Genomic DNA, 115,343 nt, shown 5'->3' on the forward strand with positions numbered 1-115,343 from the left:
ACGAATTTTTTGTGATAATGATGGCGCCATGAATCTTTCTGTGGGTGATGTAGATGGAGATATTTTGGTGATTAGTCAGTTTACATTATATGCAAGTACCAAGAAGGGCAACCGTCCTTCATTTTTAGAAGCAGCACGACCAGATACAGCCATCCCGATGTATGAGGAGTTTGTGAGTACGCTTTCGCGAAAGCGCAACAAACCCACCTATACAGGAGAATTTGGTGCAGATATGAAGGTTCAATTACTTAATGATGGGCCTGTTACGATTGTGATTGACACAAAAAACCGTATTTAATTCTTGTAGGATAATTCTTTAAGTCCTATTTTGGCGCATAATTCATCAATCATCAATCCATTAATGCGTTTTCTTTACTTTCTTGCCTTCTTGGGCTTTACCTCTGTGATGTATAGCCAAGATTTAATCTATCCTATAGCTGATATTCCTGAGGAGCTCAAAGACAATACAGATGCTGTTGTAAGGCTTCAGGAGACTTTAATTGAAATCCCAGACCATAAAACTCTTTATAGAGAAGAAACGAGAGTAGTTACCGTACTTAATTCAAAAGGTTTAAGACATATAAATGCTGTCGAATTTTATGATGACAACACTAAGATCTTAAGCCTACAGGCAATTATACTTGATGCTTTTGGGAATGAAGTTGAAAAAGTAAAAAAAGGAGACTTTAGAGATGTGAGTGCTGTAGATGGTTTCAGTCTTTATTCAAGTTCTAGAGTGAGATATCTGGACTTTACACCTACTACTGGTTTCCCATTTACAGTGATTTTTACATCTAAAGTAAAAACAGTCAACACAGCTTTTATTCCGTCCTTTAATTTGTATGATAATTTTCGAACAAGTGTTGAGAAAACATTTTACAAAATTAATGCAGCTCCTGATCTTGGTCTTCGTCATAAAATTATTGATAGTAACAATGATTTAGAGGTGGTAAGTCAAGATGGCGCTCTAACTATAAAAGCTAGTAATATACCTAGCGTGTTAAAGGAGCCTTATGGACTTCCTATACATGAAGTAGTGCCACGTGTTTTATTTTCGCTAGAGAAGTTTCATCTTTCTGGAGTGGATGGTAATGCTAAGAATTGGAAGGAATTTGGTAATTGGATGAATACTAGTCTACTTGAAGGAATGACTGCGCTAGATGATAATACTGTAGCCGAAGTCAAAACCTTAGTGTCTGAAGTAAAAACCGATGAAGAAAAAGCAAGAATTATTTATGATTATGTACAGCGCAAAACACGCTACATAAGTGTGCAAATAGGTATAGGTGGTTGGAAACCTTCTCCTGCTCAAGAAGTGCATGATTTAGGTTATGGCGATTGTAAAGGTCTGGTTAATTATACAAAAGCTTTATTGGAAGCCGTTGGTGTGCCCTCATTTTATACCGTGGTGTTTGCTGGAGACGAGAAGAGAAGTCTAGAAAAAGATTTTACTTCATTACAGGGTAGTCATGTAATACTAGCAATACCTAAAGATGATGATTATACTTGGTTGGAATGTACGAGTCAGACAATACCCTTTGGTTTTTTAGGAGATTTCACAGACGATAGAGATGTACTTGTTATTAAACCGGAGGGCGGATTTATAGTCCACACTCCTAAATATATTAATGATAATAACCTTCAGGAAATTGATGGTATTTATACAATTGATGTGGACGGGAAACTTTCAGGTAATGCAAGTATCTCATCTTATGGAACTCAATATGACAGTAGATCTGGGTTGATTGAGTTAGAGGAAAAAAAGCAAAAAAGGTATTACTATAATTTCTTTAATAGTATCAATAACTTGAAAATTGATAGTATCAGTTATATCAACGATAGGGATAAGGTGAACTTACAAGAAAAGCTAGTTTTTACATCAAAGAATTATGCCTCCAAGGTAGGTGAAGATTTTACCTTAACTCTTAATGCCTTTAATAGAATAGGGCGTATGCCTAAAAAAGAGATAGCACGCACAGGCTCCTTTAGAATTGATAGAGGTTATAAGGATGTGGATGTTGTAACAATTAATACTCCAAAAGAATTCAAAATCAAATACTTACCAGAGCCTATAGTCTTGAGCTCAGACTTTGGGGAGTATTTGCTAAATGTCGAATTGATCAATGGTACCAGCTTATCATACAGACGTGTATTAAATATAAATAGCGGGACTTTTTCTAAAGAAGAGTATAAGGCATACAGACAGTTTTTACAAAGTATTGCGAAATACGATAACTCAAAAATTTTACTTGAAAAAAAATAATTACCAATATGAATAAATTATTACTCCTCTTTTTTATCGCAAGTTTTTCTACAGCCACTTGCTTAGCGCAAAATTATAAATTTGGAAAAGTCTCAAAAGCAGAACTGTTGCAGGACGTACACCCTGATGAGCCAGAGGCCAATGCCGCAATTTTATATAGGTCTTTTGATACAAAATTCACATATTCTAAAGACGAAGGATTTACTGCCTCTACTGAGTTTCATGACAGGATAAAAATTTATAATGATAATGGTAATGAATGGGCTACTGTTAATATTTACTTATATAATAGTAAAGGTGGGAATAGCGAAAAACTAAATGGATTGAAAGCTTACACTTACAATTTTGATGGAAAAATTGAGGAGATTAAATTAGAAAAGAAGAATATTTATGAAGAGGAGGTAAATGAATGGTATACTAAAATATCATTTACAATGCCCAATATAAAAAGTGGATCAGTCATAGAGTATAAATACAGTATTCGATCTCCATTTTTGACTACGTTTGATAAGTATTATTTTCAAGAAGGAATACCGGTAGATATGCTTGACATGCGCTTTGCAACACCAGAATATCTTAGCTACAAAACGCATCGCAATGGTTGGATACCATTTACAGTTCAAAATAGTTCGCGCGAAAAATCTATAAGCATAAATTATAAAGAGAGTTCTGATTCATTTTATGTCAGAAATTCAAAAACTAAGACTAACACTATTAGATTTCGAGAAGATGTATCGGAAGTAGTTTTAAAGAATGTTCAGTCTCTAAAAAAGGAGCCTTATTCAGGTAATTTAAATAATTACCGTACTACCTTACAATTCGAGTTAGAAATGACTCGTTTCCCTAATGATGCACCTGAGTCCTTTGCAACAAGTTGGGATGAGGTTGCTAGTGATATATACAAATCTTCAGGTTTTGGATCACAACTTAATAGGCAAGGTTTTTTTAAGGATGAAGTTGATCTGTTAATTAATGGGGTGTCAGAAAAAGAAAAGGTGGTAAAAATTTATGATTACATCCGAAATAAGATTACATGGAATGGTAATTATGGGATTTTTGTAGAGAATGGTACAGCTAGTACATTCAAAAACAAATCTGGAAACATGGCAGATATTAATCTGTTACTAGTGTCAATGTTAAAGTATGCGGGTATTAAAGCAGACCCTATTTTATTAGGAACAAAATCTCATGGAATTTATCTTTTTCCTACGAGAACTGGATTTAATGCTGTTATAGCTGGAGTAGAGATTGATGGTAAATTAATGTTACTTGATGCCTCTGATAAATTAGCAAGTCCTAATAGTTTAAAAAGCGAGTTGCTCAACTGGTTAGGAGGTCGACTTATGTCTGAGGATGGAACTTCTAAAGCGGTAAGCTTGAAAAATGCCCAAGCGATCCATGATGCAATTATTACTGTAGATTTTGATGAAGATGGAATTGCGACAGCGTCAGCTAGAAATAGATATTCAAGTAATTATGCGCATGTCATGCGGAGCACACTTTACGGTAAGAAAGGAGCGGAGCTTAATGAAGCCGTGTCTAACTCTTTTAATAATAATGAAGTCAATGAAGTAGAAGTTTCTAATTTAAACAACGTTCATAAGCCATTAAGCCTGTCTTTTGATACAGATGTTACAAGGTATTTTGAAACTATAGGCGATAAGATATACTTTAACCCTATGGTTGTATATGGTCTTGAAGAGAATTTCTTTAAGGAAGAAGATCGTAAGCTGCCTATTGATTTTAATTACTCTTATTTAGATAGAATCAATATTAAGATTAATATTCCATCAGGATATGTGGTTGAGAACCTGCCAGAGCCTATAGCTGTATCTATGATAGATGATATAGCATCTTATAAATATAAAATCTCAAACTCTCCTACTGGTTTGTCAATTGTAATACAGCGCAATGTTAAAACTCCTTTAGTAGCTGTAGATTATTATAAATCTTTAAAAGGTTTTTTTGAGATGATTATTAAGAAAGAAAATGAGAAAGTTGTCTTAAAGAAAGCCTAGTGAATGCATATTTTTAAATAGATTGCACTATGTACTCATAAATTTAATTAAATGAACATTTCAGACTCACAACAAGCAGTAGACGATTGGATAAAAGCTCACGGAGTGCGCTATTTTAATGAACTAACTAATATGGCTCAGCTTACTGAAGAGGTAGGAGAAGTGGCGCGCATTATCGCACGTCGCTATGGGGAGCAGAGTGAGAAAGAAAGCGATAAAGGCAAAGATCTAGGTGAGGAACTTGCAGATGTCATGTTTGTAGTATTATGTCTTGCTAACCAAACAGGAGTTAATCTTCAAGAAGCGTTTGATAAAAAGCTTGATATAAAGACTAAACGTGATCACGATCGTCATCACAATAATGAGAAATTGAAGTAATAGCCTATGCTCTTAAAAGTACAACATACTGCAGCCAGCACCAGTGGTGAGATACAAATCACAGGGTCAAAAAGTGAGACTAACAGACTACTTATTTTACAAGCGCTCTTTGATGGTATTGTAGTAAAGAATATTTCAAATAGTGATGATGCTGCGGTGATGCAAAAGGCACTAGCGTCTATAGAAAGTGAGGTAGATATTTACCATGCGGGTACGGCAATGCGTTTTCTTACCGCTTATTTTTCTATACAAGAAGGTAGAGAGACGTTGCTCACGGGTAGCGAGCGCATGCAGCAACGCCCTATGGCAATATTGGTAGAAGCGTTGCAGCAGTTAGGTGCTCAGGTTTCTTATGTAAAAAATGATGGGTATCCGCCGCTTCATATTAAAGGAAGCAAACTCACAAAAAGTGAGGTTACGCTCAAGGCAAATGTGAGCAGCCAGTATATCTCTGCACTTATGATGATGGGAGCTGCGCTAGAAAATGGACTTACCATTCATCTCGATGGTAAAATCACTTCGGTACCATATATAAAAATGACGCTAGCACTATTACATCAGCTAGATATTGAGGCTACATTTGTAGGTCAGATTATAACTATCAAACCAGGAAGAACGACTAGTGAGCATAGAGAAATCACAGTAGAGTCAGACTGGAGTAGTGCATCTTACTTTTATAGTATTGTTGCGCTTTCGCGAAAGCGTACTTTAGACACTTCCATAACCATAAGTAGTTATAAGGAAGATAGCTTGCAGGGTGATGCAGTATTGCAAGAAATTTACAAGCAGCTAGGTGTAGTTTCTGTTTTTAATGGAGATACACTTACCTTGTCACTAGCCAAAGATTTTAAACTTCCTGAAACAATCACTTTGGATCTTGCAAATGCGCCAGACATTGCGCAGACTATAGCAGTTACTTGTTTAGGACTTGGAGTAGGATGTCATCTCACGGGATTGCATACCCTCAAAATAAAAGAAACAGACAGGCTAGAAGCACTACGAGAAGAGATTACAAAGCTAGGCGGTGGGATTATGGTAACAGATACAGACCTCACGTTACTGCCGCAAGAAGCAGCGCTTAACGAGAATATTACGATTGCGACATATCATGATCATCGTATGGCAATGGCTTTTGCGCCACTAGCGCTATCAGTTCCATTGTTGATAGATGATGCGGGTGTGGTGTCTAAGTCATATCCAGATTTTTGGAAAGATTTAGAAACTTTAGGCTTTGGTCAAGAGATAATTGGCTAAACACTTGACAACGCCTATCTCAAGATTGTATCTTTGCGATCTTGCAAATGAGCGGTTCATACTGCTTTTGTGAGCACAAAAACTAAAATAAAACCCTTTATGAAGTTATCACATTTTAACTTTGATTTGCCAGATGAATTACTAGCAGATCGCCCAGCCGAAAATCGTGACGAGTCACGCCTTATGGTACTTAACCGAAAAGAGCAGACTATAGAGCACAAAATGTTTAAAGACATTATTGATTATTTTGAGCCGGAAGATGTGATGGTGCTTAATAATACTAAGGTTTTTCCAGCGCGTTTATACGGTAATAAAGAAAAAACTGGAGCACGTATCGAGGTATTCTTACTTAGAGAACTTAACTCAGAAACACGCCTATGGGATGTTCTTGTAGATCCAGCACGTAAAATACGTATAGGTAACAAGCTTTACTTTGGTGATGATGAGAGTCTAGTAGCAGAGGTAATTGATAACACAACATCAAGAGGACGTACACTTCGTTTCTTATATGATGGTTCTTACGAGGAATTTAGAAAAAAGCTAACGTCACTAGGAGAGACGCCATTACCTAAATATATTAATAGAGAGGTAGAGCCAGAAGATGAAGATCGCTACCAGACTATTTATGCAACAGAAGAAGGAGCTGTAGCCGCGCCTACTGCAGGTTTACACTTCTCAAAGCACTTATTAAAGCGTCTTGAGATAAAAGGAGTAGACTTTGCTGAGGTTACACTGCACGTAGGTCTAGGAACTTTCAGCGCAGTTGAGGTAGAAGATTTATCTAAGCATAAAATGGATAGTGAAGAGGCATATATACATAAGCCAGCAACAGAAATTATCAATAAAGCGCTAAAGGAAAAACGTCGTATTTGTGCCGTAGGTACAACCTCGATGAGAGTGATGGAAAGTGCTGTTTCTAGTAACCATACACTTAATGAGTTTGGTGGATGGACTAACAAATTCATCTTCCCTCCATACGATTTTAGTATCGCAAACTGTATGATTACAAACTTTCATACACCTAAGTCTACTTTATTAATGATGGTTTCTGCATTTGCAGGTCATGATTTTATGAAGAGAGCTTATGATGAAGCAGTAAAAGAGAAATATAAATTCTACTCTTACGGAGACGCAATGTTGATTATCTAATTTCAGCAGATATAATTATAAAAACCCAAACAGCAATGTTTGGGTTTTTTGTTTTAGGAGCATCACCTTGTGGTATTTGTGGTATCTAGTTTCCCGCTTTCATTGCAATTCCTCGCGCCGGCTTCGCCAGGCAACTGCGGGATTTTCATTACAATCGGGGCTAGGGAGTTAAGCTCGTTTGCGTATGCTAGTGTTCTTAATGCTCATCATTAAGTTGCTTCACAATGGCTGCAATTTTTTTGTTTTTTGAAGTTCGGTCTAAAACCTTAGGTGGAGCTTGTCGCACTTCGCAATCTATAATAGCACAGCGCTCGCAAGTAACTCCTACGTTACGAGTAGGGATATTTGGATCCTTAAGGAATTTTATTTTGCGCTCGAGTTGTTTGTTTATGAGGAGACCTATGCTTATGCTTCTAAACTTGTTTTCTTTAAAGGGGTCTTTTGTAGCGGTGGATAGTACCAAGTATCGTACGCCTTCATTTTCATAATTAGAAATTTGCAAGTCAAACTTACTATTCTCGCTACTCTTAGATAGATCTTTAAGCACTTGTAGTGACACCCATCTTCTGCAGTAGTGTTCATCACTCTCATTTGCTCGTGGAGCATGCTGGTGTGCTAGGTGTAGCTCCTTTGTGAGGTGAAATTTAGTGTCGTTAAGCTTGTGCGTAAACCGCAAGAAAAACAAATTCTTGATATTAAATTCTTTAGGTAAGATATTAGTAAGTCGCTGATAGAAAGACTCAGGCGATGCGTTAAACTCATTTGTAATGTGCTCAAAAGTATTTTTTTGAAAAGTACGCTCCTTAAAAATATCTTTAATTTTCGTCGTCAGATTTTTACTAGGAATGATCAATGCTCCTGCAAAGTAAGAGGCATAAAAATTATTAAGCACTTGGTCAAAAGTTTCAAAAAGAATCCATGGGAAGGTGTATAGCCTTTCTGTAATTTCCAGATAATTATAGGCTATTTCTTTTGCGTAGATAAATGTGCGTTGTGACTCATCTACATCACTTGCAACTAGTAGGGAGCGTGACTTTGGGATAAAAACAGATCGTAGGTTATCTAAATCCTCGTGTTTATCTAGTTCATCATTTTTTATAGTGTAGTTATACTCTTCTATGAGAATTTCTTCTAACTCATTTGATGAGATACCCTGTCCCTGATTTATTTGATAAGACTTTACAAAGTCGAGCACTTTTTGCTCTATATTGTCAAAGTAGTTGTTGTTTGCCTCTTGAAATGATCGCACAGAGGCTAGAAAAAAGCTTTCTCTGCTAAAGTTGTAGTGTTGCGCAATCTCTATAATCGTGCTTATAAAAGCATTCACCTTAGCTGGAGCATTAGATACAATATCTATCAGGTCACTTTCCTTAATCCCAAAAAGCTCAAGAGGTATTTCTTTAAGAATCTTTGATTTTAAAATTTCACCTATAGGAGCAAGATTTTTATCAAGTTTCAAAGAGACCATTTGATCGTATGGAATGTCCAATTTTTCCGAAAGTGTGACAATCTTATCTGGTTTTGGATATTTTTTTCCATTTTCAATTTCATTTAAATATGATTTTGAAAGACCTGTAAGTTTTGATAGTCCAAAAAGTGATAAATTCTTGTCAGTCCTTATCTGGCGTAGCTTTAAGCCAAATATAAGTTTGATATCTTCTTCTTCCATATACACAAATATACCACTTTCTGCGAATAGTTTATTTTAGTGAAAATTAATATTTAGCGAACGTTCGCTTTTTTAATCAAAGTATTTTTTTTAACATTGTGCCATAGAATTTTTAAAAAGATAATTATGGATCCTGAAATAAACCAATATGCACTAAGCTTTAGCAACCAAGTAAAAAGCTATTATTCAGAAATACTAACTGATGATGCATTAGACTTCATTAAGGCACTTCATGAAAATTTTAATGCCAAACGTTTAGAATTATTACGTGCTAGAGAGCAACAGCAGCTATTGTTTGATCAAGGTCATAAGCCTGTCTTTCCTTTAGAAACACAAGAAATAAGAGAAGGCGAGTGGACTGCGGGAGAGATTCCTCAAGACTTGCAAGATAGAAGGGTGGAGATCACAGGACCTACAGATCGTAAGATGGTTATTAACGCACTTAACTCTGGTGCAAAAACCTTTATGGCAGACCTAGAAGATAGTACTGCGCCTACATGGAGAAATGTGATGGAAGGTCAGATTAACTTGCGAGATGCTGTAAATAAAACGATATCATATCATCACCCCACTAAGGATAAAAAATATAGACTCAATGATGCCACTGCTACATTACTCGTTAGGCCAAGAGGATGGCACCTCAATGAAAAACACGTTCTTATTGATGACGTAGAGGTATCTGGGTCGTTGTTAGATTTCGGTTTGTATTTCTTTACAAACGTACGTCAGTTGCTAGAAAATGGTACAGGGCCCTATTTCTACCTAGCAAAACTTGAGCATTACAAGGAAGCGAGACTATGGAATGAGGTTTTTAAATTTTCTCAAGACTATTTAAATATTCCTCTAGGAACTATTAAATGTACCGTACTAATTGAGACGATTACGGCAAGCCATCAGTTGGATGAAATTATTTATGAGTTAAAAGATCATATCGTAGGTCTTAATTGCGGTCGCTGGGATTATATATTCTCGTATATCAAGAAGTTTAGAAATGATCCTGATTTCTTAGTTCCTAACAGGGATCAAGTTGGAATGACGGCACCTTTTATGGACGCATATTCTAAGTTGGTAATACAAAGGTGTCACAAACGCGGAATCTTAGCAATAGGAGGTATGGCAGCCCAAGTGCCTATTAAAAATGACCCTTCGGCAAATCAAGCGGCTTTAGAAAAAGTAAGAAAAGATAAAGAACGCGAGGTTCTAAATGGACATGATGGTACATGGGTTGCTCACCCAGCTCTTGTTCAAATCGCGATGGATGAGTTTGATAGTCACATGCCTACAGCAAATCAACTGCACATTACAAGAGATGATGTTGTGGTAACAGCAGATGATCTAGTTGCAATTCCTGCGGGCACGGTCACAGAAGCTGGAGTGCGAAAAAATATTAACGTTGGGATACTCTATCTCAACGCATGGTTAAGTGGTCAAGGTGCAGTAGCTCTTTATCACTTAATGGAAGACGCTGCTACTGCCGAAATATCAAGAACACAAATCTGGCATTGGATAAAAAACAAAGCAGTGCTGGAAGATGGAAAAGCATTTACAAAAGAATACTTCAATGAGCTTTTTGATGAAGAAGTTGAAAAAATCATTACTGAAGTGGGCTCTATTGAAATAAAAGAAACTCAGTTTGAGAATGCATTTAACCTCTTTAAAGAACTGGTCTTAGCAGAAGACTTTGAAGAGTTTTTAACCACGCCAGCTTATAAATTTCTTTAGATAAATATCCATAAGCTATTTCTCAAATAAGTATAACAAAACTATCACCGCCTTTTCAGGTACACATTAAATAAATCTTTAAAACTTAGTATTATGTCAAACTACAATTCGGCTCTTGAAGTTGTTAGATCACTTAAAGCAAAGCATGGAAACTCTTGGAGTGCCATAAGTCCAGAAAATACAGCTCGTATGGCTGTTCAAAATAGATTTAAAACTGGCCTTGATATTGCAACATATACTGCTAGTATTATGCGCAAGGATATGGAAGAATACGATGCAAACCCTATGAGTTATACTCAGTCCCTAGGGTGCTGGCACGGTTTTGTGGCACAGCAAAAAATGATTGCAGTAAAGAAACATCATGGTACTACAAATAAAAAATACTTATACCTTTCTGGATGGATGGTTGCCGCTTTACGTTCAGAGCTAGGTCCTTTGCCAGATCAATCTATGCATGAAAAGACTGCTGTGCCAAAATTAATTGAAGAAATTTATACTTTCTTACGTCAGGCAGATGCCGTAGAACTTAATGATTTGTTTCGTCGTCTTGATGCCGGTGAGGATGTGCAAGATCAAATTGATAATTATGAAACGCATATAGTTCCAATTATCGCAGATATAGACGCAGGTTTTGGAAATGAAGAGGCTACTTATTTACTAGCAAAGAAAATGATAGAAGCTGGAGCATGCGCACTGCAGATAGAAAATCAAGTATCTGATGCAAAGCAGTGTGGTCACCAGGATGGTAAGGTAACAGTTCCTCATGAAGATTTTATAGCAAAACTTAACGCACTACGTTATGCCTTTTTAGAGCTAGGCGTAGATGAAGGAATTATTGTGGCAAGAACAGATTCTGAGGGTGCAGGTCTTACTCAGAAGTTGCCTGTAAGCCAAGAGCCAGGAGATCTCGCTTCTCAATACCTCGCTTTTGTAGAGGCAGAAGAAGTAGATATTAATAGCGCAAATGAAGATGACGTACTTCTTAAAAGAGATGGAAAACTGGTGCGCCCAGTGCGATTACCTAATGGTCTTTACAAGTTTAAGAACGGATCAAACATAGATAGAGTGGTGCTGGATTGTATTACAAGTTTGCAAAACGGCGCAGACCTATTATGGATAGAAACCCCTACGCCTAATGTAAAGCAAATCGCTCATATGGTAAATAGAGTGAGAGCAGTAGAGCCAAGTGCAAAACTAGTTTATAATAACTCTCCTTCTTTTAACTGGACACTTAACTTTAGAAATCAAGCGTATGATGAGATGGTAGAGGAAGGTGAAAATATGACTGCATATGATCGTAATAATTTAATGGATGCAGCTTATGATCAGACGGAATTGTCTCATAGAGCAGATGAAAAAATTAAATCATTCCAAAGAGACGGAGCACTTGAAGCGGGAATCTTCCACCACCTCATTACATTGCCTACTTATCACACTACTGCACTACATATGAATGATCTTACCGAAGGTTATTTTGGAGAGCAAGGTATGCTGGCTTATGTGAAAGATGTGCAAAGGCAAGAGATACGTAAAGGAGTTTCTTGTGTAAAACACCAGAGAATGGCTGGTTCTGACCTAGGAGATGATCACAAAACATTTTATGCAGGAGATAAGGCTTTAAAAGCTGGAGGCGCAAATAATACTAGTAATCAATTTCAAGAGAAGAAAACGGTATTAAATAATAATCCTGTTTTGACAGCGTAGCCTCAAACAAATTGTTAATTGTTGGGAAGGCGGTTTCGTGTATGCCGCCTTTTTCGTTCAGAAATTCTTATTTGGGTGATAATAGTGTCTACAATTGCGTCATTTTACCCTAACATTTAATTAGATTGCTATCTTGATAAATAGTTGTAGTGCATGATGTTTATTATGTTACGCTTTCGCGAAAGCGTTATTAAAACAAACATTTCACAAGGAAATATGAAAAGGAAGGCAAAAAAATATCATTAAAAATCTTAGGAAAAATATGAAAAGTAGAAAATTACTGATGATCCCTGGTCCTATAGAATTTGAGCCAGATGTGTTGCAAGCGATGGCAGTTCCTACTGCGAGTCATGTTGCACCAAATTTTATAGAGATTTTTGGGAATAGTCTAGATATGATGCGTGAAGTGTGGAATGCTCCAAATGGACAGCCTTTTGTAGTGTCAGGGAGTGGTACGCTTGCGATGGATATGGCAGCTGCAAATCTAATAGAAAAAGGAGATGCTGCGCTAGTTGTTTCTTCTGGTTATTTTGGAGAACGTTTTAAAGATATACTGGAAACCTATGGTGCAGATACGACCATATTAAGTGCGCCTATAGGCGAGGTTGTGACTTTAACGGAGATAGAAGCGGCTTTTAAAACAAAAAAATATAAGGTAGTTACCTTCACGCATGTAGATACATCTACAGGTGTCATGGTGGCGCCAGAGCCTTTGTGTAAACTTGCAAAGAAATATAATGTACTCACCATACTTGATGGAGTGTGCTCTGTAGCTGGTCAAGAAATTTTACAAGATGCCTGGGGTGTAGATGTTGTTCTTACTGGATCTCAAAAGGCAATAGGTGTGCCGCCAGGACTAGCATTGCTAGTAGCATCGCAAAAAGCAATAGAAGAGTGGAAAAACCGAAAAACACCTGTTCAAAATTATTATGCATCATGGAATAACTGGTTGCCCATCATGACAGCATATGAGGAAAGACGTCCATCTTATTTTGGCACGCCACCCGTTAACTTAATTCTAGCACTTGAAAAAAGTCTGCAACTAATTTGTAGTGAAGGAATAGTCGCAAGAGTACATAGGCATGAACGCCTTGCTAGTGCTTTTAGGGCTGCAATCCGTTCTTTGAATTTAGATATATTACCAAATACAGAGGAGATTGCTGCGAGTACGCTTACTGCAGTGTACTATCCAAAAGGTATAGACGGAGCTGTTTTGAGGGCAAATATGACGCAAGATGATGTGATTGTGGCTGGAGGCTTGCTTTCAGAAATCAAAGCCCATTACTTTAGGGTAGGACATATGGGCTCTGTGTCGGCAAATGATTTGCTTTGTGTTCTAGGTGCATTAGAGCGCTCGCTATCTGCCTTAAATTATTCTTTTGAATCTGGGGTGAGCTTAAAGGTTTTTCAAGATCGCTTGGGTTAAAAGTGTAATTATTTTATGAGTTTATAACGCTAGTTTCTCCCTAAGAAGTCTGGCGTTTTTATTTGAAATAGGTTTGTATGTGATTGTTTTGATAGTATTGAAAAGCTTTTAATAGCAAGCTTGTATTCAAACGTGAAAACCAAAAAACAACTACGTACCTTTGCATTGTGAAAACAGATAAGAGAGACATACGTAAATTAAGTAAGGAAGAACTTAGAGATTTTTTTGTATTTCAAGGAGATAAACCCTTCCGCGGAAATCAGGTATATGAATGGCTGTGGCAAAAAGGTGCACACGACTTTATAGATATGACAAACCTGTCTAAGGACACTCGTATACTTCTAGATGAGAACTTCGTGATTAATCACATACGCGTAGATCAAATGCAGCGTAGTAGTGATGGTACCATAAAAAATGGTGTTGAGCTACATGACGGTCTTATGGTCGAGTCTGTATTGATTCCAACAAAAAATAGAACGACTGCTTGTGTTTCGTCACAAGTAGGCTGCAGTCTTAACTGTAAGTTTTGTGCTACCGCACGTTTAAAGCGTATGCGTAATCTCAATCCAGATGAGATTGTGGATCAAGTTGTTGTGATAGATAGACAAAGTAGGCTATATCACGATAAGCCGCTCTCTAATATTGTCTTTATGGGAATGGGAGAGCCTTTAATGAATTATAATAATGTCATTAAAGCAATAGACAAAATCACAGATCCAGAAGGATTAGGGATGTCTCCTAAGCGTATTACCGTATCTACCTCTGGAGTGCCTAAGATTATTAAGAAAATGGCAGATGATGACGTAAAGTTTAATCTTGCCGTTTCATTACACTCTGCACTTGATAATGTGCGTACAGAGATTATGCCTTTTAATGAGCAAATGCCACTTGCAGATCTTAAAGAGGCACTTATTTACTGGTATGAAAAAACAGGAAAACGCATTACGTACGAATACGTAGTGTGGGATGGTATTAATGATCGTCACATTGATATTATGGCACTATTAGACTTCTGTAAAGCTGTACCTAGCAAAGTAAATATTATAGAGTACAATCCTATTGACGATGGTCAGTTTCAGCAAGCAAATCCTGAAGCAATAGACCGCTATGTGTCGGTTCTTGAGGCAAATGGTGTGACAGTGACCGTGCGTAGATCGAGAGGAAAGGATATCGATGCAGCCTGCGGACAACTAGCTAATAAGCAATAGGATGCAAAGTAGCTGTTACTTATCTTTACTATAATGAAAATAGTAGCACAGATTAAAGAACCCATCGCTTATGAAATGGAGCTTTTTGAAGAAAAGTTTTCACTTTCTATGCGCTCTAAGGTGGCGCTTCTCAATCGTATCACACATTATATTGTAAACCGCAAAGGGAAGCAAATGCGCCCTATGTTTGTCTTTCTTACCGCAAAGATGATGAACAACGGTGAGGTAAATGATCGTACCTATCGTGGAGCATCGGTTATAGAGTTAATCCATACTGCTAGTCTCGTACATGATGATGTAGTAGATGATAGTAACATTCGTAGAGGTTTTTTCTCGCTTAATGCATTGTGGAAAAATAAGATTGCAGTACTTGTTGGAGACTTTTTATTCTCAAAGGGACTGTTGCTTTCTATAGATAATGGCGATACAGATTTATTGCAAATTATATCTGTAGCAGTAAGAGAAATCTCAGAAGGCGAATTACTTCAGATAGAGAAAGCGCGCAAGCTAGATATTACAGAAGATTTATACTACGAGATTATCCGTCAGAAAACGGCAACATTAATTGCTGCATGTTGTGCTATGGGGGCTTGTGCTGTTCATGCTAAGGATAAAGAAGTAAAGCGTATGCATAAATTTGGAGAGCTTATAGGTATGGCTTTTCAAATTAAAGATGACTTGTTTGATTATGGTACTGCCAAAATAGGGAAACCTACAGGTATTGATATCAAAGAACAAAAGATGACCCTACCACTCATTTATGTGTTAAATACGGTTTCAAAAAAAGATAAAAACTGGCTCATCAATAGTATTAAAAATAAGAATACAGATAAGAAGCGTGTAAATGAAGTAATTGCTTTTGTAAGAGATAACGGCGGCCTAGAGTATGCTGTTACAAAGATGAAGGCATTACAGCAAGAAGCGTTAGAAATCTTAATGACATATCCTAAGTCTGTGTACCGAGACTCTCTCGAGCTTATGGTAAACTATGTGATAGATAGGAAGAAGTAAAAATTCATTCCATTTTCTCTAACTCTCCTTGAAAATGTTTCTTCAGGAAAGATTTTTCTTTACCATTAAGACTGTCGAGTATTCCAACTCTGCCATAAAAACTTATACTTTCGTCTTCTTTGTGAACTAAAACTATTAAAGGATATCCTCTTTGAGCTTCAAACATATTAATGTTTTCAAAGCCTATAAGAGGTGGACTCTTATCTAAGTTGTATTGGTATCTTATATTTTTTATTGAAGAGCTATTAAAAGGGTCGCCATCTGGAACTGCAGACATAATTAAACCTTGAACCTCATTAAAGTTATCTTCATTGTAATCTTCGTATTTCAACTGTTTATTACAGGATAATAAACACGATATTAGAAGGATAGGAATAAAAAATTTCATTAGTAATATTACATAAAAAAAGGCTAAACGTAACGTTTAGCCTTTTTTGGTATTATATAAGATTTAAGCTCTCACTGCTCGATTCATAACTAAATCTAAGTAGAGATTTACTTTATTTTTTAATTCTTGACGCGGAGTGATAAAGTCTAAGAAACCATGTTCTTGTAAGAACTCTGCAGTTTGGAAACCATCTGGTAATTCCTTTCCAGTAGTATCACGTACAATCCGTGGTCCTGCAAAACCTATAAGTGCTCCAGGCTCAGAGATGTTAATGTCTCCTAGCATTGCAAATGATGCTGTAGTACCTCCGGTAGTAGGGTCAGTACAAAGCGATACATAAGGTATCCCTGCATCTGCAAGTTGAGCAAGCTTAGCACTTGTTTTTGCCAGTTGCATAAGAGATAATGCTGCTTCCATCATACGAGCACCTCCAGACTTAGAGATAATCATAAATGGAATATTGTTTTTAAGAGAATAATCTGCAGCACGTGCAATTTTTTCACCTACAACACTTCCCATAGACCCACCTATAAAGCTGAAGTCCATACAAGCTATTACAATATCTGCACCCTTAGACTTACCTACGGCAGTTCTAATGGCATCTTTAAGTCCTGTTTTTTCTTGAGCAGCAGCGAGACGGTCTACATACTTCTTCTTATCCTCAAACTTAAGAGGATCCTTAGAAGTAAGTTTGGCATCTAGCTCTTTAAATTTATTATCATCAAAGAGGATTTCAAAATATTCATTACTACCTATTCGTACGTGGTATCCATCCTCAGGTGAGATGTAGAAGTTCTTTTCTAGCTCTTCTGTATCTACTATTTTTCCAGTAGGTGATTTGTACCACAGCCCTTTAGGAGTATCTTTTTTGTCCTCTGTTGCAGTATGTATTCCTTTTTCTTTACGTTTGAACCAAGCCATATTGTGTTTGAATTTGGTTAATGGTATTTATTCCGCTTTCGCGAAAATGTTATAACTATAAATAATCCATTTCTACTATTAGAAAGTAAATCCTAGCATTGTTAGGACTTATTAATTACTAATGCAAGCCGTAAAAATACGGAAAACGGATTACATCAAATCAATTTTGATGCAATCCGTTTTTACAAATTTTATAATGTGTTGATACTATAGTGTATCGATATTATTTAAATCTTCAAAAGCCTTTTTAAGACGAGCTCCCATAGTTTGCTCTGCCTTACGTAACCATACGCGAGGATCATAGAACTTCTTGTTTGGAGAGTCATCACCAGTAGGGTTACCTATCTGTGTTTTAAGATACTCAGCATTTTCACCAAAATAATCACGGATACCTTCTGCAGTAGACCATTGTAAATCTGTGTCAATGTTCATTTTGATAACCCCGTAAGAGATTCCCTCACGTATTTCCTCGACTGTAGATCCACTTCCTCCGTGAAATACGAAATCAATGTGGTTGTGCTCCTTTCCATACTTCTCAGAGATATGCTCTTGAGAATTTTTAAGAATCTTAGGCGTAAGCTTTACGTTACCTGGCTTGTAAACTCCGTGCACATTTCCAAAAGCTGCAGCAATCGTAAATTGATCACTTACTTTACTTAGTTCCTCATAAGCATAAGCAACTTCTTCTGGTTGTGTGTATAATTTTGAATCATCTACATCACTGTTATCTACACCATCTTCTTCACCACCAGTGATACCTAATTCTATCTCAAGTGTCATTTCCATCTTAGCCATGCGCTCAAGATATCCTTTGCAAATCTCGATATTCTCTTCAAGTGGTTCTTCACTTAAATCAATCATGTGAGAGCTAAAGAGTGAATGACCGTGTTCTTTATAGTAAGCCTCATTTGCATCAAGCATCCCGTCCATCCAAGGGAGTAATTTTTTTGCACAGTGATCTGTGTGTAAAATTACGGTTGCTCCGTATGCTTTTGCAAGTTCGTGTACGTGCTTTGCTCCAGCTACAGCTCCTAGTACGGCTGCTTTTTGGTTGTCATTGTTTAATCCTTTTCCAGCATTAAACTGTGCTCCACCATTTGAAAACTGGATAATTACAGGAGCATTAAGCGCTGCTGCAGTCTCTAGAACCGTGTTGATACTGTTAGACCCAATTACATTAACCGCAGGAAGGGCAAAGCCTTTCTCTTTTGCATAGTTAAAAATTGCTTGTACTTCGTGGCCTGTGGCTACACCTGGTTTTATAGAATGCGACATTGTTGTTGTTTAAAATTAGTGAAGTAAAAATAACAAATATTACTCGGAAAGTAGCCGAGATATGGAGGTTACTACGACAACGTTTTAGCTAGGTTACGCTTTCGCGAAAGCGTGGTCGTTAGCTATAGTGCTCTTAGAAAGTATCAGAGCCTAGGGTGAATTATAGTATAGCAGTAGATGATTCAGGCAAGATTTTGTGTAGCTAGTAATATTGAGATGAGTTTAAGACCTTAGCCTTCTTAGAGCGTGGTTCGTAAATAAGTGTATATTTAAGCGAGTAATCAAGAATTGATGTCACGAATACTATTTAGTGGAATACTGTCTTTAATTACTAAAATCACTTGTAAACAAAAGAAATAAATTATTGATGTTCTGGAATAAAAAGAAAAAATTACCGATTACGACAGAAGATAAAGTTTGGGTTGACTCAGAATTAAATTGGTTGCGTACAGAATTTGGAGAAGAACATTTTATGGAAATAAAAACTGTAACTCCAACCACAGACTTTTATAATCGGAAGTTTAACGGAACTGAAAAGGATGCTGAATTTATCCTTGCGAGAACAATGGAGCTTATGAATATTCTAGATGTTAAAATTAAACTTAATTTTTTCTCAGACCAACCCGTTGAAATGGATGACGGGACTATCTTGACCTCTCCAGCAAATATAAGTGGAGGCTGGAAAAGCGCAAGTGGAATATATGAGCAAACAGAAAATGAAACTGTAATTTCAATCGAAAGAGGGCAGTTGAAAAATCCTATTTCATTAATAGCAACGATTTCCCATGAATTGTCGCATCAGATTTTACTCGGTGAAAGTAGAATAGAAGAAAATGATGAATTCTTGACTGATTTTACTTCTATAGTTTATGGCTTTGGAATTTTTATTGGCAATTCTCGATTTCAATTTACCTCTGAAGGGTTTGGATGGCAATCTAGTAGTCAGGGCTATTTACCTGAACAGATAATTGCTTATGCCATGGCTTGGCTTTCTAAAGAGAGAAATGAAAATACTGTTTATGATAAATATCTAAACAAATCACTGCATAAGTATTTCAACCAAAGTTTAGAATATTTGAAAGATTGATATGAATAATTAACTGCATAAATGAAATTAACCTCCTTCTTGTTCAGTATCAAAAGTTGTGTTGATTTCAATTATTAGTGCTAATTTTTTTTCATCACATTTTCGCGAAAGCGAAAAAAAATAAACAATAGAAACTCTCAATAAAATTCTAGAGTAAAGAATGGAAGATGGAGAGACTACTAGAAAGGATAGTTAATCCCCACGTTATAAACTGCATTTGAGAAGTTGTATTCCTTAAACCAGCGATCACCTTCTGGGAGTGCTGGGTTGTAAGATTTAAAGCCTACATCAAAGCGAAGGGCAAAAAAGTCAAAATCCCACCTTAATCCAAAACCAGAGCCTACCGCAAGATCTTTTAAACTAGCGATATTATTAAAACGCGATCTAGGGTCTTCTACATTATCAAACACATTCCAGATATTTCCGGCGTCTGTAAATAGCGCTCCTTCTATAGGACCTATTAAATCAAAACGGTACTCAAGGTTGAAGGCAAGTTTCATGTTGGCTTCATTAAACTCATTTGGACTACCGCTACTTCCTGGACCTAAATCATAAGCTCTCCAAGCTCTGTTATCATTAGAACCTCCACCAAAAAAACTACGTATAAAAGGGATGCTCGTAGAGTTTCCGTAAGGAATTGCAATACCGCCAAAGGCTCTTGCTGCGATGATGTTATTACCTCCTAAATCCCAGTGACGTGAGTATTCTATTTCTGTTTTTACGTACTGAGAATATACAACGCCAAAAAGGCTTTTGTTTCCATCCTCGTTTTTCTCTGTGTTTGCAATTCCTCCAGCAAGTGCTAGCGCATTACCAGCAAGTTCCACACGAGTTCTTAGTCGGCTAAAGGTTTCATCAAACAGATTTTCCCTATTGTCATAGGTATGAGAAATATTTAAGGATACAATAAGATTGTCTTCTGTAAGTCGCTCTTGGCGCTCTCCTATCGCTCGTATATCATCTATATCGTCTTGAACTAGATTGTCTACTTGGCTGCGGTTTACGTCATTTATAAACTGCTCTGCACCTGTGGGTATAGAAAGATTTCTATCGCCATTTTCATCGGTTATAAAATATTCAGGGTTGATATTTGCTTCATTGTTGCGTGCGATGGTATTGAGGTCTTCATAGCTATTTCTATAAATATTAAAATAGTTGTCTGGGTTAAGATTACGGACATATTGAGCATTGATGAGGTCTACACTAAAGCTGCGTTTCCACGATGGACTCCAGTTGTAGGTAAGTCCTGCGGTTACCGTTTGCTTATCAAGACCTATGTTTTGTTGTACGCCTATACCAAGATTAAAGCGAGTATTAGGCTGCCATTCGGCTGGAATGAGAGCGCTTGTGCTCACAGGGAAAAATATACGAGGGAATGTGAGTCTTACGTCTGCACCTATTTCTGAAATATTAAAAAAGCTATCGTCAGGATTTGCAGCATCATCAGAGGCACCTATACTACCACGAGCAGATATTTCTAAGGTTTCGGCACCTCGAAAAATGTTACGAATTAATAAAGATCCAAATCCAGCGATCCCAAAATCTTGAATGTTTGAGGTAGACACGTCAAAGTCTGCTCTCAATTTATATTTTTCAAGAGGGGAGAGTCTTATGCTCGCTATAAGATCAGACCTTGTGCTATCTGCAGGGTCTTCCATGTATTGAATACTTGGGTATTTAAAAGTACCAAGTCTACTTAGTCTGCTTAAACTCTGGATGCGATCTCTATCCTTGTAAATGTCGCCTGGTTTAAGAGGGATGATGTCTGTGAGGGCCTTAGGTCTATAATTGATTTTGTCATAAGCATAGATCTTAAATCCGTCCTTTACTAAGGAGTCATTAAAAGGCTTATCTCGATTAGCATAACTGTAATCTGTAATAATATTTACTTCAGAAACCTTGTGAACTTTGAACGGGACGTCATAAATCGAGTCGTTTATGTTTTCTGTAGGGTTGTCTATAATGTACTCTAAGTTGGCTTTGTGATTTGTGTTTACGGTATCCCCAACGAGGCGTATGTATTCTGACTCAAAATGGTACAAGCCATTGTTTCTAAAGAGTTCTGTAAGACGCTGTGTTTCGGCATTAATATTTCCAGTAGCATAGCGATCTCCAGCCTTAAGTAAGGAAGCGCTTTTGTGAACATTATAGATAGAGTCTGCAACTGGTGAAGCTATGATAGGTGTAATACTATCTAGAAAATAGGCTTTACGTTTATTAACCTTATAGTCTACGCTGGCGCGCTGGTTGCTGTCTTTTTTAATTTCATAATCTACAGTAGCATTAAAATAGCCATTGTTTACGTAGTAGGAATTGAGACGTTGTGCAGATTTTTGAGTGATTGCATCTGTAACAATAGCGGGAGCTTCACCAGTTTTTTTAATCCCTGTGTTGATGCTCTTTTTAAAGTTACGGGCAGCTTCTACTTGCTTGCGAGAAAGTACGCGTTCCCAGAAGGTGAATTTATTTTCGCTCGCCGCTCTTTGTGCATCGAGTATAGAATCTATGTTAGGTCTCGCAAGATTATAAATATAAAGTCGCAGCGGAATCCCTAAGCCAGGTAATGTGGTATTGGGTTTTTGGTAGAGAAAATTATAAAGCCGGCTCTCACTTACTTTCTTATCACCATCATAAATGGTGTTCTCTGTGAGCAAATGTCCATCGTCTGGTACGCGCTTTGTTGCGTCACAACCTAATAGAAACACCGCCACTAGCAGAATTAGTGATATTTTTGTAAAAGTCGTTTTCAAAAGGGCGTTTTCATCATCTCAAAAGTACATCTTAATCGTGGTAAGCAAAAATACAATCAAACGAATAACGAGTTTAGGTCAAAAAAAGTACAGACAGCGTGAGCGCGTCTTTGTGGCTGAGGGAATTAAGGTGGTACATGAGCTGCTCCATTCGGACTTAGAGCTTGTAGAATTGTATGCAGAAGATGTTTCTGCTTTCGCGAAAGCGTTACAAAACAAAAATCAAGCGATAGTAGAAGAAGTGAGCGCTGCAGATTTGAAGAAAATCACGTTCTTAAAAACTGCACAAAAAGCAGTGGCGACTTTTAGGATGCCAGAAGCTGCACAGCTAGATAGATCTGGACTTACATTACTGCTGGATGATGTGCGTGATCCTGGCAATCTAGGTACTATTATACGTTTGTGCGATTGGTTTGGAATAAAACAGCTAGTATGTTCTATTGGAACCGTAGATTGTTACAATCCTAAGGTGGTGCAAGCAACCATGGGCTCATTAACAAGAGTAGATGTTGTCTACACGAGCCTAGAGGAATACCTTGAAAATGACAGAAGGAAAGTCTTTGGTACTTTTATGGACGGCACAAATATCTATGCCGCAAGTTTGCCAGCAGAAGGGGTCATCATCATGGGGAATGAAGCAAACGGGATATCTCGAGAAATAGAATCTTTAGTGTCAGATCGTATTGCCATACCAAGATTTGGCGAAGTACAAGCGACCGAAAGTCTCAATGTAGCTACGGCAACAGCAATCTGCCTGAGCGAATTTAAACGAGGCTAAGTGCTACTGGAAAGTAAAGTTTAAAAATACTCCTCGTGTTTGCATTTTGTTGATATTACCTGTCCACGGGCTGTTAGGTCTGTTATCCCTCACAAGCTCGTCAGAGGTTGCGAAGACTCCTTTTATACTTGGAATAAACTTAAAGTAGTACAGGTAAAGTTCTACACCTATAGCCATCTCATAAAAGAAAGGACTTGAAGTAGTACGGAACTGTCCAGCAAAGTTATCATCTGGATTTTTCTCGTTACTAGATAAGTTAGTAACCGCAGCGACCCCAAACTGAACGTAAGGACGCACATTATTAAGTCTTCTAGTATTAAATTTAAGGGCAAGCGGGAGATAGATGTAAGTAGATGGTACTTCTCTTAGTAAGTCATTTTCGCTATCAAAACGAGGATCTGGTGCGTACAGTAAATTACGCTGTGTGTAAACGAGTCCAGGTTCTGTACGCAAACTTATAAACTCAGAAAGTCTAAGGTCACCTACGATACCTACATTGAATCCCACAGAACGTTCTACTTGAATATCTTCTTGATCTGTCTGGTAGTCAAAATTATAATCCATGGAGTTTACACCAAAGTAGTAACCCCAAGAGATTGGCTTTTTATCAAAATTTTGATCATTTTGTACTCGAGCTCTAGAGAGCCATTGACCATGAACCGTTGAGAAACTTAAAACAAGTGCTATTATAGCAATGTATGTACGCATAAAATTATTTTGTAGCAGTATAAATTGTTGCAACTCCAAAGGTTTGAGGTTTATGTTGCACGTCTTTAAACCCAGTTTTGCGCAAAATATTGTTTAGCTTCTCGCCAAAAGGAAATGCATTTGCGCTTTCACTTAGGTAGCCGTAAGCATTTTTATCTTTAGAAAAGAGTTTACCCACGGTAGGTAAGATTACTTTAGAGTGGAAATTATATCCTTGTTTAAATGGTGTTTTTGTAGGTACAGATGTTTCTAAAATCACAAAGATGCCACCTGGTTTAAGTACACGTAAAATTTCGGCAAGGCCTTTTTCTAGTGTTTCAAAATTGCGCACCCCAAAAGCGACTGTGATTGCGTCAAAGCTACCATCTTTAAAAGGCATATTCTCACTATCTGCCTGCATCATCTCGATACGGCTATCTAGTTTTTTTGCCGCTATTTTTTTTCTTCCTACAGAGAGCATTCCTTCAGAAATATCAAGACCTACTAGTCTGCTAGCATTTGTACTAGCCATATTAATGATGAGGTCTCCAGTTCCTGTTGCAATATCAAGAATGGACGTTGGGTTTGTATCTGCAACTAGTTGCACCACTTTTTTGCGCCACTTTACATCGATACCAAAAGAGATGACACGATTAAGTCCATCATATTCTCCAGAGATATTATCAAACATCTGCTCGACCTGATCTTTTTTTGATTGCTCAGAAGACTTATAGGGTGTTACTTTCTTAGACATTGCCTTTTTTTTACAAAGATAAGGCTTTCGCCAAAATGTGATTAACCTCACCTAAGGTCATTTTGATTGTGCACATTGAACTATAATTATGACCTTTTAAAGGGATAATGATTGGCTTCTTGGGAAATGCATTCAAATTTTCGCGAAAGCGAACCAATAAATAAAAGTCCATCAAAGGATTAACGGCTGCATTTTTTTAATCGGCTATCAAAGTATTATCTTTGTAGGCATTTTTGAGCACACCCATTTATGAAAATAATCATTGCAGGAGCAGGAGAAGTAGGCTTTCACTTAGCCAAATTACTTTCTTACGAATCTCAAGATATTACGTTAATTGATACCGATAAAGAAAGTCTTTCTTATGCAGATACACATCTGGATATTAGGACTATAAAAGGTGATGCTACCTCCATAGCGATATTGCAAGATTCACGTGTAGATGGTGTAGATCTTCTTATTGCCGTAACTGCGAGTGAAACGACTAATATCACTGTTTGTGTGCTTGCAAAGCAGCTAGGCGCAAAACGTACGATAGCGCGTATTTCTAATACCGAGTTTATAAAACATAAGGACTTAGCTGGATTTCAAAAATTTGGTATCGATGAGTTGATATCACCAGAAAGTCTTGCAGCTAGCGAGATTGAGTTATTACTCAATCAAAGTGGTTTTTCTGATAGTTTTGAGTTTGATAATGGAGCGCTTACTATGGTAGGTACTACCTTGTCCCGTACAGCATCTTTTGTAGGGAAGAGCGTAAAAGAAGCCGCAAAGATTTTTCCTAAACTACACTTTATGCCCATCGCTATACAACGCGTGGGAACCCAATATACACTCATACCTCGTGGAGATACCATCTTTAAGGAAGGTGATCATATTTATTTTGTAACTGTAAAAGGTGGTGTAGAAGAAATTTACAAGCTTACAGGTAAAGTGCGCCAGAATATAAAGAATGTGATGATATTGGGAGGTAGTCAAATAGGGTCTAAAACCGCCAAATATCTGTGTAGTGATAAGTTTAATGTAAAGCTTGTTGAGAAAAATAGAGACAAAGCTATAGATCTTGCAGATTTGCTTCCTAAAGCTCTTATTATAAATGGTGATGGTCGTAATGTAGAGTTGCTAGATGAGGAGAATATACATGATATGGATGCATTTATTTCTGTAACAGGAGATAGTGAGACTAATATTATGTCGTGTTTAGTTGCTAAGTCAAAAGGCGTGCAAAAAACTATCGCACTAGTAGAAAATATGGATTACTTCCAGCTCTCGCAGAGTATTGGGATTGATACCTTGATTAATAAAAAATTACTAGCTGCAAATAATATCTTTAGATACATCCGTAAAGGTGATGTAGTAGCTATGACTAAGCTCAACAATATGAATGCTGAGCTACTTGAGTTTATTGTGAAAAACTCATCTGAGGTGCAGGGCAAGCGTATAAAGGATATAGACTTTCCTCGATCTGCTACCATTGCAGGAGTCGTGCGTAATGATCAAGGTTTAATTGCTCTAGGAGATTTTAGAATTGAAGTAGGAGATCGAGTGGTGGTATGCTGTTTACCGCGCTCGATTAAGAAAGTAGAAGAAATGTTTATCTAGCCCCCATGCCTAAACTTAATTACAAGATTATATTTCATTTAATGGGTGTGCTGCTGTTATTTAACGGTGGCTTTATGCTTATAGCAGCGCTAGTGAGTTTTATCACAAAGGATGGTGTGATGCTAGAAGTATCTGCTGCTGCTTTGATTACAGCCCTTGTGGGAACTTTACTCATGTATATCACTAGAGGGCATGAAAAAGAATTAAAGAAGCGTGAGGGATATATCATTGTTACTTTTGGGTGGTTATTTATGTCACTCAGCGGTATGTTGCCCTACCTATTTTCTGGATCTATACCAGGCATTACAAATGCTTTTTTTGAAACGATAAGTGGTTATACGACTACTGGAGCCACAATTTTAAGTGAGATAGAAACGGTGCCTAAAGGTATCTTGTTCTGGCGTTCTATGACGCACTGGATAGGAGGAATGGGTATTATAGTACTTGCGATAGCAATACTACCGTTGCTGGGAATAGGAGGGATGCAGTTATTTGCTGCCGAAGCTCCAGGTCCTAGTGCAGATAAGCTTCACCCAAGAATTACAGATACTGCAAAGCGTCTCTGGCTTATTTATGTGAGTTTTACCGTAATAGAAACCATCTTGCTAAAGCTAGCGGGTATGTCATTTTTTGACGCAATTAATCATGCGTTGAGTACGCTGTCTACAGGTGGTTTTTCTACTAAAAATGCAAGTGTTGCATACTGGAATGATAAGCCGCTTATTCAGTATATCATAATCTTTTTTATGCTTCTTGCAGGTACCAACTTTGTACTTAGCTACTTTGCTTTCAAGGGTAGAATTCAGAAGATATTGAGGGATGAGGAGTTTCGTCTATATATGGCATTTGTATTTGGATTTGGGATTATCGCTTCGCTAGTGATTTACTTTAATGTAGATCTGGGAGTGTCAAGTATAGATCATCCTATGGTGTGGGGTAAAGCAGAAGCATCTGTGCGTCACGCTTTATTTCAAGTGCTAGCAGTAATTACAACTACAGGATTTATCACTGCAGATTATACGATGTGGACGCCATTTCTTACTGTAATCTTTTTTGGGTTAATGTTTCTGGGAGGTTCTGCAGGTTCTACTTCTGGAGGGATTAAGGTTGTAAGGCACTTACTTACCATACGTAATGCACTCGTAGAGTTTAAAAGAACGCTGCATCCTAACGCAATACTACCTGTACGTTACAATACAAAATCTGTAGATAGGTCTATTATTTTTAATATACTCGCCTTCTTCATACTCTATATGCTATCGTGGATCATAGGAGCTAGCGTGCTAGCGTCAATGGGACTAGATTTTAGAACCGCATTAGGAGGCGCAGCCTCTGCGCTAGGAAACGTAGGTCCTGCCTTTGGAGGTCTAGGTCCAGTAGATAATTATGGATGGCTACCATTAGCAGGGAAATGGTGGATGGCATTTTTAATGCTCATAGGGCGTTTAGAGTTATTTACAGTACTTATTTTATTAACCCCATTTTTCTGGAGAAATAGATAATGTTAGATAAATCATCATACGATCTCGTCATCATAGGAGCTGGTCCCATAGGTCTTGCTTGTGGAATCGCTGCGCAAAAAAAGGGACTCAATTATATCATAGTTGAAAAAGGAGTGCTGGTAAATTCTTTATATAATTTCCCTGAAAACATGACTTTTTTTAGCACCTCAGAACTTCTAGAAATAGGAGAGGTGCCTTTTGTGTCAGATCGTGATAAACCTACTCGCAAAGAATCACTAGAGTACTACCGTAGAGTCTTAGAAACGTATAAGCTCAATGTGAGCTTATATACTGCTGTAGAAAAAATGACTCCAAGAGACGACGGTTATGAAATCGTTACGGGCAAGGGCGATGTTTTTACAAAAGCAGTCATTGTTTCAACTGGTTTTTATGACATACCTAGAGAGCTCAATGTGCCAGGTGCAGAGCTGCCTAAAGTCAAGTATTTTTATGATAGTCCGCACCCATATGTAGATCAGCATGTTGTGGTGATAGGTGCTGCAAACTCCGCTTGCGATGTCGCACTAGAAACCTATTATAAAGGAGCCAAGGTGACTATGGTAGTACGTGGATCAGAAATAAATAGCCGAACAAAATATTGGATCAAACCTAATATTGAGAACCGAATTAAGGAAGGTTCCATAAACGCGCACTTTAACTCAGAGGTCGTTGATATCACAGAGAGAGAAGTAACGATTAAGACTCCAGAAGGCTTAGTAACTATAGAAAATGATTTTGTGCTTGCAATGATAGGTTATAAGCCTAACTACAAGCTTTTTGAGAATTTAAATCTACCAATAGGGAGTGATGATTTTAAAACTCCTATATATAACGAAGAAACCTTAGAGACTCCTCTTAAAAATGTCTTTATTGCTGGTGTAGCTGCTGGAGGCCTCAAGACCAGTAGGTTTTTTATAGAAAATACCCGAGTACACGCAGAGATGATTATGGATCATTTAGTGACTGAGCTTTAGAACTGCTTTTACTGTTATTTCTTTCTTAAGCTTTTCGAAAAAAAAGTAAGCCAAATCACGCTACTTCATCAAGTTTCAAATTAACTTCGCAATCGATATAGAATTTCCTATTTCTAAGCGACTCATGCGCTAGCTATAATTTAAAGAATATACACTCATGGCATTACGACAAATTACCAATACGATCTTGATGATACGCCCTATCCAGTTTAGAATGAACGAGGAAACGGCAGTAAATAATTATTTTCAGGAAGAGCTCAATCTCAAAAATGAAGAGATTAATAAAAAAGCGCAACAGGAGTTTGATGATTTTGTAGCGAAACTGAGATTTGTAGGAGTAAATGTTATTGTTGAAAATGATGACAAGGAGGGTAATACTCCAGATTCTGTATTCCCTAATAATTGGGTTTCTTTTCATGAAAACGGTGATGTTGCATTGTACCCAATGTTTGCCGAAAATAGAAGGAGGGAGCGCAGAGAAGAAGTGCTTGTGCGTCTTGAGAAGGAAGGTTTTGAGATTAATAATGTAATTGACTACTCTGAGGCAGAAGAGGAAGATTTTTTCTTAGAAGGTACAGGGAGCATCTTAATGGATCGCCAGAATGAGCGGGCATACTGCGCACTATCTGCAAGAGCAGATGAGCAGCTTTTTATAGAATTCTGTGAAGATTTTGAATATACGCCTATTGTTTTTACCGCAAATCAAACTGTAAACGGAGAACGTCTACCTATTTATCATACTAATGTGATGATGTGCCTTGCAGAAGAGTTTTGTGTGATCTGTCTTGATACTATTGATGATAAGAAGGAACGTAAAAATGTGCTGAAGCATTTAAAGGCAACTAACAAAGAGATTATAGCAATCACAGAAGATCAAATGCATCACTTTGCTGGGAACATGCTTCAAGTATTAGGGGCAGATGATAAGAAGTATCTTGTGATGAGTGCAGATGCACATCAAAGCCTTACTTCAGATCAGGTAAAGAAGATAGAAAGACACAGTAAAATATTAAGTAGTGACTTAGGTACTATTGAGACTTGTGGAGGTGGTAGTGCCCGTTGCATGATGGCAGAAGTTTTTCTACCTAAGAAATAGTAATATCTCATAGCTGCTTCATGAAGGCGGCTAGTTGTAAAATCTATGGTTTATCTTATTTTATGAATGAACATTGTGTCGTTCATCTAAAGCATTGATGAATCATTGGTTTTTAAAAAATAAGACGTTATATTTATCATATAGGCGTTCTGGATATAAGTTTTGAAAGTAGCAATTTTAAAAATGTTTGTAGTTTTCATTTTTATAATTTAACTGCGCAAGCAGTACAGGTAATTTTTTTTAGTAGGATTTAAAAAGGAACCATATAATCTTTCAATCATACTTTTTCTAGTGCGCCTTTTTTATATGCTACTTAAATCTTTTTGTAGCTATATTTCTAATCATACCTCCAAAAATAAAGTAGTGAAAAGGAAGCATACTGTACCAGTATAGTCTGCCAAATAATCCTTTAGGTCTAAAGGTTGCTGTTTGATGCAATACGTCGTTTTCATCTATAGTAAACTCTAGCCAGGCTTCGCCAGGCACTCTCATTTCGGCAAAGAGTAGTAGTCGTGGTTCTTCTTTACTTGCGAGTAGTACTCTCCAAAAGTCAAGTACGTCACCTGTGTAAATCTTATTGCTATGTGTTCTTCCGCGTCGCAAGCCTACTCCACCTGCAAGTTTGTCTATATACCCCCGTATTTTCCAGAGCCAGTCTGCATAATACCAGCCTCTGTCACCACCTATCGCCCAGATATTTTCTAGAGCAAGTTCCCTGTCTTTAAGCTGTACAGTTTGTCTGTCTTTGAGGCATCCATATGTGGGTACTTGTATATACTCTTCAAGATTCGTTTTGAGTCGGCCACTTACGAGGCTATCTTTCCACGAGCTGGCAACTTGGTTTTGTTCAATTTTGGCGAAAGCCAAATTAATAGCCTCCTCATAAGAAATAGGCGTTATTTGTAGTAAATCTTGCAGCCTAGTATCTTTTGAGACTACTTCTATTTTCATGCTATCTACAAGATTGAGCGCGAGTTTATAAGATGTAGAGGTTATAAAATACAACCAGTAAGAGGATATTTTTGGACTCATAACTGGTACGGTGAGTATGTATAATTTCAAGCCGCGCACTTTTGCATATCGTTGCATCATGTCGCGATACGTGAGTACATCTGGACCGCCTATGTCAAACTGGTCATTATACGTTTGCTCGTTACCTAGTACACCTGTGAGGTATTGCATCACATTACGTATGGCTATGGGTTGGCATTTGGTTTGCACCCATTTTGGGGTAATCATCACCGGTAACTTCTCACATAAGTCTCTTATAATTTCAAAAGAAGAGCTTCCAGAACCTACTATAATTCCTGCCCTCAATACGGTAAGCGCAGCTTTACCTTTGCGCAACGTGGTCTCTACATTTTGTCTCGATTTTAAGTGCTTACTGAGTGTTTTGTCATTTGCGATACCGCCTAGATAAATGACTTGCTTGCAATTTGTGGGAGCGATGTACTTATTAAAATTTATTGCCGAAAGTTCTTCTTTCTCGTCAAAATCTGACGTACTAGAACTCATAGAGTGTAGCAAGTAATAAGCCGCATCTATGTCTACAGGTATTTTTGAAATATCTGGTTCGTCTAGAAAGTCAATTTCTACAACGGTGATTTGCTCTCTTATTTTTTTTGATACAGAAAGTCTGGCTTCATTGCGCACCGCGCAAATAACCTCGTGTTTTGCTTCTAGTAACATGGAGAGTAGGCGCATCCCGATATAGCCATTTGCTCCTGTGAGTAAGATTTTCATAAGGTTTAAAGATCGTCTATGTTAGTAGGAGCTTGTGCAGCTTTTTCTTGAAGAATACGTTTGATAAAGTTGTGCACTTTTTTATCCTTTGCTTTTGCCTCTATCTTAATGAAATAACTGTCACGATAGATGCTATACTCCTCGGCGCGTCCTTTATATAAGTTTAATTTCCAGTACGGAATTATGAGCGCATAACTGTCTAGCAATGCTCTAAAGCCTACGATAATTCCTCGTGGTCGCAACTCTATGTTACACTTGTTGCGATATTTATCTAGCGCAAGAAAATTTTGAATCTGTATGCTTGATTCTGTGATCACTAGGTGGCCTATTCCTATGCCACCTTGTTTGATGCGCTCGCGTAGTCCAAAGGCTTCACCCACCTCGGCATCTATTTTGCGTTTTACATCTGGGTTGTTGTAAGATACATTTAATAGCATTTTTTCTTTTAAAGATACGAGTTTCGCTATGGATTCTGTGCGCTAACTTTCAATTTTCACATATCTTTGTGCTTCACGTAATACCCGTAAATAGGGGATTTTTACGTTTTATAAATGTTTCTATTACGCTTTCGCGAAAGCGCAACAAACCCAACCAGTACCAATCATTAAGAATCTATGTCTTTACAATCTACTATTGAAACTCACGTAAAAACGGCAGTAAGCCAACTATTCAACGCAACGCTTCCAGAAGTGGAATTTCAAGCAACGCGGAAAGAATTTGAAGGAGATATTACGGTGGTAGTCTTCCCGATGCTTAGAGTGGTAAAAGGGAACCCTGTGCAAATAGGCACACAAATAGGGGAGTACCTTGTGGAGAATGTGGCAGAGATCACCGCATTTAATGTGGTTAAAGGTTTCTTGAATCTTGTAATTGCAGATAGCTTTTATATGTCTTCATTTGCAGATATACAAGCAGCCGAAAATTTTGGAAGAACACCAGAGTCTGGAAAGGCAGTAATGGTGGAGTACTCATCACCTAACACAAATAAGCCACTTCACTTAGGCCACGTGCGTAATGTATTACTAGGATACTCTGTGTCTGAAATTATTAAAGCTGCAGGATCAAAAGTGTATAAAACACAGATCATTAATGATCGTGGGATTCACATTTGTAAATCCATGCTCGCTTGGGAGCGTTTTGGTAATGGCGAGACGCCAGAATCTACAGGTCTTAAAGGAGATAAGTTGGTCGGAAATTATTATGTGAAGTTTGAAAGTGTATTCCAAGAAGAGTATTCCAAATGGTTGACATCAGAAGAAGGCCTTTCTAAATATGAAGAGTTGAAGAAAACTCATCTTGATAAAATCCTTAAGGAAGCTATAAGTCTCGAATCTAAAGACGTCAAGTTAAATAAGAACTTGGCTATAGATGTTCAAGAGGAAGATTTAAAAAAAGGTTTTAAAAAGTTTTTTAAAAATCAGTATTTCGGGGACTATAGCGAGGTAGGTCAAGCGGCAAAAGAAATGCTACGCAAGTGGGAAGCAGGAGATGCTGAGGTTGTTGCCTTGTGGAAAAAGATGAACGAGTGGGTATATGCTGGTTTTGAGGTTACCTATAAAAATATAGGAGTAGATTTTGACAGCTATTATTATGAGAGTAACACATACCTACTAGGAAAAGATAATATAGAAGAAGGTCTTGCAAAAGGTGTTTTTGAGCAAGATCCAGATGGTTCTGTATGGTGTGACCTTACAGAAGATGGTCTAGATAGAAAGATTGTATTGCGTGCAGATGGTACTGCAGTATATATGACGCAAGATATAGGTACTGCAATACAGCGTGTAAAAGACCATCCAGATGTAGGTGGTATGATTTACACAGTAGGTAACGAGCAAGATTACCACTTCCAAGTATTGTTCTTGATTCTTAAAAAACTAGGATACGACTGGGCAGAGAACCTATTTCACCTAAGTTATGGAATGGTAGATCTTCCTTCTGGTAAAATGAAATCTCGTGAAGGAACTGTAGTAGATGCAGATGATCTAATTAACGAAGTTGCACAAACAGCAGGTGAAATCTCTGAAGAATTAGGGAAACTAGAAGGCTACTCTCAAGAAGAGAAGAAAGAACTTTATAAAACGATAGGTCTTGGAGCTCTCAAATATTATATACTAAAAGTAGATCCTAAGAAGCGTATTTTATTTGACCCTAAGGAGTCTGTAGACTTTCAAGGGAATACAGGTCCATTTATTCAATATACTTACGTACGTATCCAAGCAATCTTGCGTAAAGCAAAAGAGATGGGTGTCCCTGTGGAAGTTGCTCAGGAGAGAACATTGCATCCTAAGGAAAAAGAATTACTTAAGATCATTCAAGAATATCCAGCAACCATACAGCTTGCTGCAGCACAGAAGAGTCCTGCAATCATAGCCAACTATACCTATGATTTAGTGAAAGAATATAACTCATTCTTCCAGCAAGTACAGATTCTAGGTACAGATAATATAGAGGATCAAAGTTTCCGTGTAGCGCTAAGTAAAGAAGTAGGGCAGGTCATAGAAAGTGCCTTCAGCTTGCTTGGGATTGAGGTTCCAGAACGTATGTAGGAGGATAATGATATAAAAAAAAAGCGAGACTGAAAGTCTCGCTTTTTTTATGTCTATCTATTACGGATGATTACCGCAACACAATCTTTTTTACAACCTCTCTACCTAATTCTTCATTGATCATTTTGAGAATTTTTTCCTTTCCATAAGAGAGTTCTTCTCTAAAGACAGAAGAGCTTAGATTTACAAATAGTGTTTCTCTTTCAAAGCGAATTGAAGTGGTGTAGGTCTCAAAAGCTGGATTGAGTGCAAACCATGCGCCTGTAACATCTACTTTATCCATTCCTTTGTTGAGTTTATTCTTTTCAACAAATTCTCCCAAGGCTTGACTTATGGAAATAGGGTCTGTGTTTCTTTTTGCCATTAATCGAGTGCTAGGGGTGTGTATTTTCTGTAAGTATATATGAGTCCATCTTCATTGATTAAGACAAGCTCATCTGTAGTTGCTTTCTTTACTGTTTCTTGCCAGGTGTCCATCGGAGTAGCATATTCTAGTAGTAATAAATCATCCTTGTAAATTACATTGATGTTCTCGCTAGACTGAGACGTTATAAATTCTCCTACTACGTTAGGTTGTACTTTTTTACGAACACCCTTTCCGTCTGCATTTACTTCAAAGAAGTCAATATTCTGACTCATACTGAACTCTTTTACTTGTCCGCTGGGGTTTTCAATAGAAGCTATTTCCCAATAACCGCTTATGTGGCTTAGTTTTTCCTCATTAGACTGTGTGCAGCCTAGAGTGATGGCTAGAATGAGTAGTAGGTATAAATTTTTCACGAAAGTGTACTAAAAGTTGAAATGCAAAATACGATAAAAAGAATGTCTTATTGAGCGCGTTCCAGATGAAAAAGCTCATAACTCTGATGAATATTTTTCACCACGCTTTCCGTACGTTCGGGATGGGTGTCACTTATGAATAGTTGGCCAAAATCATTGGTGTTTACTAGCTCAATGATATGTTGCACTCGACTCTCATCTAGCTTGTCAAAAATATCATCAAGTAGCAGTAGTGGCGTGGTGCCACTTTCTTGTTTTATAAAATCAAACTGCGCTAGTTTTAAGGCAATGAGATATGATTTTTGCTGACCTTGACTTCCAAACTTTTTTACGGGATGTCCATTAATTTCAAATTGGAGATCATCTTTATGAATACCTACGCTTGTGTATTGTAAGGAGCGATCTTTTGCTAGCGCATTAGTAAGAGAGTGCTTGAGCGGCATGTCACTTAGTGTACTGCTGTAGGTAAGTGTCACATGCTCTGTGCCGCCACTTATCGCTTTGTAGCGCTCGTTAAATATAGGAGCAAAGCGTTCTAAAAACTGTTTGCGCTTTTCAAAAATAGGAGTTCCAAAACCTTCAAGTTGCTCATTGTAAACGGCGAGTGTATCTGCATTAAAGGTGCTGTTTGCTGCAAAATATTTGAGCAAGGCATTTCTTTGAGCAAGTATTTTAGTGTATCCTAGAAGGTTTGAGAGGTAGCTTTTGTCACTTTGTGAGATCACGCCATCTATAAATTTACGACGGGTGTCGCTTCCTTCGGTAATTAGATCTCTATCTGCAGGAGAAATAATGACAAGTGGTAAAAAGCCTATGTGATCTGCAAAACGCTCGTATATCTTAGCATTGCGTTTTATTACTTTCTTACTACCTTTTTTTGCGCTAACCACGACTTTCTCATCACGGCCGTCTTTTTCATAAACGCCGTTTACTACAAAGAAATCTGCATCGTGATTTATATTCTGGCTAGTAACCGGATTAAAGTAGCTTTTACCAAAGGATAAATGGTAAATAGCATCGAGTATATTAGTCTTCCCCACGCCGTTATTTCCGACGAAACAATTTATTTTTGCATCAAAGGTAAAGTCCTTGGACTCAAAATTCTTGTAGTTGATAAGGGAGAGAGATTTCAGAATCATAGGGTGGTGTAGGTGTGCAACGCTTTTGCAAAAGCTTAGTACATCTAGTAATAGTGCTTTATTAGTCTTCAAAATTAAGCATTAATTTCCCTTTCATAATTCAATAAATATTATATTTTTGCCCGACTAATAAACGACGAAATATGGCAACATATAATAAAAGAGGATATAAATCGAAAACGAAGCCTGAAAAGGAAGAAGTTGAAGAGTTTATAGATGATAGCGAAAGCACAACGGCAGAGGTCTTTGGATCACTAGATGAAGGAGCGAATAAAGCAGAGGAGTGGTTTGAAAAAAACCAAAAACCTGTGATAGGAGTTATCATAGCTATCCTTGTGATTGCTTTATTGTACCTAGCATACAGTAAATTTGTTGCAGAACCTGCAAGAGCAGAAGCAGCAAATGAGCTTGTAGTTGCTCAAGAAAGCTTTACAACAGCACTAGAAGCAACAAATACTTCTGTTAAAGATTCACTATATATGGTGGCACTTAATGGAAAGAACGGTAAGTACGGTCTTCTAGACGTAGCAGATAACTATGGAGGAACTCCTTCTGGTAACCTTGCTCACTATTATGCTGGAATGTCTTACCTTGAGATTAAAGATTATCAAAACGCAATTACTCACTTGCAAGATTTTTCTAGTGATGATAAAATGCTAGCACCACTTGCAAAAGGAGCAATAGGTGACGCATTCATGCAACTAGGTCAAGCAGATGAGGCTCTTGATTATTATGAGAAAGCAGCAGGGATGAACGCAAATGACTTTACAACACCGCGTTTCTTATTTAAAGCAGGTGTAGCAGCAATCGATCTAGGAAAGATGGATGCAGCAGTAAAGCATCTTACTCGTATTAAAGAAGAGTATGCAACATCTGAGTATGCAAGTCAAGTAGACTTATACTTAGGTCGCGCGCAAGCAGCAAAATAACATAGTCTAGCGCATTTATAACGCACTATACTATAACATAAATTACTATTATGGCAACAGTAGGTAACAACCTCTCGGCCTATGATAAAGCAACCATCCCAAACTCGAAAGACTTCAAGTTTGGGATTGTTGTTTCTGAGTGGAACGATGAGATCACAGAAGGACTCTTTAAAGGCGCATTTGATGCTTTAAAGGATTGTGGAGCGATTAACGACAACATTGTGCGCTGGAATGTTCCAGGAGCATTTGAGCTCATCTATGGAGCTAAAAAGATGACACAAGCATATGACATGCTAGATGCTGTCATCGTCATCGGTACCGTGATTCAAGGTGAGACTAAGCATTTTGATTTTGTATGTGAAGGAGTGACACAAGGAATTAAGGACCTGAACTTACAACAAGATATTCCTGTGATTTTCTGTGTACTTACAGATAATAATATAGAGCAGTCCAGAGCTCGTAGTGGCGGTATACATGGCAATAAAGGAACAGAAGCAGCGATTGCAGCTATAAAAATGGCGCAATTGAGAAAAGATGCAAAGTTCTAAATTTTGTAGGGTTACGCTTTCGCGAAAGCGTAATAAACAAACAACAATCTATTATATCTCATAGTAGTTGTCGTGCTTTTTGTGGTTCCTTTTGATATGATTGTTCTTAATTCTCTAGGGAGAATCAATGGAACGGTACGCTTTTTGGATACGAAATTGTATCTTTGAAACAATAGTATTATGGGAATTATAAAACGCACAAATAAGAAGTATAGTTACGAGCCGCGCTATTATAATAGCGATAAGGAAGGGAGCCCTTTTAAGATAGAAGGACGCTTTGATGAGCACCGTAAAACGCTCGACTACAACGGTGGGCTTAAGAAAAAAATTACTACTGCGTGGGACGAGCTCCAAGAAAGTCGTAAAGGTGGATATAACCGTACAATCGCCATTATATTCATTCTCATGGTATTATTATTTCTTTGGATTATAGACTTCGACTTATCCATATTTACAAATCCGCTATAACCGTAAGTCCTAATGGCAGACATTATTAAACTCTTACCCGATCACGTAGCAAACCAGATCGCTGCGGGAGAAGTTGTGCAACGCCCAGCTTCTGTGGTTAAGGAATTACTTGAGAATGCTATAGATGCAGGAGCATCTACCATTAAACTTATAGTAAAAGATGCTGGTAAAACCTTGATCCAGATTATAGATGACGGAAAAGGAATGAGTGATACCGATGCTCGCATGAGTTTTGAACGTCACGCTACATCTAAGATTACTACAGCAGATGATTTATTTAATTTAAATACAAAAGGTTTCCGTGGTGAAGCACTAGCATCTATTGCGGCAGTTGCTCACGTTGAACTTAAGACGCGTCCAGAAGGAGCAGAGGTAGGAACGCGCATAGAGATAGAAGGGAGTAAGATTAATGCACAAGAGGTTTGTGCTACGCCTAAGGGAACTTCACTTTCTGTAAAAAATCTATTTTTTAATATTCCAGCGAGACGTAATTTTTTAAAATCTAATAGTGTTGAGTTGCGTCATGTAATTGACGAGTTTCAACGCGTTTCACTTGCACATCCAGATATTGCTTTTGCAATGTATCACAATGAGGGCGAGTTGTTTCAATTACCACAAGGGAATCTCAAACAGCGAATTGTGGCTATTTTTGGAGGTAAGACTAATGAGAAATTAGTTCCTGTTCAAGAAGAAACAGACATTCTTACCATAAACGGATTTGTAGTAAAACCTGAGTTTTCTAAGAAGACACGAGGAGAGCAGTTTTTCTTTGTAAACGACCGTTTTATAAAAAGCGCTTATCTCAATCATGCTGTAACGGCAGCTTTTGATGGTCTCTTGCCAGAAAGAGTTAGAGCGAGCTACTTTTTATACCTAAAGGTAGATCCAAGTACGATTGATATCAATATACATCCTACTAAGACGGAGATAAAGTTTGATGACGAGCATGCATTATATGCAATGCTACGCAGTACCATCAAGCATAGTTTAGGGCAATTTAGTATTGCGCCGGTGCTTGATTTTAATCGCGATAGCGAACTTGATACTCCTTACGATTATAAAAACAAGGGTATTGTAACGCCTAAGATAGAAGTAGACCGGACATTTAATCCTTTTGAAAACGTAGCACCACCAAAACGTGGAGCGCAACGTCCAGAATTTGAGAAGCCTAGTGCTGCTGGGTGGGAGAATATGTATGAAGGGATGGAATCTCAAGCAACTGCCGTAAGTACCATGACTTTTGAAAAAGAGGTAAGTACTCCAGATATGTTTGAGAGCGGACTTAACGGTGCGATGCAAAATATATCGACTTCACCTTCTAAAGATGAATCATCTACGTACCAACTTAATAATAAATACATAGTTAGTACCATAAAGAGTGGGATGGTGATTATAGATCAGCATAGAGCGCACCAGCGTGTCCTTTATGAAGAGTTCTTGCGTAACATTACGGTAAAGGAGTCTGTAAGTCAGCAACTGTTATTTCCATTAACATTGGCTTATAGTACTACAGAACTAGCGCTTATAGAAGAACTCAAAGCTGGCCTAGAAAATACAGGTTTTATCTTTGGGACTATAAGTGGTGATATCCTTGAAATAAACGGAATTCCTACTTCTATCACAGAGAGCCAAGTGCCGGTGGTGATAGACCAATTATTAAGTGATCTTGAAAATGAGGTGCCAGATAGTGGCTTTAGTCAAACGGACACACTAGCAAAGAGTATGGCAAAAAGTCTAGCTGTAAAAGGAGGAGTGTCTTTAGATAATATGTCAAGAGAGCATCTTGTAAATAGTCTTTTTGCTTGTAAAGAACCGAGTATTTCACCTACTAATCGCAAGACGTTTGTGACCATGACAAGTGAAGACTTAGAAAGAAAATTTAAGTAGGTATGGGAAGAATAACTGAAACAGTAAAAATACTACTGATAGTTAATGTGATTTTCTATCTAGGATCTTTGTTTATTATAAAGCCAGATCCAGCAATGCAATTATTTGCATTGTGGTTTGTTGAAAATCCTAGCTGGCAAGTATGGCAGCCACTCACGCATATGTTTATGCATGATATGGGGAGCCCTATGCACATACTTTTTAATATGTATGCACTTTGGATGTTTGGGAGTCCTATTGAAAATGCTTTAGGACAAAAGAGATTTGTATTCTTTTATTTTTCGGCAGGTCTTGGAGCAGCCCTGATACATACACTCGTCAACTATTATCATTTTAATAGCGCAAGTGATGCTATAATGGCTTTAGGCTTTAATGCTGGCGATATAAAAAGTATTCTAAGTACAGGTTCATTTAGCGAGGTTATACCCAGAGAAACCGCCCAAGAGTTATATGAATCTTTTGCTGTGCCTGCAGTTGGTGCGTCTGGTGCAATAATGGGATTACTTGTAGCGTTTGGGATGCTGTTTCCTAATGCTTCATTGGGATTACTATTTATTCCTGTACCTATCAAGGCTAAATACTTTATACCTATCATTGTGGGTATAGATTTATTTTCTGGGGTAACAGGCTTTTCAATTTTTGGGGCAAACATTGCACATTGGGCTCACTTTGGTGGTGCTTTATTTGGATTTGTAATGATGTTTTACTGGAAGAAAAAAGGATTAGGTCAATATTGATATTTACATATGGCAAATACATCACTAGCATATAAATATAGTACCGCAAATGTTGCAATCAAATTGATTGTAATCAATGTAGCTGTGTACTTGCTTTTTAATATCGTTCCATGGATATCTGGTTTAGGATCAGATTTCTTTAGTAGATACTTTGTATTGCCATCAGACTTTGTGAGATTCTTACAGCAGCCGTGGAGTATACTTACGTATGCTTTTTTACACGCTGGTTTTGGACATTTGTTCTGGAATATGGTCTGGCTATATGTATTCTCAAGGTTTGTATTAAACATCTTTTCTGAAAAGAAATTTATTGCAATTTACCTTCTGGGTGCTATCGCTGGAGGAACGCTTTTTGCATTACTATACAATGTTCTCCCTGCGTTTAGAGGGACAGGCGTTTTGCTAGGTGCAAGTGCAGCTGTAAATGCTATTGTCGTGTTTATAGGTACATACACACCTAATGCAGAGATAAGAATATTTACATTTAACATCAAGCTCTGGTGGATTGCCGTTTTTGTAGTGCTTAGAGATCTATTAATGTTAGATTCTGGAAACGCTGGCGGATTAATATCTCATCTAGGTGGTGCTGCTTTTGGATTTATATATGCAAAGCAATTACTTAAAGGTAATGACATTGGATTGTGGTTTGAAAAAATCATGGATTCAGTGACAAGTTGGTTTACTAAAACACCTAAAAAAGAAAAGAAATCTCCACTTCGTACTGTACATAGAACAGCAAAGAATGCGGGATCTAAAACAAGAAGTACTGCAACTGGATCAAAATCTGAGCAGCAACAACGCATTGACGCTATTCTTGATAAGATTAGTAAAAGCGGTTACGATAGTCTGTCTAAGGCTGAGAAGGACTTTTTATTTAAAGCCGGTAAGGAATAAGAGATGAAAAAGCTCGAATTCTTCGGTAAGATTATCTTTTTTGTAAATAGCATATTTGCCGTACTCCTACTAGCTAGTTATTTATTACCATTTATACCTCCACATATCTTTCCAGCACTTTCTGTGCTTAGCCTTGTGCTTCCTGTATTGCTTATCATCAACTTCTTGTTTTTGATGTATTGGCTTTTCAGAGGAAGGAAGCAATTGTTATTATCTGCTATTATTCTAGCCTTAGGGATTACACATATTTTCTCTCTTGTACGTTTAGGTGGAGGTGAAGATATAGATGATGGAACCACATTAAAAGTGCTTACCTATAATGTGCGACAGTTTAATATTCATGGTTGGTCTGATGAGGTGAAAGTAGGTGAACGTACCATACAGCTAATCTCAGATAAAAACCCTGATGTCATTTCTTTTCAAGAATATTACCCAGGATTTAAACCTGATGAAAGGGTTTATCCTTATGAGTATAAAGTGATGAAATCCCCTAGTAAATCTTTTGGTCAGGTAATTTTTTCAAAATATCCAATTATCAATAGTGGTTCATTGGATTTTGAAAATACTGGTAATAATGGGATTTATGCAGATATAGCGACTGCTACTGATACAGTAAGAGTGTATAATATGCATTTTCAATCTTTCAGTTTATCTCCTAATTTAGCAAACTTGCAAAAGGAGAACTCAAAAAAATTACTGGGTAGATTAGGTCAAGCTTTTGAAAAGCAAGAAACTCAGGTTGCTAAGTTTTTAAATAACCAAGCTACATCTCCCTATCCGGTTATCGTAACTGGCGATTTTAATAATAGCGCTACTTCTTATATGTATCGCAAGGTAAAGGGTAATAAGGTTGACGCTTTCGCGAAAGCGGGATCAGGAACAGGAGCAACCTTCTGGTTTGACATCATTCCTTTGCGTATAGACTTTATCTTAGTAAATGAGTCTTTACCGGTTACAAACTTTGAAACCTACGATGTAGATTTAAGCGATCACAAGCCTTCTATGGCGACTCTTATGCTAGCTCGTTAGATAGATCAACCTTTGCTAGATAATCTTGTGCGCTAGGGCCTAAATTGAATAGTAAGTCAAGAATGGTTAGGTTAGATAAATACCCGTGATTCTCGTTAAAGAGTTGGTGATATTCTGGTAAAGGATAGCTCGGTTCTTTTTTTGCTTGAACGAGATCTCTATAGTCTAATTGTTCAGGATTTTTAAAAAACTCTTCCGTAAGAATAGGTGTGATTTCTAGTTGCAAGCACTCCATAATAACAGCATGACAAGCATTGTTAAAGTCTATAAGGCTATCATAAGTGGTATGATATAAATGCTCAAAATCGTCCTCATAATACTCAAAGTATGGTGAGGTTTGATATGCAATTTTAAGAGATCTCCAGTGATCACGCTGCCAGTGAAATTTATTCTCAATCTTTACATCATAATACTGCTGGCGCTCTGTTTTATCCTTGCGGTGAAGAATAGGAACAATGAGTGTTAACTCACCAGTAGATGTAGCAATCTTCATACGCGTGCGGTACGATTGCTTTTGGAAATTTCCTTTGGCTTCAATGTGAAGTTGTTCGGTTTGATAAATTACTGCGTATTGTATAATAGGAGCACAGTAGCCTACGGTAATAAGAGCTGGTTTCATAAATTACTTCTTAGCCTGTTTTTTCTTTCTAAAGAAAGACCATCCTATGTATAATAATAAGGCTCCTAAAAACCAGTAGCGGTAACTTACTAAAGGTCCATTACCACCTACGGTTGTAAATACACGATTCCATCGTATTCCGTTAAAACCAGGAACGTTTGCGTCTTTACTAAACCATACAAACACAGGCTTACCTACCACGTGATTAAAAGGAACGTAACCCCACGCTCTTGCATCTTGAGAGTTATGACGGTTATCACCCATTAACCAGTAATAATTTTGCTCAAAAGTATACTCGGTAAGAGGCTCGCCGTTCATTAATATCTGATTACCATTAACTGTGATTTCACGTTCTCTACCCATTTCATAACCTTCATACACTTCAATGATGCGTTGGTAATAAGGAAGACTCTCTGTGTTTATAGCTACTGTTGTACCTTCTTCTGGAATGTAAATAGGTCCAAAGTTGTCTACACTAGAAGCTCGGCCTGGCATAGCTCCAAAGATCCCTGTGTTGTTTTCTTGAGCATCATATCGTGTGCGTTCAATACTTATGATATTGGCATTGTTTTTTAATTTTTCAATGGCTGCTTCACTCGCGTGTGCCATGTGCTCATAAGGTCCGTTTGGTCCTTCTGCTCCAGATAAATAAATATCAGAAATCTCATAACGACCATTTACCAGATCTGTAGGTACTACATAATTCCCATTTGCATCTGTAGCCCGTTTTACGAGTAGCTCTTTAGACACAATCTTATAGCTAAACTGTATACGAGCACGATCTGGAAGATCATTTTGCTCTCCATTAATATATACATAACCATCGCGTACCTCAAGAGAATCTCCAGCTATTCCTACAGCTCTCTTAACATAGTTAGACTTCTTGTCAATAGGTTTACGCACACTACCACGCATGTGCCCAGGTGTAATATCTGTAAGCGTATCAACTGGCCAACTAAATACAACAATATCATTACGTTTGATATCTTGAAAACCAGGAAGTCTAAAGTAAGGTAATTGTGGTCGTGTTAAGTAACTTTTTGTTTTTGTACCGTAGATGGTGTCATGTAGCATAGGTGTTGCTACGGTAGTGATAGGTGTTCTCGCTCCATAATGAAATTTACTTACAAACAACCAATCGCCTACAAGTAATGTTTTTTCTAGTGATGAAGACGGGATTACAAATGGCTGCATAAAGTATGTATGCACTAATGTGGCTGCTACTATTGCAAATAGCAGTGAGCTTGTCCACTCACCGCTAGACGATTTTGGATTAACATCTCTGTCGCGTTTGTATGGGGCGTCTGTCGCATAATTGATGTAGTATAAATACAAGCCTCCTGTGAGCACCGTAAGTGCTGTATCCTTAAACGTGTTGAAGCCAAATGATCTAGCAGTTTCTACCCATACTACAGGTATCATAATAAGGTTTACAATAGGTATAAATAGTAAAATGGTCCACCACTTAGGACGATTTATAATACCCATGAGTACTACTGCATTGTAAACTGGTACTGCTGCTTCCCATGCTTTACGACCAGCACGTACGTAGAGTTTCCAAGTTCCAGCAAAGTGTACTGCTTGAACGATTAGAAAGAATATAAACCATTGTATAAGTGTCATCTGTAGTATTTTGAATCTGTAAGTTGGTCTTACGTTATTAGATATTGTTACAAGTTAAAGACCTAAAACGTCTCTCATAGTGAAAACTCCTTGTTTTCCTTGTAACCATTCTGCTGCAATTACGGCACCTAGAGCAAATCCTTGCCTAGAATGAGCTTCGTGGCTTAGGGTGATAGTATCTATCTCACTTTTGTAGTTGATAATATGTGTGCCGGGTACAGTTCCTTCCCTTTCGGCAGTGATTGGAAGGTGATTTTCTTGTATGCTCTGTCCCTCATTGAGATCCCAGCCTGTATAGTCTGATGCTTCAATAACACCTTCTGCTAGTGTGATAGCGGTCCCGCTAGGTGCGTCTAGTTTTTGAGTGTGGTGTATCTCGGTCATATCAACTTTATAGTCTTTATGAGGTGCCATGATAGCTGCGAGTTTTCTATTAAACTCAAAAAATAAATTAACGCCTACGCTAAAGTTTGAAGCGTATATAAATCCACCTTCATTTTTAGTACAAAGAGCAACCATATCTTGATAGTTATCTAACCAGCCTGTCGTTCCAGAAACAACGGGTACTCCTGCTTCAAAACATTTTGTAAGATGGTCTACAGCGCTATCAGGGATGCTAAAGTCAATGGCAACATCTGCATCTGCTAGTGTAAAGATCTCAGGAGAGTTTACTCTTGCTACAATCTTGTGACCTCTATCTGTGGCAATGCTTTCGATGGTTTTACCCATTTTTCCATAGCCTAGGAGTGCTATTTTCATATACTAAAACTTGTAATTAAAAGAGAGTCCATAATTCATGGTCTGCCCTAAGTCGTCAAAATAGAGTGCTGGACCAAAGGTCAAGTCATCATCTACATCATATTGTGATAAGTGAGCATCTACATTTGCCTCTATAATCTGGAGAATATAAACCCCAGCAGAGACTAGGATAAAAAGGTCTCTTCTCTTTCTAAATTGTTCTTGACCATTAAGAAGTGCATCATCAGAAAAGATTTCGGTGGTGGTGCCATCTTCATTTATTGTGGTAAACTCGTCTATACGACCAGCGAGTCTTTCCTTAAAAGCTGTTCTAAAACGCTCTGACTGATTACCATTAAAGGATACACCATATATCGTAGAGCCTAGAGCTCCGTATACTAATGGAAGTTTCCAGTAATCTTTATTATAAATTTGACCTAGACCTGGAAGTACGGCACCATAAAATGCGGCTTTAGCCGGTCTCAATGGGTCGTAAGGTTCTTTACTAGATGCGCCTTCTACCTTATCTGCATCTATGATAGCTTCTACAGGAGCGTCTTGTTGCGCTTTCGCGAAAGCGTAAAAACACAATAAAAAAACCAGTAAGAGGTATTTGTTACTTTGCACTATTGATTAATTTCTGTAAGCGATTAAAGTCCTCTTCTGAAGAAAAGGGAATAGAAATTTTTCCGCGACCATTTTTTGCTACTTTGATATCAACTTTAGCTCCAAAATACTCGGCAAAGTCTTTAGTTCCTTTTTTAATGAACTTAGGAGTTTCTTCCTTTTGCTCTGTAGGTGTTTCAATAGTAGAGGTAGCATGATAATTCTTTACCAGTGCCTCAGTCTGTCTTACCGAAAGTTTTTCTTGTAAGATTTTTTCGTAAATATCCAGTTGGTCACTAGTATCATCTACATTGATGAGTGCACGACCATGTCCCATAGACAAAAAGCCATCACGCATTCCCGTTTGTACAATAGGGTCAAGCTTTAATAAGCGTAAGTAATTTGTGATTGTAGATCTATTTTTACCCACGCGGTCACTCATTTGCTCCTGCGTTAGGTTAATCTCATCTATTAATCGCTGGTATGAAAGTGCGATTTCTATAGGATCAAGATCTTGTCTCTGTATATTTTCAACAAGAGCCATGGTAAGACTCTCATTATCATTTGCGATACGTATGTATGCAGGAATGGTAGCGTTGCCTATTAACTTTGAAGCTCTATAACGACGCTCTCCAGAAACCAGCTGGTACTTACCAAAACTCATCTTACGCACAGTAATAGGCTGTATAACGCCTAGTTCACGTATAGATGAGGCAAGCTCTCTTAAAGTTTCCTCATTAAAACTTGTACGAGGTTGAAAAGGGTTTACATCTATATCACCTAGGTCTAGCTCAATGATATTACCTACAACCTTGTCTGCATTTTTATCTTCGGCGCTCTTAATGTCGTTTTCTGGATCTTTCAGTAGTGCCGAAAGTCCGCGACCTAGCGCTTGTTTTTTTGTTGCTTTAGCCATTCTAGCTATTATTTTTTGTAATAAGTTCTTGAGCTAGGCTCAAGTAATTAGTTGCTCCTTTACTTGCTGCATCGTAGTTTATAATGCTTTCACCATAACTAGGTGCTTCACTTAAACGTACATTACGCTGTATGATTGTCTCAAAAACCATCTCGCTAAAATGTTTTTGAACTTCCTCTACCACTTGATTAGATAATCGTAGTCTAGAATCAAACATTGTGAGTAAGAGACCTTCGATATCTAAATCTGGGTTGTGAATTTTTTGAACACTTTTTATGGTGTTTAATAATTTTCCTAATCCTTCTAGCGCAAAGTACTCACATTGAATAGGGATAATTACAGAATCTGCCGCAGTAAGGGCATTAAGTGTAAGTAGGCCTAATGATGGTGCACAATCTATAAGAATATAGTCATATTGCTCTCTCAAATGCCCTATAGCTTTCTTCATCATGTACTCACGAGATTCCTTATCTACAAGTTCTATTTCTATAGCAACAAGGTCAATGTGTGCAGGTATGATATCAAGATTAGGGGAAGACGTTTTTATAATCGCTTCCTCTGCATTGTTAGTATGTTCTAGCAGTTGGTAAGTTCCTATCTCTACACCTTCTACATCAATGCCTAGCCCAGAGCTTGCATTAGCCTGAGGATCTGCATCAATAAGGAGTACTTTTTTCTCTAGCACACCTAGAGAGGCAGCGAGATTAACAGAAGTAGTGGTCTTGCCCACACCACCTTTTTGGTTTGCAATAGCAATTATTTTACCCATAAAATTTGAGGACGATTAGGAGGTAAAAATACAATTTAAAATGGGTTATTGAAATGGATTAGAAATGAAAAAGCCGAGAAGAATATTCTCGGCTCATCGATATTTTAAAAAGTAGTGGCTTACAGTGATAAAATCAGGACTACTATTTTTAATATTTATAAAATAAAATCACATATTTTTATTTTGAGATAGCTTTTACTTCCTCTTCAGTAATCATTTCTTTTTGAGTGTTTCCCCAGTTATTCATGATATAATTCATCACATCTGCCACTTCATCCTCATAAAGTTCTAGGTTTGCCATCACACCATCATAGGCAACGCCGTTTACAATAATTGGACCTTGCTGTCCATACTTTACTGCTTTTATTGCCTCTTTATAGCGATCTTCTGTGAGCCAGTCTGAGCCAGCAAGCGGCGGGAATGTTCCAGCGACTCCTTCACCTTGTCCTAAGTGGCACTGTATACAAAAGTCTTGGTATACTTCTGCACCACGTTCTATAGATTCTGCAAGTGGGTCTTGAGAGGTGTAAACTTCTTTTTCCACTTTCGCGAAAAATAAAAAAGCACTAACTCCTGCCGTACATAAACTTATAAGTAGCTTCATTATTTCTTAACTAGTTTAAGGATTCCTTTTCCCTCTACACCTACATAGATAGTGCCATTGTGATTAATCACATTGCGCACACGACCTACATCTTCAAGCAACTTCTCACGAGAAACTACCTTGTCGTTTTCTAAATTGACAAGTTCTAAATATTCAAATTTAAGCGAACCAATAAGCAGGTTACCGTCAAGTTTTGCATCACCAGTGTTAGTTGCAAAAGTCATCCCAGAAGGAGCGATAGAAGGAACCCAGTAATACACTGGCTGCTCCATTCCCTCTTTTTTTGAAATTTCTGTAAACGTAGTTCCGCTGTAATTAATACCGTAAGAGATTACTGGCCACCCAAAGTTTTTGCCAGCCTCAGGGATATTAATCTCATCCCCACCACGTGGTCCGTGCTCGTGTATCCATATCTTACTTGTCTCAGGATGTACAGTCATTCCTTGCGGATTACGATGTCCGTAAGAGAAAACAGCCTCTTTTGCTCCGTCTTGACCTACAAAAGGATTATCTGTAGGGATACTTCCATCTGCATTCAGTCTATAAATCTTACCCCCATCACGAGTAATATCCTGCGGATTTTGATCTCTTTCACCACGATCTCCTATAGAAAAGTAGAGGTATCCATCCTTATCAAAACGCACACGACTGCCAAAGTGGTGGCCTTTTCGCGTATTTGGGCTTCCTTTATATAATACCTTCTTCTCGGCAAGCGCGCCGTCTTTTAATTTTGCTCTCATAAGTGCCGTCATCGCTCCATCTTCTTCACCTTCTGGCGATGAGTACGTGATGTATATCCAGCCATTAGTTACATAATCTGGATGCAAGCGTATATCAAGTAAACCACCTTGATTACGCGTTACCACCTTTGGAGCTCCAGTAATCATTGTTTTTACACCATCCTTAAAGTGTATGAGCTCTCCACTTTTTTCAGTGATAAGCATAGACTCATCTGGCAATACTGCCAGTCCCCATGGGTTAGTAAGTTCGGGAACTATTACCTCATAGGTGTAATCTAGATTTGGGGTTAATGGGACATCATTTTCTCTAGTTTCTTGCGCGCAAGCCACACTTGTTACTAGCAATAGGAGAATATGAGTAATGCGAATTTTCATAAGATTTAATTTTAATGGCAAATTACAGAATAATCAGAACAATACGACGGGCGTTAACACTTTGCAAAGACTTGTAAGAACTTACAGTTAGGAAGTATATGGGGGATCAAAGCGTATTGCAAGGATTGTAATTTGGCATACATATCACTTTTGGTGATAAAGCCATTCGTTTTCTTGATAACTTGATTGTAAGGTTTGGCTTGTAAAACCTACTTTTGTAATGAAGATATTAATAAGAATAGTGCGATTGTAAAAGTGTTTGTTACGCTTTCGCGAAAGCTTAAAAATCATATACTATGTCAGTAGAAAAAGTAAAATGCCTTATCATAGGTTCAGGACCAGCGGGATATACCGCAGCAATTTATGCAGCACGCGCAAATATGGCACCAGTGTTATACCAAGGGCAGCAGCCAGGAGGCCAACTTACAACTACAAATGAAGTAGAGAATTTCCCTGGGTATGTAGATGGTGTTACTGGACCAGAAATGATGGTGCAGTTAATGAAGCAAGCACAACGTTTTGATACGGACGTGCGTGACGGATGGGTAACCAAAGTAGATTTTTCTGGAGACGTGCATAAAGCATGGATCAACGGAGAAAAGGAAATACATGCAGAATCAATCATCATCTCTACAGGAGCAAGTGCAAAATATTTAGGATTACCTTCTGAGCAGAAGTATCTTAAAATGGGTGGAGGTGTATCTGCCTGTGCTGTTTGTGATGGATTCTTTTATAGAGGTCAAGAAGTAGTAATCGTAGGTGCTGGAGATAGCGCTTGTGAGGAAGCACACTACCTTTCTAAATTATGTAAAAAAGTAACGATGCTAGTGCGTCGTGATGAGTTCCGTGCTTCTAAGATTATGGCTGCTCGTGTTAAGAAAACAGAGAATATTGAAATCCTTTTCAACACAGAAACTGTTGAGGTATTAGGTGACGATGTAGGAGTGACAGGAGCAAGAGTAAAAAATAATGTCACTGGTGAAGAGCATGATATTGCTGCAACAGGATTTTTTGTAGCGATAGGGCACAAGCCTAACACAGATATATTTAAAGAATATTTAAAGTTAGATGAGACTGGATATATTATCAATACACCAGGAACTTCTAAAACGAACGTACCAGGCGTATTTGTATCTGGAGATGCAGCAGATCACGTGTACCGCCAAGCTATCACCGCTGCCGGAACAGGATGTATGGCTGCCCTAGATGCAGAACGCTACTTAGCGTCAAAAGACGAGCTTCCACAAGACGAGCCAGGAGTAGGTTCTACTTATGTGGATGAGGTTCCTGCTGCACGTCAGTAAAGGACATACCTTATATAGAATTTAAAAACGACAGCGAGAGCTGTCGTTTTTTTTATTTGTGATTCTTTGCAGGCATCTCCCGTCTTGTGACTTTATCTCCTCTTTGCGGACATCTCCCTGACTCCCTCTTCAAAGAGGGACACTGTTGTGATTTAAGGCTTTGTATTTTGCGAAGCAAAATACAAAGCCTTCTGAGTGTTCCCCTCTTCGAAGAGGGGCTAGGGGAGATGTTTTTTATCACTTACTTAATTCGTCGAAGTGAAATTCAAAGAGTAATATTATCATGAATTACTTACGACTTCAAAAATCTTATTTTTGAAACTTATTAAATTAAATCACTTCAATTCAAATGGATTCTGTGCGCATCTCATATTTCTATGATAAAAGTGTTGAGCAAATAATTGATTATTTAGTCAAGAAGAAAATGACGGTTGATGAATTAAAAATTCGTTTGAAGTTTTCTAATGCTCATACAATTGATGATGAAAAACTCATTCAAAAATTATCATTTGCAGAGAAAAGAATGAATGAACCCTTAGAATTATCGTTGAAGTTATTCTATCTATTTTTCCCATTTGGTATTGTAAATTTTCTTTCAAATGAAGATGATAACTATAAACGTTTCTCTCAGCTCGGATATATTAAGAAAATTAGGAGCTATAATATTATTTCGCTTTTTGGTGTGCTTCTCTATATAATAGGAGGTTTACTTCTATATATGTACTTCTCAAAATAACTACCTCCAAGAGATTAAATTCGTTTATTACTCTTGCTAACATCTCCCTGACTCCCTCTTCAAAGAGGGACACTGTCGTGGTTTAAGACTTTGTATTTTGCTTCGCAAAATACAAAGCCCTCTGAGTGTTCCCCTCTTTGAAGAGGGGATAGGGGAGATGTTTTGCCCTGGTAGAAAATGATAATTACACTTGCTAGCCTTTCATAAATCTTGGTAGGTAGAAAATGGATATTATGAATATTATTAAAGAAGAAATAAATAAGCTAACATTATGCTGAAGCTGCCATTGATTATTTAGAATACCGGCTTTCATCCAAAAAACACAAAAAAATCCAACAAATAAGAGATTAATAAAGAGTGCAGTTTTAGCGCTTTTAATGTTTACTCTTAATACTAGTAATGCAGGTATCTGAAAAATATTAAACACTAAATGATATGCGCTCATATTTATGGCTGTTCTTTCAAGTCTTTTCCAAGAGAAATCATAGACTATACTAGAAAAAGTTACACGATAAATTAGTTCAATCAAATAATGGAGAATTACTATTGTGAATACAAAAAATATGATATCTGAGTTTTTTCTCATAGAAAATCTAGTCTTTTTTGCTGTGGGATATTTTATGAACCATCAAAAAACATTATCTTATTTATAGGCAGAGCCAAAGCCAAAGCTTACCGCTACAACCCCTTCTCAAGCGCCTTTTTTATCCCTTTTAAATTCTCTGTGAATTCCATCATTTGAGAGAGCACTTGTGCCATCTCGTTTTTGTCTCCAAAACCTTTGAGTTTATTATTTTTTACAAAGGTTTCTTTCATTGTGTTCCAGCGAGTGGCTTGTGTTTCGTCTAGCGCATTTATGAGTTCGCGGTACTTTAGGAGGTTTGCTTCTGCGCTTGAGGTGAGTGTTTGCGACTCGCTTTCATAGTGTGATAGGAGTAAGGTAGCCAGCTCTGTGTCGTTCATTATAGGAACCACTTTGGCTACGAGTTTATTCATATCACGGTATGACCCTTGAAGTTTAAAAGAAGGTTCTGTGCGGTAGGCATCTTCTTGCGCGGCACTACGTATGTACTCTGCATTTACCTTAAGTACTGTGTTGCGTATGGTGATTACCTTTTCTAGTACTTTTGTATAATCTGCCACTTCTTGCGCGGTGTGATTTCCTTTGAGCTGACTGTCCTGCATCCCATTTTCTATGCGGTCTATTAAGGTATACACATCTTCAAAATGACTACTACTTAACTGCTGCAATAGCGGATTTGCAGTGAGCGAATTCTCAATAAGACTCAGCTTAAATAGATGCTCTGTATCTCCTATAATATCCCCCAGGTTATAAATGTCTGCCCTGTTTGCAAGCATATCTGGTATGCGGAATTTATCACCACTCTCCGTATATGGGTTACCTGCCATAATCACGCAGAATTTCTTACTGCGCAGATCATAAGTTTTGGACTTACCATTATATACACCTTCAATCTTACGTGTACCATCAGATAGCGATATGAATTTTTGTAAAAACTCAGGATTACAGTGCTGTATATCGTCTAGATATAGCATCACATTATTCCCCATTTCAAAAGCTACGTTCAGCTTTTTAAGTTCTTCACGAGCGGCACTATTTGTGGCACTTTCTGGATCTACAGAGGTTACTTCGTGACCTATCGCTGGGCCGTTAATTTTTACAAAAACAAGTCCTAGACGGTTTGCTATATATTCCATCAGGGTAGTTTTACCATACCCAGGAGGCGAGATAAGTAGCAACATACCCATACGGTCGGTACGTTTATTATCGCCTACGGTTCCTAATTGCTTTGCAAGGTTGTCACCAAACAATGGGAAATACACTTGGTCAATCAGCTTGTTACGCACGAAGGATGTAAGCACTCTTGGTTTAAATTCGTCGAGTTTTAAATTTTCTTTCAGCGTTTCAGTAACCTCGTGTTTTGCTTTCTTAAATGTTTCAAAAGCGGGTACTTGCTCTGTTACAAATAAGTTGAGTCTCGCCGTAAAGTCATGATAATTAAAAGCAAAAACACCTTCGGTTATTGTGCTGTGATCACCGCTTAAGCCAGCGATTTTTTCATTTGGAGAAGCCGCTTTTGTTTTTAGAATCGACTCATCTTCACAGAGTAACAAACACACTACTTCATCTACATAGCGTAGGTCTGTGACACTTTCTTGAGTACGTACAAATGCCGTTACCCATTGTTTTACAAGTTGAACTTTTCCCTTGAAGTTAGGTAGTGATTCATAACTTCTCTTAAACTTAAGATCTGCTTGTTGTTGCTTTAACGCTTTCGCGAAAGCGTCTTTCAATCGCACAGCAACGCTACTACGCACAAAATCTGTGTCTTCTTGTAATTCGTCAAAAATGTATTTTGCTATAGTTTGACTCAAATCTGGTGAGAAAAGGGATTCCGCTTTCGCGAAAGCGTGTATCTCCTCACTTAAAGTCTCAACGATAAATTGGTATTCCTTTGCATCTGGAAAAAACTGTAACACCTCTCCCGAAGCCTTGATCGTTTGATCTAGCGTTTTTTTAGTGCTATCTTCAATGCTGTTCCAGAAATACTGAGCGTACGCCCTAATTTCTGGTGCGTAGGTGAGTAGCCCTAGCTCGTTGTGTTTGTGTACGAGTACCTTTAAAATTTTTGAGGCATCTACATCGTGTACGCCTTTAATATAACCCTCTGCATAGTCATTGCGACTTTCTTCTTGCACAATCGTAAGCAGCGCATCATCGCCAGCTTCTAGAAGTGATTTTTTGTCAAGTTTGTTGAATAATTTATAAGCCAAGTACGCACTGCGATACACCTCGCTAGTTTCTGACACAAACTCTTGATTCCAAATATGGCGGGAAGCGAGAAGCGTTTCATTTGAGAGTTCTTGGTAAAAATCTGTGCCCGTAAGGTGATAATTAAGCGCACCATCTTTGAGCACAATAGTGAGATCAAGTGGTTGCTTGTTTACACCAAATTTATGCTTACCAAGTCTTATAACCGTATCTCCATCTTCATAGAGATCTAGTTTGTCTTTGAGTTTGCGCAATGCATCTTCACGAGCTGTTTTAAGTCCAGTCTCGATCTCTTCTGCCTTTCCAGTGTCTTCTTGCTCCTTAAGTTGCTGTACGATATCGCGCACCTTATTGATCATAAGATCTGCGGCAAAATATCCGTTTATTTCCGAAGCTGTTTTAAAGCTTTCGGCTTTTTTACGTACGCCTTTCAAGATACGTTCTGAGGCATTTTTTAATGCCATCGCCTTTTTATTGCGTTTTTCTACAAGAGCATTTTTACGTGCTTCAAAAGCTCCGTACACTTCCTCGCGCTTTTCAATTATAAGCGTGATAAACTCATCCCAATCTGCAAACTTCCCTTCTAGCTCTTCTAGCTGGATAGAGATTTTAGTCTGGAACTCATCACACTTTTCTGGCGTGGTGGCAATATCTAGGTAGTTTATGATACTCTGATCAATAAGCTTAAGCTGCGCAGCAAAATCTGCTTGCGCCTCTGCACTTCCTAGTGATTTTTTCTTATTCTTAATCCCAGCCTTCAACTGATTGATAGTCGCAAAAATGAGCGAGATATCATCAATAATTTTAGTAGAGTGGGAGGTGTCTTCTATATCAAGGTTAGACACGATATCGATAAGTAGTTCTAGATCTGTGGCAATCTGATTTACTTCTTCTTCAAGCTTTTTGGCTTCGATCACTTTCTTGATCTTTTCCATTTCGCCTTTCTTTTCAGCTACCGCTTCATGATAAGGTTTTAAAGCTTTGTCGTCTAGTAAGAACTGTACACACTTCTCTGAGATCTTTTGGGTCTGTACCGCGATTTCTTCCTCTAACGTTTTCACGAAAGTGGGATCTACATAGCGTATGTCATTTAACGAGATGGTCTCGCCACGTAACGATCGCAGCTGTGTGAGCAATGCCACAAAATCATTGATAGATTTGAAAGAAGTGCTTTTTATTTTACCAAAAATCTCATCAGCCTTTTTCTGAATCTCTTGCGTTTGCTTGGCAGCATTACGCTTAAGTTGGACTACTTTTTCAAATTCATCGATTGCTGCATTTGCAGCTCCGTTTATCTCAGTAAGTGGTATGTTAAGCTGTTGCGTTTCTGGCTCTGGAAGCCAGTAATAGGCGTCAAGAATATCTTTAGAAAACTTGGCTAGATCACTATATAATCCATCGTAATTATCCTCCTTGTTGAGTAGCGTGACAAGGCCGTTAACCTCAGCCATTGCTTTTACGATATCTTTATTTCCTATTTTATACAGTAGCGTGTCCTCGTGTTGAGAGGGCATATAATCGCCCTTTAAAAATGGGGTTTGCCAGATCTGTATGACGTGATGCTTGGTTTGCTCATTTTCGGTTTTAAAATAGCTGAGTTCGCCATTTTTTAATACGGTAAATCCATTACAGATAATAGGAGTTTTAATTTCTTGAGTAATCACATTGTATGACATCAAGTTGTAAAGTCCTGCCTCTGGGGAGTAAAAAACATACAAGAAATCTTCTCCGTTAGGCGAACTGATTTTCTCTTGAAATTTTACGTTTGGGATTGCATTATCAAAGATGTTATACTCTCCCGTTTGTAAGTAGTACCCTGTCGGGAAAATGATACCTTGATCATCTGGTAGTAGTACACAAGTGTCTTTTACACTCTGTATTTTTTGAACTTGCTTGAGTTTGTGATTATAGAAAAAATAACGAGCTTCCTCTTGAAAAGGTTTGATCTCAAGCGCCAGTAAATTACCAAGATCTGCATAACGGTATTGCCCGTCATCAAGTGTCTGGTCGATGTGCTCCACAGGTTCGTCAAGGATTCCTTTTCCTTCTTCTGTATTGTCCTCTATTTTAATAGTAAGATCACCACCTATGGTTTCTACAAACACCTTGTCAAGTATAGAAACGTGTGCGTGCACACCATAACGATGCATATCGCGCGTAGCTTCTAACCATTTAAAATCATGTTGTTTTGGAAACTTGTATTCATGTTCACTACGATTATCTACGTATTTTAAGGTGTCATCGCTTATAAGCCACTTAAATGTTTTAATATCTGTAACACTATCACTTAGCTGAAACACCATGTAGAGGTAATTCCCGATGATGGCAAACTTTGAGAAAATAGTATTACGGTAGTACTTGTATAGATTTGCAAAATCAAGAAGAAAAATATCATCTTCTAGTAATGCTAGTGGTCTTGGCTCAAAACGATTGTCTTTAAACTCATAAGCACTAAAAACATCACTCAAGTGAATGTCTGTGCGCAATCCAAAATGCACATTATATCCAAAAAGGCATAGATTATTGAGAGAAACGATGTCACGAGCAATACAGTTATTTTCTGTATTGATACGATCATTTGCAATGAGCTTTGTCTCAAGAGAGCCAAAGACATCTTTACGTTCCTCATTCAGTTTTTGAAGGCGCTCTTGGAGATCGATTTTCTGCTTTTGCAGTCTACCTTGTATGATCTCATAAGTACCGCCGTCTAGTGACTGTGATGCTTTAGGTTGTGTATCTGGAGTTTCGTTTGCCATAGTTTCTGAATTTGGGCGCAATGCATTGCGCCCTTGCTACGCTGCCCTAGCAGCTTCGCACTTTCCTTTACCTTGATGTGCTGTCAAGACAGCAATGTCTTTCTGATAGTCTCTTTAGGAGAGTTCAGTGTTACTTTTTGTCCCATTTTTTGGGATTATCTTTTACATATTGACTGATATTGTCATATGCTCTGTCATTTGGGATGATTATATCGTGATATCCCCTAACCCATATACTTTTAGATAAGTCTACTGACCCTAATACCTGATGATCTGGTTCTGGGACTAAAGGCTCAATATCTCTAGTGTCAAGTGAATGGATGAATTGCTTAACTTGATTGGTAATTGCGGCTTTATAACCTCTGATTACTGTGCTCACAGAGTGATGTTTGATCTTATGTTTTCCTTGCACAGCGCCGCTTATTCTTTCTAGCTCTTTTTGTAAAAAATTAGGTTGTTCTATTTTTTCTTCAATATGAAAGACAAGATGAATATGATCGGGCATTATAATATACTCACCAAGAGAAATATTTGTACGCATCTCAATGGTTTTAAGCCATTCTCTTCTTGCGATTTCTCCGAAGGCATTCAATTTCATTTGACCATTACTTATTTTTCCAAAAAGTCGTAATCGATTTTTAGTGACGATAGTAATAAAGTACCTGCCTTTATTACTATAATCATAGCCTTTAAGGCGTCTAGATTGTCGATTATATCTTTTTGGAGTCATATAAGTTTAATGACAATGGGGCGCAAAGTATTGCGCCCCTGTCAATTTATCTCAACTTCTTATCAGATAACCCAAGTCCCTTTGCAAGGTTAGATAGGTTGCTGAATAAGGTTTGCTCATCATTATCTGAAGACTTAGATTTTAAATCCATCAAAAGATTTGCGATGGTCACATTCTTAAGATCCTCAGAAGAGATGCCGTACTTATCTGCAAATTCTTTTACTTTTTCAAGCAAGTTTCCTTTTACATCATCACTACCTAAAATGGCATCTTTTACCTCATGCACGGTGTCAGAATGCTTCACTAGTCTGTCGTATCCTTTGGCCTTTGTAATTTGCCCGATAATCTGGTCAAAGAACATGGTCTCACCACCTACAATATCAATGTTTGCAGCTTTAAGTGCATCACCAATAACTTGTGCTTGAGCATCTGCAATATCTTTCTGGATATTGATTTCAGCAAGGTCAACTTGAAGTTCTTTATCAAGACGTAGTTTAAACTCTTCGTGGTCTTTACCTACACCGTCAAGTTTCTTCATTGCATTTGCCTTCTCTTCGATTCCCGCAGCATCTGCAAGGGCTTTCTCTTTGATTACATCTGCCTCTGCAAGTCCGTCTTGGCGTTTTGCTTCTGCTTTTGCTTGGATTCCGGCTGCTTCTGCAAGTGCCTTCTTCTCAATGATAGTCGCTTCTACAATACCTTGACGCTCGTTTGCATCTGCCTTAGCGTGCATTACTTGCGCCTCAGACATACCTACGGTTGCTTCTTCCTTAGCTTGTGCTTCGGCAAGAATCTTACGTGCATCTGCTTCTTTTTCACTTGCTTCTTTATGTGCAAGCGCTTCGATATTAATTTCTTCAGCTTTTTGCTTAGCAGCTTCTTTAGATGCCTCAGCAGCTTTGATGGTTTTAATCAAATCTTCTTGAGCAGCACTTTCAGCATTTGTGATGGTAACTTGTTTGTTACGATCTGCAGTTTTGAAAGCCTCAATATCTTTCATATTCTCCTGCTCTTCAACCACTCCTTTTTCAAGAACTACGCGGTCTCTTATCACATCTTGAATGTTCTTTTTCTCAACCTCTACTACTTTCTCTTTTTCAATCTGAGCTAGTGTAACTACGCGTTCTCTTTCGGTTGCTTCTAGTAAACGGTCTTTTTCCACGCGTTCAGTTTCAACAGCCTCGGTACGTTGCTTGTTCTTTTCGGCAACGATAATCTGGCGTTGCATATTTTCTTCGGCAACTTTTACTTTTTCTTCTGTAGCGATACGAGCCGTTTCAGATTTTAGTCTTTCTTCTTCTGCTACCTTTAAAGTTTCTGCACCTTCACGAGACTTGATATTTGCAATCTCACGGAGTTGTTGTTCTTCTTTTTCGGCAAGTTGTTTGTCTAGTTCAAGGATTGCTTCACGAGCTTCTACATCTTGCTTGCGGATGGTTTTTTCCTCATCACGTTTAATCAGGTTAGATTGCACGTTTTGTGCAGCAGTAAGATCTGTGATCTTTTTGATACCTTCTGCATCAAGAATATTATCTGCTTTTAAATAAGAAACAGACGTTTGCTCAAGATAATCGATTGCACAATCTTCTAGTGTATAACCATTTAGATCTGTACCGATGATATCTACAATTTCATCACGAAACTCACGACGGGATTCATACAACTGTATAAAGTCAAATTTCTTACCTACGGTTTTAAGCGCTTCAGAGAATTTTGCTTCAAAAAGATCCTCAAGTGTTTCTTGACGCGAAGCTCTTTCTACACCAATCGTTTGTGCCACTTTTTTGATGTACTCCACTTCGTTATTTACACGAACGAAAAATGCCACTTTAATATCTGCACGCATGTTATCCTTACAGATAAGACCTTCGGTAGCGAGACGTTCAATTTGGATCTTTTTTACCGAAACGTCCATTACTTCTACACGGTGGAATACTGGAACTACATAAAGTCCCTTGTCTGTTGCGACTTTTGTTCCGCCAAATCCAGTACGGACCAAGGCTTGACCTTGATGTACTTTTTTGTAAAACATCGCAATGATGAGAAAGTAAATAACAATGAGTGCCACAATTCCCACAACAAGGGCGATAGCAATAGATGGGAGGTTTTCCATAGAATGATGATTTTGGTTTTGATTGATTATTGTTGCGCAATGTTGCGCCTAAATTAATATTTACTGACTAAAAAGTAATTCTTATCTGCTGATTGTTTGATGATAAGCACGCTTTCGCGAAAGCGTAATTCTGACCCATCCAGTGATTTCACATAGATATTCATTGGGTTACCATCTGCGAGTACTTCTGCATTTCCCATTTTGTCTTCAGAAATGGTAGATAAAAGTATAGCATTACGGCCTAAAAAATCTGTCGCTTTATCTCCATCCTTGTTAAGATGCTTAAAAAAGGACTTGAATGGAGTGGTTAAAATTTTAGTAAAAAATAGCGCAGGAATCATACATATAAACATTAATATGTATCCAAAGCTATTTGCATAACTTCCAGTGATGCTAGTGCTCACAAGCGTAGAAAGCCACCATAAAAATACCCATGCAGTAAAAGTGAACATAAACGGTAGGCCTACAAAATTGAAATAAATCAAGAATACTTGCCACCATTTAAGAGGCTTTCGGCGTTTGTTTACTACGTGAGTCTTGTCTACTTCTGCACTTGAGATATCTTCAAAATCCATGCTCCCAGGGTCAACAGTGTTGATATCTAGGTCAAGATCTGCATCAATATCTACGTCAATGTCGATATCCAAGTCATAATCAAAATCAATACCTGTTAATGAGGTAAGGACCCAATAGATTACAAGAAGAATAAGCAACACACTTAGTATGATGTTGACTTCAGAAAATATAAGATTTATAAAGTTATCCAATGGTTGGTGGTTTTAATGGTTCATAATCCAAAGTGTCGGGAACACAATGCGGTGCGTCCTTATGCTTTGTCCTTGTCGAGACCTAGTTGTTCCTTAAGCTTTGCAAGCTCGTCATCTACTTTTTCTTTGCTAGTATCTGCTGCTGCATTAATCTCGTCGTCTATACTTTTATTTGCATTTGCAATATCGCCATAAGCATCTGCAAGTGCCTCTTCTTGAGCTACTTTTTCCTTCATACGTTCTAGCATACTTACGGTCCCAGTGCTGTCAAGAGCAGCCATTTGCTTGTTTACATTCTTAGTGGCAGAGCTTACTTTTACTCTTGCTTTAAGTGTTTTAAGCTCATTCTCCCAGTTGCCTATATTATCTTTTATAGTCTGGATAGTAGATTGCAGCTGGGCTACATTTCCTTCAAATTTTGTGGTGTCTTCACCAGCGCGATCTGCATGCGCTTGTGCTTCTTCTTTTTTGGCAAGCGCCTCTTTTGCTAGACGGTCTGCATCTGTAGCTTCCATAGATCCTGCGTGCGCTTTTTTAAGTATTGCAATTGCTTTGCTTTCATAATCTTTTGCTTTTTCCTGGTGCTCATCTCGCTCGTTTTTAGAACGGATAGCCATTGCTTTTACTTGAGCCATTGCTTCTACACTTTTGGCAAGATCTTCTTTCATATCTCTTATGCCTTGCTCGGTCATTTTAATAGGATCTTCCATGTTATCAATAGAAGCATTTGCTTCTGCCTGGCCTATTTTAAAAAGTCTTTTAAATATGTTCATAACGTTGTGTTTTAGTATTTTGAAAATTCAATAATGTGATCTGAGTATTCACTCATTAATAAACTGAGCGAGTTTAAGCTTCCTTCTAGTTCGTTTAAATCTAGATTTTCTATTTGTAAGGTATCTCTAAATATTACTTTCTTCCCTGTCTCATCTAGAACAAATGCGCCATGAATGATATCGCGGTTTTTTTGTAGCAGACTTTTGAAAATCTTTTCAGACTGGTTATTTATGGTAAAAATAAACTGCTCTATGATTAAGATAGGAGGAGCAACGCCTAGAATGAGATTTTTAATTCCTGAGTTTTCTTTTTGTACTACCATAATACCATCTTCTGTATTTTCTGTGGTAATATTAAAGTTAAGTTCCAGTAAAAAATCTCGTGTTATATTAAAATGGTTCTTCATAAAGAGTGTTGATGTTGTATTCCAATGCGTTGGAAGGTTAATAATACGAAAACTTGTCTCTGTAAATTCCCAATTGTTTATAACTGGCTCAGGATGTAAATAATTAAAGTGGTCATAATGATTGATTTTTGATTGATGAATGTTTGATGATGCAATTACGCTTTCGCGAAAAAGCTAAATAAATTAGCAAAAGTGAATTCTTTTTGCTAAAATTGTTAGGTAAATATACAGATAAATTTATAATTTGCAAATAAAATTAGCAAAATATGTCATTTTTTGGAAAAAACATACGAAAGATTAGAACTGTCAAGACATTAAGTCAGCAGTCGTTTGCAGAGCTGTTTGACCTGAAAAGAGGGACGTTAGGGGCTTATGAGGAAGGTAGGAGTGAACCCAAAATAGATACTATTATTAAAATTGCTAATTATTTTAGCATACCTATCGATGACTTGCTCACAAAAGAGCTTACGGTAAATAGTTTGCTCAAATTCAAAGCAAATCTTACAACAGATCATGAGATCATCACAAAGCAAGCCTTTGCAAGTATTCCTTGCATAACGTCAAAAAACGCAAAAGAATATCTTCTCTATAATGATAAAGAAGCATTTGTAAGTGATATGCAAGTATTACAGTTACCTATCAATCCTGAAAAGGAATTCAGAGCATTTACGGTAGATAATCTAGAGATGAGTAGTAATGACAAAGGGCTTTTTCCTAAGGATATTGTAATAGGGGAGATGATCCCAAAAGATGTCTATAAGAAGCTAAATAATGGTCATCTAGTACTCGCTGTATTTGAAGATCAGCTCGTATTGAGACGATGCTATCTGTCAGGAAATACCATAACACTACGTGCAGATCATAAGAATATAGATGATCTTGAATTCCCTATCAAGGAAGTGAAAGAACTGTGGCGCATACGCTATGTGTTTTACCACAGAGTGCCAGAACTTGCAGATGGACTTGAAGAGAAAATGGCGATGCTTCAAGCGCAATTCTTACAGATAAAAGGTGAGTTATAAGCTCAACTTGTATTTGTAAAATAACAAAGGCTCGATGATATCGAGCCTTTGTTGTGTATTGATTTGATTGATGAGGTAGTATTTAATCCTTTGAGCGTATGATACCTCCAGAATAACTTTCCTTTGGTTTATCTACGTTTGCTGGCTTCCCATAATAATTTATGACACCACCTGATGATGCATCTGCTCTTAGATCTTGTGATGCATATACATCCATCACTCCTCCAGAAGAAGCATCTGCGATAGCAGATACAGATTTGAGCTTGCTTATTCTTGCTACGCCACCACTAGAAACAGATGCATCTACACGATTTGCTGTCCCCGAGATGCGTACTACACCGCCGCTACTTACGTTGGTCTCTACGTCATTTACAGTAACCTCAACACGTAAAGTTCCTCCAGATGATGCGTCTAGATCTATTTCATCTCCAGTGAGCGCTTCTTTTGTAGTAAGACTAGCACCACTGTTTACACTCACTTCGGTTAGGTTTTCTGAGTAGGTTACAAAAACCTTTTTTGAGGTAGCGCTACCTATACTCTTATCACTATAGATTTTGAGCTTGCCGTCATTTACATAAATATCGGCAGCGTTTACTATGTTTTCATCTGCTTCTAAAATCACAGAGTTTGAGTTTCCCTTTTCTAGAAAAACTTCCCATCCGTCGCCAGCTGAGACTTCGTTGAAGTCTTCTGTGATATTTAAATCTTCTGTAACTACATTTCCATTGCCTTGTAATTGACCTAAGTTGAGGTCAAACTGACAAGAAGTTACGAGTGTAGCGACGAGAATTCCGATGATAAATTTGATAAGTGTTGTCATGATGGTTGGTTTTAGATTGATGAAATATTGATTGTTTTGATTGATGATGTAAAGATGTAGATAAGTCCGCTTTCGCGAAAGCGTAACTTACTCAACTGTAGTTTTTAACGGATGAGTTGCAAATAGATGACTAGTGTAGGCTTATTACTCGCGTTATTATCCATTTCTTATCTGTTTTTTTAAATATGGTGATAAACTTACTAGGTTCAGAATAGCTGTCTTCCATAAGGTTATGAAAACTGTGCTTCCCTAAAGCTATGGCTCCAAAATCCTTGATCTCATGCACCTCAAAAGTATCTGGAGTAAGTATTCTTTCTACCTTGCCACATATATTTGCCTTCATAGAGGTCATATACTCTTCCTTGCTTGTAGCCAGTCCTCCTTTATCATGGTAGAACTCTAAATCTTCTGATATGAGTGATGCATGAGTCTCGAGGTCACACGTATTGTAGGACTCAAAAAGTGCAGCATCTGTAGCTAGAATCTCCTTGTAAAGGCCACTGTCTTTAGAAACCTGTGCTACTCCTAATAATGGGATTAATAGTAGGATCCAGAATAAATTTTTAAGTGCATTCATAACTAGTTTATTTTTTGAATTTCGGGAATGATAAAGGTGTTGAGTAGTTCGGCTGTTTGATTGTGTGCTTCTATACCTTTAGTAAAAAGCGAACTTGTGAGAACTACAACAAGGTCTAGTTCGTCAAATACGGCAATTTTGTTTCCCCCATTACCTAGCATAAAATATCCAGTCTCTTTTTTGTCTTTTCCAAACTCTCCTATCCACCATAAGTATCCGTATTCATAATCTGGACTTCCCATAGCGGCTTTTGGTTCTTTAGACGCTTTCGCGAAAGCGGAACTAATAATTTGCTCTCCTTTCCAGTTACCGTTGTTGAGATAAAGTTGTCCAATCTTAATGAAATCTTTACTCTTAAGACCTAGGCCACCGCCAGTCATAGGGATTCCTGTAGGAGTAAGCTGCCAGTGATAATCTGTAATGCCCAGCTTTGAGAAAAGTGCAGTTTCTGCATATGTTTCTAAGGAACCTGAAATTGTATTAATCACATCCCCTAAGGCAACGGTTCCAGCAGTACAGTAGCTAAAATCTCGACCGTAAGGACTATCTTCTGGTTTATTTTCCCACTCTGGATACCCCTTGACAGGTAAATCCCAATAGAATTTTACCCAATCTTCAAGGAGGTACATTTTTTCTTCTTGACCACGAGAAATATCATTCCAATCATCACATTCAAGTATAGATGACATTGTAAGTAGGCTCTCGATGGTAATTTTTTCTTTACGAGGATCTGGGTTTTGAAGATTTTTTACCTGAGCGTATTTCCAGGCTGGTTCTTGTGTAGATGATAATTTACCATCATTAATAAGTGCTCCTATTAAGGTGCCAGTAATTGATTTTGTTGCAGATCTAGTATTATGTAAGGTAGCGGCTGTTGCATCATTATAGTAATTCTCAAAGATGATTTTTCCTTTATGGGCTATGACAACACTTGACATTTCTTTAAAATGTCCGCTAGTGATGAGACTGTCCATTTTATTTAAATCCTCTTGAGCAATACCAGATATAGCTGTAGAAATTGCAAAAAGCGTAGCATAAAAAGTTTTCATAATATAGATGGATTGTACGTTGCAGAAATCTCAACAGATTGAATGTTGAGATTTTGCAAGCGCACTGATTGGTTGATTGGTAGTGTTTATGTGGCTTTCACTAAAGCCAGAACTAATTATCGTCTCCTACTGTACTAGGAGCTTTGGAGGAGTAGGAGCTATATTAGGATCTTTGCTTTTTGGAGCATCGGGAGTATCTGGAGCATCAGGAGCTTGATTATTTGTCTCCCATGCTGGTGTATCTTCACCTTCTCTATAACTACGTTCTTCCCAAGCGTCATTATCATCAGACTGTTGCCAAGAATTATCATCATCATTGTCACGATCTTCTGGGCAAGTGCTGCACATAAGTTTGCCATTACCTACGGTAAGAAATTTTTCTTCATCACCATTATCTAGAATATCACGAGACTGTCTATCGTTTTTATGATAGGAGTAGGTGTTCTCATCAGCAATAAGCGTAGCTCCTTCTGGTAAGTAAACAATGATTTCTACACTAGGCCTTACGTGTCTATATTGAGCTTCTCTTTCTCCAGTAAAAAAACCATCGATGGCTAGTTCGTTATCAGATAGATCATAGTTGAGTATCATGGCTTCTGCTTGTTCCTTTGCAACGTCATAAGATGAGCCTTTTGTTCTCTTCACTGTTTGCACATATGCAAGACTGTCACGAGTAGATCGTACTATAAGACGTACATTTCTATACACAGCTACATCTTCTGTATTGCTATTAATAAGCTGTACATACTGAGAAGACCTCCCGAAAGGGATGTCAAAACGCTCGCTTCCTCTCATTTTGATACGTAGCGTATCGTTCTTTGTTATAGCGAGTGTCTCTGTAGTAGTCACTTTTGATGACTCAAGGTTAGAATATTGTATAGCCTGTTTTACAGAGAATACTCCTATGGTAATTGATGCGATAAGCCATAGCCCTAGTAAACTCAGTTTGGCACTTAAAGGCATTGATTTTACGTTAGAAGAAAGAATTTTTAATCCTAGGTAAAACAAGAAGAAAAATGGAATACCTACTGCAAATAATACGAGGAGTAACATAAGCCAGATAGGTAAACCTGTATCATTAGAAATCCACGGCATGTCTGCTAAGTTAGGAGTAAAAATATCTACCACTCCTCCAGTAAGTAATGTGATTAATAGTGAAATAACCACTGTAGCACCCGTGATTATTAATAGTACGCCCACAATTTTTGCAATGATTTTAAAGAAGAACATGATGATCTTTCCTAAAGTCCCAAAAACTCCCTGAGCACCATTTTTAACCTTATTACCGTACTTATCGTAATCTACATTCTTAACCGTGTCTGCAACATTTTCAAATCCTTCTTTTACTTTTTCTGTGATATTGTCAATGTTAACAGCCTTTCCCCGCATTGCGAGTTTATCTGCCGTAGATTGTGCTTCAGGTACAAATACCCATAACGCAAGATATATAAGAGCCGTTCCACCTAGTGTAAACCAAGTAAGAGCGATAAGTAATACCCATCCTACACGTACCCACAAAGGATCAAGTCCCATGTAATGCGCCATACCGCTAGATACACCACCTATGTAAGCATTATCTGTGTCTCTAAAAAATCTGCGATCTGAGATGCGCTTAGCTTGTTGCGTTTTATTTGAAGAGCGGCTAGATGATTTTTGAGAAGATGCTGTGTCTTCAAAAATATCGTCATCTACCATATAATCTTCTGGTTGTCCCATAATAGCGATAACCTCGTCAAGCTCCTTAGTGCTTATGACCTGGCGTTCGTCTTTAATGCGTTCAGAAAAAAGTTCTGAGATACGCGCTTCTATATCTGCTATGATTTCGTCTTCCCCTTGTACGCCTTCAAAAGAACGTTTGATGGCAGCAAGATATCTCTGTAATTTACCGTAAGCATCCTCATCTACGTGAAAGAAAACCCCTGCTAAATTTATGTTTACTGTCTTATTCATTTTGTTGCGGTTTTAGTGGCGGTTACTACCGTTACTGCGGTCTGTAACTCATCCCAAGTGGTTGAGAGTTCTTTTAAAAATATTTTACCTGTTTCGGTAAGTCCGTAATATTTACGTGGCGGCCCGCTGGTAGATTCTTCCCAGCGATAATTGAGCAAGCCAGCATTTTTGAGTCGTGTAAGTAGTGGGTATATCGTTCCTTCCACCACCAGCAACTTAGCGTCTTTAAGTGTGCCTAAGATCTCTGCTACGTAGGCATCCTCGTCTTTTAATACAGAGAGGATACAATACTCTAGCACGCCCTTACGCATCTGCGCTTTGGTGTTTTCAATCTTCATAGATTTTCATTTTTAAATGCATTAAACTGTTCGTTTTTGTCCCAATAACTAACGGGAGATTGATTGATTGATTGATTGATGATTTTTCTTTTTTTACGCTTTCGCGAAAGCGTAACTCATATATTAAACTACCGTTTTATCCTCAATAGGTGATGAAGTCTCTTGAGTCTCTCCAGAATCTGAAACCGAAGCCGCAGAAATAAAGTTGATAGTAAGCGGAAACTGATATATTTCTCCTTGTGATGCCTTAACTGCTGCCGAAATCACCGAAATAATTTCTACTAGAAAAATTCCTAATGCAAGAATGGCAACCACTATTGCGGTAATAAGAAATCCTCCTAAGTCTGCAAAATCACTCGGGTCATTTATATAACCATTTGTGAGTAAACTCTCGCTTCCACTACCTGCACTTATTGCGAAATAAATAAAGAATGGAATGCTAATTACAACTAAAGCAATGAGGTATAAGAGGATACTTAGTTGAAAATTGATGGCATCCCTACCATGCTTATCTATAAATGCGGCATTCCTTTTTTGAGCGCTCCATAAAATGAGAGGTGCAATAAAATTCCCAAAAGGAAACAAGTATTTAGAGAATGTAGATAGGTGTATTAAAGTACCTATATTTTTTTGATGTGTTGTAATGCTAGTTTCCATAGTCTATTAATGTCTTATGCAAATATATGTCTAAAAAAAGGTACTTTGTTACGCATAGTACTAAAAATTAACTTTTATTTAAGGTTTTACAATTTGCTTATTTTAGGTGAAATAAATAACTAATGTCTTGTAATTAGAGTGGCGTTGCGTATTACAGCTTGTAAAATTGTTCTTTTGTCTAAAGATTTTAGTTTGCGACTTTTTAAAATTTAACAATTATTAATGCTTGTTAAATTTGCACTACTAAAGCTACTTAAGGCTTTTTACAATCAAATAGTCATGCAAACGAGACATATCTTAAGAAACCCCTTATTTATTTTTGGCCTATTATTATCTCAAATAATATGGTCTCAAGTAGGAGTTAATACTGCAAATCCTACTACCATGTTAGATGTAAATGGTGATTTGCGAGTACGCGATGCAGTAGCTAGTTCATCTACAGATGATGTTCCTTTAGTAATAGATAATGATGGTAATGTGAAGAAGCAACTTAGTAGTTTGCTGGGTAACTTTAGAGGGAGGCTGCTTACAGATTTTGATTCTCGTCTGTCGATCAATACACCAAATGCTAATGGTATATATAAGATTAATACAATGACAGAACTTATAGATGCGGGAGGAGATTTTGATATTGCTACTAGTAGTTTTACTGCACCTATTACTGGAATTTATGAAGTTACGATTACGTTAACCATTTCAGGTTATTCTACAGCTAGCACTAATTATGTAGCAGGTTTAATGGATGATACAGGATCTTGGATAATGAGATTTTCAATGCCTAGGGAAGAGGTGAATGGAACTGGAGCCGTGGGAAGTGCAAAGACATATACAGGTATTGCAGAGCTAACAGCAGGTAAGGTTTATGATTTTGGATTTGCATCAGGTGATTTTGTACTTCTTGCTAATCCTGTAGGGTCCACAGGTACGGGTATAGGGAGTTACTTAAAAATACAGTTAATAGATAATTAAAAATTTATATATTCTTTCTTAAAAGGTTCTCATTTGGGAACCTTTTTTATTGCCTATTTTTGCCTCAAATAAGATATTATGTCATTCCCCTTACCTGGTAAATTCAACACGTTCACAATGTTTAAGCTTCCATCTGCGTGGCTTACTGGAGTACGTGTAAAAAAACTTTCTCCTAATTCTTGTACGACTTCTGTAAAACACAGATGGATTAATCAAAATCCTTTTAATAGTATGTTCTGGGCAGTACAAGGCATGGCTGCAGAGCTTGCTACGGGAGCTTTAGTGATTGCTCACATACAAGAAAGCGGTCAGAAAATATCAATGCTTGTTGCAAACAATAATGCAAGCTTTACAAAAAAAGCTACAGGAAGAATTCAATTTGTATGTGATGATGGTCTAGCTATTAAACAAGCTATAGCAAATGCAGTAGCTACAGGAGAAGGGCAAACTTGCTGGATGAAAGCTGTAGGGACAAACAAAGATGGTGTGCAAGTGTCTGAGTTTAACTTTGAGTGGACACTTTTAGTAAAGAAGCCTCGTAAATAATAAGTAACTTCGTTTTCAATAAGTTTTATCTTTAAGTCTATCTGTCTCATGCGCTTTATGTAGAGACTAAAATCTAATCCATGAACTTTATCCTTTTTGACGGAAACGTACGCAATCAGCTTTTACCATTCACGTACACAAAACCTGTTGCAGACTTGCGCATAGGTATTATGACTATACGTGAAAAATGGGAATTTGTGCTAGGTTCAACTACCTCAACAGTAACAGAAGAGTATCTTTCAGATAAGTGGCCTATGATAGAGCTTGAAGAAAATGTGATGATTAATGCATCATATCTTCCTTCAGACAACTTGGCTGAGATTATTAAAAATTTGTCATCAAAGCAAGTGTTGTTTGATGGGGAGGAAATAATCGCGTTTTCAGTACACGAAGGTCAAGAAGTGGATTTTGATACTTATGAAAGTATAGATTATACGGCCTCAGATATTTTAAGGATCGAGCATACCTGGGATATTTTTGCCAAAAATGGAGAAGCAATCACTAGAGATTTTGAGATGCTTACCGAGGATAGAGATTCTGAAGAGATACCAGCGCACGTAATAGCGGTAAATAAAGATCAGATATTTATAGAGGAAGGAGCTACGGTTCATTACTCACATCTCAATGCTACAGATGGACCTATCTATATAAGTAAAGATGCAGAGATTATGGAGGGCGCACTCATACGTGGCCCTTTTGCAATCTGTGATCATGGAGCTGTAAAAATGGGAGCCAAAATTTATAGCGGCACAACCATAGGTCCTCATTGTAAAGTAGGCGGAGAGGTAAATAACTCCGTACTTATGGGCTATTCAAGTAAAGGTCATGATGGTTTCTTAGGAAATAGTGTATTAGGAGAATGGTGCAATATGGGTGCAGATTCTAATAACTCTAATTTAAAAAATAACTACGCTCCTGTAAAGTTATGGGATTATGAAACAGGTCGGTTTGCAAATACGGGACTTCAGTTTTGTGGTTTAATGATGGGAGACCATTCTAAGTGCGGTATTAATACCATGTTTAACACCGGAACAATGGTTGGTGTAGCAACAAACATCTTTGGAAGCGGATTTCCTCGCAATTTTGTTCCTTCTTTTTCTTGGGGAGGCGCTAGCGGCTTTGTAACACACAAAACAGATAAGGCTTACGAAACTGCAAAAATCGCCATGGCGCGTCGTGATCTAGAACTCACAGAAGAAGATCAGGCAATCCTCAATCATGTTTTTGAAGAGACAAAACAGTATCGTAGAGAGTAAGCTTGTCAATATTTTTAATGGCTATAAGGATTAAAAGTGTTTGTAAGTATTGAATCCCAAGGAATTACAGCGAGTAGTAAGATCAGTATTACAAACCCCAAAACGGTGAGGAAAATGATTTTATACAAACGCACTTTGTTTTCATGACGTATTCTTGTTCTTATTTCCATTAACTGATCAAACGTTGCTTTTTTAGGGTCTACCCATTTCTCATTGGTACTCGATACAAAAGATAGGTTTCCTATACTTCTCTTATTTTTAAGTAGATTTCTATTATTACGTATTGCCTGATTTGCTGCAAGAGCTGCTCCACCGAATCCCATATCATTTTCATTTTGGTTACATAGATATGTAGCAAAAAGAAATTTATTGTTACAGTGTAAATATGTGTGAATCCTTTTGATAGTAAGGGTTCATCGGAGTGTTATCTCAAGAAAATACAGTAAAATTATAGGGCGAGGATTTTTACGCTTTCGCGAAAGCGTACTTAAAAAATTAAAAATTAATCAGAGTATTTTAATTTCTGAGGAGTATTAAGACATAGAAACTAGCAAAATACTAATTACTGCTAAGCCAATTCCGATCCAGTTTTTTGGGAGTAATTTTTCTTTAAAAAGTAGAATTCCAATAAAAGTGCTCACCATCACAATGGCAACATTATTTACAGTAAACAAGGTCGAACTCTCAAAAGCCGAATCTCGAAGTGCCATCACAAGCATAACAATAGAGAAGTAATTAGGAATCCCGAGGCAAATCCCTGCAATCACATTTTTAAACTCAAATTTAAATGTGCCTTTGATGACTTGGTACATGATGACCAAAAAACCAATACAAGCAGCAGCCCCAAAAATAGTTGCGCCAAAGATGGGCACATCACTCTCATTTACATAAGCACCTTCTATAAATTTTATACTCGTGTCTATGGCTCCGCTGCCTAAAAACACAAGGATAGGGAAGATGAGGTTTTCTTTCTTTATAGCAATCCCATCTTTTGCTTTTATAGAAGCTAGGTATACAGCGACAAGTGCCGTTAGAATTCCTATAATCTTTAATATGCCTAGAGATTCTCTGTAATATAGTACGCCAAAAAGTATTGGGATAACCACACTCATTTTGGTCGCAACAGAAACTACAGAGAGTCCGCTGCGTTGCGTGGTTGCTGCCATCAGATTAAAGACAAGAATAAATAATACCCCAAGCCCAGCCGATGCATAAAACCAAGGTTGCTCAGGAATTACAGCGATAGTTGTAGGCCCATCATATAGCAATAAACCACAAGAACAGGCAATCACATAATTTACAATGATTGCGTGCAGGGTGTTTACATTAAACTTCGCAAAGAGTTTAAATACTACAAAGATTAAACTAGATGCAGCAATACTAAGAAGTAAGTAAATCAAATGCTTGAATTTTTATAGTAGTGTAGGGTATTGTCTAAAATAGTGTCCGTTTTTTCTAAGAGAAAATACTGCGAAAGTTGAGGTGCTTTTGTACCTTCAGAAAAGCTAGTGTTGCCTTTAAAAATACGCGCTTCATCCCAGTGATTTGCATCAATAAAATGTTGTAATGTCTGTGCGCCACCTTCTATAATTACAGATTGGATTCCTTTATCATAAAGTGTCTCACTTATGAGTTGAGGATCTGTAGATGGGATAACGAGTGTCTCAGCTTCTTTATTAAAAACTGTAAGGTTTTTATCTAGATTTCCTTTAGTATCAATAACAACACGTAATGGGTTTTTACCTTCCCAGTCTCGCGTGGTTAAGCTAGGATTGTCTTCTAGCACGGTTTTTCCGCCTACGAGAATTGCCATTTCCTCGCTGCGCCATTTATGAACGAGTTGTCTCGAGTAGGGATTTGTAATCCATACAGGTTGTTGAGCATCTCGTGTTTTTGGAGCGATAAATCCATCTGCGGTTTCTGCCCATTTTAAGATGATGTAAGGTCTCTTTTTCTCATGATAAGTAAAGAAACGCTTGTTGATTTCTTGGCATTCTCTTTCTTGAACACCTACGGTAACATCAACTCCAGCTTGTATTAGTCTCTTAATACCAGCGCCTGCTACTTTGGCAAAAGGATCTATGGTACCTATTACAACCTTTTTAATTCCAGAAGCAACTACAAGATCTGCACAGGGCGGTGTTTTCCCCCAGTGCGAGCAAGGCTCTAGAGATACATATAATGTCGATTTTGCTATAAGTTCTGGGGTATTCGCTTTCGCGAAAGCGATACAATTCACCTCTGCATGACTACCACCATATGCACTTGTATAACCCTCGGCTATAATCTTGTTGTTGTGCACAAGCACTGCTCCTACAGATGGATTAGGCATCGCTGGCGGCAGTCCATTTTTTGCCAGCGCAATACAGCGATTTATATAGGTGTTATGTATCTTCACGGCACAAAAATAACCCTTTGTAAGTGATGGACAAACCAATCATTAGACCGATTAAAAAAGAAGACAATGCTCAAGTAGCAGCAGTTGTGAGAAAGGTACTTGTAGATCTAGGTGTTCCTAAGGTAGGTACCGCTTATGCAGATGCTGCTTTAGACACCATGTATGAGCATTATAGCAGACCAAAAGCCGAATACTTTGTGGTTGAAGATAACGGCAAGGTTATAGGTTGTGCAGGTGTTGCGCAGCTGGATAATTATGATGGCAATGTGTGCGAGTTACAGAAAATGTATTTTCTAGAAGAAGCGAGAGGCCGCGGCTTAGGATCGCAAATGATGGATGCTTGTCTTAGTCAAGCCCGTGATTTTGGTTTTGATCAATGCTACCTTGAGACCATGCCTTATATGGAGGCTGCACAAAAATTATATAAGCGCACAGGTTTTAGATATATAGACGGTCCCATGGGCGATACAGGGCATTTTTCTTGCCCTGTACATATGATAATTGATTTATGAATATAGATGAGTTTCGCATTTATTTTAGGGAACAGCTCGCGGGCATGTATGAGCCAGAAGAGGTAGAGAATCTATGCTTTCTTACGCTAGAGCATATTCTTAAGATGAATAGGGTAGAGGTCTCGCTTTCGCGAAAAATGGACATCTCCACATCTGCTCTTTCACAATTAAACGAGGTTACTAGCAGATTATCTCTTAGCGAACCTATCCAATATATTATAGGAACGACAGAGTTCTACGGGATGGAATTTCAAGTAAATCCCGCTACCTTAATACCTAGACCAGAAACTGAAGAATTGGTTGATTGGATTATTACAGATAAAGCTGAGAGCTTAGTCAAGAGTGAGAAAAAAGAAAAATTAAAGGTTCTCGATATAGGGACTGGTTCTGGATGCATCGCTATTTCGATAGCAAAAAATCTATCAAACGCTCATGTTGAGGCGATTGATATTTCTCAAGAAGCACTTGCCACAGCATATCAAAATGCAAAAATGAATCAGGCAGATGTTACTTTTTACAATCAAAATGTACTAGCCGTAGAGGAGCTAGAGCACAAATACGATGTGATTGTGAGCAATCCTCCGTATGTGCGCATGCTAGAAAAAAAGGAGATGAGGGATAATGTGCTCAGTAATGAGCCAGATAGCGCGCTCTTTGTCTCAGATGATGATCCACTAATATTTTATAGAAAAATAGGGGAGCTAGCTTTTGAAAGTCTTTCTGTAAATGGATTCTTATATTTTGAGATTAATGAATATCTAGGAAAAGAAATGATTGATCTCTTAAAGGGAATAGGCTTTAGTGATATCGAGCTTAAAAGAGATATGTTTGGAAAAGATAGAATGATTAAAGCGAGTCGCTAGAGATTGATATAACCAATAAATAAGGGAAGCAGTTTATGCTTGCTCAAAACTAAATAGCTATTATGAAATTAACATCATTATGCGTGTACTGCGGAAGTAGCGCTGGTACAGATCCTGAAATTATAGAGCAAGCTCAAATACTAGGTAAGACACTGGCTGAGCGAGATATTACGCTAGTTTATGGAGCTGCCAAAATTGGTATTATGGGCGCCGTGGCTCAAGGAGCTCTCGATCACAACGGTAAGGTAGTAGGTGTAATTCCAGAATTTTTGAAAATTAAAGAAGTAGTACATACTGGTCTTACAGAACTTATCGTAAACGAGACGATGCACGAGCGCAAGATGGAATTGCAGGAGCGTTCTGATGGGTTTATCACTCTTCCAGGAGGCTTTGGGACTATGGAAGAGCTTTTTGAAGTGCTGACCTGGAGTCAACTAGCATTGCACCAAAAACCGGTGGGTATGCTTAATGTAAATGGCTTTTATGATGATCTTTTAAGTGCACTTAGAAATATGGTGGATAAAGGATTTTTAAAACAAGAAAATTATGACATCCTTCTTGTAGATACTACGGTAGAAGGACTTCTTGATCAGATGGAGAATTTTAAGCCTATGGCAATGCCTAAGTGGTTAAAAGCTTCGCTGGAGTCTAAGAAGTAGTAGAAAATCTTCGTTTTTTGAGGAGAAAATCACTTATATAAACTGTTTGTAAGTGGTTAATTAAACCTCCGATATTCTCTGAATATCGGAGGTTTAATTTTTAATTTTGTTATTATGACAATAGAAGAGCAAATCCTCGCTTTACGCAACGAACTACAAACACATAATCATAGCTATTATGTGCTAGATACACCAACGATATCAGATTTTGACTTTGATCAAAAGCTGAAGCAACTGGAAGCGCTAGAAGCGGCTCATCCGGAATTTGATGACCCAAACTCGCCTACGCATCGTGTAGGTGGAGCGGTGACTAAAAATTTTGAGACTATTGTACATGAGCATAGAATGTACTCCCTTGATAACTCATACTCAAAGGAAGATCTTGAGGATTGGGAAGCTCGTGTAAAGAAAATGGTGGATGGAGAGGTAAACTATACCTGCGAACTCAAATATGACGGAGCCTCGATAAGTCTTACCTATGAAAATGGTGAGTTGCTCAAAGCAGTTACTCGAGGAGATGGTTTACAAGGAGATGATGTGACTACAAATATTAAAACGATAAAGTCGGTTCCTTTAAAGCTCAAGGGTGATTATCCTGAAAAATTTGATATACGTGGGGAAATTGTATTGCCATGGGAAGGTTTTCATGCTATGAATGCAGAGCGTGAAGAGCTAGGTTTTGAACTCTATCGCAATCCAAGAAACACAGCCAGCGGATCTTTAAAATTACAAGATAGTGCTGAGGTTGCTAGAAGGCCTTTGCAATGCTTGCTATATAATATTACAGGAAATAATCTAGGTATTGCTACCCAAATGGATAGCCTGCAGAAAGCTCGTGATTGGGGTTTCCGCGTTCCTGATGCTGCAAAACTTGCTAAAAATATTGATGAGGTATTAGAATTTATCAATCACTGGGATGTGGCAAGACATGACTTGCCATATGAGACAGATGGTGTTGTGGTAAAAGTTAATGGATTACAACAGCAAGAAGAGCTGGGCTATACGGCAAAGGCGCCAAGATGGGCAATGGCTTATAAGTTCAAAGCAGAACAAGTTTCTACCCGCTTGCGCGAAATAACATACCAAGTAGGTCGCACAGGAGCCATCACACCAGTTGCAAACCTTGAACCTGTTGAGCTTGCAGGAACTACTGTAAAACGAGCGAGTTTACATAATGCAGACCAAATAGAGCGACTAGATATACGAGAAGGTGATGAGGTGTTTGTAGAAAAAGGAGGAGAAATCATCCCAAAAATCATTGCAGTAGATCTTACTAAGCGCCCTGCAGATTCTGAACCTACCAAGTATATTACAGAATGCCCAGAATGTAATACTCCGCTAGTGCGTAAAGAAGGAGAGGCGCAACACTATTGTCCGAACGATATGGGTTGTCCTACCCAGATTATAGGTAGAATACAGCATTACATCTCTAGAAAGGCAATGGATATTGATGGACTAGGAGGAGAAACCGTGGCGCTCTTAGTAAATGAAGGATTGATAGAAAATTATGCAGATTTATATGAACTCACAGTGGAGCAATTATTACCACTAGAGCGTATGGCTCAAAAAAGTGCCGAAAACCTAGTAATCGGGGTGCAAGCTTCGGTACAGATTCCTTTTGAGAAGGTATTATTTGGTTTGGGGATTAGATATGTAGGTGAGACTGTAGCAAAGAAACTAGCTAAACATTACAAATCTATTGATGCGATTATTTCGGCAACAGAGGAAGAGCTAGTTGCTGTAGACGAAATAGGAAGTAAGATTGCAGAGAGTGTAGTAGCATTTTTCGCGAAAGCGGAACATATAGCACTTATACAACGTTTAAAATCTTACGGGGTGCAGCTAGAAATATCTGCCGAGAAACTTGCTAATCAATCTGACACGCTGGCGGGTAAAACATTTGTAGTTTCTGGTGTTTTTGAAATGCCTCGTAACGATTTAAAAAAATTAATAGAAGACAACGGCGGTAAAGTGTCTAGTTCTATTTCTAGTAAAACAACTTATGTTGTAGCCGGAGATAAGATGGGTCCAAGTAAGTTACAGAAGGCAGAAAGTCTAGGTGTGACTATTATTTCTGAGCAAGAATTCTTAAATTTAGTTGTTGGATAAAACTAATGTAGAAAACGGAAGGGCATATAGAACAGCTGGTTTAATAACTGGTCTGATGATTATGCTTGTGATGGGATTCTGGGACATATCGCTATCATTTTATCTGTACCCTATATTTTCTCTGTGTTTATTTTTATATGAATTCAAGGCGACGAATAAATTCAATCTTTTGTTTTTCTTGTTTTTACTAAGTACTAACATTACTGAAATCTTATTTCTGTTCGATTTTCAAACTTATGTTACCATAGCTTCTATTTTTTCTGGAGTTTCATCTATTTGTTTACTGCTTTTGCTCAAGCCTGTCCTTAAAAAAAGGTCAAAAGTCTTCTCAAAACATTATGTATTGGAGCTTATAATTGGTTTTTTGGGATTTGGATTTGTGCTGGGGTATCTTATTTACTCTATAGCGCCTCTAGTTCCGGATTTAAGCATATTTATTATTTCTGTAATCATATTTATTATCACTATAGGGGTGTATTTTCTAACTCCTAGTTATAATAAGCATACCGGTAATATTTCTCTTTTTGCTATTGGCGGTGCATATATGGGAGAAATGGTCTTTGCTTTTATTTATAAATACATTTATAGTGAAATTGGTTTTCTTCTGGTGGGAGCAATAATGACCATATATTTAAAAGTTGTGCTGGCAACTTTCTTGACAAAAATAGATACTATTGCAGATTATGATGGTCATGGTATCGATGTATAGGATCTTTACGCTTTCGCGAAATTTTCTCTAAAGAGTTCTAATATCAGTAAGAATTTGAGAGGTCTCAAAAGAGCTTACTTGCTCGTCTTTTATATTTAGGACATTGAAATACATATTTCAATTTATAAAAGGGATTTTTTGTGTAACTGTCATAATAACTGTGCGTTAGTTTTTTTTTAAAGTGGAATTATTTAGCTTTGATACATCGATAGAGCATATTACATACACGGGCGCAACTATAGACTTGCAGCAATTTCGACCACGATTTTAATCGTAATAGTAACGATGGCTTTAAGTCTTGAAGCCTCCTTTTACCTATATCCAGTATTTGGTGTTTTAATGTTTCTATACGTTTATAAGGCAACTGGACAATTTCACTTTCCATTCTTAATCACGCTTATCTCTGGAATGATTGCGGAAATATTCTTTTTAATTGATTTTGATAAATACACCTATTTAGTGTCTATCGCAATGATTTTCTGTTTTTTATCAATGCTTTATGCGCTGAGAGAAGTCATGCACTTTGAAATCAAAAATTTTCCTAAACACTTGTATGTTGAGATTCTACTAGGTGTCTTTTCAGTGACCACTTTTATAAGTTATTTGGCTTACAATATCCTGCCGGAGATAGCTGACCTTCCAGTCTTTTTAGTCTCTTTTGTGGCATTACTTGTTTTTATTTCCTTGTTATATGCAATCCCTTTATTTAACAAGCACCCATCAAATCTCTTGTTGACATTTGTGGCTACAGCAGTGCTGGTAGAGTCTGCTTTTGCATTTATTTACACTTATATACTTGATATTCATTTTTTCCTTCTAGTGACGCTCTTTTGTGCAGGAATAGCTAAGGTTATTTTTGCAATGTTTTTAACGCGACTTGAAAGCACTAAGAAAATAGATGAATCGTATATTTAATACGTTTCAATTATTTCTTCAGTTTTGTTGTTTAAGAGAAAATGATGCTACGAGGTTTACACGTCAAGTACTAAGCTAGATGATTTGAGGTTATTAGATTCATCAAGATAGAAATCTATTCTACCTAAATTAATACCTCCCCAACCTACTTGATTAACAAGCACAAACTTTTCATTTTTATTCTGAACAATTGTTGGTTTTTCTAAAAATGTATGAGTGTGACCGCCTATAATTAAATCAATTCCAGCAGTTTTTGCAGCTAGTGTGAGGTCAGAAATTTTATCTTCGTTCCTGTAAGAATATCCAAGATGCGATAAACAAATTACGATATCACAGTGCTCTTTGTTTCTAAGCGCATCTACGGTATCTGTGGTTAGCTCTATAGGGTCGAGATAGGTAGTCTCTTTGAACATCGTTTTATTTACAAGTCCACTGAGTTGTATTCCTACTCCAAAAACACCTATGCGTACGCCGTCTTTCACAAAAACTTTATATGGCTTTGTAAGACCATCCATAATGGTGTTTGAGAAGTCATAGTTAGAAGAGAGCAGTTCAAATGATGCATTAGGCATTTGGGCAGCAAGACCACCTATTCCATTGTCAAAATCATGATTACCTATTGTTGCTGCATCATATCCCATCATGGACATAAGCTTAAACTCAAGTTCTCCACCGTAAAAGTTGAAGTATGGAGTACCTTGAAAGATATCTCCAGCATCCAGAAGAAGTGTGTTTGGGTTTTCTTTGCGCACATTCTGAATAATGTTCATTCTACGAGCGGCTCCTCCTAGATTTGCATATTTAGGATCATTAGATGGAAAAGGCTCTACATGACTGTGCACGTCATTAGTATGAAGTATGGTGATGTGCTTTTTACTTGGTTTTAGGAGTGAATTACTATTCATTCCCATAGTTAACCCTCCTAACCCTATAAGGCTACTAGCAGCTGCAGTTTGTTTTATAAATTTTCTACGTATCATTTGCTGTCTCTTGTAAATCTATTATCTCTCACTGGTGCTATGGTGTCATATTTCTTGAAGTAATCTATGAGCACATTTCTAATTTTATAATCTAAAGGGAGCACACTTACAGGGTTTTCAAAAAAGGTCATATTATCTCCGCCATTCATGAGGTAATCATTTGTCGCGATAAAGTAAGTGTTATTGTCAGCAACCTCTTCTCCTTGAACTAGGGCTTTTTTTATTTCGCCATCATTAGATAGTTGAATTTCCATTCCAGAAATAGGGTGAGCAGTTCCATTTTTTAAGTACTGAAACATAGCCTTCATTTGCTTGCCACTTAACTCAACAACCACTACTTCATTTTCAAAAGGCATTAACTCATATGCTGTTCTTGTAGTAATAGGCCCTTGGTTAAGCGCAGAGCGTATCCCTCCATAATTTAAGAGAACAGCATTAAAAGGATAACCTGCCCTTTTTTCAAACACAGGGTTTGTCATTTCATAAACAGCATCTGCCATCATATTTCCTACTGCCGTATTAAACTTGCCATCTTTTTTTGTGTAAGATGCGGGTGCTACAGCAAGCACACTATCCATTTCTGCTTGTATGGCATTTTTGTAAGGATCTATAAACGATACAATTTCAGCGTTTTCTCCTGTGTTATTATTTACAGTAATGAGTTCGCTTTTTATACGTTCTGGTGCGTAGTGAAGTTCTTTTTTGCATGAGACTACTGTTGTATATATAACAATAGAACTAATGATAGTTATAAGCGTTGTTCTCTTCATTTTTGTGTCATAAGTAGCAGTATATTTTGGCTACATTTGTATGAAAGTAAAGTTACATGTTTTTAAACGGATTAAAAGCAAAATCTATTCACAAGCAAATAGACAAGCAACTACGCAAACGCGATTATAAGCCTAGTGGGGCAAAGCCGGTTGTTCTGGCATTATTACAAGACAGTACAAAGCCTTTTGATCCTGCATCTCTCAAGAAGATTCTTAAGATTTTAAGTCTTTCAGAAAAAGACTTGGTCGTGCTAGAGTATGTGAAAACGATGACTAAAGATCAAAAGGAGCTTCCATCACTTTTCTCTGAAAAGCAATTAGGCTGGAAAGGTGTTTTTAAAACAGCACCTCTTGAAGATTTTAAAAAACAGCGTTTTGATATTCTAATAAGTTATTACCACTCAGATGCACTCGCTCTTAGGGCTATGACGGCTATGTCTAATGCAGTTTTAAAAATAGGAGTGTCTCCAGAAATGGAATCTGTAAATGACCTTACCATTCATGTAAATGATGGTCAAGAGTCAGTTTTTATAAAAGAGTTTGAAAAGTATTTAAAGATTTTAAAAGTTATACATTAATGAAAGAGTTGAGAGGGACGGGTGTTGCACTTGTAACGCCATTTCACAAGGATTTATCTGTAGATTTTGACGGGCTTACACGTATTATAGAGCATTGCATTGCTGGAGGCATTAACTATCTAGTAGCACTAGGTACCACTGCCGAAACAGCAACACTTACCATTCAAGAAAAGCAACAGATTGTTGCTCACATTATAAAAGTTACAAATAAGCGTTTGCCTATAGTGCTAGGTGTGGGTGGTAATAATACAGCTGCAGTAGTAGAGGAACTTGCCACTGGTGATTTTGATGGAATTACAGCGATTCTTTCAGTTTCTCCGGCATATAATAAGCCTACACAGGAGGGAATATATCAACACTTTGCAGCTATTTCTGCGGCGAGTCCTTTGCCTATCATTTTATACAATGTGCCAGGTAGAACTTCTAGCAATATGTCGCCGGTAACTTCGGCAAGACTGGCTAGTGATTTTAAGAACATTGTAGCTATTAAAGAAGCTGTAAATGACATGGCTCAAGTATTACACTTGATACACAAGGTGCCAGAAGATTTTGTAGTGCTTTCAGGAGATGATGCACTTGCATTGCCGTTAGTTTCGGCAGGAGGAAGTGGTGTTATTTCTGTAATAGGTCAAGGATTACCTTCCTATTTTTCTCAGATTATGAATGATGGTTTGAATAACGCTTTCGCGAAAGCGTACCAAAAACACTTACCACTGCTATCAATGATAGATTTAATCTTTGAAGAAGGAAACCCTGCAGGAATCAAATCATTACTGTCTCATCAAGGGATTTGCGAGCCTTACGTAAGATTGCCATTAATGGCAGCAAGTGATGTATTACATGAAAAAATAGGTAATGCACTTTCTGTTATTCAAAAAAGTTAAACGTATCATAACAAAATAATTAGCAGGGTCAAAGCGTTTATTTTTGAGCACTATTAATTAAGTTATGTTATGTAATTGATTTTACGTAGTTTTGCCTGCTGTTTCAGACCCTTATGAAGAATATATTTTTCCTATTAGTTTCCGTAGTGTTATTGAGCTCTTGTTCAACATATCAAGATGTTCTCAAGAACGATGATATTAAAGCAAAATATGAATTTGCAGATTCCTTGTATAGTCAAGGGAAATACAAGAAAGCGTTAAGGCTCTGGGAGCAGATTGTTCCTTTGTATAGAGGAAGACCTCAAGCAGAACGTGTTACTTATTTATATGCAAATACGTATTATGAACTAGGAGACTATTATAGTGGTGGTTATCAGTTTGAACGTTTTGTGAAGTCATTTCCTCAGAGTACAAAAAGAGAGGAAGCTGCATTTAAGAGTGCAGAGAGTTATTATAAGCGTTCGCCTAGATTTAACTTAGATCAAGGAGACACGTATATAGCACTAGAAAAGCTGCAAGGGTTTATCAACGAGTATCCAGATTCTGAACAGGTGGACGATGCTAATGCTAAAGTGCAAGAACTAAACACTAAGCTAGAGCGCAAATCTTATGAGATTGCAAAAGGATATAACAAAATAGGAGCTAGTAGAGGAACGTTTCCAAATGCGATAAGTGCATTTGATAATTTCTTGCTTGATAATCCAGGTTCTATTTACAGAGAAGATGCTTTATACTGGAAGTTTAACTCTGCTTACCAACTAGCAATGGGAAGTGTAAAACGTCGCCAAGTAGAGCGTCTTGAAGCTGCAAAAACAGCTTACAACGCACTAGAGAAATATTATCCTCAAGGTAAATATGCTGATGAGGCAGCAAAGGAACTTGCAGAGATTAATGAAGCACTGCAAGCAAATGATCTATTAAATTAAAGATGAATACTATGAATATCAAGGACATTGATGCACCTTTGAGTACTACGACTATTGATAAAAATCTTGTAGATGCACCTACAAATAATATCTATGAGGCGATATCTATCATCGCAAAACGTGCTACACAAATCAACACTGAAATCAAGAAGGAATTATCAGAAAAGTTGGATGAATTTGCAACATTTAATGATAGTCTTGAAGAGATCTTTGAGAACAAAGAACAAATAGAGGTTTCTAAATTTTACGAGCGTCTTCCTAAAGCTCATGCACTTGCAGTGCAAGAGTGGTTAGAAGATCGTATCTACCATAGAGACACTACAGTTACTGAAGAAGGAAAAAGTAACGAGTAGATAGATGTCAGTTTTAAGCGGTAAAAAAATACTTTTAGGAGTTACCGCTGGCATTGCAGCATACAAAAGCGCCAGTCTTGTGAGAGCATTCATAAAGGCTGGCGCTTCTGTGCAAGTAGTAATGACAGAGGCAGCAAAGGAATTTGTAACTCCACTTACATTGAGTACACTCTCACGTAATCCAGTACACTCTTCATTTACAATTGAAGGAGATGAGAATGCGGTATGGACTAATCATGTAGAGCTAGGCCTATGGGCAGATCTTATGGTGATAGCTCCTGCTACGGCAAATACACTCTCAAAAATGGCAAATGGCGCCTCAGATAATTTGCTTCTTGCAACCTATCTTAGTGCAAAATGTCCAGTGTATTTTGCTCCAGCAATGGATTTAGATATGTATATTCACCCTTCATCAGAAAATTCTTTTCAGAAATTACAGTCCTATGGAAATGTGATGATAGAAGCCACTAGTGGCGAGCTAGCATCTGGTCTTGTGGGAAAAGGGAGAATGGCAGAGCCAGAGGATATCGTTTCATTTATAGAGAAAGATGTTCTTAATAAACTTCCATTTAAAGGGAAGCGAGTGATGATTACAGCCGGACCTACTTATGAAGCTATAGATCCTGTGCGTTTTATAGGTAATCATAGTAGCGGTAGAATGGGAGTAGAGCTAGCTCTTAGAGCGGCAAGCCTGGGTGCTCAAGTAGATTTAATTTTAGGGCCTAGCGCAATAAAAGTTACTAATAGTGCGATCACAGTGCATAATGTGGTCTCTGGAGAGCAAATGTATGATGCGGCACACGCTATTTTTAAAGATGTGGATGTTGCTATAGCATCTGCAGCTGTGGCAGATTATAAGCCTGCTACTGTTGCTACAGAAAAGATAAAAAAGAATGATAGCTCAATGAGTATCGACCTAGTGAAAACTAAGGATATTCTTGCTTCTCTAGGTGAGATTAAAACACATCAATACCTTCTTGGGTTTGCATTAGAAACTCAAAATGAGATTGAAAATGCACGAAAGAAATTAAAGAAAAAGAATCTTGACGGGATTGTTTTAAATTCGCTTAATGATAAAGGTGCTGGTTTTCAGACCAAAACTAATAAAATTACGTTTATTGATAAAGAAGGTACCGCAACACCATATGAGTTAAAGTCTAAGGCTGCCGTATCTATTGATATATTTGATAAAATAGCATCCCAAGTACTATGAGAATCTTTACATTATTAATAGTCTTATTGTTTTCTTTTAATTCAATAGCTCAAGAGCTTAACGCTGTTGTTGTTATTAATGCAGAGCAAACTAACAAAGCAGATCTTCAGGTTTTTAAAACACTAGAGAGATCACTTACGGAGTTTGTTAATAACACAAAGTGGACAGATCGCAGATTCAAACAGCAAGAGCGCATTGACTGTTCTTTTAATATTATAATCACTCAGCAAGAGGGAAATAATTTTAGAGCCACTGTGCAAGTAGGAGCTTCGAGACCTGTGTATGGGTCTAATTATGATACAGCTACTTTTAATTTTAATGATAAGCAGTTTGATTTTGAATATACGGAGTTTCAACCTCTAATTTATAACCCTAATACGTTTGATTCTAACTTAGTTTCTGTGATGGCTTTTTATGCCTATACAGTTATTGGAATGGATGCAAATACGTTTAAACTCAATGATGGGGATAAGTATTTTCAAGAAGCAAAGCAAATTGTTACTACCGCACAACCTAATAATCAGACAGGATGGAATCCACAAGATGGTTCTCAATCTAGATACAGATTAAACGAAGATTTATTGTCTCCTAACTTTAGGGAGTTTGCTGGAATCATGTATAGCTACCACCGTACAGGTTTAGATTTTATGGTTGATGATAAAAAACGCAGTAAGCAAACCATATCAACCACTTTATCTCAGTTTCAATCTTTGTATAAGAAAAGGCCTAATAATTTTTTAACTCGTGTGTTCTTTGATACAAAGGCGGAAGAGATTGCTTCAATATTTTCATCTGGACCCTCTGTAAATATTACATCACTTGTAGAAACACTTAATCAAGTAGCGCCAACTAAATCTAATTTTTGGAGGCAGATTAAGTTTTAAAATTATTTTATCTAAAATAATCAGTGTTCAAAATTCCCGTCTTGCGGGAATTTTTCATTAGCTTTAATCGACATTTGTATACGTATTAAAGCACTAAGATTAATTAAATATTTATAACTATTGCTTACATCATTATCTATAAAAAATTATGCACTTATCCAGTCTGTTCAACTCAGATTTGATAAAGGTTTTACGGTGATTACTGGTGAGACAGGTGCAGGTAAGTCCATACTTCTAGGAGCACTTGGTCTTATTACTGGTAAGCGGGCAGATATGTCAAGCGCTGGAGATGCGACGCAGAAGTGCATTGTAGAAGGTGTCTTCCATATAGAAGGATATCAACTGAATCCTTTTTTTAAAGAGTATGATCTTGATTATGAAAATGCGACAATCGTAAGAAGGGAGATTCTACCTTCTGGAAAAAGCAGGGCTTTTATAAATGACACTCCTGTAACACTAGCACAGCTTACTATTTTAGGAGCAAGACTAGTAGACATACATAGCCAGAATAAAACTTTACAGGTAGTAGAAAATGATTTTCAATTTGAGATGATTGATACATTTTCTGACAATCTTAAATTACTTGGACAGTACAAAGAATCTTTTAAAGCTTGGAAACTCTTACAGAGCGAACTAAAAGAATTACTAGAAAGAAAAAAACAAGCACAGCTAGAATATGATTACCAATCTTTCCTTTTTACAGAGCTAGATGAAGCCTCTTTAAAAGAAGGAGAGTATGTAGCGTTAGAAGAAGAGCTTAATACGTTGAGTAATGCAGATGAGATTATGCAGCAGCTTGCTACTGCTGTTCGAAATATTTCTCTAGATGAAAGTGGTGCAATAGATCAACTCACAAATGCAAGAGCAGCATTATCAAGATTAAATAGCTACGGTACTCAGTATACAGCAATTTATGAGCAGCTTAATAGTGCGCTTTTAGAACTAGAAGATATAGGAGCATCATTGAGTGAGATGTCTGATGCGGTAGATGCAGATCCTCTTACGCTAGAGCGACTTAATAACAGGATGCAATTATTACATTCTCTACTCAAGAAACATCAAGTGGCCACAGTAGAGGAGCTTATCGATATTAGAAATAATCTTGATAATGATTTACAAGATATCGCAGGAGTTGATGATAAGATTCAAGCACTAGAAGATAAAATTAAAACGCAACATAACAAAGCAAGTACACTAGCAGCAAAGCTGCATAAAGAGCGCGCAACGGCAGCGCCGCATTTAAAGTCGCTGGTTGAGAAATTACTGATAGAGTTAGGAATGCCTAATGCACAATTTCAAGTGTCTCTAGATACGCAAGAAGATCTTCATGCTTCAGGTAATGATGTGTTAGAGTTTTTATTCTCGGCAAATAAAGGAAGTGAGCTCAAACCATTAGGAAAAGGTGCTTCTGGAGGAGAACTTTCAAGAGTTATGCTCGCACTCAAGTCTGTACTAAGTAAGCACAAGCAATTGCCTACGCTTATTTTTGATGAAATAGATACTGGAGTAAGTGGTGATATTGCAGTAAAAATGGGGGGTATACTTAAAAAAATGGGTCGTACTATGCAGCTTATAAGCATCACACACTTACCGCAAATAGCAGGACAAGGAGCTTCTCATTTTAAAGTGTATAAGAAAGATACAGATGAGCGCACACAAACCTTTATCGAGCAGCTAGATGAAGATGCTCGTATTGTTGAGATAGCGGCAATGCTAGGTGGTAATCAGCAAAGTCAAGCAGCAATAGACCACGCAAAAAATTTACTTAATTAGGATTGTTTACATAGAAACCACGATATTTACACTCTTCTAGCAACAACAAGCTAGAGAGCAAAACAAAACACATCAAACCATTAATAATATTATGAGTTATAATTTACTTAAAGGAAAGCGCGGAATTATTTTTGGAGCATTGGATCCTAATTCAATTGCTTGGAAAACCGCAGAGCGTGTGCACGAAGAAGGAGGAACTTTTGTTCTTACAAATGCACCTATCGCTATGCGTATGGGACAGATTAATGACCTTGCCGAAAAGACAGGTTCAGAAATCATACCTGCAGACGCAACATCTTTAGAAGATCTTGAAAACCTTGTAACTAAGGCACAAGAAATTCTAGGTGGTAAATTAGACTTCGTTTTACACTCGATTGGGATGTCTATAAACGTACGTAAAGGTCGTGCTTACACAGACCAAAAGTATGACTGGACACAAAAAGGAACAGATGTTTCTGCAATGTCTTTCCATAAAGTGATGCAAACGCTTTATAAGCAAGACGCAATGAATGAGTGGGGAAGTATCGTTGCTCTTACCTACATGGCAGCACAGCGTGTTTTTCCAGATTATAATGACATGGCAGATAATAAGGCATACTTAGAGTCTATCGCACGTAGCTTTGGTTACTTCTACGGTAAAGAAAAGAACGTACGTGTAAATACAATCTCTCAATCTCCTACACCTACTACGGCTGGACAGGGAGTAAAAGGATTTGACGGCTTTATAGCATATGCAGAAAAGATGAGCCCGCTTGGTAACGCAACTGCTCAAGATTGTGCAGATTATACTATTACATTATTTTCAGACCTTACAAAGCGTGTAACTATGCAAAACCTTTATAACGATGGAGGTTTTAGCAATACAGGTGTAAGTAACGAGGTGATGGAAGCCTTCATGAAAGCAGAAGGGCACGAATAGATTTTATTTTTTACGCTTTCGCGAAAGCGTACTAAAAACACACTAAAACCATCGACACATCCTCGGTGGTTTTTTGTTGCTTACCCTTTGTGTAACCGTTAGCTTTGTCTTCTATGCAATTATCCTATTCTTTTATTGTACCCGTTTTTAATCGTCCTGATGAAATTGCCGAATTACTAGCAAGTTTTAACGCACAAGAATCTACAATTCCTTACGAGGTAGTAATTATTGAAGACGGATCAACAATCTCTTGCGAGGATGAAATTGCAGCATTTCCTAATTTAAACATCACATATTTACCAAAACCGAATTCTGGGCCAGGAAGCTCTCGCAACTATGGAATGCAACGGGCAAGCGGTAATTACTTTATAATTTTAGATTCTGATTGCATATTGCCACCATCATATGTGGGCGTTATGAATGAGCAATTACAGAAAAAATATGTAGACTGTTTTGGGGGTCCAGACGCAGCGCATCCTGATTTCTCTAATTTACAAAAGGCAATAAGTTACAGTATGACCTCTCTTTTTACCACAGGTGGAATAAGAGGTGGAGGAGAAGATACAGGTAAATTCCAGCCCAGAAGTTTTAATATGGGTCTCTCTAAAAAAGCATTTGAAGCAAGTGGTGGTTTTGGGAATATTCACCCAGGAGAAGATCCAGATTTGGTGCTGAGATTATGGGAACTTAATTTTCAAACAGCACTTATTCCACAGGCATTTGTATATCACAAACGCCGTATTTCTTGGAAGAAGTTTTATACACAAGTGAATAAATTTGGACTTGTGAGACCAATCTTAAACAAATGGCATCCTACAACGGCCAAAATAACATACTGGTTTCCTACACTCTTTATATTAGGGCTCATTGTGAGCTTAGGATTACTTTTTGTGGGCTATTATTTTGCAATAAGCTTTTACGCACTTTACACCGCTATTATATTTTTACATGCTTCTATTATTAATAAAAGTATCACTATTGGATTGCTTAGTCTAATAGCCACATTCATACAGTTTTATGGGTATGGTAAAGGCTTTATGGCCTCTGTGATACATATTAAATGGTTAGGCAAGGAGCCTCGTAAACACTATCCGCACCTTTTTTTTAGTACATTAGAGGGGTAAAACGATTTGTAATTTATGTCTAAGGGAATTAAGATTAATAGTGTAACTGCGCGAGAATTCTTTTTCTTTCTCTTGCTTACTACTATCGTTGCTACTCTTATCAAGCTCTCAAAAACGTACAGTACAGAATATGAAGTAGCATTAAGTGTTACAGATGTACCTCTAGATAGAACTATCCAGACTATAATACCGGAGCTCGTTAAAATACAAGCAGAGGGTTCTGGCTTCTCTTTGCTTACTAATGCGCTAGATGCGCCAGAGGTAGCTATTCCCTATGAGCAGTTACAGCGAGTTTCTAATAGGGAGTTTACGTTTGATACAAATGAAAACCAGCAGGTAATTAAAAGCGTTATTAATGGAGAGCTATCTATTATTGCGATGACACCTTCTCAAATTACTATAACAATAGACTCTGTTGCCTCAAAAAAGGTCCCTGTAATATCTAAGGCGAGCCTTCTCTATAAAAGTGGGTATGGAGGTCGAAATAAAATGACTATAGTACCCGATAGTGTTACCGTCGTGGGGCCTAGTTCTTTGTTATTAAATATAGAAGCCATACCTACAGAGCAAAAGGAAATTACAAATATCAATACAGATCTTTCAAACAACGTATTGCTGTCACTTGATGCGCTACCAGATGAGCTTAAGGTTTCTCATAAATCAATAACGCTCCATCAAGAAATCGCCAAGTTTACGGAGGGCAAGATTACTGTACCTGTAACCGTATTAAACGACCCAGGGAGGCGTGTAAAGATCTTGCCTAAAACTGCCGAAATTATTTATCTAGTCGAGCTTGAAGATTTTGAAAGTATAACACCATCAGATTTTTTAGTTACTTGTGATTATGCCACTGCAAATAATGCCGATGCATATTTAACGCTTACAATCGCAAGAGAACCTAAGGGAGTTAAGTCTGTAAGACTTATTAATAAGCAAGTTAAATTTATTGTAGTAAACTAAGAGTATGATTATTGTAGGTCTCACGGGTGGAATAGGAAGTGGTAAAACAACAATAGGTTCGTTTTTTAACGAACTAGGTGTTCCCATCTATATTGCAGACGTGGAGGCTAAGAAGCTCATGAATACAGATAAGGTTTTAATAAAGCAAATTTCATTTTTACTAGGCGATCAGTCTTATATAGACGGCAAGTTAAATAGAGCTTATATCGCAAACGAAGTCTTTAGTAGTCCTAAATTATTAAAAAGACTTAATAGCATAGTTCATCCAGCAGTAAAAGCCCACTTTTTAAAATGGTCATCAGAGCAAAACGCTCCTTACGTTATTAAAGAAGTAGCTATACTTTTTGAAAACGGTGGTCACCTTGATTGTGATTATACTATTCTAGTTACTGCTCCAAAAAGCGATAGAATTAAACGTGTAATGAAAAGGGATCGAGCGTCAGAAAAAGACGTAATTAAACGCATGAATTCGCAATGGACGGATAATCGTAAGACCGCAATGGCAGATGTACTCATAGAAAACGAGTTTTTGGAGTTGTCTAAAAACGCTGTAAGTCGCATTCACACTCATATTATGACACGTATAGGTAAGGGCTGGAAGTAGTAAAATAGCTGCTTGTTAACATTTGGTTAAACCGAATCGGCTTCAAATGTTAAAATCTTACTTTTGGATAGTGAATAAAAAACTGTTTTACTTATTAATCATTCTTATGAGTCTTTCACTCATAGGAATCATCTTTGTTCAAGGCTACTGGATAACAAGTAGTGTTGAGACAAAGCGAGAGCAATTTAGCTTTAATGCTAGACAAGCATTATCTGCTGTTGTCGATAAAATTGAAAACAGAGAGTTAGAAGATTACTACTACCCAGTGCAGAATATGGTAGATAGTATAGGAGTGCCAGATGATCTTACGTTTGACGAGTATTTTTATCTAAATGAAGATCTAGTAAATAATGAACTTATTCTTTATACAAGCGGTATTCTTCAAGAAGATTTTAAGATAACAGCACCTGGTTTTATAGGTGAAAAAGGTGATAGTATTGCCTTTAAACGTTATGCAAACAGAAAGTCTACTCAAATTATAAGAAAGAATAATGTAGAAGGTGGAGAAGAAACCACTTCAAACAGAATTCAAGAGTTCTCAAGGCTTATTGACTATGAGAAATTTAGATTTTCTGATATAGTGAGTGAGATAGCGACTAAGATTCCTATTCATAAGAGACTTACTGCAGAAGAAATAGAAAGACTCTTAACAATAGAGCTTGTAGAGAGAAATCTAGAAACAGATTTTGATTTTGGAGTGTATAGTAATGATTTACTTACTAAAGTAAGGTCTGATAATTTTAAATTTAGAAAATCTGCTCCAGGATATAGCGAGCCAATATTTCTTTATAATCAAGATCTAAGTGACTACTCATTATATGTACAGTTTCCAGGAGAAAAGAAATTTGTAATTTCTTCTATTTTAGGAATGGCTGGCTTATCTATAATATTTACACTCATTATTGTTATAGCATATTCTAGTGCATTACATCAACTTAATAAACAGCGTCAAATCTCTCAAATAAAGACAGATTTTATAAATAACATGACGCATGAGTTTAAAACGCCTATAGCAACTATAAACCTTGCACTAGATGCTTTAAAGAACTCAAAAATATCTACTAATCCTGAGAAGGTTAGTTATTATCAAGGACTCATAAGAGAAGAAAATAAAAGGATGCATGGTCAAGTAGAAAACGTGTTGCGTATTTCTAAACTTGAAAAGAACGAACTAGATATTCAAAAAGAGCGTTTAGATATGCACGAACTAGTAGAGGATGCTAGTAATCACGTTCTTTTAATAGTAGAAGACCGTGGAGGATATATAGACCTTCATCTAGATGCAGATCGTACTCCGGTACTTGCAAACGAGTCACATTTTACTAATGTCTTAGTAAATATTATGGATAACGCTGTAAAGTATACTCCAGAGGATAGAGCGCCAGAGATTGATGTGTATACAGAAAACACAAAAGACTCAATTATCATCAAGATTCAAGATAAGGGTGATGGTATGACTAAGGCAGTACAGAAAAAAGTATTTGACAAATTTTATCGTGAGCACACAGGAGACATACATAACGTAAAAGGCCACGGATTGGGACTTGCCTACGCAAAAAGAATCGTAGACGACCACCAAGGAGAAATCTCCGTTGAAAGTGAAAAAGGAATGGGAAGTACATTCATAATCAAAATACCACTAATATCATATTAATATGGAAACTGAAAACAAAAAGATTTTACTAGTAGAGGATGATCCGAACTTCGGAACAGTTCTTAAAGATTACCTTATGATGAATGACTACAATGTCACTCATGCAAAAAACGGTATGGAAGGATTTGAGAAATTCAAGAAAGACGATTATGATCTTTGTATCCTTGATGTGATGATGCCATATAAAGATGGTTTTACACTAGCCAAAGAAATAAGAGAGAAGAATGAAGATATTCCTATCATCTTTTTAACAGCAAAAGCTCTTAAAGAAGATGTACTTAAAGGATATAAAGTAGGAGCAGATGACTATCTAAATAAGCCATTTGATAGTGAAGTGCTACTTATGAAAATAAAGGCAATCATACAGCGTAAGTCTGTTGATTCTGTTGCAGATTCTAAGCAGTTCGAATTTAATGTTGGTAACTTCCACTTAAATTCAAAACTACGTTTCTTAACGTATAAAGAAGAGGAGCCTATAAAATTATCTCCTAAGGAAAATGAGTTATTACGTATGCTTGCACTTCATGAAAATGATTTGATGCCACGTGAGCTAGCTCTAACAAAAATCTGGAGAGATGATAATTACTTTACATCTAGAAGTATGGATGTATATATTGCAAAACTACGTAAGTACCTTAAAAAGGATGACCTTGTAGAGATTTTAAACATACACGGAGAAGGATTCCGTCTAGTTGTAAAGAAAGACGACTAATAGCCAATATCGGTATAAACGATATTAGTGTACCTATTAAAACGTGCCACTCTAAGAGTGGTGCGTTTTTTTATTTATAAACGATGCTATTTCCTCAAAAGGTGTCTGGTAGTCAAACCAATTGATAGTCTCATCACGGCGATACCAGGTCATTTGTCTTTTTGCAAAACGACGGGTATTTGTTTTTATATTTTCAATAGCTCGTTCTAGAGTAACTGTTCCATCAAAGTATTCAAAAAGCTCTCTGTAGCCTACAGTTATAAGTGCGTTGTTATGCTTTCGCGAAAGCAAACTTTCTACCTCTTCAACCAGACCATTTTTAATCATAAGATCTACACGTAAATTAATGCGGTCGTACATGATTTTACGGTCTGCTTGTAATCCTATTTTGATGGTTTCAAAGTTGCGCTTAGGTTTAGGTCTATTTCTATAAAATGAAAAAGGCTCATCTGCCGAAAGACATACTTCTAAAGCTCTTATAACGCGTTGTGTGTTCTGTATATCAACTTGCTCGTAATAGGTTGGGTCTTTTTCTAGTAGAAGTTCCTGTAGCGCTTCAATACCTTCGCTCTCGTGTAAATCTTTTAGCTTTGCTCGTACACCGTCTTTTACTGCTGGAAACTCATCTAATCCATTAATAACGGCATCCACGTACATGCCTGAGCCACCTACCATCACTAGTGTGTCATGTTTTTTATGTAATGCGGTAATTTTCTGGATAGCGTCTTTTTCAAAGTGACCCACACTGTAGTCTTGATCTACAGAGAGGTGTTGTATAAAATGATGCGGGGCTGCAGCAAGCTCCTCAGGTTCTGGAACGGCTGTGCCTATATACATCTCTTTAAAAAACTGTCTTGAGTCTGCAGAGAGAATCTCTGTTTTGAGATGCTGTGCAACTTTAATGGAAAGAGCAGTTTTACCTATTGCTGTAGGTCCTACGATGGGTATAAGATATTTACTCATGTGAGACGTTAAGCGTGTGTCCGCATTTATGACAAAATTCGGCATCATCACGATGTTTCTTTGCATTACAGTTTACGCATGCTTGCGTGTTCATATGCACATAATCTTCACCATCTATTGTGATTTTTTCTGAGCTCATGTCTTTTGCATATTCTGCACTTACAATACCTGTAGGTACTGCGATAATTCCATACCCTAGAATCATGATGACAGCGGCAATAAGTTGTCCAAGTGGAGTAACGGGTGCAATATCGCCAAAACCTACCGTAGTGAGCGTTACAATACACCAGTAAACACTTACAGGTATGCTTGAGAAACCACTTTCTTCACCCTCAACCATGTACATGATAGTACCAGCAATTATACAAAGAATGAGTACTGCAAATAAGAAAATACTAATCTTGGCTCTACTATCTCGTAGTGCTTTTGATAACTTGTTAGACTCACCTACGTATCTCGTAATTTTTAAAATTCTGAATACTCGTAAGAGGCGGAGTGCTCTTACAGTAAGTAATGCATTTGAGCCAATAAAGAAAAAGGCTAGATATTGTGGTATTGTAGAGAAGAAATCGATGAGACCATAAAAGCTGAAAATATATTTTGTAGGCTTTTTTATCGTTATAATTCTCGCAAAGTACTCTAGCGTAAAGAAGATGGTGATAATCCATTCTCCTACTTCAAATACATCATGATATTTTGCATCTATACTTTTTACACTCTCCAGCATTACTAGTGCAATACTAGCAAGTATGAGAATGAGAAGTACCACATCAAACAATTTTCCGGCAGGCGTGTCTGCCTCGTAAATAATATCGTGCAGTTTTCTGCGCCAAAATGATGTGCCCTCTTTTGTCAAAATATATAGTTGTTATACAGAAGCTTAAAAATAGTATTTTCTGTGCTAGTTAGTAATCTGGTCTAGCGGAATAATCTTAAGTCGCTTTCTACTACGACAATAACTTTGGATTATATGTCTAGCATCTCTATTATCTTCCATAGGAGTTATAATAGATTTAAGTGTTTCTAGATCGTTGAGTTGAAAATCAGGTTTATAATAACCTATTCCCATAAAAACACCATCCTCTATAAGTACTACAGAGCGTTCAATTGAGGTACGACCACGCTCCACGATTACCATACTCTTGTTTTTGTAGCTATGCTTGTCTAGAAAAGCTTGCACACGCTGGTTGTATGATTCTGGTGATTCCTCACCTATACAAGCGCCATTACATTTTTTAATAGTATAATTAAAGCAGTTGCCACTCTTTTCATTGTACAGTGTCTTATTCTGGCATAAATCATACGAGTCGATAATGCGCTCTAGATTAGCCTTTGCACTCATAGAGTTGCTATAAGTTGTTATAGATTCCTTGCGGCCATCTGCTCTTTCGGTCTTGAGGTGTATATAGCCTTCACTGTCTGTATAGTGAGTGAGCTGTACCTTAAATTTAGTTCTGCGCAAGGCTCTATTAAACTTTGGCTTATTGCGCTTTATTTCTTCATTTTCCTTTAGAAGTGCAATGAGCTCAGTGCCTGTAGTTTGGTAGGTAACCGTTTCTACCTGATCTTGTATTTGCTTACTCTTACGATTATCATTAGTAAAATGCTGCGTAAGACGTTTTTTCATGTTTTTACTTTTGCCTATGTAAATGATGGTTCCATTTACATTGTGCATAAAGTACACGCCAGTCTCAGAAGGTACACTTCTTATGAGGTCCTTGAGTTTGGTGTCCATATGCTTTTTTGGAAAAGAGCGTATGGCTTTAGTTATAATTGTCTTTTCTGGGTCTTTCTCTAGGAGTAACTTAAAAAGCTTTACTGTGGCAATAGCATCTCCATCTGCTCTATGCCTGTTAGACATCGCGATTCCTAGTGCCTTCGTTAACTTGCCTAGGCTATAACTATCATGACCTGGTAGCAATTCTTGAGAAAGCTCTACAGAGCATAGCGTTGTTCTTTCAAAAGGATATCCAAGTCTGTCAAATTCTAGACTTAAAATGCGATAGTCAAACTGGGCATTATGAGCAACAATAATACATCCCTCGGTGATTTCAATAATACGCTTTGCTATCTCATGAAACTTTGGAGCATCTTTTAACATCCCGTTATTAATGCCAGTAAGTCCTACGACAAATGCTTGTATAGGGCGTTCAGGATTAACGAGAGTTATAAACTGATCAACAACTTGATGTCCATCAAATTTATAAATGGCGATTTCTGTGATACCTTCTTCGTTGTACTTACCGCCAGTGGTTTCTATGTCTAGTATTGCGTAAATATGCTATTTTTTAAAAAATTCCAGTTTTAGGGAATTATGTTGTTTTAAAAGTGAATCAAAGTGATTAAAATTATCGAGCACCAAAAATACTGCTTCCTACTCTAATCATGGTGCTCCCTTTGTCAATTGCGAGTTTATAATCACCACTCATTCCTGAGGATAGTATGGTGAGATTTGCGCTTTCGCGAAAGCGTAAAAATAATCCTTCTAGCAACTCAAATTCTGCCGCAATTTGATCTTGGTTATCTGTAAAAGTTGCCATTCCCATCAGTCCTACCACATTTACATGGGGATAGTTTTCTAATGTGTTTTCTTCAAAAAGCTTCACGGCATCTTGAACATTCATGCCAAATTTTGAATCTTCACGAGCAATTTTAATCTGAATGAGAATATCAATCACTCGGTCATTTGCCTCTGCCTGTTTGTTTACTTCTTTTATAAGTTTTAAACGATCTACAGCATGTATAAGGCTCACGTATGGAGCCATAAATTTAACTTTGTTTGTTTGAACGTGGCCTATCATATGCCACTCTATATCCTTGGGCATTTCTTCCCACTTGTCTGTCATTTCTTGAATCTTATTCTCTCCAAAAATGCGTTGCCCAGTTTCATAAGCCTCCATAAGGTCTGAAACAGGTTTTGTTTTTGAAACAGCTACAAGAGTAACATGTGAAGGAATGTTTTCGCGAAAGCGTAAGATGTTTTCTGCTATACTCATTAAAATTCGTAAATGGTTACGCCACTGCGTAGTTTAGGTTCAATATACGTACTTTTTGGTGGCATTTTTAATCCAGCGTCTGCTATTTCTTTTAACTCATTTATAGTGACTGGTAGCATACCAAAGCTTACCGCATATTCCTTATTGTCTATACGGTCTGTTAAGCTTGTAATATCGCGTCTGCCATCTACATATACTATGCGGTCATCATTTCTCAAGTCTATGATTCCTAAAATAGGTTTAAGTACAGTTTCATACAGTATGTGAGTATCTAGTCTGTCTAGTGGAGTATCAAAACTACGTAAGCTATGTCTCAGGTAAAGGCTGTAATACTCGCCATCCAGATACATGTTGAAGTGATGTTTCTTTGATGGTTTATAGGGAGTGGTGCCGCGATTCTCAATTCTAAACTTGCTGTCTAGCGCTATTAAAAAAGCTTCTTTACTCAGGCCGTTAAGGTCCTTTATAAGTCTATTAAACTCATAAATGAGTAACTCTGATTCAGGTATGAGGAAACTCATAAATGAATGGTAGGTCTCTTGATTTTTTGTATGATTTTTAGAAAGTAGGGCAGAGGAAGAAGATCTATGGTGACCATCTGCAATGTAAAGGCTATCTATGCTGGCAAAAGCATGTTGCAGCTTTTCTATAGTCGCTGTGTCTGTTACTGGCCATAAGTGATGCGTATCACGATAGGTAGTTGTAAACTCATACTCGGCGCGATTGCTCATTACATTGTTGAGTATGCTCTTAATCTCATCAGAATTTTTATAGGTAAGTAATACAGCTTCTGCATTAAATCCCACCGTATCTAGATATTCTGTAAAAAGAGTCTCGCGATCTTCCAGCGTGTCTTCGTGCTTTTTTATAACGTCATTCTCATAGTCTTCTACAGAAGCGCTAGCGACAATACCACAAAAGGTATTCTTTTCTCTATCTACTATTCTATATACATAAAATGCAGGTTGCTCTTCCTTAACAAAGACACCATCATCTTTAAATTCTTGATAGCGATTGCGCACTAGTTCAAAACGTTGTTTTCCAGTGATTTCTTTTTGAAATTTATATCCAGGATTGATAATGTGCAAAAATGAGAACGGATTTTGTGCCATTCTGTGGTCGCGTCCTACTTGATCATAAAATTGGTAAGCGCGTGTAGCAACCAGCCCTACTTTGTCTCTAGTAGGTCTTACCGCACGGAATGGGAGAATTTTTGCCATGTTATATGTACTTAAGGCGCAAAACAATGCGCCTTTATTGAGCTTTGAGTAGTGTGGAGGTTATGAAGCAAACATTGCTGCGACTTTCTCTGCCTTGCGACTTTCTTTATAATCGTAAAAACCTTCACTAGACTTTACTCCTAATTTTCCAGCTCTTACCATGTTTACTAAAAGCGGGCAAGGTGCATATTTTGGGTTTTTAAATCCGTCGTGCATTACTTCAAGAATAGATAAACAAACATCTAGACCTATAAAATCTGCAAGTTGCAAAGGACCCATAGGGTGCGCCATTCCTAGTTTCATAACTGTGTCTATTTCGTATACGCCAGCGACACCATTGTATAGTGTTTCTATAGCCTCATTAATCATAGGCATAAGGATGCGATTTGCTACAAAACCAGGATAATCATTAACCTCTACAGGTACTTTACCTAACTTTTCAGAAAGTTCCATGATGGTCTTTGTAGTAAGGTCGCTTGTATTATAACCTCTTATGATTTCTACAAGTTTCATGATAGGCACGGGGTTCATAAAGTGCATTCCTATTACTTGGTCTGGACGTTCTGTAACAGCCGCAATCTGAGTAATTGAAATAGACGATGTGTTTGTAGCAAGTATGCATGAGTCACTTGTAGCGGCATCTAGAGATTCAAAAATCTTTAGTTTTAAATCTACATTTTCGGTAGCAGCTTCCACTACAAGCTCAGCATTCTTAACACCTTCTGCAAGGTTTGTATACGTGGTGATGTTGTCAAGAGTTTGCTGCTTTTCTATAGCGGTAATGCGCTCTTTGGCAACCATTCTATCTAGGTTTTTTGAGATAGTACTAATCCCACGGTCTAGTGAATCTTGAGAGATATCTACTAGTTGTACTTGGTAACCACTTTGAGCAAAAGTGTGTGCAATACCGTTACCCATTGTTCCTGCTCCTATAACTGCTATGTTTTTCATAAATGAAGTGCTTTGTGTGCTCCCTTGTAAAAGAGATTGTGTGTTTGAATATGTGTTTTCTAAAAATCTGCAATAATCATTTTTGCTACTCGTAAAGCTTCTGTTCCAGCCTTCAATGATACGATTGGGGTGGTGTTTTCTTTTATTGCTTTCGCGAAAGCGTCTAGCTCATCAAGTATTGCGTTATTGCTAGGTACATCTGGATTGTCAAAATAAATTTGCTTCTTGATTCCTTCTGCATTCTGAAGAATCATCGCAAAATCATCTGGAGATTCTGGAGCATCTTTCATCTTTACAACCTCTACTTTTTTCTCAAGAAAATCTACCGAAATGTATGCGTCTTTCTGAAAGAAACGTGCTTTACGCATGTTTTTCATAGAGATACGACTCGCGGTAAGGTTTGCAACACATCCGTTTTCAAACTCAATACGGGCATTTGCAATATCTGGAGTTTCTGATATAACAGATACACCACTCGCATTGACACTTTTTACAGGACTATTTACAACACTTAGTATTGCATCAATGTCATGTATCATAAGGTCTAAAACCACAGGAACATCGGTTCCTCTTGGATTAAATTCCGCAAGTCTATGTGCCTCTATAAACATAGGGCTTTTAATGGAATCGCTCACAGACATAAATGCCGGATTGAAGCGTTCTACATGACCTACTTGACCTAAAACATTGTGTTCTTTTGCAAGCGTGAGTAGTTTTTCTGCCTCCTCAACTGTGTTTGTTATTGGTTTCTCAATAAAGAGGTGCTTTCCAGCTTTGATTACCTTTTCTGCACTTGCATAGTGAAAGGTGGTAGGAGTTACTACATCTACCATATCACAGGCGTTGATTAAATCTTCTTCGGTCTCAAAAGCAGTGTAACCAAATTCTTGAGAGATGGCATCCCTAACCTCTTTTGAGGTGTCGTAAAAACCTACAAGGTCATAGTGTTCAGAAAGGTTAAGAAGTTTTAAGTGTATTTTTCCCAAGTGTCCAGCACCGAGTACGCCAGCTTTAAGCATAGTGTTTGATTTTTATACAAAAATAAGGTTTTAGATACTTTTTAATAGGATACAGCTTTCTACAAAGGAGATTTTTTTAGAATGGTTGTAAAATCTTACAGATAGGTATATTGATTTTCCAACTTTTCTTCTAATTTAGTAATCCATGAAAGACACTACTCGCCACCAAGGAAAACGCCGCCAACTTGTTCAAATATTGAGAGATAAGGGAATCACAAATGATCTCGTTCTCAATGCTATTGGGAAGATTCCGCGTCATTTTTTTATGGATAGTAGTTTTGAGCATCATGCATATCAAGACAAAGCGTTTCCTATCGCTGCAGATCAAACCATCTCACAACCATATACAGTCGCTTTTCAAAGTGAATTAATGGAGATTAAGAAAGGACATCAGGTCCTCGAGATAGGAACGGGAAGCGGCTATCAAACCGCCGTGCTTTGTGAGCTAGGAGCAAAAGTATATTCTATAGAACGCCAGCAAGAATTGTATAAGAAAACAAAGTTGTTTCTTACTAAGCTAGGTTATAGGCCTCGTTTTTTGAGTTTTGGCGATGGGTATAAAGGATTACCGTCTTATGCGCCTTTTGATAGTATTATAGTGACGGCTGGAGCTCCGTTTGTTCCAAAACCGCTACTCGCTCAACTTAAAATAGGAGGTAGGCTTATTATACCCGTAGGTGATGACCCACAAATTATGCAGCGCTACATACGAACTTCTGCGACTTCTTTTGAGAAAAAGGAATATGGAGAGTTTAGATTTGTACCGTTACTGGAGGATAAGAATTAGTGCGTCTATCAACTAAGTGATTTTTACATAACGTCACTAAAGAGTTATCTTTACAACTATGGAATTCTCTTCAAAACTTCTTGAAAATGCAGTCTATGAAATGTCTCAACTCCCAGGAGTAGGCAAGCGTACTGCGTTACGATTAGTATTACATTTATTACGCCAGCCAGAAACACAGACACACCACCTTACAGAAGCATTAAATACAATGCGTGATACTATTAAATTCTGTAAAAAATGTCACAACATTTCAGATGTGGCATTATGTGAGATATGTTCAAATCCCAATAGAGATGAAAGTATAGTTTGCGTGGTAGAAGACGTAAGGGATGTAATGGCGATAGAAAATACGAGTCAGTATCGTGGTTTGTACCATGTGCTGGGAGGTAAAATCAGTCCGCTGGACGGTATAGGGCCTCAAGATTTAAATATCTTTTCGCTCATAGATAGAGCAAAAAGCGGAGTGGTGAAAGAGGTGATTTTTGCACTAAGTTCTACTATGGAAGGAGATACTACAAACTTCTATATTTATAGACAGCTAGAAGCTTACGATATAGCAACCTCTACTATTGCTAGAGGTATTGCCGTAGGTGACGAGCTAGAGTATGCAGATGAGGTAACGCTAGGTAGAAGTATTTTACATCGCATACCTTTTGAAAATTCTTTAAAGAATTAAATTAATATATTGTGCTTTGTTAAAAATGTCGCACAATAGTCAGTATAACCTATATACTACTATAAATAATAAATTCCTTTAAGCTTTTTGCAACTCTCCATAATCATTGTAAGTTATAATGTGATGCACTACCTAGAGTTATGTCTGGACAGTGTACAAGATGCAATAGCTTTCGCAGATGCAGAGATTATAGTGGTAGATAACGCTTCTGTAGATGGCAGTGTACAAATGGTCAAGGATAAGTTTCCTACCGTAAAGATTGTTGCCAATAAGAAAAACGCTGGTTTTTCGTCTGCAAATAATCAAGGGGTTGCCTTAGCAAAAGGAACTTATATCTGTATTCTCAATCCGGATACAGTGGTTCCATCGAGTGTATTTGAGAGTTTACTAAAAATAACTACCCAAGAACAATATACCGGAGCACAAGGAGTACGTCTTGTAAATGGGAGAGGTGCTTATTTACCAGAAAGTAAGCGCAATGTTCCTACTCTCAGAGTTGCATTAAGTAAGATGATGGGTTATGGATCCTCTTATTATGCCACTCATATAGCGAGTGATGCTAGGGGTGAGGTAGCTATTCTAGTGGGTGCATTTATGTTTATGTCTCGTAATCTTTATGAGGAAGTGGGAGGATTTGATGAGCGCTATTTTATGTTTGGAGAAGATATAGACTTGTCTTACACCATTACAAAGGCCGGCTATAGCAATCACTATATAGGCGATGAGACGATATTGCATTTTAAAGGAGAAAGCACTGTAAGGGATGAGCACTATAGAAAGTGTTTTTATGGAGCAATGCAATTGTTTTATGAAAAGCATTTTAATAATAATGTATTCAAAGGTTTTCTTGTGAATACTGGTGTAAACTTGGCTAAGTTCAAAGCTGCATTTTTTAAAAAGTATTTACAGTCTCACCTGGTTGATAGCGAGAGTAACGTAAAAGAATATGTGCTGCTTACAGATAATACATTTTTGAGTGACGCTTTCGCGAAAGCGGTAACAAAACCTGTAACAGTTATCAGTGATATGTGTGTTCCTAAGGAATGGCAAGAGCTTGTTTTTGATGCGGAATATGTGGCGTATAGTGACATAATTAAGGAAATTATAACATATCGAGGTAGTGGTGCTACCTATAAAATCATTCCTAAAAATGGTACTTTTGCAATAGGCAGTAATAGTAGTCTAGGGAAGGGCGATGTAATTGAGTTTAATAGAGATTAATAATTTATAATCACTATTGGATTGATTTAATTACTATTTTTGCAAAAACGAGTATTAAAAACAGCTACATTTTACGAATATGGCAAGATTTGAATTAAAGCTACCAAAAATGGGAGAAAGTGTTGCAGAAGCAACGCTTACAACTTGGTTAAAAGAAGTAGGAGATACTATAGAGGCAGATGAGCCTGTACTAGAGATTGCTACAGATAAGGTAGATAGTGAAGTTCCTAGTGAAGTAGACGGTATTTTAATAGAAAAACTGTTTGAGGTAGATGATGTTGTAGAGGTAGGGCAGACTATTGCTATTATAGAAACCGAAGGTGAAGGGGGCGGAGACGCTACGCCAGCGCCAGCTCAAAAAGAAACTAAAGAAGAAGAGGTTGCAGTTGCTGCAGTCGCTCAAACTGTAACTGCTGCAAAAGACGCAGTAGCTACTCCTGTAAGTTCTGGAGACCGTTTTTACTCACCACTGGTGCGTAACATGGCTAAGGAAGAAGGTATTGATCAAGCAGAGCTTGATGCAATCGCAGGTACGGGTAAAGATGGTAGAGTGACTAAGGATGATATGGTAACATATCTTTCTACACGTGGTACAGCTCCGGCTAAGCCAGCTGCACAGAAACAAGCACCTGCTGCTAAGGCTGCTCCTGCAGTAAAAGCTGCACCAGTAAGTGTAAATGGTGAAGATGAGATCATAGAGATGACACGTATGGGGAAACTCATATCGCATCACATGGTAGCATCTGTACAAACAAGTGCACACGTTCAATCATTTATTGAGGCAGATGTAACAAACATCTGGAACTGGAGAAAGAAACACAAAGATAGCTTCAAGGCAAAAGAAGGTCAGAATTTAACCTTTACTCCTATATTTATGGAGGCTGTTGCAAAAGCTATACGTGATTTCCCTATGATTAACATTGCTGTAGATGGTGATAAGATCATAAAACGTAAAAATATAAACCTAGGTATGGCAGCAGCTTTACCAGACGGTAACCTTATAGTACCTGTAATAAAAAATGCAGACCAGCTTAATCTTGTAGGGATGGCAAAGTCTGTTAATGATCTTGCGGGACGTGCTAGAGATGGAAAATTAAAACCAGATGATACTGCTGGAGGAACGTATACGGTAACAAATGTAGGGACCTTTGGATCTATCATGGGAACTCCTATTATCAATCAGCCGCAAGTTGCAATTCTTGCGCTTGGAGCAATACGCAAAGTACCTGCGGTGATTGAAACTCCAGACGGAGATTTTATCGGGATACGCATGAAAATGTACCTTTCACACTCTTATGACCACCGTGTGGTAAATGGAGCACTGGGCGGACAGTTTGTAAAACGTGTTGCTGAGTATCTGGAAGGATTTGATGTAAATCGCGAAGTATAAGTAAAGCGATTAAATTTATATAAGCCAAAGGCGCAACGTGAGTTGCGCCTTTCTTGTTCTATGGAGTTATTAATATCTGAGTTGTCAGGATCAGCTCTTTTTTAATCCTTTCCAGTCGTACTCACGTATGAAGGTTTTAATATCTACAATGCTCCAGTGCTTTCTTCCTTCAAACATTACTACTGGTAAATCTATAATCCCTCCTTTGTAGCTTGAGTTTTTGAGATGATCAAACATAAAGTCATTCACCTTGTTGTTAGTGCTTACATCCAGCACACGGTATTTGTAATGATTTTTATTTAAAAAATCTGTGAGCAACTTACATTTCTCGCAATCTGGCTCTGTAAATACGGTGAGTTCATCATCCTTTAGGGGTCTTATGTTTACAAACTCCTCTCTGTCTGCTCCTTTTCTGGTAGAGATATCTTGCAATTCGTTCTCATAAGTAAAAATCTTAGTGTAGGTGGGTTCCACTCCTTTGAGAGGGATAAGCGTAATCATGAGGACTTTTGAGTTAGGAGGAAGTTTTTTTATCACAGGCCTATCTGCGCTTCTTCTAAAGCCTTCACCTTGCACAATTAAAAAAGCCTCTTGCTCCTCATCTGTATTGTTTTGAGCATAAAGCAGCCATCTTTTAGGTTGTTTATCTTCTATCAATTCTACAGGAGGCGTGTTGTTTTGTTGCGCTTTCGCGAAAAATTGAAACCCTGACACCAAGGCTATAAAAAGTAATAGTTGTAATCTATTCATCTGTTTTAGGAAGTTTTAAATTCTTAGTTAGTGAGTAATCCGATTCGAAAAATTGAATGTACGTTGGCTGAATTTTAGGCGATTTACTTCGCGGTGACTTCATGAAGAATCGTGCCTTTGTATTATTTAAATCAATCGTAAATTGATCGTTTATATCATCTTTGGTGGTTGTAAAAAAAACGACTTTACCATCAAGTATCCAGTTGCCGCGTGCCCACCAGTGCTCTTCTTCTTGATCTTTAAGTTGTCTAAAATTGTGATACTCAAATCTGCCATTTGGAGATAGGGTAAGTGACCTTGTAAATTTTGTACTAGTATTAAATTTTGATGATTCTGATGTGGTTTCAAATCCTTTACTATAAACTCCAGAGACATCATCTGTGGTAAATGCTGAGGTTTGTGCATTTCCCATTTTCGCCAAAGCGGAAATTAAAAAGGCCAGCAGTAAAAATTTGTTTTTCATAACTATCTTAAAATCAAAAGACGTACCAAGATACAGAATCTACCATTTTTAATGAAAGAGGGAGTTAATTTTGTAGATTGAAACAAGTATTTTTGTGCCATGCAATTAAAAATTACAAGACCGATTTGCTTTTTTGACCTTGAGACTACAGGAATTAACGTAGCCAAAGATAGAATCGTAGAGATTTCTATTTTAAAGGTATTTCCAGATGGAAGGGAAGAAGAGTTTACAGAACGTATAAATCCTACAGTGCCTATTCCTGCGGTAACAACTGCGGTGCATGGAATAAGTGATGCAGATGTGGCAGACAAGCCTACATTTGCTGCTCGTGCAAAGGATGTTTATGATATTATAAAGGATGCAGATCTTGCGGGATTTAATTCTAATAGATTTGATATTCCATTACTAGTAGAAGAGCTACTGCGCTCTGGGATTGATTTTGATATGAAAAATCGTAATGCCATTGATGTGCAAAACATTTTTCACAAGATGGAGCAACGCACACTTGTTGCAGCTTATAAATTTTATTGCGGTAAAGACCTTACTAATGCGCACAGCGCCTCTGCCGATACATGGGCAACCTATGAGGTGTTAAAGTCACAGCTTGACAGATATGATGAGCTAGAGAATGATATGAAATTCTTAGGAGACTTTAGTACGCGTAAAAAACAAGCAGATTTTGCTGGTTTCATAGGCTACGATAAAGATGATGTAGAGATTTTTACCTTCGGAAAACATAAAGGTAAAAAAGTAGAAGAGGTGCTAGATAATGAGCCAGGATATTTTGGCTGGATTCAAAATGCAGATTTCCCTCTTTACACTAAGAAAGTGCTTACGGCTATAAAACTGCGTAAACTTAACACTAAAGCATAGCTTATGAAACTTATATGTATAGGTCGTAATTATGCAAAGCATATTGCAGAGCTAGAGAATGAGCGTCCAGAACATCCAGTGGTGTTTTTAAAGCCAGATTCTTCTATTTTATTAAGTAAACATCCATTTGTGATACCGCCATTTTCTAATGATGTGCATCATGAGGTGGAAATTCTTGTAAAAATTAAGAAGATAGGGAAGTATATAGATCAAAAATATGCTAGTACCTATTATGATGAGATAGGTCTAGGTATTGACTTTACAGCTCGTGACTTACAAGCACAACTTAAAGAAAAAGGATTGCCATGGGAAAAAGCAAAGGGCTTTGACGGTGCTGCCGTAATAAGTTCAAAGTGGTTACCTGTGTCAGACTTTGACACTGTAGATGATATTTCTTTTCGCCTAGAGAATAATGACGTTACAGTTCAAGAAGGATCTACTAGTGAAATGCTATGGAAAATTGATGCTTTGATAAGTTATGTGTCTCAGTATTTTACACTTAAGATAGGAGATGTTATATTTACGGGAACGCCTGCGGGAGTTGCACGAGTACAAGAAAATGATAAATTAAAAGGGTATATAGGAGAAACAGAGATGTTCTCTATAAACGTAAAATAAGACATGTTGAGACATTATAATCTAGAAAAAGTAAGAGAGATCGCTGGTGGTGATGAGGATTTTGTAGGCATTATCGTGGCAACATTCTTACAAGAAATTCCGCCAGATTTAGAGTCTATGCAAAGTGCTATTGCAAATAATAACCACAAGATGGCATATCAATTTGCACATAAAATGAAACCTAATCTCGATATGTTTGGTATTGACTTATTAGGTCAAATTAAAGCAATGGAGAAGTGGAGTGATAGTAATAAGCCTACGTCTGCAATACAGTCTAAGCTAGATGATATAACCTCTACCTTAGGAACTGTGATTGCTGAGCTTCAAGAAGATTTTTAAATGAAAGCAGAAATTATAACGATAGGTGATGAGATTCTCATAGGCCAGATTGTAGATACTAATAGTGCTTACATATCATCTGCCCTCAATAAAATAGGAGTTTCTATATATCAGATCACTTCTATTCAAGATGATGAAAGTCATATACTAGAAGCCTTTGCAGCTGCACAATCTAGAGCAGATCTTGTGATTGTTACAGGCGGTCTAGGTCCTACTAAAGACGATATTACAAAGCATACTATATGTAAGTACTTTAATGATGAGCTAGTGTTCAATCAAGGAGTACTAGATCATGTAGCGCATCTCTTTAAGGAGTATATTAAAAAGCCAATGCTTGATGCAAATAAAACGCAAGCTATGGTGCCTAGTAAGGCAGAAGTGCTAGTAAACGAATTTGGTACTGCTCCAGGAATGTGGATTGAGAATGATAACACTATCTTTGTCTCTATGCCGGGTGTTCCTTATGAGATGAAGGGGCTTATGGAGAATGAAGTGCTGCCACGTTTACAAAAGCAGTTTAAACTTCCTTATATACTACACAAAACGTTTTTAACTTACGGAATGGGCGAAAGTGCCATCGCCGAAAGGATAGAGCGCTTTGAGAATGAACTTCCTGCCGAAATTAAACTAGCTTATCTTCCTTCATTAGGTAGAGTACGTTTACGTTTATCTACTTCAGGTCTTTACAAAGAGGTGGTAGAGGTTGCTATGCAAGAACAAGCAGATAAGCTTTTACCTTTTATAGACGACATTTTTGTTGGGTATGAAAGCGATGGAGAATTTGAGCAAGTTGTAGCAGGCTTATTTGTTGAAAAAGGTAAAACACTTGCAATAGCAGAGAGTTGTACTGGAGGGCAAATGGTAGAGCGATTTACGGCACACAGCGGTGCTTCGCAATTTTTAAAGGGAAGTCTAGTCACTTATGCTACACAGTCTAAGGTTGATATTTTAGGCGTAGATCCAGAAGTAATTAAAGAGCATTCTGTCGTAAGTGCACAAGTGGCAGAGCAAATGGCTGTAAATGCTAGAAAACTTTATAAATCTGATATAGGTATTTCTACTACCGGTAACGCAGGGCCTTTAAAAGGAGATAGTGATGCAGAGGTGGGAACGGTTTATATAGGGATTGCTACAGAGAACGGTGTTACAGCGCATCATTTTATGATGGGTAATCATAGAGAGCGAGTAATAGGTAAGGCTGTAAATAAAGCCTTAGAGTTACTTAAAGAAGAATTACTCTCTAAGTAAAAATTATTTTAAGAGTACGCTTTCGCGAAAAAGTGCCATTTCAGTGCTTGCGCGAGACGAAATAAAGAGTAAAAGTAAAGAAAAGTGAAAATCACTTGAAGAAACAGGAAAAAAACTACGAATAAGTTTTGTTGTGAGATATAAAATTACGTATTTTTGCAGCCTGTTTTGAAATAACTATTTAAAGTTTTAGGAATGTCTAGAGTTTGTGAGCTTACAGGTAAGAAAGCGATGGTCGGAAATAATGTTTCCCACGCGATGAATAAGACGAAGCGTAAATTTAACGTGAATCTTATGAAAAAACGTTTTTACCTTCCAGCAGAAGATAAGTGGATCACGTTGAAAGTATCAACGTCTGCGTTAAAGAATATCAATAAGAAAGGAATCGATGCGGTTGTTAAAGAGGCACGCGCAAACGGGTTCTTAACTAAATAATCCCATAAAGAAACACCGAGATGGCAAAGAAAGGGAATAGAGTACAGGTAATCTTAGAGTGCACTGAGCACAAAGCGACTGGTCAACCAGGTACGTCAAGATATATCACGACTAAAAATAAAAAGAACACTCCTGATCGTATGGAGTTGAAGAAATTCAACAACGTATTGAAGAAGATGACTGTTCATAAAGAAATCAAATAAGTTATGGCAAAGAAATCAGTAGCATCTTTACAGACAGGATCAAAGCGTTTAACTAAAGCGATAAAAATGGTAAAGTCTCCAAAATCTGGAGCTTATACATTTGTGGAAGCAGTAATGGCTCCAGACCAAGTAAGCGATTTCTTAGCTAAGAAATAAGTTATACTACACAATATTTGAAAACCCGCTTCTTAATAGAAGCGGGTTTTTTTTTGTTCAAAATGTTTGATTAAGAAATGCGCTTTGTCAATAATACGAGCATGCTTTTGTGATTACTTAAGAGGCACAGTATGGCTCTTTTTGTAGCATAACAGTTATCTACGCAGTGAATGAATAGATTTACTCAATAGTCTGTAAAAGAAAAAACCCTCTGTTTAGAGGGTTTTGTGTTAACTTAAGATACTGTTGGACTATATTAAAGAAGCTTCCATTCTACGCGATCTCCTACCTCAATAACCCACTCTTCAGATAGGCCGCCATTAATCTTTAAAACTAGCTGAGAAGGTACTTGTGATGGTAAGAATGTCTTATCATCCAAAGGTGTAGTGTTTTCAGAAAAACTTATAATCTCATTACTAGCATTGATGTGTATAAGGTCTAGAGGAAACCTAATATCTGTCATATAATACCCTCTTAACTCTTCTTGTGGGTATAGAAAAAGAACTCCTTGATGCGACTTGAGTCTATCTCTATTCTTGAGATCTACTTCCTGCTCGTACGCTGTGTCTGCTACTTCTATATCTATAGTGCGTATTACTTGTCCAGAAGCTTTTATGAGTGTAAGCTCTCCCTCTTTATTAAAAGCTGGTTTTTCGATAGATATAATACTATCAGTATTTGTGTTTTCTTTACAACTCACTCCGGCAATTAGAAGTGAGAAAAGCGAAATATAAGCAGCGTTACGAAGCTTCATAAGATGTTTTTTTAGTAAATGATGTTATTACAAAGTATAGGCCTATAATTATAAAAGGTATACTCAATACCTGACCTGTGTTTAGATTAAAAATCCAATCTTCACGATTCTCTACCTGTTCACGTTTAAAGTTTTCTACTATAAAACGTACGCCCATTAGAAGTAATAAGAATAGACCGAATAAGAACCCTGACTTCTTGCGAGCATCTGTCTTCCAATACAGAATAAATAAGATTAGGAATACAAATACATAGCCAAAAGCCTCCATGAGCTGTCCAGGATATCTAAAGGGAATGGTGCTTATAATGTCTGCAAATTGAGGGTCGCTTGTAAGTGCTTGGTACGCTCGTGCTGGATTTGGGATATTAGTAAGCGATACCGCTCGGCGTTCAGAAATTTCGTCTTGAACAAATTGAATTCCTAAGTTGCTATCTGTAACTTTCCCTACCATTTCTGAGTTCAAAAAGTTACCTATACGCACAAAAACAGCTCCAGATGCACAGGTAATTACTACGCGATCTAAAATCCATAAAACCGATTTATGCAATACCTTCTTATTGTACAGGTATAATCCAAAAATAGTAGCAATCGCAGCTCCGTGACTTGCAAGTCCCCTAAACCCAGTAAACTCAAATTCTGGAACAAACCTAAAAGGTAACAATACAGACAGCGGATCTTCCCAAAGTAATTCAGTTTGATAAAAGAATACGTGACCTAATCGTGCCCCTAAAAGAATAGAGGCCACAGCATAAATAAATAGACTGTCTAATTTTTCAATAGCAACTTCTTCACGGATGAACATCTTCTTCATCAGGTAAAAACCTAATGAGAATGCAACTACAAACATTAAACTATAAAAATGGATGGTAATAAATCCTAGGTCAAGTCCTGATATTGGATTCCATGTAAATTTTAATGCAAGCATATATTGGGATTGTTAGCTACTCAGATCATTAGTTAGTGTTTCCACTTTAGATCGAGTGTGTTGTTTATTTTCAATAAGCAATTTAAAACCTTAATAGCAGATACTAAAAGTCTTTATGTATTATTTAATTCTTCTTTTTCGGGAACTGGGTCATATCCTTGACCGCCCCATGGGTGGCAAGAAAATATTCTTTTGATAGATAACCAGCCTCCAGTGATAAGTCCGTGTCTTTCTAGTGCCGTTTTTGTGTAACTTGAGCAAGTAGGGCTATAGCGACACGAGCTTGGCGTCCATGAAGAGATGAATTTTTGATAAAACCAGATGATTCCTAAAAATGGAGCGATGGCTATTTTCTTGATAGAAACCATTAGTTTACCGAAAAGCTTGTTCCTTCTCGGCTATCCTTCAGTTGTATTCCTAGTTCAATAAGTTCGTCGCGTATTTTGTCACTTAAGGCAAAATCTTTGTTTTCTCTAGCTTCTTTGCGCAGCTTTATTAGTAGTTCAACGGTTCCATTGAGTTTTGAATCGTCCGCTTTCGCGAAAGCGTTATTATCCTCAAGTCCTAAAACGTCAAAAACAAAAGCTTCAAGAGTTTCTAGTAGAAGTTTTAAATCTTCGGCTGTGATTGTCGCCTTGCCATCTTTTATTAAATGGATTTGCTTGACAGCTTCAAAAAGTTGTGCGATGAGAATAGGTGTATTAAAATCATCATTCATGGCATTGTAGCAAGATTGCTTCCATGCTGTCACATCAAAGCTACTTTCCTTAGAAACCGTAAGGTTTTTTGCTACTTTGAGTGCTTCCATGAGTCTATGAAACCCTTTCTCACTAGCAAGTAAAGCGTCATTAGAAAAATCCATGATGCTACGATAGCTTGTTTGAAGTATAAAAAATCTCGCAACACTAGGAGCAAATCCTTTAGAAAGATGCTCGCTATCTCCAGAAAATATCTCACCAGGATTAATACTGTTCCCGGTACTTTTGGCCATTTTCTGTCCGTTGAGAGTGAGCATATTTGCGTGAAGCCAGTAGCGCACAGGTTCGGTACCTAGGGCTGCCTCGTTTTGTGCAATCTCACATTCATGGTGAGGGAACTTTAAATCCATACCTCCACCGTGTATGTCAAACTGGTCTCCTAAGTATTTTGTACTCATAGCAGTACACTCCAAGTGCCATCCTGGAAAACCATCTCCCCAGGGACTAGGCCAGCGCATGATGTGCTGCGGCTCTGCTTTTTTCCAGAGCGCAAAGTCTTGAGGGTTTTCCTTTTCATCTTGAGCGTTTAGGGCCCTAGTATTTGCAATCATGTCTTCTAGCTTGCGCCCAGAAAGTTTACCATACTCGTGATCTTTATTAAACTTTACAACATCAAAATATACAGAGCCATTTTTTTCATAAGCATAACCATTTTCTATGATTTTCTTAATGATTTCCATTTGCTCGATAATATGACCTGTGGCTGTGGGTTCAATACTAGGAGGTAAGAAGTTGAATTTATTTAGAATGTCATGAAAGTCTAGTGTGTATTTCTGCACAACTTCCATAGGCTCGATTTTTTCTAACCTCGCCTTTTTTGCAATCTTATCTTCTCCTTGATCTGCATCATCTGTAAGGTGACCAGCATCTGTGATGTTGCGCACATAACGCACTTTATATCCAAGGTGCTTGAGATATCTAAAAATCATATCAAAGCTCATAAAAGTACGTACGTTACCTAAGTGTACATTGCTATATACGGTAGGTCCACAAACGTACATGCCTACATATCCTTCAAGAAGGGGTTTAAAAAGTTCCTTTTTTCCCGAAAGGGAATTGTAAACTGTAAGTTCTTGATCTTGGTATAATGGCATTTTATGTGCTATTTATGTGTGTGACGAAGGTAAATATCTTAATTGTAAAACTCAAAAAGCGGTAACTAAAAAGAAACCGCTTTTTTATAAGTAATGATAAGCAAGTTGTAGCTTCTTAAAAATCTGTATCTAGCTTAATGTAGTCTAAAAACTCTCTGCGAGTAGCAGCATCTTTAAATTTACCACCAAACTCGCTAGTAACTGTGCTACTTTCGATGTCTCTTATTCCTCTACTATTTACACAGAGATGCTTTGCATCAATAACGCAGGCTACATCTTCCGTTCCCATTGCGCGTTGTAATTCTTGTACAATCTGCATAGTAAGGCGTTCTTGCACTTGAGGACGCTTTGCATAATAATCTACTATGCGGTTCATTTTACTTAGACCTACAACAGTTCCGTTAGAAATGTAAGCCACGTGTGCACGACCTACAATAGGTAGCAAGTGATGCTCACAGGTAGAATACACTGTAATATTCTTTTCTACAAGCATCTCTCCGTACTTGTAGTTATTATCAAAAACGGAAACCTTAGGTTTATTATCTGGATGTAAACCTGCGAAGATCTCGTTTACAAACATTTTTGCCACACGCTTAGGCGTGCCTTTAAGACTATCATCAGTCATATCAAGACCTAGTGTTTGCATAATATGTGCAACATCTTCTTGAATGCTCGCCATTTTATCTGCGTTACTCATCTCAAAAGCATCATCACGCAATGGTGTAATAGCACTTGTAGCAACGTGATTATCGCCTATTTCTTCGTTGAGAAGACTAGCGTCGTCTACTTGTATTCCTCTATCTAAATCTGTTTTCATAGTAATCTGCAATCCTTTTAATGGAATTTATTACGCTTTCGCGAAAGCATAATAAGCACCTTTTTAATCTTTGTCGTAATGATTTTTTAAGGCTTGCAAAGGTACATAATAAACTACATTATTTTATGCGGTTTAATGTGCTAAGTACTTGGTCACGGTAGCTACGGCTGATAGGAATTGCTTTATTATTTATATTAATATGCTCGTTTGTAAAACTTTCAATACTACTTATTGCAACCACATATGATCTGTGGGTTCTCAAAAATAGGGTAGCGGGTAGTTTTTCTAGAGTGGCAAGTAGTGTTTCTCTAGTGACGATAACGTCATTTGTGGTGTGTATCTTCAAGTAATCACCTATACTCTCTATGTAAAGTATATGGTCGAAATCTACTTTTATCATTTTACGGTCAGAACGAAAAAAGGTAAAGGTCTCTTGATTGGTCCTTTCAATTTTTGGACTTGCTTCCTTATAAAATTTCTGTAGAGCTTTCATTAATCGCTCAAGAGATATAGGTTTGAGTAGGTAATCTACCGCTTGTAAGTCAAAGCCTTCTACGGCATATTCTCGATAAGCAGTAGTGAAAATAATTCTTGTAGTTCCTTGAATAGCCTTGGCAAACATAAGTCCGGTAACCTCTGGCATATTTATATCTAGAAAGACGAGATCAACATCATGCTTACTTAGCGCGCTGAAGCCTTCGGTTGCATTTTTGCAAACAGCAACTACATTCACTTGAGTTATTTTAGAAAGGTGATTTTCTAAAATCTCACGAGCCATGGGCTCGTCATCTATAATAATTGCTTGATAAGTTTCCATTAGTTTATGTTGATATTTAGCTCAAGGTAATACCATCCTTTTGAAGTGTGGGTGTTAAGAGCATAAGCGTTTGGATATAAGGTTTCTAACCTTTTAATACTATTTTGCATTCCTAGTCCGTGATTTTCCTTTGGAGAGGAATCTTCTTTGATTGTATTTTTTATAGAAAAATGTAGCTGTTTGTCACTGACTTCAAGAGATATTTTAATGTGTAATATACTGTCATGCGGACTGCCATGTTTAAACGCATTTTCAATAAATGCAATAAATAGCATTGGCGGGACTTGTATATCGCTATCTATCTTTTTTGAGAATGAAACTTTTAATGTGTCTCTAAAGCGCACTTGTTCCAGTCCTATGTAAGATGATATGTAGAGCACCTCCTCAGAGATAGCAACAGTTTTTTTCTCAATCTGATTAAGAGTATAGTCGAGCAGATTAGACAATTTTAAAATTAAGTCAGGAGTGTCTTTAGACTCCGTTAGTGCAGCTCCATAAATGGTG

Annotated in this window: 114 protein-coding genes (2 of these 114 running past the window's edge); 61 read left to right on the forward strand and 53 right to left on the reverse strand. The window is 37.5% G+C overall.

Annotation, left to right across the window (positions count from 1 at the left end):
* The 6 genes from dtd to queA all read left to right on the forward strand — a co-directional run.
* Nucleotides 1-298 carry the 3' portion of a D-aminoacyl-tRNA deacylase gene (gene dtd, locus ACJJVW_RS10515; RefSeq protein WP_405251768.1) on the forward strand. It extends 155 nt beyond the left edge of the window, so 298 of the gene's 453 nt are visible here — the last part of the coding sequence; its start codon lies beyond the left edge, outside the window; it ends in the stop codon at nucleotides 296-298.
* A 63-nt stretch (nucleotides 299-361) separates the two neighbouring features.
* On the forward strand, nucleotides 362-2,263 hold the full coding sequence (locus ACJJVW_RS10520) for a DUF3857 domain-containing protein (protein WP_405251770.1): 1,902 nt from the start codon (nucleotides 362-364) through the stop codon (nucleotides 2,261-2,263).
* Between the two features lie 8 nt (nucleotides 2,264-2,271).
* On the forward strand, nucleotides 2,272-4,281 hold the full coding sequence (locus ACJJVW_RS10525; RefSeq protein ID WP_405251772.1) for a DUF3857 and transglutaminase domain-containing protein: 2,010 nt from the start codon (nucleotides 2,272-2,274) through the stop codon (nucleotides 4,279-4,281).
* Nucleotides 4,282-4,332: 51 nt separating this feature from the next.
* Nucleotides 4,333-4,659 (forward strand): nucleotide pyrophosphohydrolase, encoded by a 327-nt coding sequence (locus ACJJVW_RS10530; protein WP_013749990.1) that lies wholly within the window; start codon nucleotides 4,333-4,335, stop codon nucleotides 4,657-4,659.
* Between the two features lie 6 nt (nucleotides 4,660-4,665).
* Nucleotides 4,666-5,913: a 3-phosphoshikimate 1-carboxyvinyltransferase gene (locus tag ACJJVW_RS10535; RefSeq protein ID WP_405251774.1), complete on the forward strand. Its 1,248-nt coding sequence runs from the start codon at nucleotides 4,666-4,668 to the stop codon at nucleotides 5,911-5,913.
* A gap of 99 nt (nucleotides 5,914-6,012) precedes the next feature.
* Nucleotides 6,013-7,062 carry a tRNA preQ1(34) S-adenosylmethionine ribosyltransferase-isomerase QueA gene (gene queA, locus ACJJVW_RS10540; protein ID WP_298326666.1) on the forward strand — a complete coding sequence of 350 codons (1,050 nt, stop codon included), beginning with the start codon at nucleotides 6,013-6,015 and terminating at the stop codon, nucleotides 7,060-7,062.
* A gap of 196 nt (nucleotides 7,063-7,258) precedes the next feature.
* Here the strand turns inward: queA and ACJJVW_RS10545 are convergent, their stop codons facing one another.
* The gene (locus ACJJVW_RS10545) at nucleotides 7,259-8,731 is read right to left on the reverse strand and encodes a helix-turn-helix domain-containing protein (protein WP_405251776.1); all 1,473 of its coding nucleotides are present in this window, start codon (nucleotides 8,729-8,731) and stop codon (nucleotides 7,259-7,261) included.
* 126 nt (nucleotides 8,732-8,857) lie between these two features.
* Between ACJJVW_RS10545 and aceB the strand changes: the two genes are divergently transcribed.
* The 5 genes from aceB (at nucleotide 8,858) to ACJJVW_RS10570 (ending at nucleotide 15,802) form a co-directional block, all read left to right on the forward strand.
* The gene (gene aceB / locus ACJJVW_RS10550) at nucleotides 8,858-10,453 is read left to right on the forward strand and encodes a malate synthase A (RefSeq protein ID WP_405251778.1); all 1,596 of its coding nucleotides are present in this window, start codon (nucleotides 8,858-8,860) and stop codon (nucleotides 10,451-10,453) included.
* Between the two features lie 93 nt (nucleotides 10,454-10,546).
* The gene (locus tag ACJJVW_RS10555) at nucleotides 10,547-12,157 is read left to right on the forward strand and encodes an isocitrate lyase (protein WP_405251780.1); all 1,611 of its coding nucleotides are present in this window, start codon (nucleotides 10,547-10,549) and stop codon (nucleotides 12,155-12,157) included.
* A gap of 262 nt (nucleotides 12,158-12,419) precedes the next feature.
* Complete coding sequence (locus tag ACJJVW_RS10560) at nucleotides 12,420-13,583, forward strand: pyridoxal-phosphate-dependent aminotransferase family protein (RefSeq protein WP_405251782.1); 1,164 nt, start codon at nucleotides 12,420-12,422, stop codon at nucleotides 13,581-13,583.
* A 167-nt stretch (nucleotides 13,584-13,750) separates the two neighbouring features.
* Complete coding sequence (gene rlmN / locus ACJJVW_RS10565; RefSeq protein ID WP_405251784.1) at nucleotides 13,751-14,791, forward strand: 23S rRNA (adenine(2503)-C(2))-methyltransferase RlmN; 1,041 nt, start codon at nucleotides 13,751-13,753, stop codon at nucleotides 14,789-14,791.
* Between the two features lie 33 nt (nucleotides 14,792-14,824).
* Nucleotides 14,825-15,802, forward strand: coding sequence for a polyprenyl synthetase family protein (locus ACJJVW_RS10570; protein WP_013749982.1), 978 nt, complete (start codon nucleotides 14,825-14,827; stop codon nucleotides 15,800-15,802).
* Between the two features lie 4 nt (nucleotides 15,803-15,806).
* Here the strand turns inward: ACJJVW_RS10570 and ACJJVW_RS10575 are convergent, their stop codons facing one another.
* The 3 genes from ACJJVW_RS10575 to fbaA form a co-directional block, all read right to left on the reverse strand.
* A complete protein-coding gene (locus ACJJVW_RS10575; RefSeq protein ID WP_405251785.1) occupies nucleotides 15,807-16,133 on the reverse strand; it encodes a hypothetical protein in 327 nt (108 codons plus the stop codon).
* Between the two features lie 120 nt (nucleotides 16,134-16,253).
* Nucleotides 16,254-17,111: an acetyl-CoA carboxylase, carboxyltransferase subunit beta gene (gene accD, locus ACJJVW_RS10580; protein ID WP_405226652.1), complete on the reverse strand. Its 858-nt coding sequence runs from the start codon at nucleotides 17,109-17,111 to the stop codon at nucleotides 16,254-16,256.
* Between the two features lie 207 nt (nucleotides 17,112-17,318).
* Entirely contained in the window at nucleotides 17,319-18,386 is a 1,068-nt protein-coding gene (gene fbaA / locus ACJJVW_RS10585) for a class II fructose-bisphosphate aldolase (protein ID WP_144783219.1), read from the reverse strand.
* Between the two features lie 367 nt (nucleotides 18,387-18,753).
* Between fbaA and ACJJVW_RS10590 the strand changes: the two genes are divergently transcribed.
* Nucleotides 18,754-19,473 (forward strand): hypothetical protein, encoded by a 720-nt coding sequence (locus tag ACJJVW_RS10590; protein ID WP_405251787.1) that lies wholly within the window; start codon nucleotides 18,754-18,756, stop codon nucleotides 19,471-19,473.
* Nucleotides 19,474-19,652: 179 nt separating this feature from the next.
* Here the strand turns inward: ACJJVW_RS10590 and ACJJVW_RS10595 are convergent, their stop codons facing one another.
* A complete protein-coding gene (locus ACJJVW_RS10595; RefSeq protein ID WP_405251790.1) occupies nucleotides 19,653-22,223 on the reverse strand; it encodes a BamA/TamA family outer membrane protein in 2,571 nt (856 codons plus the stop codon).
* 37 nt (nucleotides 22,224-22,260) lie between these two features.
* On the opposite strand from ACJJVW_RS10595, the gene ACJJVW_RS10600 reads away from it, so the two are divergent.
* Nucleotides 22,261-23,001: a TrmH family RNA methyltransferase gene (locus ACJJVW_RS10600; RefSeq protein WP_405251793.1), complete on the forward strand. Its 741-nt coding sequence runs from the start codon at nucleotides 22,261-22,263 to the stop codon at nucleotides 22,999-23,001.
* A gap of 3 nt (nucleotides 23,002-23,004) precedes the next feature.
* Here the strand turns inward: ACJJVW_RS10600 and ACJJVW_RS10605 are convergent, their stop codons facing one another.
* Nucleotides 23,005-23,709, reverse strand: a complete 705-nt coding sequence (locus tag ACJJVW_RS10605; RefSeq protein WP_298326630.1) for a porin family protein — start codon at nucleotides 23,707-23,709, stop codon at nucleotides 23,005-23,007.
* Nucleotides 23,710-23,713: 4 nt separating this feature from the next.
* Complete coding sequence (gene ubiE / locus ACJJVW_RS10610; protein ID WP_405251796.1) at nucleotides 23,714-24,442, reverse strand: bifunctional demethylmenaquinone methyltransferase/2-methoxy-6-polyprenyl-1,4-benzoquinol methylase UbiE; 729 nt, start codon at nucleotides 24,440-24,442, stop codon at nucleotides 23,714-23,716.
* 249 nt (nucleotides 24,443-24,691) lie between these two features.
* Here ubiE and trkA point away from each other — a divergent pair, with 249 nt between their 5' ends.
* The 4 genes from trkA to ctlX all read left to right on the forward strand — a co-directional run bounded on the left by trkA (nucleotide 24,692) and on the right by ctlX (nucleotide 29,613).
* A complete protein-coding gene (gene trkA / locus ACJJVW_RS10615) occupies nucleotides 24,692-26,041 on the forward strand; it encodes a Trk system potassium transporter TrkA (protein WP_298326623.1) in 1,350 nt (449 codons plus the stop codon).
* A 5-nt stretch (nucleotides 26,042-26,046) separates the two neighbouring features.
* On the forward strand, nucleotides 26,047-27,543 hold the full coding sequence (locus ACJJVW_RS10620; RefSeq protein WP_298326621.1) for a TrkH family potassium uptake protein: 1,497 nt from the start codon (nucleotides 26,047-26,049) through the stop codon (nucleotides 27,541-27,543).
* On the forward strand, nucleotides 27,543-28,517 hold the full coding sequence (locus tag ACJJVW_RS10625) for a YpdA family putative bacillithiol disulfide reductase (RefSeq protein ID WP_405251798.1): 975 nt from the start codon (nucleotides 27,543-27,545) through the stop codon (nucleotides 28,515-28,517). Before ACJJVW_RS10620 ends, ACJJVW_RS10625 begins: the two co-directional genes overlap by 1 nt.
* A gap of 157 nt (nucleotides 28,518-28,674) precedes the next feature.
* Nucleotides 28,675-29,613 carry a citrulline utilization hydrolase CtlX gene (gene ctlX, locus ACJJVW_RS10630; protein WP_405251800.1) on the forward strand — a complete coding sequence of 313 codons (939 nt, stop codon included), beginning with the start codon at nucleotides 28,675-28,677 and terminating at the stop codon, nucleotides 29,611-29,613.
* A 309-nt stretch (nucleotides 29,614-29,922) separates the two neighbouring features.
* Here ctlX and ACJJVW_RS10635 read toward each other — a convergent pair whose 3' ends face one another.
* Both ACJJVW_RS10635 and ACJJVW_RS10640 read right to left on the reverse strand, forming a co-directional pair.
* Nucleotides 29,923-31,356: an SDR family oxidoreductase gene (locus tag ACJJVW_RS10635; protein WP_405251802.1), complete on the reverse strand. Its 1,434-nt coding sequence runs from the start codon at nucleotides 31,354-31,356 to the stop codon at nucleotides 29,923-29,925.
* 5 nt (nucleotides 31,357-31,361) lie between these two features.
* Nucleotides 31,362-31,793, reverse strand: coding sequence for a hypothetical protein (locus ACJJVW_RS10640; protein ID WP_405251804.1), 432 nt, complete (start codon nucleotides 31,791-31,793; stop codon nucleotides 31,362-31,364).
* Nucleotides 31,794-31,970: 177 nt separating this feature from the next.
* Between ACJJVW_RS10640 and argS the strand changes: the two genes are divergently transcribed.
* Nucleotides 31,971-33,902, forward strand: coding sequence for an arginine--tRNA ligase (gene argS, locus ACJJVW_RS10645; RefSeq protein WP_405251807.1), 1,932 nt, complete (start codon nucleotides 31,971-31,973; stop codon nucleotides 33,900-33,902).
* A 70-nt stretch (nucleotides 33,903-33,972) separates the two neighbouring features.
* Here argS and ACJJVW_RS10650 read toward each other — a convergent pair whose 3' ends face one another.
* Genes ACJJVW_RS10650 through recF form a run of 3 tightly spaced genes read right to left on the reverse strand, consistent with a single transcriptional unit; the run spans nucleotide 33,973 to nucleotide 35,821 of the window.
* A complete protein-coding gene (locus ACJJVW_RS10650; RefSeq protein WP_013749967.1) occupies nucleotides 33,973-34,266 on the reverse strand; it encodes a DUF721 domain-containing protein in 294 nt (97 codons plus the stop codon).
* Nucleotides 34,266-34,682, reverse strand: a complete 417-nt coding sequence (locus tag ACJJVW_RS10655; protein ID WP_405251809.1) for a hypothetical protein — start codon at nucleotides 34,680-34,682, stop codon at nucleotides 34,266-34,268. Before ACJJVW_RS10655 ends, ACJJVW_RS10650 begins: the two co-directional genes overlap by 1 nt.
* Before the next feature lie 47 nt (nucleotides 34,683-34,729).
* A complete protein-coding gene (gene recF, locus ACJJVW_RS10660; protein ID WP_405251811.1) occupies nucleotides 34,730-35,821 on the reverse strand; it encodes a DNA replication/repair protein RecF in 1,092 nt (363 codons plus the stop codon).
* Between the two features lie 143 nt (nucleotides 35,822-35,964).
* Here recF and ACJJVW_RS10665 point away from each other — a divergent pair, with 143 nt between their 5' ends.
* The 7 genes from ACJJVW_RS10665 (at nucleotide 35,965) to ACJJVW_RS10695 (ending at nucleotide 42,313) form a co-directional block, all read left to right on the forward strand.
* Nucleotides 35,965-36,750, forward strand: coding sequence for a tetratricopeptide repeat protein (locus tag ACJJVW_RS10665; protein ID WP_108878090.1), 786 nt, complete (start codon nucleotides 35,965-35,967; stop codon nucleotides 36,748-36,750).
* A 50-nt stretch (nucleotides 36,751-36,800) separates the two neighbouring features.
* Nucleotides 36,801-37,298, forward strand: a complete 498-nt coding sequence (gene ribH / locus ACJJVW_RS10670; protein ID WP_405251813.1) for a 6,7-dimethyl-8-ribityllumazine synthase — start codon at nucleotides 36,801-36,803, stop codon at nucleotides 37,296-37,298.
* 180 nt (nucleotides 37,299-37,478) lie between these two features.
* Entirely contained in the window at nucleotides 37,479-37,766 is a 288-nt protein-coding gene (locus ACJJVW_RS10675) for a hypothetical protein (protein WP_035334344.1), read from the forward strand.
* Nucleotides 37,767-37,778: 12 nt separating this feature from the next.
* Entirely contained in the window at nucleotides 37,779-39,653 is a 1,875-nt protein-coding gene (mutL, locus tag ACJJVW_RS10680; protein ID WP_405251815.1) for a DNA mismatch repair endonuclease MutL, read from the forward strand.
* Nucleotides 39,654-39,655: 2 nt separating this feature from the next.
* Nucleotides 39,656-40,390: a rhomboid family intramembrane serine protease gene (locus ACJJVW_RS10685; protein ID WP_405251817.1), complete on the forward strand. Its 735-nt coding sequence runs from the start codon at nucleotides 39,656-39,658 to the stop codon at nucleotides 40,388-40,390.
* Nucleotides 40,391-40,399: 9 nt separating this feature from the next.
* Entirely contained in the window at nucleotides 40,400-41,284 is an 885-nt protein-coding gene (locus tag ACJJVW_RS10690; RefSeq protein WP_405251819.1) for a rhomboid family intramembrane serine protease, read from the forward strand.
* Nucleotides 41,285-41,287: 3 nt separating this feature from the next.
* Nucleotides 41,288-42,313, forward strand: coding sequence for an endonuclease/exonuclease/phosphatase family protein (locus tag ACJJVW_RS10695; RefSeq protein ID WP_405251821.1), 1,026 nt, complete (start codon nucleotides 41,288-41,290; stop codon nucleotides 42,311-42,313).
* On the opposite strand, the gene ACJJVW_RS10700 is transcribed toward ACJJVW_RS10695, so the two are convergent.
* From ACJJVW_RS10700 to ACJJVW_RS10735, 8 genes are all read right to left on the reverse strand, one after another.
* A complete protein-coding gene (locus tag ACJJVW_RS10700) occupies nucleotides 42,297-42,932 on the reverse strand; it encodes a WbqC family protein (protein ID WP_405251824.1) in 636 nt (211 codons plus the stop codon). The two genes, ACJJVW_RS10695 and ACJJVW_RS10700, sit on opposite strands and share 17 nt — an antisense overlap.
* Nucleotides 42,933-42,935: 3 nt before the next feature.
* Nucleotides 42,936-44,555, reverse strand: coding sequence for a signal peptidase I (gene lepB, locus ACJJVW_RS10705; RefSeq protein ID WP_405251826.1), 1,620 nt, complete (start codon nucleotides 44,553-44,555; stop codon nucleotides 42,936-42,938).
* Nucleotides 44,556-44,609: 54 nt separating this feature from the next.
* Complete coding sequence (gene dapB, locus ACJJVW_RS10710) at nucleotides 44,610-45,314, reverse strand: 4-hydroxy-tetrahydrodipicolinate reductase (protein ID WP_405251829.1); 705 nt, start codon at nucleotides 45,312-45,314, stop codon at nucleotides 44,610-44,612.
* A gap of 3 nt (nucleotides 45,315-45,317) precedes the next feature.
* A complete protein-coding gene (locus tag ACJJVW_RS10715) occupies nucleotides 45,318-45,920 on the reverse strand; it encodes a DUF5683 domain-containing protein (protein ID WP_405251831.1) in 603 nt (200 codons plus the stop codon).
* Nucleotides 45,910-46,815 carry a ParB/RepB/Spo0J family partition protein gene (locus ACJJVW_RS10720; protein ID WP_298326571.1) on the reverse strand — a complete coding sequence of 302 codons (906 nt, stop codon included), beginning with the start codon at nucleotides 46,813-46,815 and terminating at the stop codon, nucleotides 45,910-45,912. Before ACJJVW_RS10720 ends, ACJJVW_RS10715 begins: the two co-directional genes overlap by 11 nt.
* 1 nt (nucleotide 46,816) lies before the next feature.
* Entirely contained in the window at nucleotides 46,817-47,584 is a 768-nt protein-coding gene (locus ACJJVW_RS10725; RefSeq protein ID WP_298326568.1) for a ParA family protein, read from the reverse strand.
* Between the two features lie 178 nt (nucleotides 47,585-47,762).
* A complete protein-coding gene (locus tag ACJJVW_RS10730; RefSeq protein WP_405251833.1) occupies nucleotides 47,763-48,188 on the reverse strand; it encodes a c-type cytochrome in 426 nt (141 codons plus the stop codon).
* A complete protein-coding gene (locus ACJJVW_RS10735) occupies nucleotides 48,188-49,303 on the reverse strand; it encodes a PQQ-dependent sugar dehydrogenase (protein WP_405251835.1) in 1,116 nt (371 codons plus the stop codon). The genes ACJJVW_RS10730 and ACJJVW_RS10735 overlap by 1 nt, the downstream gene beginning before the upstream one ends.
* A 296-nt stretch (nucleotides 49,304-49,599) precedes the next feature.
* On the opposite strand from ACJJVW_RS10735, the gene trxB reads away from it, so the two are divergent.
* Nucleotides 49,600-50,607: a thioredoxin-disulfide reductase gene (gene trxB, locus ACJJVW_RS10740; RefSeq protein ID WP_144783244.1), complete on the forward strand. Its 1,008-nt coding sequence runs from the start codon at nucleotides 49,600-49,602 to the stop codon at nucleotides 50,605-50,607.
* Nucleotides 50,608-50,956: 349 nt separating this feature from the next.
* Nucleotides 50,957-51,343: a hypothetical protein gene (locus ACJJVW_RS10745; protein WP_405251837.1), complete on the forward strand. Its 387-nt coding sequence runs from the start codon at nucleotides 50,957-50,959 to the stop codon at nucleotides 51,341-51,343.
* Between the two features lie 678 nt (nucleotides 51,344-52,021).
* Here ACJJVW_RS10745 and ACJJVW_RS10750 read toward each other — a convergent pair.
* From ACJJVW_RS10750 to ACJJVW_RS10775, 6 genes are all read right to left on the reverse strand, one after another.
* Nucleotides 52,022-56,893 (reverse strand): DNA repair ATPase, encoded by a 4,872-nt coding sequence (locus tag ACJJVW_RS10750; protein ID WP_405251839.1) that lies wholly within the window; start codon nucleotides 56,891-56,893, stop codon nucleotides 52,022-52,024.
* A 130-nt stretch (nucleotides 56,894-57,023) separates the two neighbouring features.
* Complete coding sequence (locus ACJJVW_RS10755) at nucleotides 57,024-57,623, reverse strand: transposase (protein WP_298326548.1); 600 nt, start codon at nucleotides 57,621-57,623, stop codon at nucleotides 57,024-57,026.
* A gap of 46 nt (nucleotides 57,624-57,669) precedes the next feature.
* Nucleotides 57,670-59,736 carry an SPFH domain-containing protein gene (locus ACJJVW_RS10760; RefSeq protein WP_298326546.1) on the reverse strand — a complete coding sequence of 689 codons (2,067 nt, stop codon included), beginning with the start codon at nucleotides 59,734-59,736 and terminating at the stop codon, nucleotides 57,670-57,672.
* Between the two features lie 53 nt (nucleotides 59,737-59,789).
* Nucleotides 59,790-60,503: an OB-fold-containig protein gene (locus ACJJVW_RS10765; RefSeq protein WP_298326543.1), complete on the reverse strand. Its 714-nt coding sequence runs from the start codon at nucleotides 60,501-60,503 to the stop codon at nucleotides 59,790-59,792.
* Between the two features lie 59 nt (nucleotides 60,504-60,562).
* Nucleotides 60,563-61,276: a PspA/IM30 family protein gene (locus tag ACJJVW_RS10770; RefSeq protein WP_339847930.1), complete on the reverse strand. Its 714-nt coding sequence runs from the start codon at nucleotides 61,274-61,276 to the stop codon at nucleotides 60,563-60,565.
* 11 nt (nucleotides 61,277-61,287) lie between these two features.
* Nucleotides 61,288-61,683, reverse strand: a complete 396-nt coding sequence (locus ACJJVW_RS10775) for a molecular chaperone Tir (protein WP_013749943.1) — start codon at nucleotides 61,681-61,683, stop codon at nucleotides 61,288-61,290.
* Nucleotides 61,684-61,949: 266 nt separating this feature from the next.
* Between ACJJVW_RS10775 and ACJJVW_RS10780 the strand changes: the two genes are divergently transcribed.
* Nucleotides 61,950-62,705 (forward strand): helix-turn-helix domain-containing protein, encoded by a 756-nt coding sequence (locus tag ACJJVW_RS10780; protein WP_298326531.1) that lies wholly within the window; start codon nucleotides 61,950-61,952, stop codon nucleotides 62,703-62,705.
* 82 nt (nucleotides 62,706-62,787) lie between these two features.
* Here the strand turns inward: ACJJVW_RS10780 and ACJJVW_RS10785 are convergent, their stop codons facing one another.
* The 6 genes from ACJJVW_RS10785 to ACJJVW_RS10810 all read right to left on the reverse strand — a co-directional run bounded on the left by ACJJVW_RS10785 (nucleotide 62,788) and on the right by ACJJVW_RS10810 (nucleotide 68,096).
* Nucleotides 62,788-63,525 carry a head GIN domain-containing protein gene (locus ACJJVW_RS10785; protein ID WP_298326529.1) on the reverse strand — a complete coding sequence of 246 codons (738 nt, stop codon included), beginning with the start codon at nucleotides 63,523-63,525 and terminating at the stop codon, nucleotides 62,788-62,790.
* Between the two features lie 130 nt (nucleotides 63,526-63,655).
* Nucleotides 63,656-64,102, reverse strand: coding sequence for a nuclear transport factor 2 family protein (locus ACJJVW_RS10790; protein ID WP_298326527.1), 447 nt, complete (start codon nucleotides 64,100-64,102; stop codon nucleotides 63,656-63,658).
* Nucleotides 64,103-64,104: 2 nt separating this feature from the next.
* The gene (locus ACJJVW_RS10795; RefSeq protein ID WP_298326522.1) at nucleotides 64,105-65,151 is read right to left on the reverse strand and encodes a serine hydrolase; all 1,047 of its coding nucleotides are present in this window, start codon (nucleotides 65,149-65,151) and stop codon (nucleotides 64,105-64,107) included.
* Nucleotides 65,152-65,277: 126 nt separating this feature from the next.
* The gene (locus ACJJVW_RS10800) at nucleotides 65,278-67,101 is read right to left on the reverse strand and encodes a PspC domain-containing protein (protein ID WP_298326519.1); all 1,824 of its coding nucleotides are present in this window, start codon (nucleotides 67,099-67,101) and stop codon (nucleotides 65,278-65,280) included.
* Entirely contained in the window at nucleotides 67,098-67,439 is a 342-nt protein-coding gene (locus tag ACJJVW_RS10805; RefSeq protein ID WP_108878113.1) for a PadR family transcriptional regulator, read from the reverse strand. The genes ACJJVW_RS10800 and ACJJVW_RS10805 overlap by 4 nt, the downstream gene beginning before the upstream one ends.
* 123 nt (nucleotides 67,440-67,562) lie before the next feature.
* Nucleotides 67,563-68,096, reverse strand: coding sequence for a DUF4870 domain-containing protein (locus tag ACJJVW_RS10810; protein WP_298326514.1), 534 nt, complete (start codon nucleotides 68,094-68,096; stop codon nucleotides 67,563-67,565).
* A gap of 222 nt (nucleotides 68,097-68,318) precedes the next feature.
* Between ACJJVW_RS10810 and ACJJVW_RS10815 the strand changes: the two genes are divergently transcribed.
* From ACJJVW_RS10815 to ACJJVW_RS10825, 3 genes are all read left to right on the forward strand, one after another.
* Nucleotides 68,319-69,065 carry a hypothetical protein gene (locus ACJJVW_RS10815; RefSeq protein WP_298326512.1) on the forward strand — a complete coding sequence of 249 codons (747 nt, stop codon included), beginning with the start codon at nucleotides 68,319-68,321 and terminating at the stop codon, nucleotides 69,063-69,065.
* Between the two features lie 78 nt (nucleotides 69,066-69,143).
* A complete protein-coding gene (locus ACJJVW_RS10820; RefSeq protein WP_405226547.1) occupies nucleotides 69,144-69,611 on the forward strand; it encodes a DUF4442 domain-containing protein in 468 nt (155 codons plus the stop codon).
* 80 nt (nucleotides 69,612-69,691) lie between these two features.
* The gene (locus ACJJVW_RS10825) at nucleotides 69,692-70,867 is read left to right on the forward strand and encodes a GlmU family protein (RefSeq protein ID WP_405251843.1); all 1,176 of its coding nucleotides are present in this window, start codon (nucleotides 69,692-69,694) and stop codon (nucleotides 70,865-70,867) included.
* A gap of 14 nt (nucleotides 70,868-70,881) precedes the next feature.
* Here the strand turns inward: ACJJVW_RS10825 and ACJJVW_RS10830 are convergent, their stop codons facing one another.
* The 3 genes from ACJJVW_RS10830 to ribD form a co-directional block, all read right to left on the reverse strand.
* Nucleotides 70,882-71,190, reverse strand: a complete 309-nt coding sequence (locus ACJJVW_RS10830; protein WP_405251845.1) for a hypothetical protein — start codon at nucleotides 71,188-71,190, stop codon at nucleotides 70,882-70,884.
* 210 nt (nucleotides 71,191-71,400) lie between these two features.
* On the reverse strand, nucleotides 71,401-72,267 hold the full coding sequence (locus ACJJVW_RS10835) for an EamA family transporter (protein ID WP_405251848.1): 867 nt from the start codon (nucleotides 72,265-72,267) through the stop codon (nucleotides 71,401-71,403).
* On the reverse strand, nucleotides 72,264-73,265 hold the full coding sequence (ribD, locus tag ACJJVW_RS10840; RefSeq protein WP_405251850.1) for a bifunctional diaminohydroxyphosphoribosylaminopyrimidine deaminase/5-amino-6-(5-phosphoribosylamino)uracil reductase RibD: 1,002 nt from the start codon (nucleotides 73,263-73,265) through the stop codon (nucleotides 72,264-72,266). Before ribD ends, ACJJVW_RS10835 begins: the two co-directional genes overlap by 4 nt.
* 26 nt (nucleotides 73,266-73,291) lie before the next feature.
* On the opposite strand from ribD, the gene ACJJVW_RS10845 reads away from it, so the two are divergent.
* The 6 genes from ACJJVW_RS10845 to ACJJVW_RS10870 all read left to right on the forward strand — a co-directional run bounded on the left by ACJJVW_RS10845 (nucleotide 73,292) and on the right by ACJJVW_RS10870 (nucleotide 79,032).
* On the forward strand, nucleotides 73,292-73,777 hold the full coding sequence (locus ACJJVW_RS10845) for a GNAT family N-acetyltransferase (RefSeq protein WP_339847899.1): 486 nt from the start codon (nucleotides 73,292-73,294) through the stop codon (nucleotides 73,775-73,777).
* Entirely contained in the window at nucleotides 73,774-74,640 is an 867-nt protein-coding gene (prmC, locus tag ACJJVW_RS10850) for a peptide chain release factor N(5)-glutamine methyltransferase (protein WP_405251852.1), read from the forward strand. Before ACJJVW_RS10845 ends, prmC begins: the two co-directional genes overlap by 4 nt.
* 62 nt (nucleotides 74,641-74,702) lie before the next feature.
* Nucleotides 74,703-75,299, forward strand: coding sequence for a TIGR00730 family Rossman fold protein (locus ACJJVW_RS10855; RefSeq protein ID WP_405251855.1), 597 nt, complete (start codon nucleotides 74,703-74,705; stop codon nucleotides 75,297-75,299).
* 114 nt (nucleotides 75,300-75,413) lie between these two features.
* Entirely contained in the window at nucleotides 75,414-77,408 is a 1,995-nt protein-coding gene (gene ligA, locus ACJJVW_RS10860; protein WP_405251857.1) for an NAD-dependent DNA ligase LigA, read from the forward strand.
* A complete protein-coding gene (locus ACJJVW_RS10865) occupies nucleotides 77,401-78,117 on the forward strand; it encodes a hypothetical protein (protein WP_405251859.1) in 717 nt (238 codons plus the stop codon). The genes ligA and ACJJVW_RS10865 overlap by 8 nt, the downstream gene beginning before the upstream one ends.
* Nucleotides 78,118-78,525: 408 nt before the next feature.
* Nucleotides 78,526-79,032 (forward strand): hypothetical protein, encoded by a 507-nt coding sequence (locus ACJJVW_RS10870; protein WP_405251861.1) that lies wholly within the window; start codon nucleotides 78,526-78,528, stop codon nucleotides 79,030-79,032.
* A 56-nt stretch (nucleotides 79,033-79,088) separates the two neighbouring features.
* On the opposite strand, the gene ACJJVW_RS10875 is transcribed toward ACJJVW_RS10870, so the two are convergent.
* Both ACJJVW_RS10875 and ACJJVW_RS10880 read right to left on the reverse strand, forming a co-directional pair.
* Nucleotides 79,089-80,012: a metallophosphatase gene (locus tag ACJJVW_RS10875; RefSeq protein ID WP_339847883.1), complete on the reverse strand. Its 924-nt coding sequence runs from the start codon at nucleotides 80,010-80,012 to the stop codon at nucleotides 79,089-79,091.
* Nucleotides 80,009-80,782 (reverse strand): 5'-nucleotidase C-terminal domain-containing protein, encoded by a 774-nt coding sequence (locus ACJJVW_RS10880; RefSeq protein ID WP_298326476.1) that lies wholly within the window; start codon nucleotides 80,780-80,782, stop codon nucleotides 80,009-80,011. The genes ACJJVW_RS10875 and ACJJVW_RS10880 overlap by 4 nt, the downstream gene beginning before the upstream one ends.
* Before the next feature lie 56 nt (nucleotides 80,783-80,838).
* On the opposite strand from ACJJVW_RS10880, the gene ACJJVW_RS10885 reads away from it, so the two are divergent.
* From ACJJVW_RS10885 to ACJJVW_RS10945, 13 genes are all read left to right on the forward strand, one after another.
* On the forward strand, nucleotides 80,839-81,360 hold the full coding sequence (locus tag ACJJVW_RS10885; RefSeq protein WP_405251863.1) for a DUF6913 domain-containing protein: 522 nt from the start codon (nucleotides 80,839-80,841) through the stop codon (nucleotides 81,358-81,360).
* Nucleotides 81,360-82,244 carry a 4-hydroxy-tetrahydrodipicolinate synthase gene (dapA, locus tag ACJJVW_RS10890; RefSeq protein WP_405251865.1) on the forward strand — a complete coding sequence of 295 codons (885 nt, stop codon included), beginning with the start codon at nucleotides 81,360-81,362 and terminating at the stop codon, nucleotides 82,242-82,244. The genes ACJJVW_RS10885 and dapA overlap by 1 nt, the downstream gene beginning before the upstream one ends.
* Nucleotides 82,245-82,357: 113 nt before the next feature.
* Nucleotides 82,358-83,170, forward strand: coding sequence for an outer membrane protein assembly factor BamD (locus ACJJVW_RS10895; RefSeq protein ID WP_405251867.1), 813 nt, complete (start codon nucleotides 82,358-82,360; stop codon nucleotides 83,168-83,170).
* Between the two features lie 11 nt (nucleotides 83,171-83,181).
* Nucleotides 83,182-83,523 carry a DNA-directed RNA polymerase subunit omega gene (locus tag ACJJVW_RS10900; protein ID WP_144783265.1) on the forward strand — a complete coding sequence of 114 codons (342 nt, stop codon included), beginning with the start codon at nucleotides 83,182-83,184 and terminating at the stop codon, nucleotides 83,521-83,523.
* Nucleotides 83,524-83,527: 4 nt separating this feature from the next.
* A complete protein-coding gene (gene coaBC, locus ACJJVW_RS10905; protein ID WP_108878131.1) occupies nucleotides 83,528-84,736 on the forward strand; it encodes a bifunctional phosphopantothenoylcysteine decarboxylase/phosphopantothenate--cysteine ligase CoaBC in 1,209 nt (402 codons plus the stop codon).
* Nucleotides 84,733-85,620 (forward strand): DUF4835 family protein, encoded by an 888-nt coding sequence (locus ACJJVW_RS10910; protein ID WP_405251869.1) that lies wholly within the window; start codon nucleotides 84,733-84,735, stop codon nucleotides 85,618-85,620. The genes coaBC and ACJJVW_RS10910 overlap by 4 nt, the downstream gene beginning before the upstream one ends.
* Before the next feature lie 120 nt (nucleotides 85,621-85,740).
* Nucleotides 85,741-87,393 (forward strand): DNA repair protein RecN, encoded by a 1,653-nt coding sequence (recN, locus tag ACJJVW_RS10915; RefSeq protein ID WP_405251871.1) that lies wholly within the window; start codon nucleotides 85,741-85,743, stop codon nucleotides 87,391-87,393.
* Between the two features lie 91 nt (nucleotides 87,394-87,484).
* Entirely contained in the window at nucleotides 87,485-88,312 is an 828-nt protein-coding gene (locus ACJJVW_RS10920; RefSeq protein ID WP_298326453.1) for an enoyl-ACP reductase, read from the forward strand.
* Nucleotides 88,313-88,425: 113 nt separating this feature from the next.
* Entirely contained in the window at nucleotides 88,426-89,436 is a 1,011-nt protein-coding gene (locus tag ACJJVW_RS10925) for a glycosyltransferase family 2 protein (RefSeq protein ID WP_298326448.1), read from the forward strand.
* Between the two features lie 15 nt (nucleotides 89,437-89,451).
* The gene (locus ACJJVW_RS10930) at nucleotides 89,452-90,396 is read left to right on the forward strand and encodes a hypothetical protein (protein WP_298326445.1); all 945 of its coding nucleotides are present in this window, start codon (nucleotides 89,452-89,454) and stop codon (nucleotides 90,394-90,396) included.
* 4 nt (nucleotides 90,397-90,400) lie between these two features.
* Nucleotides 90,401-91,000, forward strand: coding sequence for a dephospho-CoA kinase (gene coaE, locus ACJJVW_RS10935; protein WP_298326442.1), 600 nt, complete (start codon nucleotides 90,401-90,403; stop codon nucleotides 90,998-91,000).
* Nucleotides 91,001-91,106: 106 nt separating this feature from the next.
* Nucleotides 91,107-92,654 carry a HAMP domain-containing sensor histidine kinase gene (locus ACJJVW_RS10940; protein ID WP_298326439.1) on the forward strand — a complete coding sequence of 516 codons (1,548 nt, stop codon included), beginning with the start codon at nucleotides 91,107-91,109 and terminating at the stop codon, nucleotides 92,652-92,654.
* Between the two features lies 1 nt (nucleotide 92,655).
* Nucleotides 92,656-93,366 carry a response regulator transcription factor gene (locus ACJJVW_RS10945; protein ID WP_013749909.1) on the forward strand — a complete coding sequence of 237 codons (711 nt, stop codon included), beginning with the start codon at nucleotides 92,656-92,658 and terminating at the stop codon, nucleotides 93,364-93,366.
* A 51-nt stretch (nucleotides 93,367-93,417) separates the two neighbouring features.
* On the opposite strand, the gene miaA is transcribed toward ACJJVW_RS10945, so the two are convergent.
* The 7 genes from miaA to ACJJVW_RS10980 form a co-directional block, all read right to left on the reverse strand.
* Nucleotides 93,418-94,329 (reverse strand): tRNA (adenosine(37)-N6)-dimethylallyltransferase MiaA, encoded by a 912-nt coding sequence (gene miaA / locus ACJJVW_RS10950; RefSeq protein WP_298326434.1) that lies wholly within the window; start codon nucleotides 94,327-94,329, stop codon nucleotides 93,418-93,420.
* Nucleotides 94,322-95,185 carry an ion transporter gene (locus ACJJVW_RS10955; protein WP_298326428.1) on the reverse strand — a complete coding sequence of 288 codons (864 nt, stop codon included), beginning with the start codon at nucleotides 95,183-95,185 and terminating at the stop codon, nucleotides 94,322-94,324. Before ACJJVW_RS10955 ends, miaA begins: the two co-directional genes overlap by 8 nt.
* 45 nt (nucleotides 95,186-95,230) lie before the next feature.
* The gene (locus ACJJVW_RS10960; protein WP_405253096.1) at nucleotides 95,231-96,607 is read right to left on the reverse strand and encodes an exonuclease domain-containing protein; all 1,377 of its coding nucleotides are present in this window, start codon (nucleotides 96,605-96,607) and stop codon (nucleotides 95,231-95,233) included.
* 70 nt (nucleotides 96,608-96,677) lie between these two features.
* On the reverse strand, nucleotides 96,678-97,325 hold the full coding sequence (locus ACJJVW_RS10965; protein WP_405251875.1) for a YggS family pyridoxal phosphate-dependent enzyme: 648 nt from the start codon (nucleotides 97,323-97,325) through the stop codon (nucleotides 96,678-96,680).
* Nucleotides 97,325-98,545: a DUF1015 domain-containing protein gene (locus ACJJVW_RS10970; protein ID WP_405251877.1), complete on the reverse strand. Its 1,221-nt coding sequence runs from the start codon at nucleotides 98,543-98,545 to the stop codon at nucleotides 97,325-97,327. Before ACJJVW_RS10970 ends, ACJJVW_RS10965 begins: the two co-directional genes overlap by 1 nt.
* Nucleotides 98,546-98,605: 60 nt before the next feature.
* Entirely contained in the window at nucleotides 98,606-99,496 is an 891-nt protein-coding gene (locus ACJJVW_RS10975; RefSeq protein ID WP_013749903.1) for a 3-hydroxyacyl-CoA dehydrogenase family protein, read from the reverse strand.
* 59 nt (nucleotides 99,497-99,555) lie between these two features.
* Entirely contained in the window at nucleotides 99,556-100,515 is a 960-nt protein-coding gene (locus tag ACJJVW_RS10980) for a Gfo/Idh/MocA family oxidoreductase (RefSeq protein ID WP_405251880.1), read from the reverse strand.
* Nucleotides 100,516-100,660: 145 nt separating this feature from the next.
* On the opposite strand from ACJJVW_RS10980, the gene ACJJVW_RS10985 reads away from it, so the two are divergent.
* The 4 genes from ACJJVW_RS10985 (at nucleotide 100,661) to ACJJVW_RS11000 (ending at nucleotide 104,589) form a co-directional block, all read left to right on the forward strand.
* Nucleotides 100,661-101,302 carry a protein-L-isoaspartate(D-aspartate) O-methyltransferase gene (locus tag ACJJVW_RS10985; RefSeq protein WP_108878144.1) on the forward strand — a complete coding sequence of 214 codons (642 nt, stop codon included), beginning with the start codon at nucleotides 100,661-100,663 and terminating at the stop codon, nucleotides 101,300-101,302.
* A 58-nt stretch (nucleotides 101,303-101,360) separates the two neighbouring features.
* Nucleotides 101,361-101,978: a recombination mediator RecR gene (recR, locus tag ACJJVW_RS10990; RefSeq protein ID WP_013749900.1), complete on the forward strand. Its 618-nt coding sequence runs from the start codon at nucleotides 101,361-101,363 to the stop codon at nucleotides 101,976-101,978.
* An 87-nt stretch (nucleotides 101,979-102,065) separates the two neighbouring features.
* Nucleotides 102,066-103,199 (forward strand): glycosyltransferase family 2 protein, encoded by a 1,134-nt coding sequence (locus ACJJVW_RS10995; protein WP_405251882.1) that lies wholly within the window; start codon nucleotides 102,066-102,068, stop codon nucleotides 103,197-103,199.
* Nucleotides 103,200-103,278: 79 nt separating this feature from the next.
* On the forward strand, nucleotides 103,279-104,589 hold the full coding sequence (locus ACJJVW_RS11000; protein ID WP_405251884.1) for a dihydrolipoamide acetyltransferase family protein: 1,311 nt from the start codon (nucleotides 103,279-103,281) through the stop codon (nucleotides 104,587-104,589).
* Between the two features lie 90 nt (nucleotides 104,590-104,679).
* Here ACJJVW_RS11000 and ACJJVW_RS11005 read toward each other — a convergent pair whose 3' ends face one another.
* Together ACJJVW_RS11005 and ACJJVW_RS11010 are read right to left on the reverse strand one after the other, a co-directional pair.
* Nucleotides 104,680-105,339 (reverse strand): hypothetical protein, encoded by a 660-nt coding sequence (locus ACJJVW_RS11005; protein ID WP_405251886.1) that lies wholly within the window; start codon nucleotides 105,337-105,339, stop codon nucleotides 104,680-104,682.
* Complete coding sequence (locus tag ACJJVW_RS11010) at nucleotides 105,332-105,802, reverse strand: hypothetical protein (RefSeq protein WP_405251888.1); 471 nt, start codon at nucleotides 105,800-105,802, stop codon at nucleotides 105,332-105,334. Before ACJJVW_RS11010 ends, ACJJVW_RS11005 begins: the two co-directional genes overlap by 8 nt.
* Before the next feature lie 99 nt (nucleotides 105,803-105,901).
* Here ACJJVW_RS11010 and ACJJVW_RS11015 point away from each other — a divergent pair, with 99 nt between their 5' ends.
* The 7 genes from ACJJVW_RS11015 (at nucleotide 105,902) to ACJJVW_RS11045 (ending at nucleotide 109,674) form a co-directional block, all read left to right on the forward strand.
* On the forward strand, nucleotides 105,902-106,675 hold the full coding sequence (locus ACJJVW_RS11015; protein ID WP_298326399.1) for a 3'-5' exonuclease: 774 nt from the start codon (nucleotides 105,902-105,904) through the stop codon (nucleotides 106,673-106,675).
* Between the two features lie 3 nt (nucleotides 106,676-106,678).
* Nucleotides 106,679-107,293 (forward strand): fumarylacetoacetate hydrolase family protein, encoded by a 615-nt coding sequence (locus ACJJVW_RS11020; protein WP_339847828.1) that lies wholly within the window; start codon nucleotides 106,679-106,681, stop codon nucleotides 107,291-107,293.
* Nucleotides 107,294-107,296: 3 nt separating this feature from the next.
* Nucleotides 107,297-107,632: an Hpt domain-containing protein gene (locus ACJJVW_RS11025; RefSeq protein WP_298326393.1), complete on the forward strand. Its 336-nt coding sequence runs from the start codon at nucleotides 107,297-107,299 to the stop codon at nucleotides 107,630-107,632.
* On the forward strand, nucleotides 107,633-108,880 hold the full coding sequence (locus tag ACJJVW_RS11030) for a competence/damage-inducible protein A (protein WP_298326391.1): 1,248 nt from the start codon (nucleotides 107,633-107,635) through the stop codon (nucleotides 108,878-108,880).
* Nucleotides 108,881-109,075: 195 nt separating this feature from the next.
* A complete protein-coding gene (gene rpmB / locus ACJJVW_RS11035; RefSeq protein WP_013749891.1) occupies nucleotides 109,076-109,315 on the forward strand; it encodes a 50S ribosomal protein L28 in 240 nt (79 codons plus the stop codon).
* A gap of 20 nt (nucleotides 109,316-109,335) precedes the next feature.
* A complete protein-coding gene (rpmG, locus tag ACJJVW_RS11040; RefSeq protein WP_013749890.1) occupies nucleotides 109,336-109,518 on the forward strand; it encodes a 50S ribosomal protein L33 in 183 nt (60 codons plus the stop codon).
* Nucleotides 109,519-109,521: 3 nt separating this feature from the next.
* Complete coding sequence (locus ACJJVW_RS11045; RefSeq protein ID WP_013749889.1) at nucleotides 109,522-109,674, forward strand: DUF4295 domain-containing protein; 153 nt, start codon at nucleotides 109,522-109,524, stop codon at nucleotides 109,672-109,674.
* Nucleotides 109,675-109,930: 256 nt separating this feature from the next.
* On the opposite strand, the gene ACJJVW_RS11050 is transcribed toward ACJJVW_RS11045, so the two are convergent.
* From ACJJVW_RS11050 to ACJJVW_RS11080, 7 genes are all read right to left on the reverse strand, one after another.
* Nucleotides 109,931-110,428, reverse strand: coding sequence for a DUF192 domain-containing protein (locus ACJJVW_RS11050; protein ID WP_405251891.1), 498 nt, complete (start codon nucleotides 110,426-110,428; stop codon nucleotides 109,931-109,933).
* The gene (gene lgt, locus ACJJVW_RS11055) at nucleotides 110,415-111,353 is read right to left on the reverse strand and encodes a prolipoprotein diacylglyceryl transferase (RefSeq protein ID WP_405251893.1); all 939 of its coding nucleotides are present in this window, start codon (nucleotides 111,351-111,353) and stop codon (nucleotides 110,415-110,417) included. Before lgt ends, ACJJVW_RS11050 begins: the two co-directional genes overlap by 14 nt.
* 113 nt (nucleotides 111,354-111,466) lie before the next feature.
* Nucleotides 111,467-111,721: a membrane protein insertion efficiency factor YidD gene (gene yidD / locus ACJJVW_RS11060; protein ID WP_204161770.1), complete on the reverse strand. Its 255-nt coding sequence runs from the start codon at nucleotides 111,719-111,721 to the stop codon at nucleotides 111,467-111,469.
* Entirely contained in the window at nucleotides 111,721-113,205 is a 1,485-nt protein-coding gene (gene cysS / locus ACJJVW_RS11065) for a cysteine--tRNA ligase (RefSeq protein WP_405251895.1), read from the reverse strand. Before cysS ends, yidD begins: the two co-directional genes overlap by 1 nt.
* A 115-nt stretch (nucleotides 113,206-113,320) precedes the next feature.
* Nucleotides 113,321-114,022 carry a GTP cyclohydrolase I FolE gene (folE, locus tag ACJJVW_RS11070; protein ID WP_405251897.1) on the reverse strand — a complete coding sequence of 234 codons (702 nt, stop codon included), beginning with the start codon at nucleotides 114,020-114,022 and terminating at the stop codon, nucleotides 113,321-113,323.
* A gap of 118 nt (nucleotides 114,023-114,140) precedes the next feature.
* Entirely contained in the window at nucleotides 114,141-114,839 is a 699-nt protein-coding gene (locus ACJJVW_RS11075) for a LytR/AlgR family response regulator transcription factor (RefSeq protein ID WP_405251899.1), read from the reverse strand.
* Nucleotides 114,839-115,343, reverse strand: the end of a protein-coding gene (locus ACJJVW_RS11080) for a sensor histidine kinase (RefSeq protein ID WP_405251901.1). 545 nt of this gene lie beyond the right edge of the window; the window shows 505 of its 1,050 coding nt (coding positions 546-1,050); the start codon falls outside the window, past its right edge; the stop codon is at nucleotides 114,839-114,841. Before ACJJVW_RS11080 ends, ACJJVW_RS11075 begins: the two co-directional genes overlap by 1 nt.

The organism is Dokdonia sp. Asnod3-C12 (assembly GCF_045063975.1).
In the GTDB taxonomy this organism is placed as follows: domain Bacteria; phylum Bacteroidota; class Bacteroidia; order Flavobacteriales; family Flavobacteriaceae; genus Dokdonia.

Excerpts from the sequence above, each read along its gene's own strand:
- ctlX (WP_405251800.1), top strand. The coding sequence starts at position 28,675 with ATGGCATTACGACAAATTACCAATACGATCTTGATGATACGCCCTATC.
- accD (WP_405226652.1), bottom strand. The coding sequence starts at position 17,111 with ATGGCTTGGTTCAAACGTAAAGAAAAAGGAATACATACTGCAACAGAG.
- ACJJVW_RS10730 (WP_405251833.1), bottom strand. The coding sequence starts at position 48,188 with ATGAAGCTACTTATAAGTTTATGTACGGCAGGAGTTAGTGCTTTTTTA.
- ACJJVW_RS10815 (WP_298326512.1), top strand. The coding sequence starts at position 68,319 with ATGCTTGTTAAATTTGCACTACTAAAGCTACTTAAGGCTTTTTACAAT.
- ACJJVW_RS10930 (WP_298326445.1), top strand. The coding sequence starts at position 89,452 with ATGTCTAAGGGAATTAAGATTAATAGTGTAACTGCGCGAGAATTCTTT.
- ACJJVW_RS10875 (WP_339847883.1), bottom strand. The coding sequence starts at position 80,012 with ATGATACGTAGAAAATTTATAAAACAAACTGCAGCTGCTAGTAGCCTT.
- ACJJVW_RS10590 (WP_405251787.1), top strand. The coding sequence starts at position 18,754 with ATGTTCTGGAATAAAAAGAAAAAATTACCGATTACGACAGAAGATAAA.
- ACJJVW_RS10695 (WP_405251821.1), top strand. The coding sequence starts at position 41,288 with ATGAAAAAGCTCGAATTCTTCGGTAAGATTATCTTTTTTGTAAATAGC.
- ACJJVW_RS10745 (WP_405251837.1), top strand. The coding sequence starts at position 50,957 with ATGGATTCTGTGCGCATCTCATATTTCTATGATAAAAGTGTTGAGCAA.
- ribH (WP_405251813.1), top strand. The coding sequence starts at position 36,801 with ATGGCAACAGTAGGTAACAACCTCTCGGCCTATGATAAAGCAACCATC.
- ACJJVW_RS10625 (WP_405251798.1), top strand. The coding sequence starts at position 27,543 with ATGTTAGATAAATCATCATACGATCTCGTCATCATAGGAGCTGGTCCC.
- yidD (WP_204161770.1), bottom strand. The coding sequence starts at position 111,721 with ATGGTTTCTATCAAGAAAATAGCCATCGCTCCATTTTTAGGAATCATC.
- recF (WP_405251811.1), bottom strand. The coding sequence starts at position 35,821 with ATGATTCTGAAATCTCTCTCCCTTATCAACTACAAGAATTTTGAGTCC.
- ACJJVW_RS10775 (WP_013749943.1), bottom strand. The coding sequence starts at position 61,683 with ATGAAGAACCATTTTAATATAACACGAGATTTTTTACTGGAACTTAAC.
- ACJJVW_RS10895 (WP_405251867.1), top strand. The coding sequence starts at position 82,358 with ATGAAGAATATATTTTTCCTATTAGTTTCCGTAGTGTTATTGAGCTCT.
- ACJJVW_RS10735 (WP_405251835.1), bottom strand. The coding sequence starts at position 49,303 with ATGAAAATTCGCATTACTCATATTCTCCTATTGCTAGTAACAAGTGTG.
- ACJJVW_RS10870 (WP_405251861.1), top strand. The coding sequence starts at position 78,526 with ATGATTGCGGAAATATTCTTTTTAATTGATTTTGATAAATACACCTAT.
- ACJJVW_RS10975 (WP_013749903.1), bottom strand. The coding sequence starts at position 99,496 with ATGAAAAACATAGCAGTTATAGGAGCAGGAACAATGGGTAACGGTATT.
- ACJJVW_RS11050 (WP_405251891.1), bottom strand. The coding sequence starts at position 110,428 with ATGAAGCTTCGTAACGCTGCTTATATTTCGCTTTTCTCACTTCTAATT.
- ACJJVW_RS10620 (WP_298326621.1), top strand. The coding sequence starts at position 26,047 with ATGCCTAAACTTAATTACAAGATTATATTTCATTTAATGGGTGTGCTG.
- ACJJVW_RS10945 (WP_013749909.1), top strand. The coding sequence starts at position 92,656 with ATGGAAACTGAAAACAAAAAGATTTTACTAGTAGAGGATGATCCGAAC.
- ACJJVW_RS11075 (WP_405251899.1), bottom strand. The coding sequence starts at position 114,839 with ATGGAAACTTATCAAGCAATTATTATAGATGACGAGCCCATGGCTCGT.
- ACJJVW_RS10785 (WP_298326529.1), bottom strand. The coding sequence starts at position 63,525 with ATGACAACACTTATCAAATTTATCATCGGAATTCTCGTCGCTACACTC.
- recR (WP_013749900.1), top strand. The coding sequence starts at position 101,361 with ATGGAATTCTCTTCAAAACTTCTTGAAAATGCAGTCTATGAAATGTCT.
- ACJJVW_RS10780 (WP_298326531.1), top strand. The coding sequence starts at position 61,950 with ATGTCATTTTTTGGAAAAAACATACGAAAGATTAGAACTGTCAAGACA.
- ACJJVW_RS10855 (WP_405251855.1), top strand. The coding sequence starts at position 74,703 with ATGAAATTAACATCATTATGCGTGTACTGCGGAAGTAGCGCTGGTACA.
- ACJJVW_RS10520 (WP_405251770.1), top strand. The coding sequence starts at position 362 with ATGCGTTTTCTTTACTTTCTTGCCTTCTTGGGCTTTACCTCTGTGATG.
- rpmG (WP_013749890.1), top strand. The coding sequence starts at position 109,336 with ATGGCAAAGAAAGGGAATAGAGTACAGGTAATCTTAGAGTGCACTGAG.
- ACJJVW_RS11000 (WP_405251884.1), top strand. The coding sequence starts at position 103,279 with ATGGCAAGATTTGAATTAAAGCTACCAAAAATGGGAGAAAGTGTTGCA.
- ACJJVW_RS11030 (WP_298326391.1), top strand. The coding sequence starts at position 107,633 with ATGAAAGCAGAAATTATAACGATAGGTGATGAGATTCTCATAGGCCAG.
- ACJJVW_RS10790 (WP_298326527.1), bottom strand. The coding sequence starts at position 64,102 with ATGAATGCACTTAAAAATTTATTCTGGATCCTACTATTAATCCCATTA.
- ACJJVW_RS11015 (WP_298326399.1), top strand. The coding sequence starts at position 105,902 with ATGCAATTAAAAATTACAAGACCGATTTGCTTTTTTGACCTTGAGACT.
- miaA (WP_298326434.1), bottom strand. The coding sequence starts at position 94,329 with ATGAGTAAATATCTTATACCCATCGTAGGACCTACAGCAATAGGTAAA.
- ACJJVW_RS10805 (WP_108878113.1), bottom strand. The coding sequence starts at position 67,439 with ATGAAGATTGAAAACACCAAAGCGCAGATGCGTAAGGGCGTGCTAGAG.
- mutL (WP_405251815.1), top strand. The coding sequence starts at position 37,779 with ATGGCAGACATTATTAAACTCTTACCCGATCACGTAGCAAACCAGATC.
- ACJJVW_RS11045 (WP_013749889.1), top strand. The coding sequence starts at position 109,522 with ATGGCAAAGAAATCAGTAGCATCTTTACAGACAGGATCAAAGCGTTTA.
- ACJJVW_RS10825 (WP_405251843.1), top strand. The coding sequence starts at position 69,692 with ATGAACTTTATCCTTTTTGACGGAAACGTACGCAATCAGCTTTTACCA.
- ACJJVW_RS10925 (WP_298326448.1), top strand. The coding sequence starts at position 88,426 with ATGCAATTATCCTATTCTTTTATTGTACCCGTTTTTAATCGTCCTGAT.
- ACJJVW_RS10605 (WP_298326630.1), bottom strand. The coding sequence starts at position 23,709 with ATGCGTACATACATTGCTATAATAGCACTTGTTTTAAGTTTCTCAACG.
- ACJJVW_RS10965 (WP_405251875.1), bottom strand. The coding sequence starts at position 97,325 with ATGAGTATAGCAGAAAACATCTTACGCTTTCGCGAAAACATTCCTTCA.
- ACJJVW_RS10820 (WP_405226547.1), top strand. The coding sequence starts at position 69,144 with ATGTCATTCCCCTTACCTGGTAAATTCAACACGTTCACAATGTTTAAG.
- ACJJVW_RS10980 (WP_405251880.1), bottom strand. The coding sequence starts at position 100,515 with ATGCTTAAAGCTGGCGTACTCGGTGCTGGACACTTGGGAAAAATACAC.
- ACJJVW_RS10845 (WP_339847899.1), top strand. The coding sequence starts at position 73,292 with ATGGACAAACCAATCATTAGACCGATTAAAAAAGAAGACAATGCTCAA.
- ACJJVW_RS11020 (WP_339847828.1), top strand. The coding sequence starts at position 106,679 with ATGAAACTTATATGTATAGGTCGTAATTATGCAAAGCATATTGCAGAG.
- ACJJVW_RS10525 (WP_405251772.1), top strand. The coding sequence starts at position 2,272 with ATGAATAAATTATTACTCCTCTTTTTTATCGCAAGTTTTTCTACAGCC.
- ACJJVW_RS10795 (WP_298326522.1), bottom strand. The coding sequence starts at position 65,151 with ATGAAAACTTTTTATGCTACGCTTTTTGCAATTTCTACAGCTATATCT.
- trxB (WP_144783244.1), top strand. The coding sequence starts at position 49,600 with ATGTCAGTAGAAAAAGTAAAATGCCTTATCATAGGTTCAGGACCAGCG.
- lgt (WP_405251893.1), bottom strand. The coding sequence starts at position 111,353 with ATGCTTGCATTAAAATTTACATGGAATCCAATATCAGGACTTGACCTA.
- ACJJVW_RS10650 (WP_013749967.1), bottom strand. The coding sequence starts at position 34,266 with ATGGCAAAAAGAAACACAGACCCTATTTCCATAAGTCAAGCCTTGGGA.
- ACJJVW_RS10800 (WP_298326519.1), bottom strand. The coding sequence starts at position 67,101 with ATGAATAAGACAGTAAACATAAATTTAGCAGGGGTTTTCTTTCACGTA.
- cysS (WP_405251895.1), bottom strand. The coding sequence starts at position 113,205 with ATGCCATTATACCAAGATCAAGAACTTACAGTTTACAATTCCCTTTCG.
- ACJJVW_RS10545 (WP_405251776.1), bottom strand. The coding sequence starts at position 8,731 with ATGGAAGAAGAAGATATCAAACTTATATTTGGCTTAAAGCTACGCCAG.
- ACJJVW_RS10910 (WP_405251869.1), top strand. The coding sequence starts at position 84,733 with ATGAGAATCTTTACATTATTAATAGTCTTATTGTTTTCTTTTAATTCA.
- ACJJVW_RS10720 (WP_298326571.1), bottom strand. The coding sequence starts at position 46,815 with ATGGCTAAAGCAACAAAAAAACAAGCGCTAGGTCGCGGACTTTCGGCA.
- rpmB (WP_013749891.1), top strand. The coding sequence starts at position 109,076 with ATGTCTAGAGTTTGTGAGCTTACAGGTAAGAAAGCGATGGTCGGAAAT.
- coaBC (WP_108878131.1), top strand. The coding sequence starts at position 83,528 with ATGTCAGTTTTAAGCGGTAAAAAAATACTTTTAGGAGTTACCGCTGGC.
- ACJJVW_RS10570 (WP_013749982.1), top strand. The coding sequence starts at position 14,825 with ATGAAAATAGTAGCACAGATTAAAGAACCCATCGCTTATGAAATGGAG.
- ACJJVW_RS10770 (WP_339847930.1), bottom strand. The coding sequence starts at position 61,276 with ATGAACATATTTAAAAGACTTTTTAAAATAGGCCAGGCAGAAGCAAAT.
- dapA (WP_405251865.1), top strand. The coding sequence starts at position 81,360 with ATGAAAGAGTTGAGAGGGACGGGTGTTGCACTTGTAACGCCATTTCAC.
- ACJJVW_RS10900 (WP_144783265.1), top strand. The coding sequence starts at position 83,182 with ATGAATATCAAGGACATTGATGCACCTTTGAGTACTACGACTATTGAT.
- ACJJVW_RS10760 (WP_298326546.1), bottom strand. The coding sequence starts at position 59,736 with ATGGAAAACCTCCCATCTATTGCTATCGCCCTTGTTGTGGGAATTGTG.
- ACJJVW_RS10690 (WP_405251819.1), top strand. The coding sequence starts at position 40,400 with ATGGCAAATACATCACTAGCATATAAATATAGTACCGCAAATGTTGCA.
- ACJJVW_RS10755 (WP_298326548.1), bottom strand. The coding sequence starts at position 57,623 with ATGACTCCAAAAAGATATAATCGACAATCTAGACGCCTTAAAGGCTAT.
- ACJJVW_RS10560 (WP_405251782.1), top strand. The coding sequence starts at position 12,420 with ATGAAAAGTAGAAAATTACTGATGATCCCTGGTCCTATAGAATTTGAG.
- ACJJVW_RS10555 (WP_405251780.1), top strand. The coding sequence starts at position 10,547 with ATGTCAAACTACAATTCGGCTCTTGAAGTTGTTAGATCACTTAAAGCA.
- fbaA (WP_144783219.1), bottom strand. The coding sequence starts at position 18,386 with ATGTCGCATTCTATAAAACCAGGTGTAGCCACAGGCCACGAAGTACAA.
- ligA (WP_405251857.1), top strand. The coding sequence starts at position 75,414 with ATGACAATAGAAGAGCAAATCCTCGCTTTACGCAACGAACTACAAACA.
- ACJJVW_RS10635 (WP_405251802.1), bottom strand. The coding sequence starts at position 31,356 with ATGAAAATCTTACTCACAGGAGCAAATGGCTATATCGGGATGCGCCTA.
- folE (WP_405251897.1), bottom strand. The coding sequence starts at position 114,022 with ATGAAAACAGATTTAGATAGAGGAATACAAGTAGACGACGCTAGTCTT.
- ACJJVW_RS10920 (WP_298326453.1), top strand. The coding sequence starts at position 87,485 with ATGAGTTATAATTTACTTAAAGGAAAGCGCGGAATTATTTTTGGAGCA.
- ACJJVW_RS10700 (WP_405251824.1), bottom strand. The coding sequence starts at position 42,932 with ATGAAACCAGCTCTTATTACCGTAGGCTACTGTGCTCCTATTATACAA.
- ACJJVW_RS10830 (WP_405251845.1), bottom strand. The coding sequence starts at position 71,190 with ATGGGATTCGGTGGAGCAGCTCTTGCAGCAAATCAGGCAATACGTAAT.
- ACJJVW_RS10530 (WP_013749990.1), top strand. The coding sequence starts at position 4,333 with ATGAACATTTCAGACTCACAACAAGCAGTAGACGATTGGATAAAAGCT.
- ACJJVW_RS10665 (WP_108878090.1), top strand. The coding sequence starts at position 35,965 with ATGGCAACATATAATAAAAGAGGATATAAATCGAAAACGAAGCCTGAA.
- argS (WP_405251807.1), top strand. The coding sequence starts at position 31,971 with ATGTCTTTACAATCTACTATTGAAACTCACGTAAAAACGGCAGTAAGC.
- ACJJVW_RS11005 (WP_405251886.1), bottom strand. The coding sequence starts at position 105,339 with ATGAATAGATTACAACTATTACTTTTTATAGCCTTGGTGTCAGGGTTT.
- ACJJVW_RS11010 (WP_405251888.1), bottom strand. The coding sequence starts at position 105,802 with ATGAAAAACAAATTTTTACTGCTGGCCTTTTTAATTTCCGCTTTGGCG.
- prmC (WP_405251852.1), top strand. The coding sequence starts at position 73,774 with ATGAATATAGATGAGTTTCGCATTTATTTTAGGGAACAGCTCGCGGGC.
- dapB (WP_405251829.1), bottom strand. The coding sequence starts at position 45,314 with ATGAAAATAGCACTCCTAGGCTATGGAAAAATGGGTAAAACCATCGAA.
- ACJJVW_RS10750 (WP_405251839.1), bottom strand. The coding sequence starts at position 56,893 with ATGGCAAACGAAACTCCAGATACACAACCTAAAGCATCACAGTCACTA.
- ACJJVW_RS10940 (WP_298326439.1), top strand. The coding sequence starts at position 91,107 with ATGAGTCTTTCACTCATAGGAATCATCTTTGTTCAAGGCTACTGGATA.
- ACJJVW_RS10675 (WP_035334344.1), top strand. The coding sequence starts at position 37,479 with ATGGGAATTATAAAACGCACAAATAAGAAGTATAGTTACGAGCCGCGC.
- ACJJVW_RS10640 (WP_405251804.1), bottom strand. The coding sequence starts at position 31,793 with ATGCTATTAAATGTATCTTACAACAACCCAGATGTAAAACGCAAAATA.
- lepB (WP_405251826.1), bottom strand. The coding sequence starts at position 44,555 with ATGACACTTATACAATGGTTTATATTCTTTCTAATCGTTCAAGCAGTA.
- ubiE (WP_405251796.1), bottom strand. The coding sequence starts at position 24,442 with ATGTCTAAGAAAGTAACACCCTATAAGTCTTCTGAGCAATCAAAAAAA.
- coaE (WP_298326442.1), top strand. The coding sequence starts at position 90,401 with ATGATTATTGTAGGTCTCACGGGTGGAATAGGAAGTGGTAAAACAACA.
- ACJJVW_RS10985 (WP_108878144.1), top strand. The coding sequence starts at position 100,661 with ATGAAAGACACTACTCGCCACCAAGGAAAACGCCGCCAACTTGTTCAA.
- ACJJVW_RS10970 (WP_405251877.1), bottom strand. The coding sequence starts at position 98,545 with ATGGCAAAAATTCTCCCATTCCGTGCGGTAAGACCTACTAGAGACAAA.
- trkA (WP_298326623.1), top strand. The coding sequence starts at position 24,692 with ATGAAAATAATCATTGCAGGAGCAGGAGAAGTAGGCTTTCACTTAGCC.
- ACJJVW_RS10685 (WP_405251817.1), top strand. The coding sequence starts at position 39,656 with ATGGGAAGAATAACTGAAACAGTAAAAATACTACTGATAGTTAATGTG.
- ACJJVW_RS10810 (WP_298326514.1), bottom strand. The coding sequence starts at position 68,096 with ATGGAAACTAGCATTACAACACATCAAAAAAATATAGGTACTTTAATA.
- ACJJVW_RS10880 (WP_298326476.1), bottom strand. The coding sequence starts at position 80,782 with ATGAAGAGAACAACGCTTATAACTATCATTAGTTCTATTGTTATATAT.
- ACJJVW_RS10535 (WP_405251774.1), top strand. The coding sequence starts at position 4,666 with ATGCTCTTAAAAGTACAACATACTGCAGCCAGCACCAGTGGTGAGATA.
- aceB (WP_405251778.1), top strand. The coding sequence starts at position 8,858 with ATGGATCCTGAAATAAACCAATATGCACTAAGCTTTAGCAACCAAGTA.
- ACJJVW_RS10885 (WP_405251863.1), top strand. The coding sequence starts at position 80,839 with ATGTTTTTAAACGGATTAAAAGCAAAATCTATTCACAAGCAAATAGAC.
- queA (WP_298326666.1), top strand. The coding sequence starts at position 6,013 with ATGAAGTTATCACATTTTAACTTTGATTTGCCAGATGAATTACTAGCA.
- ACJJVW_RS10725 (WP_298326568.1), bottom strand. The coding sequence starts at position 47,584 with ATGGGTAAAATAATTGCTATTGCAAACCAAAAAGGTGGTGTGGGCAAG.
- ACJJVW_RS11025 (WP_298326393.1), top strand. The coding sequence starts at position 107,297 with ATGTTGAGACATTATAATCTAGAAAAAGTAAGAGAGATCGCTGGTGGT.